We start from the raw sequence: 115,343 nt of genomic DNA, 5'->3' as shown, positions 1-115,343 counted from the left end.
GCGCCCACCTCATGACCGAGGAAGCCGCGCACGCCAACAAGTACGGCTGGTCCAAGCACCGGCCGGCCTTACCCCTGTACGACGCGGGCGACGCGCGGAAGGCGATCGGACTGCTCGAAGAACTCGACTACGGCGCCGAGACGACGGTGGGCAAGGACATGACACTGCGTTTCGGGCAAGCCGGCCACATCCTCGGCTCCGCCTGGGCACAGTTGCGGTCCGACGGGCGCGACGTCGTCTTCAGCGGCGACCTCGGCCGTCCGGCGCACAGTCTCCTACGTCCGCCTTCACCGCGGCCTCCCTGCGACGCGCTGGTGCTCGAATCGACCTACGGCTCGCGCGTTCACCACGACATCGATGCCATGGACCGACTCGGCGAAACCATCCGGCGAACGGCCAGGCGCGGCGGCAGTGTGCTCATCCCGGCGTTCGCCGTCGACCGGACCGAAGTGGTGCTGGCCGCACTCGCGAAACTGATGCGGTCGCGCACCATCCCCGAGCTGCCGGTGTACGTGGACAGCCCGATGGCCTTGGCGGCGCTGAGGGTGTACCGCGAGGCGTTCCGCGACCACTGGCCGGAGATCCGGCCCGAACTGGCCGGGCACGATCCGCTGACCCCGCCTTCGTTGACCGAGCTGCGGACCGTGGAGGAATCCATGCGGGTCAACGCGCCGAGGATGCCTTCGATCATCATCTCCGCGTCGGGGATGGCGAGCGGTGGCCGGGTACTGCATCACCTGGAACACATGCTGCCCGATCACCGCCACACCGTGCTGATAGTCGGCTACGCCGCCCCAGGAACCCGCGCGCGCAGCCTCGCGAACGGAGCGAGGCAGATCAAGATCCACGGCCGGTACACCACGGTCCGCGCGGACGTGGCCCAGCTCGACGCCTTCAGCGCCCATGCCGACGCGGACGAGCTGGTGCGGTGGGCCGGCGCGGGAGCGGCGCCGAAGACCACCTATCTCGTGCACGGCGAGCCCGAGGCGTCGGCGGCGGTCGCCGAACGGCTTCGTGCCGAGCATGACTGGCAGGCTGTCGTTCCCCGTGATCGGGAGCGGGTCCTGATCTGAGTGGGGGCGTTTCTTGCTCGCCGTGGTCTTGCCGGGTGCCGACCTTGACCGGAGGTTGCGAAAGCCACTTTCGCAACGTTGAAGGTTGCGAAAGTGGCTTTCGCGACACACCTCCAGACCCGACTGGAGCCTGAGACCGGCAGCAGCCGGAGGCCAGCAGGTAGCCAAGACACCCTTGGCTAGAGCGCTCGTTACCCCTCACGACACCTGTGCAAAGTGCCCGCAAGGGACACCGTCGACTACTTTAGTCCTTTGTGGACCATCAGGAATGCGCCGTCTGCCCTGAATACCTCGGAAAAGTGTTCCGACGTCGGTCGACGGCCGGCCGGAAGAAGAGGGACGTTGGTCCCGCTGGCACGATCTCTTCGGCCGTATCGCCGCACAAGCCCGCGTTCCTACGCTGAGCCGATGGACGAACAGCCGGTGCGCCTGCGCGATGGCCGGATCGTCTTCGTGACCCGGGTGAGTCCGGGCGACGCAGAAGAACTCGGTGAGGCGCTCGCCGAAGCGGATCGGGAGACGCTGTACCGCCGGTTCTGCGGGCCGCCTCCGAAGGTGACACCGCGCTTGCTGGCACACCTGACCGAGCTCGATTTCGATCGCCGCTACGCTCTCGTCGCTCGTGACGAGGTCGGCAAGGGCGTGGCGATAGCGCGGTACGAGGCGACGATCCAGCCAGGGATCGCGGAGATCGCGGTCGCGGTGAAGCCTGGTTGGCGCCGGGCAGGGCTGGCGACGGCTTTGGTCACCATGCTGGCGGAAGCGGCGTCGCGGCACGGGTTCAGCGAGTTCGCCGCCACCTACCTCGCCGACAACCGCGCCGTCGCCGACCTGCTCGACTCTGCGGGGGCGCGACGAGTGATCACGGACGGCCTCGCGGACGCGGCGGTCCGGCTGCCGCCCCAAACATCCACAATGGACTTATAGGTCGAAGGTCCCGTAACCCGGTTACGAATGCCGCTGCCTTCTTCCCGTGCCGGTTCTTAATGTCCAAGGCAGTTGCCGAAATCAGGATGGGGTGAACCGCTATGCCGGAGAATTCCGGACATCGGGTCGTCGTCGGTATCGACGGCTCGGAGTCCGCTGTCAGGGCCGTCCGTTGGGCGGCGGATCAGGCGCGCCGCCGCCACGCGGAACTCGCGCTGGTACACGCGATCGACGACGAGTCGCTGAATCATCCGAGGCCGATGCCGACCCGGGAGAACCTCGCGGAAATGATCAGGATGCGCGGACATCGCCTCCTGCGGCAGGCCCGTGATGCCGCCCGGGAGATCGCCCCGGATCTCCACGTCTCCCTCCTGTTGCGGCACGAGCGCCCGGTGCAAGCGCTGAAGGACGCCGCCGAGAACGCGGACCTGCTCGTGCTGGGGACCGAAGGGCTGCGTCCCCTGGGCCGGGTACTGGTCGGATCGGTGTCCATCGCGCTGGCAGCACGAGCGGCGTGCCCCGTCGCGCTGATCCGCCCGCACGTCGCGGAAGCCGAAGCGCCGCAGGACGGACCGGTCGTCGTCGGCGTCGACGGGACAAGGACCAGCGAAGCCGCCCTCGCACTCGCCTTCGAGGAAGCGTCCTGGCGGCAGACCGAACTGGTCGCCTTGCATTGCTGGGACGACGCATTCCTTTCGGCGGTCTTCGAGGAGACGCACTGGAGCCTGGAGCGGGCCGAGATCGAGGAGAGCGCGAACGAGGTCCTCGCCGAACGGCTGGCGGGCTGGCGGGAGAAGTACCCCGACGTGCGTGTGCACCGGGAGGTGGTGCGAGGTCGTCCCGCCGACAAACTGCTCGAGCACGCCGACCGGGCGCAATTGCTGATCGTGGGCAGCCGCGGCCGCGGCGGCGTCGCCGGGATGCTCCTCGGTTCGACCAGCCAAGCGGTGATGTCCTACGCGTTGTGCCCGGTGATCGTGGCCCGCGAGGCAGCGGGCCGGTGACCGGTTCCGCCATGGTCCGGGGAGCGGCGGGTCTCACGGCGGACGAAGCGGCGACCGCGCTTCGCCGGGACGGACCGAATACCCTTCCCGCCGCGAAACAGCGGAATCCGTTGCTGACGCTGGCGGGGCAGATGGTCCATTTCTTCGCGTTGATGCTGTGGGCGGCGGCGGGGCTGGCGTTGCTCGCCGGGATGCCTGCGCTGTCGATCGCGATCGTCGTGGTCGTGGTGCTCAACGGTGCGTTCTCGTTCGCCCAGGAGTACCGCGCGGACCGTGCCGCGGAGCGGTTGCGGGATCTGCTGCCGGTGCGCGCGACGGTGCGCCGGGACGGGCGTGCGGTCGTCGTGGACGCGGCGGACCTGGTCGTGGGCGACGTGGTCCTGCTCGAAGCAGGGGACCGGGTGTGCGCAGACGGGGAACTCGCCGAATGCGGCCTGCTCTCGGTGGACGAGTCGATGCTGACCGGCGAAAGCAGCCCCGTGCGGCCGGAGATCGGCGGATCCGTTTTCGCCGGGACGTATGTCACCGAAGGACACGGCGTCGCGATCGTGACGGCCACCGGCGCCCGCTCCCGCCTCGCCGGAATCTCGGCGGTGACCGCGAGCGCGGTGCGGCCGAGGAGTCCGCTGGCCAGGCAGTTGCACCGCGTGGTGCGGATCGTGGCCCTGATGGCGGTCGCGGTCGGCTGCGTGTTCTTCGCCGCCGCCCTCGGTCTCGGCCGCGCGGGAACGGAGAGCTTCCTCCTCGCGATCGGCGTGACGGTCGCGCTCGTCCCGGAGGGGCTGCTGCCGACCGTGACGCTGTCGCTGGCGCGGGCGGCGCAGAAGATGGCCGGCCGCAACGCCCTGGTACGCCGGCTCGAATCCGTGGAGACGCTGGGGGCGACCACGTTCATCTGCACCGACAAGACGGGCACGTTGACCCGTAACGAAATGTCCGTCGTCCGGGTGTGGACGCCGTCCGGGACCGTCGAGGTCGACGGTACGGGATACCGGCCGGTCGGCGAGCTCACCGGCTCTCCGGCGGCGGTGCGGGCGGCGGCGGCGCTCGCGGATTCCGCGGCACGGTGCTCTCCGGACGCGCACGCCGTCGAAGAGGCGAACGGGTGGCGGCCGGTAGGCGACCCGATGGAGGTGGCGCTGCACGTCCTCGCCGCACGTGCCGGAGTCACCGCCGCTCCGCCGCCGGCCGGACGGCGGCCGTTCGATCCGCGCCGGCGCCGGTCCTCGGTCGTGGACGTCGACGGCCTCCATGTCTCGGGCGCGCCGGACACCGTCCTGCCATTGTGCGCGGAGGTTTCCGGTGCGGACGAAGCCATCGCCGCGTTCAGCAGGGCGGGTCTGCGGGTGCTCGCGGTGGCGCGCCACGCCGAACCGGCCGCACAGGAGGAGCAGGGCGGGCTGACTCTGCTCGGCCTCGTCGGGCTGGAGGACCCGCCCCGGCCCGACGTCGGCGCCGCGATCGCGTCCTGCCGTCGTGCCGGGATCCGCCTGGCGATGGTGACCGGCGACCATCCGGGGACGGCGGCGGCCATCGCCGCGGAAGTCGGGCTGCTCGGGCCGGACCGGCTTGTGCTGGAAGGCAAGGACCTGCCTGCCGACGACGAGGCGCTCGGCAGGCTGCTCGATGTCGACGGTGTGGTGGTCGCCAGGGTCGCCCCGGAGGAGAAGCTCCGGATCGCGAAGGTCCTCCAGGCTCGCGGGCACGTCGTGGCGATGACCGGAGACGGCGTCAACGACGGGCCTGCCTTGCGCACGGCCGACATCGGTGTCGCGATGGGGGCATCGGGCAGTGACGTCGCGAGGGAGGCGGCCGATCTCGTCCTTCTCGACGATCATTTCGGCACCATCGTGGCCGCCGTCGAACTCGGTCGCGCGACGTTCGTGAACATCCGGCGCTTTCTCACCTACCACCTGACCGACAACGTAGCCGAGCTCACGCCGTTCGTCGTATGGGCGCTCGCGGGCGGGCAGATCCCGCTGGCCATCACCGTTCTGCAGGTTCTGGCGCTCGACATCGGCACCGACCTCCTCCCGGCGGTCGCGCTCGGCGCGGAGCCGCCGAACCGGCGCACGATGGAGGGGCCCGTGAAGGGCGGCTCCCTGATCGACGGCAAGCTGGTGCGCCGCGCCTTCGGAGTGCTCGGCCCGGCCGAGGCGCTGGCGTCCATGGCGGCGTTCCTGGTGGTGCTGCTGGGTGGCGGATGGTGGTTCGGCGAGGTGCCCGACACCGCGCTGCTCGCGACCGCGTCCGGTACCGCCTTCACCGCGATCGTGCTCGGCCAGCTCGCGAACGCCTTCGCCTGCCGGAGTGAGTCACGCTGGGTCGGCAGGATCGGCTTGCGGGGAAATCCCTTGCTGTGGTTCGCGATCGTCTTCGAGCTCGCGATGCTGGCCGCGTTCCTGCTCATGCCGCCGCTGCCCGGGCTACTCGGTGGTACCACGCCGAGCCCGCTCGGCTGGGTGCTGGCCTTCGCCACCGTCCCGGTCGTCCTGCTCGCCGACACCGTCCACAAGGCCGTTCGTGCCCGGTCGTGACCGGCGTGTCAGAGAGCGATTGCACTAGGACAGTGGCTAGCCTCGGCCCTTGTCGAGGTCGTCGACAACTGCGGCCAGTCGACGTAGGGCATCTGCGGCGTCGACTGTTGGGACCCCGTCCGCCGTGATTTCTTCTGGGGGAACATGAGTGTGCAGATGGAGTTCCGTCTTACCGGACCCGCTCGGTGTGCGGTTCACGAGGTACGACTTGAAGCCGTGCCGCTTCAACGCTTCCTCGGCTTCCCCGTAGCTCACATCTCGGTCCACCTTGAGTGGGACACTAAGGCTGCCACTGAACAGTTCGATCATCGGTAGCTCCCTTGTTTGCAGTCGCCTGCACAGTGGTCGTGTGAGGGCCCCACGATGTTTCAAGGGAGTGCAAGAAAGGACCACTTCTGCCCAGACTTGTGCTGGGTGCTCGCTGGGTGACCTCGCCGCGCTCGAACTTGCCGATCAACTGGTCAAAAATCCCGGGCCGCGTTGAGATGTGAGATTTGCTGAAGGCTCATCAAAGTTGCGTGAGCGCGCCGTCGTGGTCGACCCGCCAGCGATGCTTGCCTTGGCGGAAGCTGACACTCAATTCAAATCGGCGGATGACATCGAGAGATTCGGAAATCGCAGCTCGGGTGATGTTCTTATCACCGGCGGCGTCGACGTCGTAGTACTTGTCCTGGCCGATCCGCTCGAAGACCGCGATCCGTACTGAGTCTGCCAGCCGATGGCCTGCATGGACGAACTCGCTGCCCGTTCGGTCTGTCGGTGAAACTGTCCCTAGCCGAATTGTGTGCTCAAAAACCGAGATCCGTGTACTGGCGACGACATCATAAACCGGTAGAGCGGTGGTGTTGACGAATTTCACGACTGGCGTCGGACTCCCGTCGGAGATAACCCATACCGCGAACTTGGATGCCTCGCGCTCCCTGGCTTCTTCCTGCGCTTGGGCCCAGCCGTGTTGAGCGATCCACACGGCAACGCCGGCGGCGATGATGGAGCCGATGCCTCCGATCCACTGGCCCCATGCCGACCACCAGTCAGCGCCTTGACCTAAAACTGCACTCATAATGATCAACAAGGTAAAAGCGAGCGCCAGCACGCCACCTAGGTAGCGCACGTCGATCTTTCCGAATCGCATGCCGCGAGTATCTCGCATCCGTTGCTCGAGGGGCGGATACGGAGCCGCAGACGCCACTGCCGGGTCCATAGCTTCAGGGTCAGTGGCTCTGGTAGCGCACTTCGCGGAGCACCGGCGTCCCGAGCGGTGCGAGGACCTCGTCGAGGTTCCGGCGCGGGGTGGCGGGCAGGGGATCGGCGTTGACCGGTGCCCAGCCGGTCCGCAGCACCATCTGCGGGAAGGTGCCGCCGGTGACCAGGTCCCGCACCTTCGTCCTGGTGTCCGCGACTTCCAGCGGTTCGGTGAGCGGGGAGGTCGCCAAACCCAGGCTGGTCGCGGCGAGCAGCACCGCGCTGGTGGCCTCGCCGGCGCGGAGGCGCGACATGGCGTCGTCCGAAGCCGTGCTCAGCACGAGGAGCGCGGTTTCGTCCGCTTCGCCGGTCGCGCCTTCGGGCTGTCCGAGCAGGGGGTCGGCGAACGCACGCGCGGGCAGGGCGCCGGGGGTGTCGTCCTGTGCGGGTGCGTTCGCCGACGGGACGCCGTCGGGAGCGGTGTGCCTGCCGCTCCAGGCGGCGAGTTCGGTGCGGTACGCCGGGTCCGCCGCATGGACCTCGGCGGCTTCGGAGATGGCGCGCGCGAGGTGGTAGCGGGCGGCGTCGAGAGCGGGGCGCAGGATGGTGCCTTCGTCCGCCGCGTGCCGGGCGAGGGTGTCGAGGTGCCCTGTGGGGACGGTCCAGGAGCTGTGCCTGCGCCGGTCGGTCCGGCGCCGGGGAATGGCGGCGGCGAGCGTGATGTCCTCCTGGGTGGGCTCGTGCCGGTGCAGCTCGACGGACGCCAGGTGGTCCGGCTCCGCCGGATTGGGCAACCGGTGCACTTCCGCCCGCCAGCCCAAGGCCGCGAAGCCGACCCGGAGGTGGTGCAGCGCCGCGCCACAACCGAGCAACAGGTCCCGGCCGTCGGGATCGGTCCCGGCCAGCTGCCGGGCCCGATCGGCGTAGAGGTGAACGGTGCGATCTCCGACGCGCCATTGCCAGGGCTGGGAGTTGTGCACCGACGGTGCGCGGCATGCCAGGGACACCGCGGTTTCGACCGTGTAGTCGTCGGGAAGGCCGTGGTCCATCGGAAACCTGCCTCTGCTCAAGGGAGTGAAGTGCCGTGTTTCAGGGTTCTCCGGACACGGCGGGTCGTGGAGGGCCAGAGGGCCCGGTTCGCCGGGCCGTTCGTTTCTGTTCTCCCGTGCGGTCGCGCGGGATCGTCGAACGGGTCCGCTCCCCGCAAGGAGGCGCCCCATGAGCTCCCCCGTCCGCGTCGAGGCTTCGCTCGATCCTGATCTGTCCCGCTGGCTGTGGCTGGTGAAATGGCTGCTCGCGATCCCGCACTACCTCGTGCTCGCGGTGCTGTGGCTCGCGTTCGTCCCGCTGACGGCGGTGGCGTTCTTCGCCATCCTGTTCACCGGGCGGTATCCGCGGGCGATCTTCGAGTTCAACGTCGGGGTTCTCCGGTGGGCGTGGCGTGTGCACTACTACGCCTACGCCGCGCTGGGCACGGATCGATATCCGCCGTTCACCCTGGCCGACGTCCCCGCCTATCCCGCCCGGCTCGAGATCGATTACCCGGAGCGGCTTTCCCGCGGCCTCGTCCTCGTGAAGTGGTGGCTGCTCGCGATCCCGCACTACCTCGTCGTCGGTCTCTTCGCCGGGGGCGGGCTTTGGTTGTGGTACAGCTCCGACGAGGGCTTCCAGTGGGGAGCGGGCGGGCTCATCGGGATCCTGGTGCTCATCGCGGGCGTCATCCTGCTGGTGCGGGGTGAATACCCGAAGCCGATCTTCGACTTCGTGATCGGAATGGACCGGTGGGTCATCCGGGTTGGCGCGTACGCCGCCCTCATGACCGACGAGTACCCGCCCTTGCGCCTGGATTCGGGCGGTACCGAAACCGGCTCGCCGCTCGAAGGCCCCTCCGCACCGGTACGGCAGCGCCCGGGTACGGCGGGGTGGACGACCGGTCGTGTCGTGTCGGTCGTGATCGGAGTGGCCCTCGCCGTCCTGTCGACCGGTCTGATCAGCGGGGGTGCCGCGTCCCTGTGGCTGGACCGGGTCGACCGCGACGACGACGGATACCTAACGGTCTCGAGTACCTACAGCACCGATACCGCCGCCTTGGCGAGCGAACGGTTCACGTTCGTCGCCACCGCCGCCGGGGACGTACCCGTTACCCGTGCGCTCGGCGACATCCGCGTACGGGTGACCGCTCTCGGCCTGAAGGACGTTTTCGTCGGTGTCGCGCCGTCCCCGGCGGCGGAACGCTATCTGAGCGGGACCGACCACGCGACGGTCACCGATCTAGCTTCGGGCGAGCTGGCCGTACACCGTTCTCCGAAGTCGCCGGTGCTCCCGTGGGAAGTGGGAATCTGGACGGCTTCGGCGGTCGGCCCGGGCACGCAGACGATCACCTGGCCGGACCAGGCCGGTGACTGGACCCTCGTGGTGTTGAACGCCGACGGCTCGGCCGGGGTGGATGTCCGCGCGGAGGCGGGTGCGACCGTACCGGTACTCGGCTGGCTGTCCTGGACTCTGCTGGTATCCGGCCTGCTGCTGCTCGCCGCCGGGGTGGCGCTGGCCGCGGTCGCCGTCACCCGTGTCTCGAACGAACTTTCACCGATCAGCCAAGGAGAGTCGTGATGCAGGTACTCGTGGTCTTCGAGTCGATGTTCGGCAACACCGAGATCATCGCCAGGGCGATCGGCAAGGGCTTGGCCACCTCGTGCGAAGTCGACGTCGTCAACGTCGACGACGCCCCGGCCCAGTGGGACGGCCTCGGCCTGCTCGTCGTCGGCTGCCCCACCCATGCCCACGGCATGACCCGGCCCGGTACCCGCAAGAGCGCGCGGCAGGAGGTCGAGGGTGGTGTCCGCTCGGCGACCGGCGTCCGAGAATGGCTGAGCGCCTTGCCGACGGCATCACGCCGTGTGCCGTTCGCGGTCTTCGACACGAGGCTCCGCCGAGCCCGGTGGCTCGTCGGTTCCGCCGCAGTCGGCGCGCGGAAGATGCTGGTGAAGCGCCACGGTGTTCCGTTGCTGCCGCCGGAGAGCTTCTTCGTGGACGTCGGCAAGAACGCCACGATCTGGTCCGATGGCGAGCAAGAAGGCGCCGAGGCATGGGGAGCCGCGCTCGCAACCCGGCTTCTGCAGACCGCGGCCGGTTGAAGGCTCACGGGTACGACTCGCCAACTCCAAGAAGGAAGAAGCAGAACATGAACGACGTCGAGAACGCACGCGTGGCCAAGGAAGCACGGGACTCGATCGCTGCCGGAGCCGGCTCGTCTCGCTCTTCGGGTGAGTTGGCGGAGGCGGCGATGCGGAGATACTTCGCCGCGCAATCCTATCGCGCGCGGAAGCACGAGGAACGGTCCGAAAAGGACGAAGAGCGTCCGATGACCGGAATGGCCGTCCGCGACGTCATGACCCGTGAGGTCCACTCGGTGCGGAAGAGCACCCTGATCGCGGAGATCGCCGGGATCCTCTCCGGCCATGGGATCAGCGCAGTACCCGTCGTGGATGACGACCGATATGTCATCGGCGTCGTCTCGGAGGCCGACCTGTTGCTCAAACACGTCGAGTCGGTCACCGCGTCGCGGCCGAGAGTGCCGGGTATCCGGTCCAAATCGGACGGACGAGCCGCGGAAGACGTGATGAGCGCCCCCGCGGTGATCGTCGAAGCCGGTCGGCCGGTCGTGGATGCGGCCCGGTTGATGGTGGGGCATCGGGTCAAGCGGCTGCCGGTGGTCGACCGCTACGGCAAGCTGACCGGCATCGTCAGCCGGGCCGACCTCGTGCACGCTTTCGTCCGGACGGACGCGGAGATCCGGAATGAAGTCCTGCGGGACATCTCGGAACTGACCCGTCGTCCGTCGCGGGGTGAGGTGCGGGCGGAGGTGGAAAACGGGACCGTGACCCTGCGCGGTGAGGTCGAGCGACGAAGTCAGGCTGTCCTGCTGGCGGCGTTGGTGCGTCGGATCGCCGGTGTCGTCGAGGTAGTCGATCACGTCCGGTTCGGCTGGGACGACGAGGCGAACCGGTGAACAGGGATTCCGTAAACGGCCAACCTCCGGAGGTAAAGCGATGAGCTACGTACGTGACTTGTCGACGGTCAGCCTCGCCGACGCCGAATCGGCCGGCGGCAAAGGCGCGAATCTCGGCGAGCTGATCAGCGCTGGGTTTTCCGTCCCTCCAGGGTTCGGCGTGCTCCGCGAGGCATACCTTGCGTCACTCGACGAAGCAGGAGTGCGCGCTGAGATCGCGGCGCTGCACGAAAAGGCGCTCGCGTCGGCGGATGCGCCGGAGCAGTTGTCCGGGTTGTGCGACGAGCTTCGTGCCTTGGTCCACCGGGCGGGGATGACGGCCGGCGTTCTGAAGGACGTGATCGCGGCATATCACGGGATCGGGCAGTCGACACCGATCGCAGTCCGGTCCTCGGCGACAGGGGAGGACGGCGCGGAAGCCTCGTTCGCCGGGATGAACGCCAGTTTCACCAACGTGTGGGGGGACAACGCCGTCCGGGAGCGTATCGTCGACTGCTGGGCGTCGTTGTTCTCGCCCCGGGTGATCGGGTACCGCGCCGGGCGTGGTTTCACCGGGGAGCCCGCGATCGCGGTGGTCGTGCAGAAGATGATCGCCGCCGATCGCTCCGGAGTCATCTTCACCGCGGATCCGCGTTCCGGGGATCGTGACCGCCTGGTCGTGGAGGCGGTCTTCGGCCAAGGCGAAGCGATCGTCTCCGGGGCGGTGGAGCCGGATACCTACTTGGTCGCCAAAGAAGGCCTGCGGCTGGTCTCGGCCCGGGTCGGCAGTAAATCCCACAAGATCATCGCCGAGGTCGGTGGCGGAGACGTCAAGGTCGCGCTTCCCTCGCAGGCGGCGGGCCGCCGCGTCCTCGACGACGCGGCGGTGCTCGAACTGGCGCGGCTCGCGACCAGGATCGAAGACCACTACGGTACGCCTCAGGACATCGAGTTCGCCTTGGCGGGCAAGGAGATCTGGGTCGTCCAGTCCCGCCCGGTCACCACCCTTCCGCCGGATCGCGAGCAGGCTCCGGACGTCCTCGTCACGGGGCTGGCCGCGTCGCCCGGCGTCGGCGGCGGGACGGTCAGGGTGCTGCGCGATCCGGCCGAAGGCGGGCAGCTCCGGGACGGCGAGGTGCTGGTCGCGCCGATGACCAATCCCGACTGGGTGCCCGCCATCCGGCGGGCCTCGGCGCTGGTGACCGACGGCGGCGGGATGACCTGCCACGCCGCCGTCGTGGCGCGGGAGCTACGGGTTCCCTGCGTCGTCGGCACCGGCGACGCGACCCGGGTACTCGCGGGGCGCGGGCCCGTCACCGTCGACGGAACCACCGGCGAAGTGCGGTCCGGTTACACCAGGCCCTCGGCGCACACCGAACCGATCGTCCGGCCTGCCGCGGCCGAGACGATCGGAACCAGGCTCTACGTCAACCTCGCCATGCCCGAACACGCCGAAGAGGTCGCCGCGCGACAGGTCGACGGGGTCGGTCTGCTCCGGGCGGAGTTCCTGCTGACCGAGGCGCTCGGCGGCCGTCATCCTCGTGACCTCATCGCCAAGGGCGAACAAGAGTCCTTTGTGGACTCGATGGCCGAGTCGCTGCTGCGGATCACCCGCCCCTTCGGCACTCGCCCGGTCGTCTACCGGACGACCGACCTGCGCAGCAACGAGTTCCGCGGTCTCGCCGGGGGAGAGGCCTACGAAGCCGTCGAGAGCAATCCGATGATCGGCTATCGCGGCTGCTTCCGCTACGTCCGGGAAAAGGACCTGTTCGACCTCGAACTACGCACGCTCGCCCGAGTCCGGGAACAGACGCCGAACCTGCACGTCATGATTCCCTTCGTCCGCACGAAATGGGAGCTGGAGGCCTGCCTCGACCTCGTCGACGCGAGCCCGCTCGGGCGGCAGCGCGGCCTGCACCGGTGGATCATGGCGGAGGTCCCGTCCGTGGTGCACTGGCTTCCCGAGTACGCCGGGATGGGCATCGACGGCGTGTCCATCGGGAGTAACGACCTCACGCAACTGGTGCTCGGCGTGGACAGGGATTCGGCGGTCTGCGCGGAACTGTTCGACGAAGCCGACCCTGCCGTGCTCGACACCATCGGCCGCATCGTCGGCGCGGCGCGAGCCGCCGGGATCACCTCGTCGCTGTGCGGGCAGGCGCCCTCGGTGAAGCCGGGCTTCGCGGAACATCTCGTGCGGTTCGGCATCACGTCGATCTCCGTCAACCCCGACGCGGTCGACGCGTCCCGGCACGCCATCGCGTCCGCGGAACGCCGGATCCTGCTGGACGGTGCCCGGTGAACGCGATCGAGATCCGCGGCCTGCGGAAGAGTTTCGGCCGCACCACGGCGCTGGACGGACTGGACCTCACCGTCCGGACCGGTGAGGTCCACGGCTTCCTCGGCCCGAACGGCGCGGGCAAGACGACGACGCTGCGGCTTCTTCTGGGACTGTTGCGCGCCGACGACGGCCAGATGCGAATGCTGGGCGGGGATCCCTGGCGTGACGCGGTGTCGCTGCACCGGCGGCTCGCCTACGTGCCCGGCGAGGTGTCGCTCTGGCCGACTCTCACCGGGGGAGAGGTGATCGACCTGCTCGGCAGGCTCCGTGGCGGCCTCGACGCACGCCGCCGCGACCGCTATCTGGACCTGTTCGATCTGGACCCGACCCGCAAGGGACGCGCGTACTCCAAGGGCAACCGCCAGAAGGTGGCGGTGGTGGCGGCATTGGCCTCCGACGCGGAACTGCTCCTGCTCGACGAGCCGACCGCCGGACTCGACCCGCTGATGGAAGACGCCTTCCGCGGTTGCATCAGGGAGGAACGCGACCGCGGCCGGACCGTGCTGCTTTCCAGCCACATCCTCACTGAGGCCGAGGCGCTGTCCGACCGCGTCAGCATCATCCGGAACGGGCGCGTGGTCGACACCGGGAGCCTGGACGAACTCCGGCACCTGACGCGGACATCGCTCACCGCACGGCTGACCGGACCGCCGGACGGGCTCGCGGCTCTGCCGGGCGTCCATGATTTCAGCCGGGATCGGGACACCGTCCGGCTGACCGTCGACAACGCTGAACTCAGCCCCGTTCTGGCCGCGCTCGGCCGCGTCGGAGTCCTCGGCCTGACGAGCCAGGCGCCGACGCTCGAGGAACTCTTCCTACGGCACTATCGTGAGCCGGCCTTGGAGTCCCGATGAGCACGCTGACCGGGACCGGCGCCCTGTTCCGCCTCGCGCTACGACGTGAGCGCCCTACGGGTTCCTTTGTGGACACTCGCCTGCGCGGCGACCACCGCCGGAGCGGCCGCCGCCACGGCGGATCTCTATCCGTCGCAACGGGAACTGACCGTGTTCGCCGAGGCGGTCAACGCGGTGCCCGCACTGGTCGCCTTCTACGGCCGCATCTACGACCCCACCTCGCTCGGTGCCGCCGCGGTGCTCAAGCTGACCGGTTTCGGCGCCGCGCTGGTCGCGCTGCTGCTCATCACCACGGTGGTCCGGCACACCAGGGCGGAGGAGGAGGCCGGCAGACTCGATCTGCTCGGCTCCGGCGTCGTGGGCAGGCACGCACCGCTCGCCGCGGCGCTCGCGGTCACCGTCGTCACTGGAGTGGCTGTCGGGATCCTGACCGCCGGAGGACTGGCCGTCGCGGGGCTGCCCGTGGCGGGTTCGGTGGCGTTGGGCGCCGGCTGGATGACGGCGGGCTGGGCGTTCGGTGCCATCGCGGCGGTCACCGCGCAGTTGTGTCGCTCCGCGCGGTTGGCGACCGGGATCGCCGGTGGCGTCCTGGGGCTGGCCTACCTTCTGCGTGCCATCGGGGACTCAGGGCCCGAATGGCTTTCCTGGCTGTCTCCGATCGGCTGGACGCAGCAGATCCGGCCGTTCGCCGGGGAACGTTGGTGGGTCGTGGCGCTTCCCGTGGCGTTCGCCGCCGTGCTGCTGCTGGTCGCGGTCAGGCTGAGCGACGGGCGGGACCTCGGAGCGGGCCTCCTGGCCGACCGAGCGGGTCCCGCCCACGCGGGACGTGGCCTGCAGGGCACCACCGGGCTGCTCTGGCGGCTCAACCGGGCCGGTCTGCTCGCCTGGACGGCGGTCTATCTGGTCCTGGGGCTCGTCATCGGCAACTTGGCCAACGGCATCGGCAAGTTCCTCGACAATCCCAGAGCCGAACAACTGATTCTCGCGCTCGGCGGGCAGAAGGCCCTGGCGGACGCGTTCTTCGCGCTGGAGTTCGGCGTCGCCGGAATCATCGCCGCGGTCTACGCGATGTCCGCGCTCACCCACCTGCACGCCGAGGAAGAAGCGCTCCGGACCGAGCCGCTGCTCGCGACCTCGGTCTCGCGTACCCGGCTGCTGTCCGGTCACCTGGTGCTCGCGACCGCCGGGAGCGCCGTCCCCTTGCTCGCGGCGGGGTTGGGCGCGGGATTCGCGAGCGGCCTGCAGAGCGGGAACACCGGTGCCGAGATCGGCAGGCTGACCGCCACCGCTTTGGTGCAACTGCCCGCGGTGTGGGTGCTCGCCGGAGTGGCGTGTGCCTTGTTCGGTCTGCTCCCGAGCAAGCTCGGGCTGGTCTGGCTGGTGCTGGTGGCGGTCGTCGTGGTCGGTGAGTTCGGAGTGCTCTTCGGTGTGCCCCAAGTGGTCCTGGACCTTTCTCCGTTCACCCATCTGCCGAGCCTGCCGGGTTCGACGGAGGGCATGACATCCATTCCCTGGCTCGTCCTGGTCGCCGGCGCCTTGTTCGCGGCCGGTGTGGCGGGCTTCCGGCGCCGGGACATCGCGGCGTGACACCTTCGGAAAGGAGATCGAGATGAGCGAACGCCGTCGAGTGCGCGAGGTGATGCGCGGCCAGGTGCTCACGGTACGGCCGGATACCCCGTTCAAGGGGATCACCGTTCTTCTTTCGTCCTGGGGAGTGAGCGGTGTGCCCGTCGTGGACGACGACGGCACGGTGGTCGGCGTCGTGTCCCAGCGTGATCTGCTGGAACGCGAGATCCGGCACCGTCTGCTGCGGTTCCGGCCCCGGTTACGGCGCAAGGTGCGGGGAAGCCGCGCCGACGAGCTGATGACCGCGCCCGCGATCACGGTGCCGCAGGACGCCGGTGTGGCCGAAGCGATCCGGCTGATGGAGGACCACGGGGTGCACCGGCTGCCGGTTCTCGACGACGACGCGAAACTGGTGGGTATCGTCGGGAGATCCGATCTGCTGCGCGGCTTTCTCCGGTCGGACTCGGGGTTGCGCGAAGAGGTCCGTGACGAGGTCATCAAACGCGCGATGGCGATCGATCCCGACACCCTGTCGGTCGCCGTGCACAACGGCGTCGTGGCGGTGAGCGGCCAGGTGGAACGCACGGGCATGATCCCGGTGATCGTGGCGCTCATCCGGCGGCTCGACGGCGTGGTGGACGTCCGCGAACATCTCACCGCCGAACTGGACGACAGCCACCTGCCGATCGAGGAACCGGTGAACACCGGCGTCATCGAGGCGTTCCAGCGTCATTCCTGAGCCGATACGGCCCGCTTTCGTCCTTTGTGGACGAGAGCGGGCCGACGTGTGTCAGTTGCGGAAGAGGGCGATCTTGAGTGCGTCGCTCTCCTGAGGCCGGGCGAAGACGTCGTAGGCCTCGTCCATCTCGTCGAGTCCGAACCGGTGCGTGATGAACCGGGTCGTGTCGAGCCTGCCGGCGGCGAGCATCCGCAGCAGCATCGAGGTGCTCGAGGTGTCGACCAGGCCCGTGGTGATGGTGATGTCGCGGATCCAGAGGTCCTCCAGATGCAACGTCGCGGGCGCGCCATGGACACCGACGTTCGCGACGTGCCCGCCGGGACGGACCAGTTCCGTGCACAGTTCGAAGGTCTCCGGCACGCCGACCGCCTCGATCGCGACGTCCGCGCCGAGGCCTCCGGTCAGCTCGGCGATCGCCGCGACTGGATTCTCGCCGGGCTGGAGGAGTACGTCCGCGCCGAAGTTCTTCGCGGCGGCGAGCCTGCTCGGTTCCTTGTCGATCACTACGATGGAACTCGGCCCGAACAGCTGCGCCGTGGTGATCGCGGCGAGCCCGATCGGTCCCGCCCCGACGATCGCGACACAGTCGCCGGGCTGGACCTTCCCGTTGCGGGCGCCGACTTCGTAGGCGGTCGGCATGATGTCGGCCAGCATCAAGGCGGCCTCGTCCGCGACGCCTTTCGGCAGTAGGTAGGTGGACGTCTCGGCGAACGGAACGCGTACGAACTCCGCCTGCACGCCGTCGATCCGGTGGCCCAGGATCCAGCCGCCACCGCCGAGACACTGCCCGTAGACGGCTTTCCGGCAGTATTCGCATCGTGCGCACGCGGTGATACAGGAGACGAGTACCCGATCGCCCGGCTTCAGGGTCGTCACCGCCTGGCCGACCTCCGTGATCGTGCCGACCGCCTCGTGCCCGAGGACCCGGCCGTGCTCCACCGCCGGTACGTCGCCTTTGAGGATGTGCAGATCGGTGCCGCAGATGGTGGCCGCGTCGACCCGGACGATCGCGTCGGTCGCCACGGTGAGCTCCGGCTGAGGCCGGTCGGTCCAAGCCCGTCGCCCCGGCCCGTCGAAAACCAGCGCCTTCATGTTCTCTCCTTGTTCGCGGAAGGGCTATCGGTTCGAGCGTGTCGCGATGCGGCCGCTCGACACAGAGCCCAAAGCCCCTGCGGGGCGCGACATACGACCGCATCGCCGTCGCGATGGGGTGCCTAGCGTCGAGCGAGTCGATTTCCGGACCTGGTCGGCTGAAGGATTCCTTCAACCGCCCTGGTGCTGGTCTCCGGCGGAGCGAAGCTTGGCGACGAAGCCATATCTGAGAAGGCGCACGAGTCGATGGACGCCGGCGCCACCGGACTGATCTTCGGCCGCAACGTCTGGCAAGGAGAACGTGACCAGTGCCCCGGAGAGAGTGAATGATCGCGGCCCGGTCGGCCGGGATCTATGACCGTCGGCGTGCCACTGCCTTGCGTAGTTCTTCGGCGCACAGGACGGAAGACGCGATCGCGGTGGCGACGAGCCAGTCGAGGGCGGTCAAGGCGGTCGTGCCGAACAGGGATTGCGCGGCGGGCAGGTACACGGCGCAGATCTGCAGGGCGAGCACCGCACCCAGTGCGGCCCAGAGCCGCCTGTTACGGAAAAGGAGCCTTCCGAACGCCGAGGCGCGTTCGTCGCGGACGTTGAGGATGTTGAACAGCTGGAACACCACGAAGGTCACGAAGGCCAGGGTGTGCGCCACTTGGATGCCGCGGTCCAGGCCGTGATTTGATGGCGTCATCGTGGGGTTGACGTTCCTGTTCGGGTTCGGCAACGTCCTTGCGTTGGGTCCCAGGCTGGGGCAAGTTTCTGGCCGGATGACGGGCGCCGAATCGGGTTCATCGGCTCGGCGGACTGATCCACGAATATCGGCAGGTCGTATGGTGCGCCACAGTCCTTGGCACCTGCAGGTGCGTTGATCTAATAACGTTCACCGGGTCGCTCTTGTTTCGAATATAGTTTCAGGCTGCGCCGTTTCCTTAGTGTTTGGGTTGGAAGAGTTCGCACTAGGCTGCCTCGCAGGTCCTCAGATCCGCAGTCGAGCGAGGCAAAGTCATCGCCCTGTCATCGTCCAGGTGTCCTTGCCGCGCAGAAGGCCCTGCAGGTCGGGCTTGCGGGCGGCCTGCGCCTCCGCGACCTGGGCACGCGCCTGGTCGTCGTAGGTGGGCCGCTCGACCTGCCGCAGGATGCCGGTCGGCACGTGGTTCAGGTTCTGGTCGCCGATCCGCGAAAGCGCGAAGGCGTACGACGTGTCCACGATCGCCGGGTCGTGCACGACGAGGTTCTCCTCGCCGATGTTCGCGACCTTCCCGACCTCCAGGCCGGCCCAGCCGCTCCGCGTGACGCCGTATTCGCCCTGCGGGCCGAACTTGATCGGCTCGCCCGCCTTCAGCGGGATGAGCCTGGTCGCGGCTTCGTCCTTGTCCTTGAGGACGTCGAAGGCGCCGTCGTTGAAGATCGGGCAGTTCTGGTAGATCTCCACCAGCGCCGACCCGCGGTGCTTCGCGGCGGCCTCCAGCACCTCGGTCAGGCCCTTGCGGTCCGAGTCGAGCGCGCGGCCCACGAACGACGCCTCGGCGCCGATCGCCAGCGAAAGCGGGTTGAACGGGGTGTCGACCGAGCCCATCGGGGTGGACTTCGTGACCATGCCCGGCCCGGACGTCGGCGAGTACTGGCCCTTGGTGAGGCCGTAGATCCGGTTGTTGAACAGCAGGATCTTGATGTTCACGTTGCGCCGCAACGCGTGGATCAGGTGGTTTCCGCCGATGGACAGCGCGTCGCCGTCCCCGGTGACCACCCACACCGACAGATCCGGCCGCGCGGTCGCGAGCCCGGTCGCGATCGACGGCGCGCGGCCGTGGATCGAGTGCATGCCGTAGGTGTTCAGGTAGTACGGGAACCGGGACGAGCACCCGATCCCCGAGATGAACACGATGTTCTCGCGCTTGAGGCCGAGCGTCGGCAGGAACGACTGCACGGCGTTGAGCACGACGTAGTCCCCGCAGCCGGGACACCAGCGGACCTCCTGGTCCGACTTGTAGTCCTTGGCCTTCTGCGGTTCGGTCTCGGTCGGCACAAGGTCCAGGCCGCCGAGGGTGGGGATCCCCAGATCGATCGCGGTCATCAGGACGTCTCGTACGCCGATTCGGATATTTTGCTGTTCAAGGCGCAGGTATTGATCGATGCGAGAGATTTACGATGCCGCTTCACAGATGAAGGTGTTGCGATCGGTGCGTCATGGCTGTGATCGGGGACGCTCCGGCGCGAGTCTTGGTGCGATTCGTTCACAACCTGAGTCACCACCTTGTGGACGCCGCGGCAACCAGTTTGTGACGTCTCACCATTTACGGCTTCACACATGTGCCGCTCCTCGGCTTTTCCAGGACGAACGATTCTCGGCGTTGGTGGTCGCGGCCTGGGGTGGTGGCCGTCAGACGATGATGCGGCATGGTGGCTGCGGCGGCCTGAAACTCTGGACAAAAGTGCAACGATCATCAATGAATGGACGGTTGGCCTCCATACGTCACCCGTGCTTTCGATGTTGTCGGAACGACAACTTGGCCTGAAGTGCCTCCGTCCACCGGCATGGACGCCGAGGTGAAGGATCGAGTCAACCGCTCTCCCCGACCGGCAGGGCCGCGGCCCGTATCGCGCCACCGCTGAAGAACCCCGGCCGTAGTCGTTGGGGTCGGCACCGTGGTCGAGTTCCGCGCCTGTCGGTATGCGGCTTTTCGCCGTTTCGGTGCGGTGGTAGAACCACATTTGCCGCTCGGCGGTTGCCTCAGCCGATTCGACTGCCTCGTCGGCAGCCACTGCGGGACTGGTGATCTCGGCACCTGCCGTACTCGGCTCATCATCCGCTCTCGCAGCTCCTCTCCGCTCGCAGGCCTCGCGGTGTCCTGTTGAGCGGCTCGACGGAAAGCGGGGGCAAGCCGCGACGGTGAGTGCGAAGACGCTGGGTCCCGGCGTCCCGCCGATGTTGGCGCCATGCAGGGAACCCGCGCGGCGGAGGCGATCGATCTCCACCTCGTGCTCACCGGGACACGCTGTGGTGGGTGACCACTGCGCTGATCGCGGTCCTCGTCCTCCACTGACAATTACGTTCCCACCACCTCCGCTCCAGCGTCGGTGACAACCTCCTCCCGACCGCTACGTTCGCCCCGCCGCCCTAGGTACGCGCGACCGGCTTCGAGGACGGAACGACGGTCGGGCCGGGCGAGTGTGAGGTCACCGCGGCCGGCTTGTGGTGATGATGCCGTCGGTGTCGATGGATTGCTGGTATGCCAGGTGGGAGATCCCGACGGGCTCGTCGGGGTCTTCTCTTTTGAAGGTTTTTTCTTTGCTGGTGAAGTCGTAGTGGTCGCTGTAGTCGACGAGGATGGCTCCGTGGGGGTTGGTGGTGGGGTCGAAGGCGTTGTCGAGGGCGATGTAGGCGTTGGCGCCGATGGTGGTGTGTTTCGTGGGGTTGTTCTTGTCGGGGAGGGTGAATTCGATGCCGAGGAATATGGTGTTGACGCGGGTTTGGTCGATGCCACCGGTGGGGAGGGTGGCGGAGTTGGCGAAGGCGGTCGAGTTGCCCGCGCCTTCGGCGGTGATCTGCTCGGGGTCGGCTCCGCGTCCGGCGTTCATGTCGTAGGCGGGGTAGTGGGGGTGACTTTGTTTCCAGCGTTTTTCGAGGTCGTGGCGTCCGGCTATCTGGCTGGGGACGACGTAGGCCTTGCCGAGGTGGGCGCCGGCGTAGATGCCGAGGACGCGGCCGTTGCGGAGGGCTGGTTGCCGGTCGTCGGGGACGGTGCCTGGTGGGTGGGTGAGGTAGAGGCCGAGTCGGCCGACGATGCCTTGTTCGTGGGCGGCGACGTGTTCGGGCAGCACCTGACCGACGTAGACGGGTCGGTCGGGATCGGTCGGGCCCAGGGCTGCTTCGGTGATCGTGCCGGGGGTGGGGTTGGTGGAGGTGCGGACGATGCGGCGGATCTCGGCGGTGATGTTCTCTTCCAGGGTGCGGAAGATCCGGGTGAACGTGGCGGCGTCGGTGCGGGCGAGTTTGTGGTCGTCGGGGTCCGCGGCGATCCTTTTGAGGTTGTTCTTCCCGTTGACGATTTTCGCGGTGATCTTGTCGGCGTTGGCGCGGATCACCGGGTGGATGTCGCCGTCGGGTCCGGCGAAGCGGGGAGCGACTTTGTAGAGGGGGTCGGCGGGATCGCGCCAGTAGAACATGTCGTCCATGCCGTGGATGGGGCGCAGGCCGTAGTGGAAGGCGCGGGAGACGTAGGTGTCGGCCGGTCCTTCGGGGGCGGCGAGCTCGGTACGTCGTCGTCCTTGGTCTTCCCACACGGTCCTGATCTCGCGTTGGGTCACGATCCGGCCGGACAGTTCTTCGGCCTGGGCGGGGGAAATCGACCAGCCGGACATTTTCGCGATCCAGTCCCCGGGGTAGTGCGGGGCCCGGGCGGTGGCCCAGTCTCGGACCAGGCTCTGGGTGGTGATCGAGGTCGGTAGTCCCGCGCTGTCGCGGGTCAGGTCCAGGCCGGGCAGGCGGGCCGTCCGCAAATGTTCCAGCAGCGCCCACAGCGAAGGGTGGCTCCGGTTCTTCTCCGGGTCGAACCCGACGACGAATTCCCGGATGTCGGCGGGGATCACGAACTCCGGCCCGCTCGTACCGGGCAGGGTCTTGCGCCGCTTCGACGGCCGAATCTGCAGCTGGGACACCGCCTCATGCGTGGAGGTGGCCGCTGGTTCAGCGCCGGGGCGGGCAGCGGTCCGCCACCGGTAGACCGTTGTTGGTGTGACAAGGCCTCCGGAGTGTTCGGCTGCTTCCGCGGCCTTCAGCCGCCGATCGCCGGTGGCGGTGGCGAGGACCCAGTTTTTGACCAGGGCGTGGCCTCGGGGTGGAAGTTCGTTGTTTCTGTTGGGGGTGAGGTCTGTTGTGGTGGCGTGGTTGTTGGTGAGGAGGAATTGTTTGAGTGTTTCGGTGGTGCCGGGGGTGCGTCGCCAGGCGCTGGTGGTGGTGAGGGTGTCGGAGTCGGGCAGTTCTGTTCCGCCCGCGGCAAGAAGTGCTTTTTGGCGCCATCGGAGCACTGATGCCGGCGAGACGAGGCCTCCGGAGTGTTCGGCCGTATCGGTGCTGCTCAGGTTCTCGGCGCCGGTGGTGATCGCCCAGTTTTTGACCAGGGCTTGGCCTCGGGGTGGAAGTTCGCCTCTTGCGTCGGGGGTGAGGCCTGTTTCGGTGGCGTGGTTGTTGGTGAGGAGGAATTGTTTGAATGTTTCGGTGGTGCCGGGGGGCCGTCGCCAGGCGCCTGTGATGGTGAGGGTGTCCGCGTCGGGCAGTACTTCCTCGCCCGCTTCCAGCAGTTCTTTCCGGCGCCATCGGAACACCGTTGCCGGCGTGACGAGGCCTCCGGAGTGTTCGGCGGTATCGGGAGCGCTCAGGTTTTCGGCGCCGGTGGTGATCGCCCAGTTTTTGACCAGGGCTTGGCCTCGGGGTGGAAGTTCGCCGGTTTTGTTGGGGGTGAGGTCTGTTGTGGTGGCGTGGTTGTTGGTGAGGAGGAATTGTTTGAGTGTTTCGGTGGTGCCGGGGGTGCGTCGCCAGGCTCCGGTGGTGGTGAGGGTGTCCGCGTCAGGTCTTGCCGCCTCGCCTCTTTCCAGCAGTTCTTTCCGGCGCCATCGGAACACTGTTGCCGGCGAGACGAGACCACCGGACTGTTCGGCTGTGTCGGTGCCGCTCAGGTATTCGGCGCCGGTGGCGATCGCCCAGTTTTTGACCAGGGCTTGGCCTCGGGGTGGAAGTTCGCCTCTTGCGTCGGGGGTGAGGTCTGTTGTGGTGGCGTGGTTGTTGGTGAGGAGGAAGTCTTTGAGTGTTTCGGTGGTGCCGGGGGTGCGTCGCCAGGCTCCGGTGGTGGTGAGGGTGTCCGCGTCAGGTCTTGCCGCCTCGCCTCTTTCCAGCAGTTCTTTCCGGCGCCATCGGAACACTGTTGCCGGCGTGACGAGGCCTCCGGACTGTTCGGCGGTATCGGGAGCGCTCAGGTTTTCGGCGCCGGTGGTGATCGCCCAGTTTTTGACCAGGGCTTGGCCTCGGGGTGGAAGTTTGCCGGTTTTGTTGGGGGTGAGGTCTGTTGTGGTGGCGTGGTTGTTGTCGAGGAGGAATTGTTTGAATGTTTCGGTGGTGCCGGGGGTGCGTCGCCAGGCGCCGGTGGTGGTGAGGGTGGCTTGGCTGGGGGTGTCGGATGGTGCGAGGTGGAGGGTGTTGTCCAGGCCGGGGTCGGTGGTGGTGATGGTTCCGTCGGGGGTGATGTAGAGGGGGGTTTCGGTGTGGGGGACGGTGAGTTGGAGGCCGAGGTTGGTGTGGATGAGGTTCGCGAGGTCGTCGCGGTGGGTGGGTGTGAGGTTGCAGGCGAGGAGGGTGATTGTTGTGTGGTCGCCCCAGTTCGTGAGTGCCGGTGGGAGCTGGTGGAGGGTGTGGATGAGTTGGTCGGGTCGGTGGGGGATGGCGTGTGGGTGTGCGGGGAGTGTGAAGACGCCTTGTCGGTGTTGGGTGATGAGCCGGAAGATGCCGGGTTCGGGGTGGGGGAAGGCGTTGAGAACGTTGGTGGCGTAGGTGGCGGGGATGAAGGCGATGCCGCCGTTGCCGGGTAGGGGGATGGCGGTGACGGTGAGGCCGTCGTGGGTGGGGAGGGGGATGGTGTGGGTGCCGGGTAGTGGCTGGTGGGTGGGGAGGGTGTAGACGGTGTGGGCGATGTCGCGGAGGGCGTCTTGGGTGCCGGTGATGTGGTTGCGGCGCATGTGCCGGACGAGGCGGGTGATGGCTTTGTTGGGGTCGAGGGGGAACAGTGTGTGGTGGTTTTTCAGCACGAGCGATCCGGTGCGGCGCAGGATGGCGGTGTGGTCAGCGGGTCGGTGGGTGGAGAGTGTGGTGTGGCGGTCACCGTTGGCGTCGGCCTCGGCCAGGATCCGGGCGATCAGCGGTGTCAGGCCGCCGTTGGTGTCACGGATGCCTTCCTGGGTCAAAAGGGTGACCAGTTGTTGGATGGTGGCGGTTTTGTGTTCCCACGCAGCGGCGTAGGCGAGTGAGCCGATCCAGCTGTGATCGCCTTCGTTGGCCGTATCCAGGAACCGGCCCTGGTATGTGCCGGTCGGTCTCAGGGTGGGGAGCCCGAGCTGCCGAGCGGCCTCGGCGAGCGCGAGGTCGTCCTGCAGCGCCTGTTGACGCTCGCTCACCAGTTCGTGCAAGACGATGTAGTCTCCGTGCACGTTCACCTCATGCAGTGAGTTGATCACCTGGTGCCGTGAGGGTGAAGGGGTGTTCGTGAGGATTCGGTCGATCAGGGCGATGATCCTGTCGCGGTGGCCCGGTTTGGCGGCCTTCAGGTAGACGTGGCGGCGGCCGTCGTTCGTGGCCGCTTCCATCACGGCCCTCGCCGCGCCCACCAGCTGGTTGTAGCCGGTGGCGAAACCGGCCGCTGCCGCGCTGGAGGCGATCGCGGTCGGGCTCTTCGTGTGGTCGGCGATGACTTGCCGGTACAGCCAGGCGGTGAGGTCGTCGGTGTGGCTGTCTTTTCTGGAGTTGCGGAGTCCCCGGTAGGTGGGCAGCCACAGCTCGCCGCTGTCCAGGAGGCGTGCTCGTTCCGTGGTTATGTGCTCGCTCATCTCTGTGAACGAGGGTTTGTTCTTGCCGCTGGGGTTGGGCCACCTGGCGGTCAGGTAGCTGATGTTGAGGTCGCCGAAGTCGAGCAGGAGTTGCTTGGCCGTCGAGGCGAGTGCCTCCTCGGCCGGTGAGATGTCCGGGCCGTAGCCGGTGGGTTCGGTTTCGGCGCCGAGGGCCCGTGCCGCGGAAGGGAGATCGTCGAGGTCGAGCGGGGCGAGGGAATAGTCCTGGGTGAGTTCTTCGGCGGGGGTCTCGAGGATGGTTTGGGCGATGGTTTCGAGGTCGTGCTGGGGGCCGGTGATGTGCCGGGTCCGCATGTGTGTGACCAGGACCGTGACCGGGGCCGGGCCGGTGGAGGCGTAGAGGGCGGGGGTGACGTTGACGATCGCGGCGGTCCGGGCGTGGATGGCGGCGTGCTGCCCCTGGTCGGTGGCGTCGAGGAGGGGCAGCCGGTCACCCTGGCGGGTGGCTTCGCCGATGACCGTGGTGACGATCTCGCGGAGAACGCCGGGATCTCCGGTGATCCCTTCATCCCGCAGCAGGCGGGTCAGCTCGTCGGCCGTGGCGCTCTTGTGTTCCCACGCCGCGGCGTAAGCGAGTTTCTCGATCCAACCACGATCCGCCGCCTTGGCCACGTCCAGGAACCGGCCCAGAAACGCGCCGCTCGGCCGCAAAGCGGGCAGCCGGAGTTCTCGCGCGGCAGCGGCCAGCGCGGGATCGTCCTTCAACGCCTGTTCCCGCTCGGTTATCAGCGCGCGTAGCAGGTTGTTGCTTCCGTGCACGTTCAAGTCGTTCAGTGAGGCGAGTGTCTGGGCTTTACTGCGGCGGTCGGTATTCGCGAGAATCCGGTCGAGCAGAGCGATGATCCTGACGCGGTGCTCAGGCTTACCGAGCGTCAAGTTCGCATGGCGGCGGCCGTCGAGCGCCGCTGCTTCCATCGCTGCCCTCACCGCGTCCCGAAGCTGTTTGGCGCCGGTGGTGAAACCGGCCTCCACCGCACTCCTGGCTATCGCGGTGGGACTGCTCGTCTGATCGGCGGCGACCTTTCGGTACAGCCACGCCGTGAGATCATTCAACTCGTCTTTGTCGTAACTTTCGTAACCGCGTCGCCCGCGATAGAGCGGACTCCACAGTGTGCCGGAATCGGCCTGCCTTTTCCGTTCTTGTTCGAAGTGTAGGGTGATCTGTTTTCCGAAAGTTCTGTACGGGAAGACCTCGTAAGGAATCGAGGTGACGAGATGTGAGGTGGCGAGGGCACCGTACCGCTGGAGAACGTCGGCGGTGGTCTCGGCGAGCCTCACCGTGGTCTGCGGGTCTTGGGGATCGGCCACCGTCGTGCCGTCGTGGCGGCGTTTCGGAGCGCCGTCGAGAGTGTTCGGAATTCTGGGGACGAACGCCATGCCACCGTTGCCCGGTAGCGGAACGGTTCGCGCCGGCTCGGTCGGGAAGGGAGCGGAGACGACGTGCTCTCCGAGGTAGGTTTCGACCATGGCACGCATGGCTTGCCGAGAGCCGGTGATCCGGTGCGTCCGCATCGCCTGGACCAATGCCGTCACCCGGCGCGGGCCGTCGAGCTGGTCGAAGCCAGGGATCTTCCCCATGATCCAGCTGAGGCGGTCGTGGATGAAGATCTCATGGGGGGACAGGTCCGCCGATAAGCGAGCCATCCGATCGCCGTGATGGATCGTCTCGGCGATCGCTTCGGCGGCGAATCTCGCGAGAGCTTCTCGTGAACCACTGACTCCGTTCCGGATCAACCGTTCGACGAGTTCCTCGGAGCTTTCGGTTTTGTGCGCCCATGCCGCGGCGTAGGCCACCATCCCGATGGTGGCGAGGTGTGCCGGATCGCCGGTGTCGAGCTTCCTGCCCCGGAACGTCCATACCGGATGGGGGGCCAAGATCTCGCGCGCGCGGGCCAGTGCGCCGGGATCGGGCGTGGTGCTCGGCAGCTGTAACTTTCGGTTGACGACCTGCTCGCGGATTTCTCGCTCACGTCCGGAAAGGTTGTACTCGAACGAACGCAGCACCTGCGAATCCGTGTCGAGTCCTGGTTCGGTGAGAAGCAGCGCGTCGATCAGTTCGTCGACTCTGGGGTCTATGGCGTGGTTGGCCACGTGGAGAAAGGGGTGGCGGCGCCGATCCTTTTCGGCGGCGGCGATGGCCAGCTCGGCTTCCCGACGCCGTGTCCATGTCGGGGCGAAACCGGCGTGCTCGGTCATCCGGGCGATCTCCAGCGGGCCGAGCCGCGGATGGTCGATCACCAGTTGCCAAAGCACGGCATCGAGGTGACCCTCGTCGGAGTTTTCAGTGATACCCCTATAAGTGGGAAACCACAGTGAGCCCTCGTCCTTGGCCCGCTGTACCGCCTTCATGATCGCGTGGGTGCGCTTGGCCGACGAAATGCCTTCAGCTTCTAGGTAGTCGGCAAGGGTGCCGACGCTGAGGGCACCGTGCACGGCGACGACCTCCCGGGCCAGTTCGTCGACCCTCTGTTCACGCAACGTCGCGGACTCAAAGCCGTAAAGGCGCCGAATGGGCTCGAAGGGCGGCTCACCACGCTGGGCCGTTGCCTTGTCCCGCAAATCGCGGGCCAGATCCTCCATGGCTTGATGAGGACCCGTGATATGCCTCATGCGCAGGTGGGTAACGAGGTCGTACAGGCGGTCGGGGTCGCGCAGGGCCGGTTCGGAGTGCAGGATGCCGAAGACGCGGCTCCGGATGGCGTCCTCGTCGGCGATGTCGGTGATCGACAGGGTCTCAAGCCGATCACCGTTACGAGCGGCCTCGGTGGTCGCGTCGGTGACCAGCCGCGTCAGTGTCTCGCGTGAACCGGTGACGCCTTCCCTGGCAAGCCGGTGGACCAGGTTCCCGACGTCCGCGGTTTTGTCCGCGCAAGCCGCGGCGTAGGCCAGCCTGGCGATCGCCTCCACGTCGGTGAGTACGTCGATGTCCAGCGCCCGCCCCGCGAACGTTCCGCCGGAGCGCAGGACCGGCAAAGCGGCCGGTGTGCCGGGAGCGGTTCGCCCGTCCTTGATCGCGCGGTTCAGGTTCTTCTCTTGTCCGGCGACGTTGTACGAGCGCAAGCGTCTCTGGATTTCCGCGTCGCCGGCTTCGGGGGCCGCGGCGTGGAGGCCGGCGATCAGCGTATCGATCGCGGGACGGTGTTCGGGCCGAGCGAGCGAAAGCATCGGATGCCGCCGTCGTTCGCGCACGGCGGCAACCATGGCTTGGGTCACCGCCAAGTGCAGCTGGTCGCTGTCGGCGAAGCCGGCATCCTCGGCGCGGCGCACGATTTCGGTTGCGGTCGATCGCGGGTGGTCGACGACCAGAAGCCACAAGAAGGCTGTCAGCTCGGTGGGCTCGGCAGGTGAGAAACCTCGCCGATGGCGATACTCACGTGCTTCATGGCCCCGGTGAACAGGATGCCAAGCCAGCCCTTCGTTCTTGACGTGCTCCACCGCGCGGGTGATCACGGCGTCCAGCCCGGTCACCCGTGAGCCGCCCTCCAGCGTCAGCCGGTTCATCAAAACGGTGCGACGGCCGCGAAGCCCCTCTTCTACGACGATTCTCCTGGCGAGGTCCTCGACGGCCTTGAGCTCGACGGGGTCGGATAAGGCGAGCCGAACCCCGCGAAGCGTGAGAGGAAGCAAGGACCGCCCGGGTAGGAACTGGGGTTCGGAAGGGAGATCGGGGATGCCTTGGATGTCGGCCGCGAAGCGTCTCAAGTCCTCCTGTGAACCGTTGACATGCCGGATTCGGAGATGCTTCACGAACTCGCCCAGTCGTGCCGGCTCCCGCAATCCCGGCGTGCCGAACACGATACCCAGAGCGCGGTCCACCAGTTCGGCTTGCTGGGCGGGATCGGCCACGGACAACGGCCCGAGCCGGTCACCGTTGCGGGTCGCTTCTTCCGCCACGGGGTTGACCAGTGTCAGCAGTTTCTCGCGCGGGCCGGTGACACCGCGCGAAGACAGCAGGTCGGTCAAGGCTTCGGCGTCGGCGGTCTTGTCCGACCATGCCGCCGCATATGCGATCTTCGCTATCACCCGGCGGTCCGAATCGACCTCGACGTCCCATGACCGCCCCAGGAACGCCGGAATCCGGTCGTCGGCCCCCAGTCCGAGCCCGAGGCGGTCATCCTCGACGATCTTGGCCGCTTGCCGGGCATAGGCGTGCAATTCCGTGCGGGAGTTGGTGAATCCTGCCTTCTGCGCGGTCATCGCCAGGTCCGGGCCACTGGCGTTGGGGCTGGAGGACACCTGCCAGAACAACCACGTCGTCAGTTCGTCGGGCCGCTCGGGATCGAACACGCCCCTCCGGGATGCTCCGCGGTAAACGGGAGTCCACAAGTCACCGGATGCCTCGAGTTCCTGTTTCGCCTGCCCGGTCAGCGTCCGATAGTCGTCGCGCTTGAGTCCTTCGACGCCCTCTTGCCTGGTGAGCGGTGCCAACCCGTCGACGCTGACATTGCCGAAATCGTGGAAAAGAGCCTTCGCCGTGTCGATGACCTTCTTCTTGGTAGCGGCATCGGCTACGCCTGATCTCGTGCGCGCGTCGCCGGTTTCGTCGATCTTGCGCTTACGGCCCAGATGGAGGGTCTCGCCGGGCAGGGTGCCGTCGCCGACGGTATGGATCCTGCCATCGGGGGCGATGTGGATGGGCATACCCGGCCTGGCGGCGGTGATGGTGACGTGGCCGAGAACAGCGAAGGCGGGGTCGAGGAGAAGCCGGTTGAGGTGGGTGACGTGACGGGTGTCCAGTTCGCAGGCCCAGAGCCGGAGCTCCCTGACCGTGCTCCAGGTGACCAAGTGGGCGGGCAGATGTGCCAGGCCGGCGAGGAACCGATCCGGTGTACTGGGAACGACACCGGATCGGTATCCCGGCAGGAAGTAATAGTCGTTCCGTTGCGTGGCGAAAAGGTCGAAAACCCCTTCCTGCGCGGGGACACGGGCATTGAGGATGTGGCGGCTGTAGGACTCGGTCACGAATCCGGCGCCGTGTCGGCGGGGGATGACACGGACCTCGTGCCCGCCGAAGTCGACCGGGACCCCCAGTTCGGTGCCGGTGGCGGTGTGGGGCGTGGGGCGGGCGAGCAGGGCGCGGACGGTGTCCGCGTCCTGGCGCAGGTGGTTTGGCGAGCCGGTGATGTTTCGTTGGCGCATCAGCCGGACGAGGTCCGGGGTGGTCAATCCACGGTGGTCCGGTTGGGCCGTCGCGATTTCAAGGGTACGGCGGCGGATGGCCTCGCGATGGGTGGGCAGGTCGGCTGACAACCGTTGGAGCCGGTCACCGTGGTGGTCGGCGAGCTTGATGGCGGCGGCGACGATCCCGTCGAGGGCTTCCGGCTCGGCTATGACTCCGTTGTCTTCCAGCCGGCGGGCGAGTTCGGATGGGGTATCGGTCTTGTGGGCCCAGACCACGGCGTAGGCGAGTTTTTCGATCGTGACATGGTCTTCGGGCACGTCGATGCGCAGAGTTCTGCCGTAGAACGTCCCCTTCCGGTTGAGTGTCAAGGTGTTCGCGGCATCGCGCCTCCGCGTTTCGTCAGGCGGATGCTCCGCCAGCGCCGCCTGCCGGTCGCGTACCGCTTTGCGGACTCTTTCTCGTGTTCCCCGCAAGTTGTGCTCGTAGAGCCGCAGAACGGTGGCCTCGACGCCGAGTTCGGGCTCGGTGAGAAGCACGGCATCGATGAGCGCGTGCACCTGCGGCTTGTGCTCGTCGGTCGCGATGTGCAGCAACGGATGGCGGCGCTGATCCGATACCGCCGCGGCGACGGCTTCGCGCGCCAGCGCGGGCATGTCCCGAGTGCGGGCGAGACCGGCTTGCTCGGCCAGCTGGAGGATATCGGACGCGGTGGCACGCGGGCGATCGACGGCCAGCTGCCACAACATCGCCTGGCGATGACCTTCATCGTCCAGCTTGGTGACCCCGCGATAGGTGGGACTCCACAACCACCCTTCGTCGGCGGCCTGCTGTTTCGCGGTGCTCGCCGCGGCATAAGTCCCCGTCCGTTCCGCATTTGTGCGCGTCAGGCGAACGCGTAGGGTCTCACTGTCGAGAGCGCCGTGTTGTTCGACGAGTCTCCGAGCGGATTCGATGAGGGCGGGCTGGTCCGCTGGATTCGTGAAACTCGGCTTGTACGCGCGGACTACAGGCGCGAAGTGCGGAACGGTACCGGGGGCTGACAGGTTGTCGAAGGGGGTGCTCAGAAGGCCTCGTCCGAGGTTTTCCAGCGCGGTGTGCGGACCCGAAATATGCCGCATCCGCAGGTGGGCCACCAGCTCGGCCACATCACCACGCGCATGCAGCTCCGGAGCCGAGCGCAGGACACCGACCGCGCGGGCCAGCACCAGTTCCCGGTCGGCTTCATCGGTGATGGACAGGGTCTCCAGACGGTCTCCGTTCGCGGTCGCTGCGGCAGCCGCGTCCTCGATCAGCGATCGGAGGTCGCTCTCCGCGGCAGGGGCGGCCCGGGTGATGACCCCGGCGTGGTCCAGCACCTGGCGCAGCCGATCGCTTGTGGCGGATTTGTACATGGTCGCCGCGGCATAGGCCAACGCCCGGATCGAGGAGTGATCAGCGAGTGCGTTCGCGTCCAACACGCGGCCCGCGAATCTCCGTTCCAGCGACAACTCCGGTACTCCGGGCGTCGTGACGGCATTCGCCGACAGATCACTTTCTCTCCTGGCGTAGGCGATTTCCTTGTCTAACTCCGACCTTCCACCTCGAATGTTGTAATCACGCAGAGTCTTTCTGAATGACAGGAAGGACTCGGCCGGCTCTGCAGGATCACGGTGGGCGACGAGCGCGGAGATCAGCGTTCGAATTCCGTCGCGATGCGCCGGGTCCGTGATCGTGAGATCGGGGTACCTGCGTCCGTCGCGCACAGCGGCGGCCAGTGCCAGCTCCACGGCCACACGGAGTTCCTCGTTGTCGGTGAAACCGGCTCGGTAGGCCCGGTGTGCCAGTTCCGACGAGGATTCGGTGGGGTGGGTTATGGCCTGCAGCCAGAGGAAGGCGGTCAGCCTGGTCGGTTCTTCCGGGGTGAAGCCCTCCAGATGGCCGTAGGCGCGTCCTTCGCGACCTGCGTGAATCGGGTGCCACAGCCAGCCTTCTGTCCGCGCCTGCTCGAGCGCCCGGCCCAGCACCTCCCAACGGAACGTTTCTTTTTTGACTCCTTTGTTCACCAAGGTCGTAGCCAAGGTGGATCTGTCCGTGTTCCCCAACGCGGACACCACCTTCAACGCCAGTTCGTCGATGGCAGCGCGATCGTCCCGCTCGGCCACGTCGAGCACTTTTTCGCGGAGGGTCAGGGGTTCAAGAGAAGTCCTTTGACGCGCTTGGACGTCGGCCGGTGCGGTGATGCCTTCTTGTCGCACTCGGGCGGCGAATTCCTCGACCGCTCGCTGTGGCCCGGTGATGTGCCGGATCCGGAGATGCTTGACCAGTTCGGACAGCCGTTCCGGTTCACGAAGGCGCGGAGTGCCGGAAACGATGCCCAAGGCTCGGTCCATCGCCTCGGGCACCTGCGCGGGATCAGTGATGCACAGCTCTACCAGCCGATCGCCGGCGCGGTCCGCGTTGCCCACCACGCCTCGCGCCAGCGTCTCCAGCTCCGCCGCCGACCCGGTCACCACGGCCTCGGTGAGCAGCCGTGCGGCCAGCTCCTCCGCGGTCGCGGTCTTGTCCGACCAGGCCATGGCGTGGATGATCTTCTTGATCAGATCCCGGTCCGAGGCCACCCCCGCCTCCAGCAACCGGCCGAGTGCCGCCGCCCCATGGGACGGGTCCTCCGGGCGATGACGGCGGCCGTCCTGCTCAGCGGCACCGATCGCCTCACTGGCGAAAGCGGGCATCTCGGCATAGGAGGTGAAGCCGGCCAGCACCGCCTCATGCGCCAGCTCCTGAGCGGAAACGTCGGGGCGGCTGGCCGCCTGCCACCACAGCCAGACGGTCAGCTCGTCGGGCTCGGCCAGGTCGAATCTCCCGGACCGGGAGGCGCCCGCGTAGTGCGGAGTCCACAGTTGTCCGCTCGCACTGAGTCTCTCGCGAGCGGCGGAAACCGCTGCTTTGACGCTCCTCGCTTCCACCTTCGGGGGGAGTGATTCGCGGTGTACGAGTCGGCTCAGGTGTTGCGCATCGAGGCTGCCGTGTCGATGGAGTGCTTCGGTGGCGGCGATGGCGAGTTGCCGTTGGGTTTCGGGGTCGAGCGCGCCGAGGGGAGTGCCGCGTTTGCGTTTGGGGCCGAGGTGCAGGACGGGCTCGTCGGATTCGGGGGAAGTGTCGATGGTGCGGACGTCGCCGTTCGCATGGACGGTTAGGGGTGTGCCGACGTGGGGGAACGTGAGGGTGGTGGTGCCGAGGGAGGCGTGGAGAAGGGGGGAGAGGTGAGTGTGGTCGGTGGGGGTGAGATAGCAGGACAACAGCTCGATGGTGGTGTCGCGGTTCCAGGTGGCCAGGTGCGGCGGGAGACCGGCGAGTGCGGTGACGAGGTGGTGGCGCGGCGCGGAGGTGGCGAGGTCGTCGTGGCCGGGCAGGATGAAGGTGTCGTCGTCGCCGCTTTCGACGACGACTCGGTAGACGCCGGGAGTGGGCTCCGGGAAGGCCGCACGCACGTTGCCGGTGTGGAGATCGGAGACGAAAGCTACTCCACCTCGGCCCGGGAGCGCGACGGTCCGCAACGGCCGGGGTGCGTCCTGGCCGGCGCTGGTGTGGGCGGCTTCGGGAAGGCTCGGCGGTGCGGAGCCGGCGAGGAAGGCGGCTGTCGCAGGAGAATGCCCTGCCGTGGTGTGCTCCGCGGCCTGGGACAGGGCGGGCAGACCGGTGCTGCCGGGCTTGACCGTTCCGGAATCCGCGGCGGCCACCGCCGCTGGTGAGACAGGCTCCACCGTCGCCGGTAGGCCGGTGGGTGCCGAGGTCATGGCCGATGACGGCATCGTGACTGTGGTGATTTCGGGTCGACTTGGCTGACCGGGGGTGACGGCGGGCGGAAGTGCCGCTGTGCTCGTGGACCTGCCCGAACCGGGCACACCGGCCGCCGATGCCGATTCCGCGCGCCCCGTGGCAGCGAAGGGCGGTGTCGCAGGGACCGAAGCAGACGTCGCCGAATCCACAGTTGCCGAGCCGGGTGCTGTCGGCGTCGTGGTGTAGAGAGTGCCGAGGGCATGAGAGCCGGTGGTGTAGGCGGGTGTCTTGTCCGCGCGGAAGTCTGTGGCTTCCATGGTGGTGTAGGGCGGTGGGGGTCCGGTCTTTTCCGGGGCGCCTGTGGTTTCGGTGGTGAACTTTTCAGGACCGGCAGGCTTTCCCGTGTCCGGATCTGCCTTGGTGTCCGGCTCGTCCTTGGCAGGGATGGAGAAATCGGGCAGGACCGGCGGGTGAACGGAGTCGAGCGTGCCGCCGCTGGATCCGCCGCGGCGGCCGCCGCCGTAGCGGGACAAGGCGCCGAGCGCGCCGAGCGCGGGATTGCCGGCGGGGGCGCCGAGGGCGAGGTTGATCAAGGGCGCGGTGGCGATGACGGTGATCATCTGGCCGGCGGCGTAGACGAGGTCGCCGAGGGCGGAGAGGGGGCCGTCGACGGCGGTGGTGACCTGGCCGATGGTGACGCCGTCGGCGAAGAGGCCGCCGGGCTCGCGGGAAGCGAGTCCGTCACGCAGGTCGAACGCGATCTTGCGGATCCCTCCGGCGGCGGAATGGAACACCCCTGCGAACGCTCCGCCCAGCGCGCCCCCGACCAGCGACGAGGCCAGTGATCGGGTGTCCCAGCCGTCACGGTCACCTTCGGCGATTTGGCGGGCTTGGACGCCAAAGTCGGTGCCGCCCATCAACGCGGCACCGAAGGCGGCGAACCCGCCGGTCTTGAGCGCGAGGTCTTTCGCGGCCTTGAGCAAAGCCGCTTTGGTGGCCTGGGACAGGCCGCCGGTGATCGAAAGCTGCCCGAGCCGGGTGACCAATGCCTTCCAGATCGCGGTCAGCGCCACCCGCGCGGCGGCGATCACGACGCCGGTGAACAGGGCGCCGATCAGGGTGGCCAGCAGGTGCAGGACCGACGCCAGGGTGAACGCGGCGAACACCACGAACATCACCTTGGTCTTGTACACATCCGCGGCCGCGTTCTGGGCCATGCGCCCGAGCTCGCCCGAGGACTCCCGCAACCCCGCCACGCCGTCGGAGATCGTGGTGCTCAGGAAGCGGGCGAAGAACTCTCCGGTGGCACCCTCCAAGACCTCCGGCACCGCGGTCCCGGCGGCCCGGCTCGCGGCCTCGAACACCCCGGCCGCGTCCTCGAACGCCTCCCACGCCTTCCACAAGGCGACCAGACCCTGATCGTCACTCTCCGGCCACGAGAGCCCCAGCGTGAACTCCAGGAATCGCCGGACATCGGCAGGAATGTGTACACCACCACTCACCGCGGCGACACCCCTCCTGAAACGGCCGACGAACCATGCGGTGGCAAGCTTGCGAGGCATCCAGGGCGGCTACCGGAGGGTAACGCCCTTTCGGCGGTAACTGGAGGGAATCACCTCACCGGCCGCGGCCGCACGGGGTCAGTCGATGGTGATCCCGGGGGACAGCAGCTGTTTGCGCCCGGACACCTTGAGCTTGCGGTAGACGCTGGAGAGGTGGAATTCGACCGTTCGCACGGCCACTCCGGCCCTCGCCGCGATTTCCTTGTTGCTGAGGCCGGCCCGGGCCATTCCGGCGATGCGATGTTCCTGCGGGCTGAGCGCCTCGCGTGCGGGCGTGTCACTCACCTTGCGTAGTTCGAGGCCGATTTCGTCGGTCGTCCGCCGGTCGCCGATCTGCCGGGACAGCTCCGCCGCACGCGAAAGCTGGCCTGCCGCACGGGCGACCTCCCCGGCCGCCATCAGGGCCCGCCCGAACTCCAGGCGGACCGCGACGAGCTCGACACGAGCGCCCGCGACCTCGAGCAGTTGGATCGCGTCGGAGAGCAACGCGAGCGAATCGCCTCGGTCGGCGACCATCGCCTTCACATACAGCGCGTAGCCGAGACCGGCGGGTGCGCCGTAATGCTTCGCCGTTCGATGTTCGTCGTCGGCCAAAGAGCTCGCCAAGTCCGGGCGACCGCAGCCGACGGCGGCGAAAGCGGCCATGGCGCGCCAGTGCAGCACGGCGGGGAAGGCCCTGTGCTCGAACGCGGGCACATTCCCGCAGGCGAGGAAATCGGACAGCGCGCCTTGGCCGCGTCCTTCGGCTAGCCGGACGGTGCCGCGTGCGGCGAGCAACAGCGGGTGGTGGACGGTCGAGCGGCCGATTAGGCCGTCGAGGTCGTTTTTCCTGGCCGACTCCTTGGCCTTCTCCACTTCGCCCGCCCGGACCAAGGTTTCGAGCTGCCAGGCCAGCGCGACATGGCGGATACTGCGCGGAATTCCCGGGCCCACGAGGTTTTCGAGAGCGTTCCGGGCGCCGTCGAGGTCGCCCGCCAGCCGGGCGATCTGGGCTCGGAGCAGCGGCCACATCAGATCCGTGGCCGGGCCCGTGGGATGAGTGGTCCGGGCGAGGCGAGCGCAATGCGCGTCGACCGCCGGAAGCGCGCGGGCGATGAGCAGCACCGACATGGCGCGCCATACGCAGCGGAGGTCGTCTCTGCACGGTGCCGTGGTGAGCGCGCGATCGGCCAGCCGGGTCGCCAAGGGCCGGTCGAGTCCCCGCATACCGACCGCCATGGCCTTGGCGGCGTGGCAATCGTGGTGCGCGGCCACTCTCGGCGTTTCCGGGGACTCCGCCTGCGCCGGAACCTCCACCGCGTGCGCCTGAACGAAATGCCGGTTCGTTTCGGTGCCGATCACAGAACGCGCTCCCATCGTGGACGAACACCATCGGCTAGCTTTGGACGCTTCCCGGCGCGGGTTTCGTCCAGGGAGACGAAATGACGCCGAGCTGAACGAGAGTGCCGAGCCAGTCGGTCCCGACCCAGTCACGGACGATGCGTCCGTCCTCGAATTCGAGGAAGTCGACGCCCCAGGTCGTGACGGTTCGGCCCGTGGGCGGACTGCCGCGGAGGCCGCCGGTGTCGGTTCCGGTGATGGTCCAGCGGACCGCGACCTGACCGGCGGAGGCGACCAGTTGGTCGATGGTGACCTTCAGGTCGGGGAAGGCCGCGTGGTAGCCGCGGATGGCGGCGAGCTTCGCGGCTCCGCCGGTGAGTCCGGGGGCGGCGGGGGAGGTGAAAAGAGGATGGAAGAGGTCGTCGGCGACGTCGTACCGCCGGTCGTTCCACAGGTCCGTGTACACGCGTCGGGCGACGGCTTCGAGTCCTGAGTCCGCGGCAGGGCGAGTCTCGGGAGCCGGTGTTCCGTGGATGCGCCGAGCGTGGCGTGCGTAGGCGCGCGGTGCGAGGCGGGGCATGAGCAGCCGGGCCGGTGCCGGTGCGCGGCCGAGCATGAGGGAGACGACCTCGGGATCGCCCTCGTACATGAGCATCCCGAAGGCGAGCGCCGCCCGGGTCTTGGGCAGGGCGCCGATACCGTCACGCTCCAGCTCCTGCCATTCGTCCACCTCCAGGTGCCGCGCGGCCAGCGGCAGGATCTGGTCCTCTTCGTCGTCCAGGTGCTCGTCCAGTGCCCGGGACAGGAGCCTGAGTGTGTCGGCGAGCCGGCCACGCGTTTCGGTGTCGGCGCGTGCCACCCAGGCGGTGACCTGTTCTGAGACGGCGGTGAGGAGTGTGTGCAGCTCCTCGTGCTGGTGTTCCATCGTCGTCACGAGGGCATTCAGCTGGTCGGGCACCCGATGGTGGAGCTTCGGCCAGAGCAGCCGGTCTTCTCCGGTGTGGTGGTGATCGAGGAGACGGATCAGGAATCTCAGGTGCTTCGCGACTCGCCGGACCTGGCGCCGGTCACCGGCGGCGACGCGCTCGACCGCGGCCGGGGCGAGCCGGAACTCCCGCCGGAACGCCTGATGGGCGACGAGCATGTCGCGCACGTCCACGGCTGTGTCCGGCGGGGGTGGCTGGTGCGGGGTTGGCATGTCATCTCCTTGCCGAGATGCGGTCCAGTAATCCGCTGGAATGCCACTGTATTGAATCAGGGTGTGCTGTACCATCGCAACCGTGACCAAGGGTGCGGCGGGCACGCCGCGGAGATATCGGTCCGCGCTTCGGGCCCGGCAGGTCGAGCAGACCCGGCAGGAAGTCCTCGACGCGGCGGTGGACCTGTTCGCCCGGAACGGGTGGGCCCGGACCACGGTGGGTGCCATCGCCACGGAGGCCGGGGTCGCCGTCGAGACGGTCTACAGCGGTTTCGGATCGAAGAAGGCCCTGCTGCGCGCCGCCATGGACGTCGCCATAGTGGGCGACGCGGAACCGGTTCCGCTCGTGGAGCGTGAGCCCTACCGCAAGTTGAGCGAGGAGCCGCCGGATCGCAGGTTGCAAGGTGCGATCGCGATCGCCGGGCAGATCTACTCCGGTCCCGTTTCCCGTCTCTGGAGAGCGTTGAACGAGGCTGCCGCGGGTGACCCCGAGGTGGCTGACTGGTGCAGCGAGCTCGAAGCGGGACGGCGGACGACCATGTCCGAGATGCTCGAACTGGTCTACGGGCGCCAAGCCGACGACCGCACGGTAGACATCGTGTGGGGCTTGGTCAGCATCGAGACCTATACGAAGTTCTGCGTCGAGCGTGGCTGGACGACCGAACAGTGGCAGGACTGGGCGGCCGAGGCCGTTCAGCTGTTCGCCGGCCGCCCGTGACCCAGGCCGCCGCCCGCTCCCGCGGTGCGAGGAGCAGAGGGTTCTTGAGGGGTAAGGCAAACATGTCGTGTCCCGAGCGCCACGCTGGGGACACTCACCGTCTCAAGCGTGGCGCTCGCGACGTCCAGCCTCGACGGTCCGGCGATGGAGGTTCCCAATGTCGCATCTGAGACACTCAGCGTCTCCAATGCGACATTGGGAACAAGAACCGGGAACAGGCAACCCGGCGGTGCCGCGAACGCCTCTTCCGCAACCGTGAAGGTTGCGAAAGAGGCTTTCACAACATCCAAGCAGGCACACCGGCAAGCGAACATGAGACCTTTGCCTTACTTCGCAATAACCCTCTTTATCACTCACGACCCCTTCGCAAAGCCACGCAAAGTGCCCAAACGAGCGTTTCATCTGGAACGAGTGTCCCTTGTGGATGGTCGAGGTCGCGACCGGCTCCCAGTGGTCCGGTTCGGTCCGTGCCGCGAAGGCCATGCTGAGCAGGAGACTCGATCACGACATATTTGCCTTGCCTCTCAATAGAACCGTCCTTATCACTCACGATCTCCACAGGATCAGCTACCGCGTGCCAATTAACGACTTTCGCTGTCCCGTCTTCACCGAGGCCCTGGAGCAGGCGCGAACATGGACGGCCTACCGAGCGCCGGCCCTCGGATCGTGAGGGTGAGGTGCCCGAGATCGGGATGGTTCTTCACGAGCTCGGCGAGTTCCTCGCGCAGCGGAGTGGTGGCGGAAGTCCAGATTTCGAGTTTGGTGAAGCTGTCCCAGTTGGTCAGTGTGAGGGCGAATGCGGCGGTGATGTCGAGAAGCCGCTGAGCGTCGGCCAGTGCGAGGGTGCCGTCAGAGCCGGGGACGAGGAAGGCGGCGTCCTCGCGAGGGGCGACGAGACGCAGGACCTCGGCTGCCGGCCGTGCCAAGGCACTGAGCACGGCGGGGGCGTCGGCGTCGGACACGAAAGCGACACCGTTGTTCAGTGGAACGAGCCTCACTGATTCGCCGGCGACGGGGAACGGGATCGAATACTTTCCGGGTACCGGGCGGTCTGTGCGGACTTGGAGAACGGTCTCGGCATGCTTGAGCAGGGCCTCCTCGGGGCCGAAGATGCCGTTCTCGGTCATGTGTCTCATCAGTGCGAAGAATCGGTGGGGATTGTCGGGGTTGTGCAACGACCGGGAGTCCTCGTACAGCTTTCCGGACGTGGCCAGCGTTCTCGTCAGCTGGAGCACGAGGTCGCTGGTGCGCCGGTAGATCGCCTCGAGATCGGCCTCGGCGGTGGCATCGAGCGCGGCCGGGAGGGAGCCGGGGCTCCCCGAACGCAGGACGAGGGGCCTGGACAGTGACGCGGGATCGGTGTCGAGGGCGGCTTCGGCGATCCCCCGCAGCGTGGTCTGCGGACCGGTGATGTGATGACGCCGCATCTGCGCCGCGAGCTTGTTCACCGGGTACGGCGTCGCGGAATGCCGCAGCTGGGGGAATTTCGCCAGGATGTCGGCGGTACGTTCCCGGATGGCGTGGTGGTGCGTGGACAACGCGGCGGTCAGCGGGACGAGCCGGTCGCCGTGGCGATCGGCGCTTTCGATGACGCGCGCGACGAGCCCGGCCAGCACGTCGTGTGACCCGGTGACACCGTTGGCCGCCAGCCGGACGAGGATCTTGTCGGCGCTTTCGGTTTTGTGCGCCCAGGCCGCGGCGTAGGCGAGTTTTTCGATCATCACACGATCGGTGGGATCACCGGCGTCGAGCTTCTCGTCCATGAACGTCGGATCGGGCGTGAGCGTCAAGCGTTTTCGCGCGGCCGCGATGTCGCCTTCCTCGGGTGGGACATTCGCCAGTGCACGCTGCCGATCGGCGACCGCCACACGAAAGAAATTCCTCGTACCTCGAAGGTTGAGGTCGTACAGGCGCAGAACGACGGCACCGGGATCGAGCCGGGTTTCGGCGATGAGGACAGCGTCGATCAATTCGTGAACCGAGCTGTCCTTCATCCGGTCGGCGATGTTGAGGATCGGATGGCGCCGTCCATGCCGCTCCGCGGCGGCGATGACCCGCTTGGCTTCGGTGACGAGGCCCAACCGGCCGCCGAGCCCAGCGTGGAACGCCAGGCGCACGATTTCGATCGCCGTCGCGTTCGGATGATCGACCACCAGCTGCCACAGCACGGCGGTGCGGTGTTCCGGGTCGGTCGATCCCGCGATCCCTTGGTAGGTGGGTTGCCAGAGCGAACCGTCGGCCTTGGCCAGAGTCACTTCGGCGGTGAGCGCCGGATGCGCCCAAGCGTCCGTGGTCACGCCCTTGAAGCTCAGATAGCGAACCAGCTGTTCCCGGTCGATCCTGCCGTGTTCAGTGAGAACTTCTTTCGCCAGGGAGGAAAGGCCTACGGGATCTCTGCCCCAGTTGTGATCGGGCTCGGGCGGCCGGCGGAGACGGGCGAACGGCGCCTCATCGAGTGACGTGAATTCCTGTGGTGTCCGCAGCGCGGTACCGGCGACTTCCTCCAGCCGGCGCTGAGGTCCGGTGATACGCCGGATACGCATGTGGGCGATCACTTCGTTCAACCGCGTAGGGGTGCGAAGGTGCGGTTCGGAACGCAGGATGTCGAGGGTGCGGGCATGGATGGCGTCGAGCGCTTCGCTGTCCGCGGCGGACAGGGTTTCGAGACGGTCGCCGTTCCGGGTGGCTTCGGCCATCGAATCGGCCACCAGCCGGGTGAGTGTCTCGGGTGATCCGGTGACACCTTCCCTCTCGACTCGGGCGACCAGTCGCCTGGTGTCCGCGCTTTTGTCCGCCCACGCCGCGGCGTAAGCCAGTTTCGCGATCGCAGGCTGGTCCGTGAGTACGTCGGCGTCCAGCACCCGGCCCGCGAACGTCCCGCTCTCTCGCAGAACAGGCGGTTCGGCCGCACCGGTCGTCTCCGTCGAGTCGAGCCGGGCCCGGACGGCATTCACCGCGTCCGACAGGGGGGTGTAACGGCCGACGACGTTGTGTGCGCGCAGGAGCTTGAGGATCGACCCGGTGGGAGGTGTCGATCCACCGCGCTGTGCATCGGTGAGCAGCGCGGCGATCAGCTCGTCGATGGCGGGGCGATGGGCCGGTTCCGTGATTTCCAGGATCGGATGGCGCCGCTGTTCGCGCACGGCGAGGTCGATCAACCGATCGATGTCCAGAAGTACCTGCTCGTGGCCTCTGAAGCCGGCCTGTTCGGCCTGTCGCGCGATCTCCCGCCGGGACTCTCGAGGGTGGTCGATCACCAGTATCCACAGCAGGGCCGTCAGTTCTGTCGGCTCTGTCGAGCCGGAGACCTGGTAGTCCCCGTCGTCGAGTGCTTCCCGGCCGCCGTAGGCGGGGTGCCATGACCGGCCCTCGGATTCGACTTGATCGACGGCGCGGCCGACCACCGCGGAAAGACCGGGCTTGTCGGCGATGTCTTGTCGAAGCCGGGCGAACAAGGTGGGCCTGCTGAGCCGGCCGTGTTCGATGACGACCGCCCGCGCCAGTTCGTCGATGGCCGATTGGTCGCGGGAGTCAGAGGGATCGAGTTTCGCCGCGGGGAAGTCGAGCGGAGCCACGGACACCCCGTCGACGACCACCGCGTCCGGTGGCAGACCCGCGACGGTCTGCTGGGTGAGGACGGCGAGTTCCTTCACGGCTTGGTTCGGTCCGCCGATGCGCCGCATGCGCAGGTGGTTGATCAGTTCGGCCAGCTGTCCCGGATCACGGAGACGTGGCGTGCCGAGGGCGATTCCCAGGGCCCGGTCCATCACCTCGGTCGCGTGCGCGTGGTCGGTGACGGAGAGCGGCGCGAGCCGGTCACCGTTGCGGTTCGCGGTGGCCATCACGCCTGAGACGAGTTCCCGCAGATCTGCCAGGGGGCCGTTCACGAACTCGTCGGTGATCAACCGTCCAGCCAGTTCCTCCGGAGTGGCGGTCTTGTCCGACCAGGCCGCGACGTAGATCAGCTTCTCGATCAAGGCCCGGTCCGAAGTCGTACCGATGTCCAGCGATCGGCCGAGGAAGGTCCGGGCCGGTCGCGGAAGCGGATCCGGCCGGACAGTGGGCGAGGGCGGTGCCGTCGTCCGGGCACGCAAGCGTGCGGCCACCAGCGCGCGGATCCTGTGCTGCTGTCCACTCACGTGGCGCCGCGTCAACGCCGCGGTCAGATAGGCCGGGTCGGCCCGTTGTTCCGGGGTATGGGTGGCATCGCCGAGGATCCGATCGAGCCGTGCCGCGATCGCCGGGCCGTCCTCCGCGCTGTCGATTTGCAACTCCGGGTCACGGCGACCGTCGTCCTCGGCGGCCTTGACCGCGGACATGGCGAACAAGGTGAAATCGGCGGGGTCGGTGACCGTGAATCCCGCCGCCTGCGCCGCCCGCGCCAGCTCGGTGACGGACAATTCGGGGCGCGCGACCGCCTGCCACCACAGCCAGACGGTCAGCTCGTCCGGCGCGTCGAGGTCGAACTTCCCGGGGTGGGACGCACCCACGAATCGGGGGCTCCAAAGCTCCCCGGTCTTTTTCAGCGTCGATTGCGCCTGGACGATCGCTTTCACGGCATCGGAGTGCCTGAGGTCCGTGAAACCCGCGGAGAGCAGATGCGAGGCCAGCACGTCGTCGCCGATGTTCCCATGCAGGCGAAGAATCTCCCCGGCGGCCTCGCGTGCTTCCCGGGTCCTCGGGTCCGTGCCGGCTCGTTCGCCCGCGGGGTCGGTCACGGTGGCCTTGCGTTTGGGACCGAGGTGGAGGGTTTCCGGGGGGTGGGGCTCGGGGGTGTTGACGGCGCCGCTGGGGGTGATGGTGACGGGCCGATCGAGGTGGGCGATGGTGAGGGGGGTGCCGAGGGCAGTGCGGATCGCGGGTGCGAGATGGCCGTGGTGAGCCTGAGTGAGGTCGCATGACCAGAGCTTGATGGTGGTGTCGCGGTTCCAGGTGGCCAGCTGCGGGGGAAGGCCGGCGAGGGTGGTGGCGAGCTGCTGATGTGGCCGCGGGGTGGCGTGATCCCGGTGGCCGGGGAGAAGAAAGGTGCCGTCGCCACCGCTCTCGACGATGACTCGGTAGACACCGGGTTCGGCGCGCGGGAAGGCGTTGAGGACGTTGGCGGTGTAGGTGTCATGAAGGAAGGCGACACCGCCGTTGTCGGGGAGCGGGATGGTGCGTAGCGGCCCCGCCGGGCCGATGCCGGCAGGTGCGGAGTCCTCGAGCCTGCCGATGGCGGGGGAAACCTGTGGTGAGTCGGACCCACCGAGGAAGGCTGATGGCCGGGCCACGGGAACCGCGGTTTCGACCGTGCCGGCGTGCGTGAGCGGGGCTGCCTCGGGCTGAGCGGTCATCACCGCGGCGGGCGTGTCCGGACCGGCGGTGGACGTCGCGGACACGGGTATCGGCGGCGCGGTTTCGCGTGCTTCAGGCGCGGCGGGATCGATCGCGCCGGTCACGGTGGTGGAAGGCGGGGGAGCCGGTGTGCGGTAAAGCGTGCCGAAAGTGTGCGAGCTGATGGCGTAGGCCGGTGCTCCCACCGCGTCCCAGGCGGTCTTTTCGTTGTGGAGGATGGTGAAATCGGGCGGCGTGGGTGGGTGAAAGGTGTCGAGACTGAGGCCGGCGAGGGCGGTGGTCGTGGTACGGCCGCCGCCGTAGCGGGAGAAGGCTCCGAGAGCGCCGAGGAAGGGATTGCCGTGAGGGTCGTGAAGCAGGTAGTTGATCGGGACGGCGGCGACGACGGCGGTGGCGAACTGTCCCAGGGCGTAGGCGAGGTCGCCGACCGCGGCCAGCGGTCCGGTGATCGCGGTGGTCACCTCGCGGGCGGTGACGCCGCTGCCTGAGGCACGCGGCAGCAGGGCGTCGAGGTGCCCGGGTTCGGCTTCCAGCCGGTCGCGCAGGGAGAACGCGGTCCGGCGGACACCACCGGCGGCTGCGTGGAAGATCCCCGCGAACGCGCCGCCCAGCGCGCCCCCGGCCAGCGACGAGGTCAAGGACCGGGTGTCCCAGCCCTCACGGTCACCATCGGCGATCTGCCTGGCCTGGACCCCGAAATCGGTGCCGCCCATCAACGCCGCCCCGAACACGGCGAACCCGCCGGTCTTGACCGTCAGATTCTTCGTGAACGTGAGCAAGGCCGTCCTCGTCGCCTGCGACAACCCGCCTCGCATCGACAACTGACTCAGCCGGGCGACCAGGGCGCGCCAGATGGCGGACAGCGCCACCCGGGCGGCCGCGATCACCACCCCGGTGAACAACGCCCCGACCACCGTGGCCAGCAGATGCAGGACCGCGGCGAGGGTGAACGCGGCGAACACCACGAACATCACCTTGGTCTTGTAGACATCCGCCGCCGCGTTCTGCGACATCTTCGCCAGCTGCCCGGCCGCGTCGCCCAGCCCCGCCACGCCATCGGCGATCGTCACCCGGAGAAAACGGGCGAAGAACTCTCCTGTCTCGCCTCTCAATTCCCGCGACACCCCGGCCCCCGAGGCCCGGGCGGCCGCCTCCAGCACGTCGGCGGCTGTCTCGAAGGCGTCCCACGCCTTCCACAACGCGACCAAACCCTGATCGTCGCTCTCCGGCCACGACAACCCCAGCGTGAATTCCAGGAAGCGCCGCAACTCCGGCGGAACGGCCACCCCACCCCCGCCCACCACGGACCCCTCCCCGTACCCGGTTGATCACCCAGCGGACACTTTCCGACACGGACGGCAATATTCTGCTTTCGTCGGGCTCCTGAGACCGGCCATGTGTCAGTCAGGCGGTCTGATCGGAGGGAATTACCTCACGGGCCGACCGTGAGCACCCTCGCGGTCCGGGACCACCGGCGGGGTCGTGAGTGGCAATGAGAGTTACTGAGTGGTAAGGCAAAGGTGGCGTATTCGTGTGCGGGTCAGTGGCTCTGCGTGACGCCGGACCTGGGCACCCCACTGTGTGGATTTTGGAGCGTTGGATGACCAGAAATCCACACAGTCCCGCGTGACCGGACCAATCGCGAAGGGGTGTGTGGAAACAGGGACGTTGAACGTCCCCGTTTCCACACACCCCTCACCCTGAGCGACACCCCGCGCCCTCGGCGGCCACCGGACACCTTTGTCTTACCCCTCAAGAGGATCCTCATTGCCACTCACGACCCCCTCCTCAAACGCCCGAATCGGGCGAAGTCATCCTGACGGTGTCCTCTATGGACAGTCGAGAGGGTGCCGCGCCACGGGGACGAGCCTCTTCACCGCCCACTCGGCCGGCAGGTGGACGACTTGCCGAGACCCTGACCTCGAACGTTGCGAAAGTGGCTTTCGCAACGCTTCTGAGCGTGCGCCTTCGCGAGGGTTTACGCACTGGCCACCCGACACCTTTACCCCTGGGAGACAGTCGCCGGGCCGCGATGCCTCCGTACGGTGACGGAAGAACACCCGGCAGGTGTGTTCGGCGATTCCCGCTGCCCTTTCAGACGGTCCGGGCACCGGGCCTGGTGGGGGTTCCTCCCACCGATGGCGAGCGCGGCGGTCTTCCGGCGAGCGTCACCCGATTTCAGGGAAATGCTCAGGTGAGGACATGTTCGCTGCCGGAGGAAGGTGAGAGCGGGTGAGCGACGGAGCGGTGAACCTGCCTCCGGAATTGCAGAAGTTCTTCCAGGTGACGCTGGGGATGCCTTGGCCGGAAAGCAACGACAGGGGCCTGTACGCGATCAGTGATGCCTGGAAGCAGTTCGCGACGGCGCTGGACCAGTTCGAGCAGGCGGTGGCGGCAGGCGGGGCGGGCGTGGCCGAGGCACTCGCCTCCGAGGTGGGCGAGTTCTTTTCGTCCTGGCTGAAGGGAGATGCCGCCTCCGGCGCGGACCAGCTGCGGACGTCTGCCGCCGAGCTGGAGCGGATGGCGAAGAACAGCGCGGCCAACGTGGTCAAGTCCAAGGTCATGATGGTGGCCATCGCACTCATGGCGCTGGCCTCCGTGATCGAACTGCTGGTGTCGGTGTTCGGGGCGTTGTTCGTGAGCGTGGTGCTGGCGGGAGCCCGAGCCGCGCTGGCGGCCTTGTGGCGTGCGCTGGTGACCCGGCTCGGTTCCCTGACGATGCGAGGAGCGGGAATCGGGCTGGCCGAAGTCGGTAAGCAGGCGGCGAAGTTCGCGGCGATCGGCGGCGGTCTGTTCGGCGGGCTCGATCTGACGATCCAGGGGGTCCAGCAGGCGGCAGGACTTCGTGCGGACCTGGACGGACACTCGCTGCTGGGGTCGTTCGTGGGCGGGGCGATGGGGGGCGCGTTCGCGGGGATCGTGCACGCGGGCGCGATCTGGCTGCGGGGCACGGCGCAGACCGTGCCGAAGGGCTTGCCGGGAGTGCTGCGCGCGTCCGGGCATTTCTCTTATGGATCGGCACAGGTGCTGGCAGCGTTGGCGACCGCGCCGTTGATCAACATCGCGACCGGCGCCCCGGGGACCAGCCCGTGGCTGGGGGTGCTGGGGGCGCTCAGCGGGTTCGGCGGGGGTCGCCGAGGAGGGGATGCCGCGTCGCTGGATGACTCGGCGCCTGGATTCGAGCTGTCGAAGGCACCGGAGTTCAGGATCCCCAATGCAGATGAGAAACCCGCCGACGTCGGGACCGAGACGTCCGTCGGCACCGACATCGCGAAGTTCCTTGCCGCGCAGAGCAAAGAAAAGCTCTCGGTGATCGTCGACGAGCCGGAAGCCGCACCGCCGCCGTACTCGGCGTTCGCGCCACCGGCCTATTCGCCCGCGACGATCGCGGACGGTGGCCCGGCCGCCGCGGCCGGGGAGGGCTCGCGCGGGCTGGGCATGCTCTTCACCGGCGAACCCGCCGTCGCGGCGGTTCCGATTTCGGCCGCCGCACCGTCCATTCAGGACGGTTCGGTCCGCATCGTCGCCGCGCCGGCCGCGGAGACCGTGCGACCGGGTACCGAAACCCGGCCCGGTGGTGAGGCGTCCGCTCGGAGCACGGCAATCGCGGGCGGCGGCACCCGCCCTCCGGTCACGTCGTCAGCCGGACAGTCCGCGGCCGCTCCGAGCACCGGCGGTGAGGTCCCGACAGTGTCCGCCCTGTCCGAGCGGACCACCCCGGCGTCCTCCGAGGCGGCTCGCCCCGCGGCCGGCGACCGGACCGCCGGAGCCGTGGAGTCGAGGCCGACGCCTTCCGCCACGGCCGAAGCCCGGATCGAGGCGACCACCCCGGAACCGGCTTCGGACAGCCACCCCGGGAAGGCGGCGGAGTCCGGAAAGGCGGTGGTGACGGTCCCGCTGGCGGGCGACGGCAACCTGATGGGCGCCGTGGCGTTCGTGCCGCGTGAGGCCGCGGGGCCGGTGGCCGCCGCGGTGGCGCGCATGGACGTCGAGCCGGGGACGTTCGTGGTCGTGGGCCGCCACAGTGACGGCAGGCTCGAAGTGCCGGTGGGGACAGGTTCCGGTGCGGTGGCGGAGCTGCCGGCGACGCTGGTGCCGTGGTCGCGGATGTCGCGATTGCTGCTGGTGGCGTGCGATGTGACCCATCCGGTGGTGGAGTCGGTGCAGCGGCAAGTGGACGCGCGGCCGGACGCGCGGGATGTGCGGGTGGTGCCGTATGCGCTGGACGTGCGCCTGCATGTGCGTGCCAACGGGACGATCGTGCCGGGCGAGCGTCCGGCGGACGCGGTGGTGAGCCTCGATCCGGACACCTCCACGGAACCGGCTGTGGTGCGCGCGGAGACGGACCGGGTGCTGGTGCGGGTGGCCACCGGGGCGGACGTCTCGGCGGTGGCCCGGCAGCTCCGTGTGGAGGGGGTCGATCAACGCCCGGTCCTCCGGCTGGAGGGACCGGATTTCCGGTCGTTGCCGGGGTTCGCGCAGGAGCTCAGTGCCGAGCTCGGACGTCCGGTCGACCGGCGGCCCACCGCCGGCCGGTCCTGGGTCCGGCACTTTCCCGACGGCCGGGAGCCGGTGGTGCATTCCCGGCCGTGGTCGGCCGAGGCCGAGGCGACGGCCCGGCGGAACGCGGAGGCCGCGGAAGCCGCGGAGGCCGCGGAGGCGGACTTCGAGCGCGCCTCGGTCGAAGCCGATCAACTGGTGGCCGAGGCACGGCTGCTCACCCAGGAGACCTTGGACGTCATCCGGCGAATGCCGATGGCTAACGCCGTACTGCAAACGGTCGCGCCGGACGGCTACCTCTGGGATGCCGATCGTGACCTGATCGGTCCCGGCGGTGACACCTTTGAGCTGGATAAATTCGCCGATGTGGCTGAGCACCGGGTGGATGTCTGGCGGCAGGCTCCGGTAGACCCCGGCCGCAATGCCGACTTTCTCACGCGGCTGAGGCAATGGGGCAGGGCGATCGACGAACTGCGGGAGGAACGGCGGGACTGGGAGCGCCAGGAGATCCGGCGTTACGCGGGCGAGATCGGTCCGCTGCCGATCGGCTCGACGGGCGACCACCACGCTTGGTCCGGGCACGGTTACGTCGGGTTCGCCGTTTCGGCGCGGGCGCGGATCCCCGGTGACGACCGGACGATCGCGCTGCCGCAGGGATGGCGATCGAGCCCGGACAGGTCGGCCTTCCGGTCACCACCGGCCTGGTTCCAGCAGCACGGGTGGGGAGCGTTCGCCGCCACGATCGCCGGGTCGCCCGGCGTCGACGCTCTGCACGTGGACCTCGGACCCGCAGGGCCGGGAAACGCCGAGTTCTTGGTGGACGTCGCGTACCGCTTGGCGCGGCTGGGCAAGATCTTCGAGAGACCGATCTTCGATCTCGCGGTCGCCGCGGCCGGACGTACCCCGCCGATGCTCCGGACGGAGGCCGTACCGAATCCTTACCCCTCGGCACCGGGTGTCACCGAGAGCGGCGGGTACAACGGCGGTCCGCGCGATCACATCGAGTTCGGAAACTTCTTCTCGCTCCACGAGGATTCGGTCTCTTTCCGGCTGCCCTACCTCGTCCGTGACCCGGGCGCGTTGGTGGCGCTCTCGGACTTGTACCTGGGCCTGCTGGACAGTGCGTCCCAGCCGAGCGTGGTACTCGAACGCCGCGTTCTCGACGAGGACTCGGCCTACCAGGTGGCCGCCGATCCGGCAAGGACGTCGAGCAGCGCACAGTTCCACGATCTGCTGGAGATCCTCCAAGCGGATCCGGCGGCCGAGGCGCGGCTGCTCCGCCTGTTCGCGAACGTCCCGGAAGGACACACCGCCCGATGGGAAGGCGCCGATCCGTCTATCGGACGAGGCAGCGTCCGGGTGTTCCCCGGCCCCGGCGCGGACTTCGGCGGGGTCCTGCGGTCGCTCGAAACAGTGCGGGTCCCGCCGGGCGTCCAGCTGGTCGTGGCCGAGCGGGCATCCGGTGGCTTGCTCAGGCCCGACGGCGGACGGTTGCCGTTCGAAGAGTTCCGGAGGATCTTGGCAGGCCGGGAGCCGGCGGACCGGCTCGGGCAGACTCCGGAAGCGCTCGCGGCCGGAATCGTCCGGGGGCGGCTCGCTCTCGCGGTGTCCCGTTTCCCGGCCGAGCAGGCCCAGAGTCTCGCCGATGTGCTGGGCACGCCGTTGCTGGCCACCGCGGGCCAGGTCGTCCACGGTTCCGATGGCCGGATCCGATCGGACCTGCACTGGACCCAGTTCTGGCCGGGCGATCCCACCGCGGTCTGGACCGCCCGCGCCACGGATTTGGGCGACGCGGTGGCCTTGGCACGCGGCCGCTTCCCCTCGGACGTCCCGGCCCTGCTGGAGGACTTCCACGCGAACCTCGCGTCGGCCGATCGGCATCTGGCTGCGCTGGCCGGTGAGGATCTTGACGCACTGCTCACGAGACAAGGCGCCCTGCGCGATCGCGCGGACGCGCTTTCCGCCGTGCCCGCCGGAGAGGTTCCCGCGCGGTTCGCGCTCGACAGCGTGGCGGCGGCGGCGGACCTGCGAACCCAGCTGCGGACGCTCCGGGACGCAGCGCTGTCCGAGCTCTTCGAGTACGAACGAGGGCATGGGGTTCCGGCCGGGGGCACGCGCCTCATACCGAGTTTCCGGGCCAGCACGGTCGAGCCGCCGGCGGGCAACGTGCAGCTGCGGTTGGCATTCCACGGTCACGATGACGCCGTCGGCCAGGCCGGCCGAGGCGACGTCCTCGACGTGGCGGGCGGAGCCTGGACGCATGAGCGCGGACCGGAGGGCACCCGGTTCCTGCGTTCACCGCTCCAGCCGACGGAGGAGGTCTTCACACAGCTGGATCAGTTGGCACGGTCGGCCGATGACGGAGCGTGGCCGGCCGGCGGTCTCGGTGCCCAGATCCGGGTGGACGCCGGGCGCCTGCTGACGCGGACCGAACGAGGACGGCTGCTGCGGCTGGTGAAGGCGTTCGAGGCGACCCTCTACCGGTTCGGCGGGGCCGAGCTGTCCTTGCACGAAGTCCGGCCAGTGGTGCTGCCCGAACGCGGCCTGGGACAGGGTCCGGCCGCGCTCGCCGACGACGGAGCCGACGCCGTCGGCTTCGAGATCGACCACGCCGCGGGGACCGAACTCGTCCGGCTGGGGTTCTGGCGCAGCAGCTTCGACCCGGCGGTGCTCGTCTCGCAAACGGCGCTGTCGAGGGCGTTGATCGAGGCCGCGAAGGATCCGCTGATCGACCGGGTGCTGGACGGCCTGATGCGAGAACCCCGTCTGGTCAACGATCCGGACGGTGCGGGTTCCCCGCTGGATGGCCTGGCGGACCTGTTCGACCTGATCGAGGTCTCCCAGAGGATCGAGGGACTCATCGTCGTCACCTACGCGCACAGCGTGGACTGGGCCGGTGGGGACCGGACCGATCCGCACGGCTTGTCCCGGCTGGTCCGCCGCGAAAATGTCGCGATCTTCCCCGGCGTGGGCGAATCCGTCGGACAGGTCTTGGAACGGGTGTACTCGCTGGATGCCCAGCCTGGCGCGCATCTGGTGATCGGCACTCCCGGTTCCGCCCGCGGGAGCTTGTCGGCCTGGAACGGGGACGAGCTGACCGCCGAGCACCTGGCCGACGCCCTGAGCTGGTCAGTGCCTGCGTCGGCAGGCGATCGGGTGCCGCCGCTCGGCCTGGTCGTGCCGGGCGGAGCCAGAGGAATCGCCGGTCCGCTGGCCGAGCTGCTCGGGACGCCGGTTTTCGCCACCCGCGGCGACGTCCGGGTCGAGAACGGGGCCGCCGTGACCGACCGGGGCTGGCTCGAGTTCGGTCCGGACGGACGATCGCGCGAGACCGGCGAGACGGTACTGACCGCGGCGTTGCTTGCCGGTTCCCAAGGCAGGCCACTCCACGCTGTCTCACTGCCATTCCGCGAAGCGCCGGTTTCACGCGGCGATGTGGTGGTGACTCCGTTGCCTGCCCGTGGGGCGCTGGCGGGTGGCGCGGCGTTCGTGCCGCGGGAAGCGGTTGGCGCGGTGGCCGCTGCGGTGGCGCGAATGGACACCGAGCCGGGGACGTTCGTGCTGGTGGGACGGCATCGTGCCGGTGCGCTGGAGGTGCCATCGGGCCGGTCGGAGGTGGCGGCGGCGCTGGACGCGCTGCCGGCGTCGATGGTGCCGTGGTCGCGCATGTCGCAGCTGCTGCTGGTGGCGTGCGATCTGACGCATCCGGTGGTGGAGTCGGTGCAGCGGTACGTGGACGCGCGGCCGGACGCGGCGGGCGTGCGGGTGGTGCCGTATGCGCTGGAGGTGCGCCTGCACGTGCGGGCCGACGGGACGATCGTCGCGGGGGAGCGGCCGCCGGACGCGGTGGTGAGCCTCGATCCGGACGCCGTTCCGGAACCGGCCCTGGTGCACGCGGAGACAGACCGGGTGCAGGTGTACCTCCGGGCCGATTCGGAGGTCGCCGCGGTGGCCGCCCAGCTCCGCGCGTCCGGTTTCGACCGGCGCCCGGTCCTTCGAGTGTCCGGTTTGGGCGCGGACGGACTGCCGAGGTTCGCGCAGGCACTGAGCGTGGAGCTCGGCCGTCCGGTGGACATCAGGACATGGTCCGGCAGGTCCTGGGTGCGGCACTTCGCCGATGAGCCGCCGTACTTGCTTTCCTGGCTGCCCAGGACGGGATACGTCCAGGAGGCCGAAACAGTCGTGCCTGTCGCGGTGGCCGCTGAGCGCGCGGCCCAGGATGCCGACGAAGTCGTGCGGCAGGCACGCGCCATCGCGGAGGAGGCGGAGGATCTCGTGCTTCTCCTGCCGCCGGATCGGGGCCTGCTACGGCGAGTCACACCACCCGGATACACCTGGGACAGCGAGGGGCACCTGGTCGACCGCGACGGGGACGTTCACGGGGTCGTCGCCGAAATCGGCGGATGGCTCGAGTCGTGGCAGACGGCGTCCGCCGATGGCGACCGTACCGCCGTCCTTCGCTCCGACCTGCGGCAGTGGGGCCGGGTGGTCGACGAACTGCGGTCCGGCTGGCGGAGCTGGGCGCACGAGGAGATCACGAGGTACGCGGAGACCTCGTCGCGGCGGTGGCCGCCGCCGGACGAGCTTCTCGCCGAGGTCGCTGCCGGGTACAGCGGGTTCGCCGTCTCGGGCCGCACTCTTCACCCCGACATTCCGGCGGTACTGGTCAGCGACTGGGCGACCGGCGGAGGTGGATCGGCCTTCCGCTCGCCTTCCGGCTGGTTCGGCGACCACGACTGGACGGCGTTCGCGGACATGATGTCCGGGCCGCTCGCGGTGGACGCGATCCACCTCGGGAACGAAGTCGTCGTGGAACAGGCAATGAGACCGGAGTTCGATCGCGCGGTCTACGACCTGGCGCGGCTCGGCAAGATCTTCGAGGGGGTCATCTTCGAACTCGTGGCCGCCGCGGCGGGGCCGGGCCTGGCGGCGAACCGGAGCGCCGTCCTGCCGAACCCGTATCCCACGACGGCGGGCACCGCGGAAATCGGTGGTTACAACGCCAGCCCGCGGGACCTCATCGCTTTCGAAGGACTCTCTTTCGCCGGCGCCCCGTCGGTGACCTTCCGGTTGCCCTTCCCGGTCCGGGATCCGGCGGCCATCGCGGCCCTGACGAATCTCTTCGCCAGCCTCTACGACGCCGCCTGGGACGCGCGGCCGGCAGCCGAGCGCCTCCTGCGCGACGAGCGCGGGGAGTACGTCGCCGGTGCCGCTCCCGCGACGGTATCCAGGACCGCGCGTTTCCTCGACCTGCTCGAAATACTCCGCCTGTCGCCGGAGGACCAAGAGCCGCTGCTCCGTCTCTTCGCGAAGGTCGAAGATGGGCAGGACCTTGTCCGGAACGCGTCGGACGGCTCGGTGGGACGGGGCAACGTCCGGGTGTTCCCCGGCCCCGGCTCCGAGCTCGGCCGGACGCTCGAACTGCTCGAAGCGCTCTCGACGCCGCGGGACACGCACCTCGTGCTCGCCGAGAGGGCGCCGAAGGGTGACTCACTGCTCCTGGCCGACGGCCGCCTGCCGTTCGAGGAGTTCGTGGCTCGGCTGGCCGAGCGGGACTTGGCGGGCCTGCTCGGGCAGACGGCGGGGACGCTCGCGGACGGGATCGTCCGCGGTCGTCTCGGCGTCGCGGTGTCCTGGCTGCGGCCGGAGCAGGCGCAGAGCCTGGCCGACGGAGTGGGGGTGCCGGTGCTGGCCACGGCCGGCGAAGTGGTCCACCGGTCCGCCGCGGGGATCACCTCGAGCCGGTCCTGGGTCCAGTTCTGGCCGGGGGACGCCGAGGCCGCCTGGGATACGCGGGAACGCACGTTCGACGATGCCCTCGCCGCCGCCCGCGGCAGGTTCCCGTCGGACAAGAAGGCGCTGCTACGCAGCTACTTCGAGGAGCTCCACGTGGTTGAACACCACCTGGACGTCCTGGACACCGAACACCATAGAGACGCTGCGAACGCCTTCCGCCTTCTCGTCGTGGACCTGCGCTCACTGGATGGCGCCCCGGCGGGGGCTTTCGCTTCGTCCTTCGCGCTCGGCAGGATCGCGACAACCGCGGATCTGCGGGCCCGGCTACGGGTTTCCCGGCTCGCCGAGACGGTGGAGGCTCAGGCCGAGCTGCGGCTGCTCCGGACCCCGGACGACGGCTCCGGGCGGCTGATCGACGGCCTGGACGTCACCACGCTCGAACCCCCGGACGGCCGGGTCGAGGTGGCACTGGCCCTCCCCGCGGATCGAAATGGTGCCGCGACGGATGGACGAGAGAGACAGGCGATGGACGCCGGCGGCCCGCGGTTCGTCCGCTTGCCGATGCAGCAGACCTCGTCCGTTTTCGCGCAGCTGGACTCGCTGGGCAGGGAAGCCGGGGCCGGCAACAGGGCGCTCGGAACCGTGATCCGGGTCGATCCCGGGGAGTTCCTCACATCCGCCGAACGCCGGCGGCTCCTGCGCTTGGTGAAGGGTTTCGAAGCTCAGCTCTTTCACTTCGGCGGTTCCCGTCGGTCGCCGGTCGAGACACGGCCGGTCGTTTTTCCCGAACGCGGCACGACGCAGGACCCGGCCGCGCTGCCGGACGACGGGGTGAACGCGGTCGGTTTCGAGGTCGACCCCGGCACCGGTACCGAATGGATCCGCCTGGGATTTTGGCCCGGCAGCTCCGATCCCGCCGTGCTCGCCGCGCAGACGGCGCTTTCGGTCGCGCTGGTCGAAGCGGCCAAGGACGGCCTTCTCGACGGGCCGCTCGATCATCGCATGCGTGAGCCCCGGCTCGTCGACGATCCTGTCGACCCGGACCTCGGCGAGGCCGCCTTGATCAGCGAGCTGATGGACCTGTTGGAGCTGCTCTCCGTCTCCCGGGATCTGAGTCACCTCGCCGCCTTCGTCTACGCCGAGAGTGCAAGCCGGAGCGAGGGGCCGAGTCCGGCACTGGCGCAGGGGAGGTCTTCTCTGCTTCGGCGGGAGGCTGTCACGCTGGTTCCGGAAGCCCGGGCACTGGCCGTGAAGCGGCTCTACTCCCTCGACGCGCAGCCCGGCGCACACCTCTTGCTCGGGACCCTCAACGGTGACGGTCCGGCGCTGCGCACGTGGAACGGGACCGAACTCCCGATCGACGCGCTGGCCCGCGCGCTGGCCGAGTCCGTGCCGGGGCTCCTCAGGGGCGCGACGGCCACGAAGCTCGCCTTGGTCGTGCCGCGTGGTGCCCTCGTGCTCGGCGGCCCGCTCGCGACGCACCTCGGCATGACCGTTCTGGCCACCCGCGGCGAAGTCCGGGTCGAGGACGGGGTCGCCGTGGCCGACCGGGGATGGATCGAATTCGGCCCGGACGGCCGCGCTCGTGATACGTCCGAAGTGGACTTGACCGAGGCGCTGCGCGGCCGGGCGATCGAGTCGAGCCGCGCCGCGCGCTCGTTCCCCGTTCCCTTGCCGGACGGCGCGGCCTTCGTCCGGCGGCGTCCGGACGGGCGGCTGGAGTGGTCCGTCGACCGGCGGGAAGCGGTGGTGATGCCGGACGGACTGCCGGGCACGGCGGCGCCGTGGGCGCGGATGTCGGGACGGGCACCGACGACGCGGCTCGTGACGGGAGGCGAGACGTCACAGCCGACGTTGGCCGCCTTGATGGGCCTCGAACCACCTCGGGACGGGGCCGGTCCCGCCCAGTCCGCGGGCACACCGGCACGTCTGCCCGCGATCGCCGCGATCACCGCGGATCAGGTCATCAGGCAGCTGTCCACGGTCGGCCTCGACCGGGGCGACGGCGAACTCACCGGTGTCTCTGCCGGGGCTTTCAACGACGGCGCCGAAGCCCGTGCCTGGGCGAGCGCGGTCGAGCACGAAGATCTCCGGCGGATCTGGACGCCGGGCAGCACCGTGCCCCAGCCCGTGCCGTGGCAGCACCTGACGTGGAATCCGGTGCACCTCCTGGTTTTCGGTGACGGGTCCGGCTTCCTCAACACGCGGGGTGGCCGGTCCGGATGGCTGGCCGGTGCGCAATTCGGCGAAAGCTTGGCCGCCGACGCGGAGTTCCGCCGCGCGGCCGGCGAGTACGCCGCGGCGCCGCTGGTCGTCACCGGATTGTCCGGCGCGCCCGCGCGGATCGCGGAGCAGGTGCTGGCGTTGCAAGCCGCGCTACGCCGGGCCGGAATGATGCGCGACATCTACCTCGCGCCGTCCCACACCACACTGCGCCCGGACGGTGGCTTCGAGGTTCCGCCGGAACGGACGTTCACTCTCTTCAGCGCGCCACCCCCGCTGCCGGAAGAAGTCCGCGTCGATTACCACACGGCTCGGAACGGGGAACTCGTCATGGCTTCGCTGCCTTCTGCCAGCCACCTCGACCAGGCGACATGGGCATCCCTGCTCACCGAGGACACCGAGCGCACCTACTACGAATGGTCCACTCGTTACCAGGAGGACGACGGATACGACTCCGACGGAATCGCCGCCGACGGCAGCCGGCTGGTCGTCGAGCGGGAGACCCCGTGGGCTCGGCTCGGGGTCCGGCCGTTCTACTTGGCAGGCGGCGGGAACGCGACGGGTTTCCAGGCGGCGTTGTCGCCTCCTGGTGGAGACACCTTCGCGGCTGATCCTCGGTTCATGCACGATTTGATCATGTCGCGAGGGCTGCTCGCCGATGTCCCTCCTCGTCGGCGCAACGGCTTGGCACTCATGTTCTGCGACGTGGGAAGCGGGGTCGGGGGCAGCATCGCCATACGCCTGCTGGACTTGTTACGGCCGAGCCTGGGCGCGGACTGGACAGGTTTCGCGGCCACGAACGCGATCGTGCTCCCCGTCCACGAAAACCGGGAGAACCCCTTGGTCCTCGAGAGCGGTGGTCAGTTCGCCGTCTATTCCGCCGCGGCGCGGCAGGTCCGTACCTATCGCGGCGCGGAAGTGGGCTGAGCCGGCAAGGACGGGAGTCGACGGTTGCGGCCGAGGTCACAAAGGATCACCGCCCTTGGGTGGCCTACCGGCGAGTTGATCACCGCTGGTGATGATCTTGCACCTGGATGGACGAGTGTGACCCGGACGCGGCCGGTCGATCTTATAAGCGGCACTATCGGACCGGGGAAGGAACTCGTGGACCCTCGCTATCTTGAGTTCTGCCCTGAGGGCACTCTCTATTACGACAAGCCGCGGGATCGGGCCGGGCACGAGGATTTCGCGTCGATGGCGCCGGTGCCGGAGATGATCAGCATCGAAAGCGGCCCGAGCCTGCTGACCTGCAACTGAGGTCTCAGGGGCGCGTTGCTCGCGACCTTGCCGAGTACATGAAGGACCCCTTCCTTGCGCCTGACGCAAGGAAGGGGGCCTTCACTGTCGCGTCAGCGGGTGTCGTGAGTGGCAAGGAGGGTTTCTAACCCGAATCGCCACTCGCGACCACCTGGGCCGATCTGCGTGTGGGTGGTGCCGGGAACGCGCCGGTCCGGCGGCCGGGGCAACCAGGGGAAGTCGGTGGGTCGTGTCGCGAAAGCCACTTTCGCAACCTTCAACGTTGCGAAAGTGGCTTTCACAACCTACTTGACCATCGGAGAGGCGACTTTGCCGCGACCCTGGCGCGAGGACGGGGGCCTTCATGTACACGCGCAGGCCTGATCTGCCACGCCACGCGGTCAGCGGGCGCTATAAGTCCTTTGTGGACATTGAACCGGATTTTCCTTCTTGAAGCCTGTGTGCGACCACGCCCGGAGCACACTCTTGCTGTCAATGCATATCGGAGGAAAAGGTAAAATAGGGCGGCCAAGATTGGACGATCGGACGCCCGCGCGGTCTGTTCACGATTCGTCCCCGGCGCGAGCGCGGATGGCCCTGCGAAGCACCCGTTCTCGTGAATGGCGGGATCCCGGAAAGCACCCGGAGGATGCCTGTAGCGGCCATCCGGATGATCTTGGTCAAGGGCACCGCAACCTGTGCGCGTGAAAGTGACCTCCCCGGGCGATCTCACTCCGAGTGACTGTTAGCGTGCGGAGAGAATTCAAGATCAATGGGTGGGAGGCCTTCGATGAATCGTTTTGTCACCGCGATACTCGGCGCGGCGTCGGCGAGCGCGCTGCTGATCGTGCCCAGTCCGCCTGCCCAGGCCGTGGCGGGCGAGGTCGTCGTCTTCTCGACCGAATTCCAGCGCGTGGACAGCTACAAGAACCCCGAAGGCTGCACGATTCTGCCGGTCGCGGCGCACGTTCTGGTCAATCAGACTTCTTCCGGCGTGGTCGTCCACGGGGATCCGCTGTGTCTGACCCCCGGTGTGGGGATCGAGCCGGGCTATGGCTCGCACGTCCCGCCGATGAGCGGCTCGTTCTCGATCAGCCGCTGAGCGGCCGGGTGACCACGGAATCGAGAAAGGCTCAAGTGTCTGTCGACCTTGTCGTCGTGGGTATCGGTTATGTCGGGCTGCCGTTGGCGGAGGCGGCGGTTACGACGGATTTGTCGGTCCTCGGTTACGACATCTCGCCCTTCGTCGCGGCCGAGGTCGCGGCCGGGCGATCCCATGTGCCCGATGTCTCCGCGAACCGGCTACAGGCGATGAAGGCGAAGGGGTTCACGGTGACGACGGATCCCGTCGTGCTCGGCACGGCGGAAACGATCGTCCTGTGCGTGCCGACCGGTCTGAAGTCCGACGGACGGCCAGACCTCGCCGCGGTGCGTGCCGCCGCGGAGACGGTCGCCGAACAGTTGCGGCCCGGCACCCTGGTCGTGCTCGAGTCGACGAGTTTCCCCGGTACCACGGACGAAATCGTGCGGCCGATCCTGGAAAAGCACGGTCTGACCGCCGGAGTCGACTTCGCCCTCGCCTATTCGCCCGAACGAGTCGATCCCGGAAACACCCGGTTCGGTGTTCGCAACACCCCGAAGGTGGTCAGCGGCCACACTCCTTCGTGTGCTCGGCGGTGCTCGGAGTTCTACGGGCGGTTCGTCGACACGGTAGTGGTGGCTCGCGGTACCAGGGAGGCCGAGATGGCCAAACTTCTGGAGAACACCTATCGGTACGTGAACATCGCCCTGGTCAACGAGATCGCGATCTTCTGCGACCGGCTCGGCGTCGACGTCTGGGATGTGCTGCACTGCGCCGCGACCAAGCCGTTCGGCTTCATGCCGTTCAGTCCCGGTCCCGGAGTCGGTGGGCACTGCATCCCGGTCGACCCCAAATACCTGCTGGACAAGGCCGAACGGGAAGGCGCGGAGCTCGGCATAGTGCGCGCGGCCCGCTCGGTGGACGACGGTATGCCGGGGCACGTGGTCGAACGGGTGACCCGGCTGCTCGCCGAGATCGCGAAGCCCCTGCCGGAAGCGAAGGTGCTCCTGCTCGGTGTCGCGTACAAACCCGACGTGCCGGATACGCGGGAGTCCTCCGCCATCCGGGTCGCGGTCCGGCTACGTGCCCTCGGAGCCGACGTTTCCTACCACGACCCGGTGGCGCTCGCGGTGCCCGAACTGGGGCCGCCCGTGAGCGATCTCGAAACGGCGCTGCGGACCGCGGACGTGACCGTTCTCCTGGTGCCGCACCGCGCCTACCAGCTCAGCCGGCTGGCCTCGACAGCCCGGCTGTTGTTCGACACGACGGGACAGGTTCCCGGAGAGGAGGTCGTCCGCCTCTGATCGACCCGCCGGTGACGACGCCGGTGAACAGGTAGCGCAATGCCGACGAAAATTTCCCCTGAACGGAGTGTTTACGCATGACCACCGCCGTCAAGAACGACAGGCTCAAGAAGCGTTTCGAAAAGTGGGACGTCAACGGGAACGGCAAGATCGAGAAGTCCGACTTCGAGGCCGAGGCAGGCCGGATCATCAACGCGTTCGGTGAAGATCCGGCTTCACCGCAGGCGCGCGCGGTCAAGGATTCCTTCGTGGCGATGTACGAGTACCTGGCGAGCAAGGCGGGTGCCGGCCCGAACGGCGCGCTGAGCGAGAAGCAGTTCACCGAGGTCATCGAGGCGCAGATCTTCCAGGAGGGTGACTCGGGCTTCGACCGGGTGGCCCGGCCCACCATCGCGGCGATCGTCGGCCTCTGCGACACCGACGGCGACGGGGAGATCAACCAGCGGGAGTTCGCCAAGTGGCTGGACGCCATCGGTGTCGAGCCCTCGGCGGTGGCTCCCGCGTTCCGGGCCATCGACGTGAACGGCAACGGAAAGCTGACGGTCGACGAGCTCGTGCACGCGGTTCGCGACTACCACCTCGGCAAGAGCGACGTTCCGCTGCTGGGCAAGTAGCGGCGGACTGAAACACGGTGGTGAGTGGCCTGCCCCGGGGCCACTCACCACCGGCCGCTGAAGCGCACTTCCTGTTCCGGCCGGAGAGCGGCTTCCTCGCCGGTTATGGTCCGCGTGCTGTGGATGAGGATGTTGTAGTGGTTGGGGAAATGGCAGGCGTCGAAGCCGAGTACCGTGCCGACGAGTTCGGAACCGATCCGGACTTCGTCGCCGCGGTCGATCACTCCGGCGCGGTCGATTTCGGCGAAGCCGAGGAATCCGACGTGGTCGATCACCGCTCCGGGTGCGGTGTCGTCGTGGATCGTGGTGACGAGTTCGTGGATCTCACCGGCGCGGACGCATCGGCTCGCGAACGGCTCCAGGCTCATTCCCCGGTCGTCACGGCGATGTACCAGCACCTTCACCAGCGTGCCGGTGACCTGGCGCTTCGGTCCGTTCTCCCGCATCACGTTCCCTTCGGTAGCATTCGTCCACTATGGACAGCCCGGCGAGGCCGCTGTCGCGCCAGACTCCCTTCCGCCGGATGGCCCCGGCGAAATCACGCAGCAACCCGGCGTACTCGTGCCACAGCGACTCCTTGAACTCCGGGAAACCGCTCAGCATGTCGGCGTGCAAGCGGGTGCCGTCCGTCAGCCGCACCTCGATGTCCTTGGCCTCTCCGGGAAACGACCAGTCGAGTTCCACGACGGCGCCGTCGAGTTCGAGGGTCGCCTGCCGGTCGACGCCGTCGGCGTCGCGGGTGATCCGGACGTGGCGCAGCGCCACCGGGCCGAGGAACAACCGGACCAGATCGAGCGCGTTCGGGCCGTTGTCCGCGACGCAGCCGCCGCCGCACCGCTCCGCGTCGAGGTACCAGCGATCGTCGCCGACGTGGTCTTCGATCCGCTCCAGGTAGCGGACCTTCACCGATTCGATGGGGGCGGCGTCCACGAGTTCCTCGCGCAAAGCGAGGACGTTCCTGTTGTACCGCCGGTGGAACGCCGTGAACAGGGCGACGTTCCGGGCGGCAGCCCTGTCCGCCAGGTCCTCGCCGTCCGCGAGCGCGGTGGCGAGCGGTTTCTCCACACAGACCGGCAGGCCCGCGTCCAGCACGTCCCGGCACACGGCGGCGTGGACGTCGTTGGGCGCGGTCACGATCACCGCGTCGAGTCCTCCGGCGGCGAGCATCGAACGATGGTCGCGGTACCCCGGAACCGGTACGTCACGCAGCGCGGCCGGATCGAGATCGCAGACGGCGGCCAAGGTGAAGTCCGGGGACCGGTCCACCGCCGCGAGGTAGAACCGGGAGATGACACCGAGGCCCACGACACCGACGCGGATCATCCGGCCACCCTCGCCGACGCCGCGCGCAGTTCCTCGAAGATCGCGGCGGGGACAGGTACCCCGTGCTCCCGGAATCGCGCCGCGCGTTCGCCCTCGTGCCAGCCGGGATAGGCCACCGGCGCGCCGGGATCCCGGGCTGGCCAGCCGCGTACCGCGTCGAAGAGGGCGGTCGCGTCTTCGGAGAAGCCGGTGCGCAGGAGCTCCGGCGCGATCGCCAGCGCCATGACGCCGATGTCGTCGTCGCTGTCGCCGTCGGAGGACACGGCTCCCAGCGCGGCACCGGGCACCAGGGCGGCGAGGATCTCGACCAGCAGACCCAGCCCGAAACCCTTGTAGGCGCCCGTTTCCGGCTCCCCGCCCAGCCAGAGAAGCCGCGCCTCGCCGCGATCGAACGCCGTCGCGTCGGTCACCGGCGACCCGTCCTCGGCGGCGAGCCAGCCTGGCGGGATCGCCCGGCCCGCCCGGGCGGCGGCGCGGACCCGGCCGGTGGGGACGACGGTGGTGCTCATGTCCAGCAGGAACGGGTGGGCGTCGCCGGCGGGGCAGGCCAGCGCGAGGGGATTCGTGCCGAGCATGGGGGTGGTGCCGCCTGGGGGCGGCGCGATCCGCTGCCCGCCGCAGTTCGAGGCGATCATGCCGATCATCCCGTGGGCGACGGCGCGCGCCGCGTGGTGCCCGGCGCAGCCGATATGCGTCGCCCCGTGCAGGGAGACCATGCCGATCCCGTACCGGGACGCCCTGTCGCACGCCAGTTCCATCGCCTGGGAAGCCGACCACAATCCGAGCGCCCGGCGGGCGTCGGCCAGGACGCACGCACCGAGATCGGTCCGGACGTGCATGTCCGCCTCCGGGTCGATCCGGCCCCGGTCGAGCAGCGGAAGGTACAACCGGGTCAGGTTGACCGTGCCGTGCGAGGTCACGCCGGTCAGATCGCCGTGACACAGCGCCCTGGCGGCGATCGCCGCCCGCTCCGTGGGAAGCCCTCGATCCCGGAAGATCCCGGTTACCAGGGACAGCAGGGACTCGTAGGGCACCAGCACGGTCACTTTCCTCCGGTTCGGCTGAAGCGCACGATGATGTCGCGCACGAGGTGACTGAAGCGGTCGAGGTCTTCGGCGTCGGCGTACTCGCCACTCGAGTGGGCGTTGTTCGCGCCGAGCGAGCCGGGGCCGAGCACGGTCGTCCGGACGCCGGGCACCCCGGCCAGCCAGAGGGCGTCGCAGGTGAAACCGGGCTCGTCGTCCGGCCAGCGCGGAACGAGTTCGTCGAGCAGGGGAATGTCCTGTGGCGGCAGCGCGGGCAGGCCGCGCTTGCGCCAGTGCAGGCCGGTGATCGCGGCGGCGTCGGCCGCGGTCCGGCGGAACGGCGGGGAATCCCGGAAGCGTGCGCTGAACCCGGCCAGACCATCACGCAGCCCGTGTTCCAGCGCGGTGGCCAGCCCGGTCGCCGAGTCCTCGTTCTCGTGAGGGAGGTTCAGCAGGAGTTCGCCCCGTCCGTACACCCGGTTGTGCAGGTGCCCGGTGTGCAGTCCGGCCACGCAGATCCGGCCGTGCGGTGCCAGTTCCGCGGCGAGGTGCTGGGCGAGGAATCCCAGCAGCACGGTCGCGTTGTGTCCCCGGTGCGGCTCGTCGTCGATCGCGTCGTCGCCGTCCACCCGCACGCACGCGGTCATCGACGCGGAACATCGCGGCAGGTGACGCAGCCCGGTCGGTTCGCAGAAGACGTTGAGCTCGCCGTGGAATCCGGCGTCGACGAGAGGCCGGGTGCCGAACGTGCCCATCGCGCCACCCTCCTCGCCGGACACCGCCTGGACGAGCACACCGGCGTCGCGGCCGACGGCCGGATCCGCCGCCAGGGCGGCGCGGATCCCCGCCAGGAGTGCCACCGCGGGCCCCTTGGCGTCGATGGCGCCGCGGCCGGTGAACCTGCTGCCGTCGAACCCCGCCGGTTCGAACGGCGCCACCGTGTCGAGATGCACGTTGAACATCACCGCGGGGGAGGCCGGGCCGATCCCGAGGACGAGGCTCGGCTGGCAGGCGAGGAACTCGGGCCCGAAGTCCCGCAGAACGGGGGGAACGCCGGGCAGCTCCAGCACCGACGGGTCTGGAGCGGCGAAGTGCCGGGTTTCGAGGCCGATCTCCGCCGCCGCGTCGGCGTAGAGGCGCATCGCCTCCCAGAGCAGGACCTCGTCCGCCGTTTCGAGCGGGCCCGCGGTCGGCAGCCCGAGCAGCCGCAGGAGCAGGTCACGATCCGCTTCGATCACCGGATCAGCCCGGCCATCGCCCGCCCCGCGGAGACGAACCGGGCGATCGCGTCGGCGCTCAGCACGCCCGGCCCGTGCGGGGTGATCGACAGGTGCGGTTCCAGCGACCACGCGCCGCGGTAGCCGTTGGCCCGGAGGAGTTTCACACAGTCCGCGACGCGCGCGGCACCTTCGCCGGGGATGGTGAAGCCGCGCTCGTCCGCGTCCTTGATGTGCACGTGATCCACGTGCTGGACGATGTCGGTGAGCAGGTCGAAGCCGTCATAGCCGTGGGCGACGCCGTTCCCGGTGTCGAACAGCAGTTTCAGCGCCGGGCTCGCGACCTCGTCCAGCAGGTCGAGCATCCGTTCGGCGCTCGTGCCCGCCCAGCCGGAACAGTTCTCGTGCAGCAGCGTCACCCCGTGCCGTTCGGCACGTTCGGCCAAGGTGGTGATCCTCGCGATCACCTCGGCACGCCAGCCTGAATCGTCGAGGCCGGCGTTGGGGTACGACATGATCCGGACCCGGGTCGTGCCCAGCGTGCGGGCTCTTATGGCGAGGACGTCGAGTTCGCGCAGGTCGTCCTGGAAGTCCGTGCTGACCGGCCGGGCCCAGGAACCGATCCGGGAGGCCAGGCAGACCACGTGCACGCCGTTGTCGTTCAAGGTGGCCGACACGGCGGCGAACTTTTCGTCCGTGAGGTCCGCGACGGGGACCCTGTCGACGCTGCGGAGTTCCATCGCCCGCCAGCCCAATACGCAGAGCGCCGCGAGCTGCCCGTCGATGCCGTACGCCGCCTCGTCGGTGATCCCCGCCAGTACCGGGTCACTCGGCATGGGGTGTCACCGGTTCGCGTTCGGGGCGCGCGAGCGGTTCCGCGCAGATGTTCTTCGCCACCGAGAGCAATTGCACAACTTCGGTGGCGAAGGTGAATCCCAGCGTCTGTTCACCTTGCAGCTGGAATTTGTGATACGCCTGGAGCATCCATTCGGTCATCGCGTCGTCCCTCAGCACGAGATGCTCCGACTGGCCGTTCGAACGCACGGTCAGCTGCGAATGGTGATCGTCGCCACTCACGGCGAAGTGGCCGATCGCGCGGCCGTTCTCGAAGTCCACCGTGACCCGTCGCTCGCGCACCGGCGAGGTGAGATCCGAACGGATCTCCGTGTGCACGCCGGTGTTGTGCCGGAGCCCGATGGTCGCCCCGCCCATTCTCGGCCGGCGGTTTCCTTCCACTTCCAGATCGGACCCGCTCGCGTGGGTGACGCGGGCGTTGCCCGCCAGCCGCAGCGCGAGCGCGACACCGTGCGGCAGTTCGACGTCGAAGGCGGTCGGGTGACCGGGAACGGTGAGCGAACGACGGAACCGTGGTTTGTTCTGCACGATGTCGATCGTCTTCGGCGCGCCGAACCGGCCACCGCGGATCAGTTCGACCAGCCGCCAGGTGAGTGTGCTGGCGAGCCAGGGTTCGACGACCTCGACATGCAGTTTGTGCTTGCGGCGCAAGCGGATGATCCGGGCCAGATCGTCGATGTCACCGGCGAGCGGCTTCTCCACGATCACCTTGCGGAACCCCGAATCGGCCACCTCGGCGATGATCGAATTTCGCTCGGATGGCGGTGTGCAGACGTGCACGACCGTGTCGTCGGGATCCAGATCCTTGCTCGCCTCGCCGAAGGTCTTCACGACGAGGAGGCCGGGCCTGGCGGGAAGATTCCGCCGCGGATCGCACGCGACGACGGGTGCGTCGTCGAAGAGGTGCGGGTGGCCGGTCCTGAGTTTTGTCAAAACCGGGAGATGAAGACCGGCCCCGGCCCGGCCGAGTCCCACGACGAGTGAACGCACTGGTGTGTCTGCCCCTCGGGTCACGTATTCGAAAATCCCTGGCAAAACTGACAGTGAGAGGTGTTTCTGTCAATAGTTTTCCGGTGGGTTGACCAGGAAGTGCGAAACCGGCGAGTAGGTGCAAACCCTGTCCTACGCTCGGGAACCGGTTCCCCCATACCACCCGGAGGTGGGTACGCTGGCGGTGTCTTTCTTCACGCAATCGAACACATTCGAGCAAGTGTGGCCGGTCACCCGGCGGCATATTGTCGAAGTGATCGAGAATGGCAAATATTCGCACGGTCGTAAGGTCGCGGAGTTCGAGGCCGCGCTCGCCGCCTATACCGGCGCGAGATTCGTGGTCGGCGTGAACAGCGGAACCGACGCACTCGTCCTGCTGCTCCGGGCGGCGGGTCTGCGGCCCGGGGACGAGGTGGTCGTCCCAGCTTTCTCCTTCGGAGCTTCGGCGACCTCGGTCGTGCTCGCCGGAGGACACCCGGTCTTCGCCGACATCGAACCGGACGGCTACGGCATCGACCCGGCCGCGGTGGCGGCCGCCGCCGGTGAACGCACCCGTTTCGTCATGCCGACCCATCTGTTCTCGGGACTCGCGGACATCGACGGAGTGCTCCGGGTGGCGCGGGAGCACGGACTGATCGTGGTCGAGGACAGCGCGGAGGCCATCGGCATGCGCCGCGACGGCAAGCATGCCGGGCTGTTCGGGGCGGGCGGTGTGCTGTCGTTCTTCCCGACGAAGACCTTGGGCGCGATCGGGGACGCGGGCGCGGTCCTCACCGACGATCCCGGGGTGGCGGAGATCGCCGACGCGCTTCGCCACCACGGCCGGTTCGGGGCCACCATCGGCGACTTTCCCGCGATCGCCACGACGACCGGCCTGGCGGGATTCAACAGCAAGATGGACGACATCCAAGCCGCCGTGCTGCTCGCGAAGCTCGACAGGCTGGACGATGACATCGCGCGCCGCGCGAGCCTGGCCGCGCGGTACACCGAGGCGCTCGCGGGCCTGCCCGGCGTGCGGAAGGTACCCGTTCCCCGAACCGACAGCGTCTTCTACGTCTATGTCGTCGAGGTCGACTCGCGGGACGACCTGGCAGAGCACCTGTCGGCGCACGGTGTGCAGACCGAGGTCTATTACCCGGCACCACTTCACCTGCAACCCTGCTTCGCCGAACTCGGCCACCGGGAGGGCGACTTCCCGAACGCGGAGAACGCCTGCCGTCACACGCTCGCGCTGCCGCTGTATCCGGACATGTCGGACGGCGACGTCGACGAGGTCTGCGGCTTGATCCGCGCCTTCTATCGAGGTGCGCGGACATGACCCTGCCGTTCTTCCCTGAGGATCTCTTCGACGACGACCGGGAGGTGCTGCTCGACGTCGTCGAGCGGATCGGGCGCTCGCCGGAGCAGAAGTTCATTCTCGGCGACCACGTCGCCAGGTTCGAGGCGGAGATCCGCGACTCCATCGGGGCGGCCGACGCGATCGCCTGTGGCAGCGGCACCTCGGCGCTCATGCTGGTGCTGCGCGCGATGGGAGTGGGGCCCGGTGACGAGGTGATCGTGCCCGCCTTCGGCTGCGCGCCACTCGCGGCGGCGCCCGCCCTGCTCGGCGCGACACCGGTGTTCGCCGACGTCGACCCGTGGACCATGGTCGTCGACCCCGACGCGGTCGCCAGGGCCGTGACCCCGCGGACCAAGGTGATCATGCCGGCGCACCTGTTCTCGGTCATGGCGGACATGCCGGCGTTGCGCCGGATCGCCACGGACGCGGGCGCGCGGTTGCTGGAGGACTCGGCGGTCGCGCAGGGCGGGACGCTGGCCGGAACCCCGGCCGGGATGTGGGGCGACGCCGGGGTGTACTCGTTCGTCCAGGTCAAGACGTTCGGGATGCCGGGCGAAGGGGGCATGGTCGTCACCGGCGACCCCGGACTCGGCGAGGTCGTGCGCATGCTGCGCAACCACGGCCAGGACGGGGAGACGCGGTTCCGGTATCACCGCGTCGGCTACAACAGCCGCTTCGACGAGATCATGGCCGCCTTCCAGCTGCACCGGCTCCCCGGCTTCCCCCGGCGGCTCGAACGGCGGGCACGGATCGGCGAGTACTACACCGGACGGTTCGGTGAGCTGGCGGGCTGCGGGGTCCTGGCGCCTCCGCCGGATCGGGACGGCCGGTGCTACTACGTCTATTCACTGCTGTGCGAACGCCGGGACGAACTGCGCGGGCATCTGGCGAAGCGGGGGATCGGCTCCCACGTCTACTACCGGAGCCCGCTGCCTCGACAGCCGGCTTTCGAGCCCTTCGCCCGGCCGGGGGACGCCTGGCCGGTGGCGGAGCTGGCCGCGCGGCGGGCACTCGCCATCCCGATCTACCCCCATTTGACGGATCAGCAAGTGGAACACATCGCCGACGCGGTGTGCGAATTCGCGAAGGAGCCGTGATGCAGCAGGTCACCCAGCAGCCCACCTCGGGCGCGGTCGCCGAGGAATGGCGCCGTCGTGCCGACCGCACCGGCCTGGCCCGGGTGATGCGCGCCTCGCAGCCGGTCGAACTCGCGGCCGAGACGACCGCCCGCACCCGTCGCCTCGTCACGGAGTTCCTGCGCTCGCTCGGGACGATCGGCACGGCGCTGGAGATCGGCTGCGGGATGGGCAGGATCACCCCCACGATCGCCGAGCGGGCGGGCGCGGTGACCGCGGTGGACATGACCCAGCGCATGCTGGCGCTGGCCGAGGAGAACTGCGCGCGACTGTCCAATGTGGAGTTCGAACAGTTGCGGGTCCAGCGGCTTCCCTGGCAGGACAAGAGGTTCGACGTCGCCGTCTGCGTGTGGGTGCTGATGCACGTGCTGGACGAGGACGAGGTCGCCGAAGCGTGCCGGTCCATCGCCGCGGCGGCACGGCATCTCGTCCTGATCGAATACGAGGAGGCGGACATCCCGGTCGGAAGGTTTTCGAGGCTGCGGACGGTGGAGGAGTACTTGGCCCTCCTCCCCGGTTCCCGGCTGCTCGAACGGCGTGAGCTGCACTACGGCGGCGATCGCTCGTTCGCCGCGCTGATCGCCCTGGGGGGTACGCGGTGACGACCCTGACGGCCGCGCGCGGCAAAGCGTATTTCCGGCTCGCCAAACTCGACATCGTCGACTACTACCTCGGCGTGGCGGTGGTGTGGACACTGCTCGCGCCCGCGTTGAGGTTCGACCCGGCGGTGCTGACCACAATCGGCGTCTTCCTGCTGGGCGAGGTGTTCGTGATCGCGGCGATGGTCGCGCTCGACGATCTCACGGGGTATCGCGACGGCAGCGACATCGCGAACTACTCGCCGGACGATCCCGGACGCAAGCGGTACCGCAAACCGCTGGTGGCCGGGGCGCTCACCGAAGACCAGGTGCTGCGGTTCGCGTGGGTGACCGGGGTCATCGGGGCGGTGCTCTGGCTGGCGGCCGTCGCGATCGCTCCATTTAGTCCATTCTGGACTGTCGCGCTGATCGCGGTCACCTACTTCTTCTCGCTGCAGTACTCCTGGGGAGTGAAGCTGAGCTATCACGGCTTCCAGGAATTCTTCATCGCGGCACTCGGCTGGGCGCTGGTGCTGGCGCCCTACGGCCTCGCGACCGGTGAGATCACCGGGTTCGCCCTCGCCCAGGCACTGCTCTTCGGGCTGGGGCCGCTGCTGTTCGGTGTCTACTCCAACACCAACGACATCGAAGGGGACCGCCGCGTCGGCAGGCCGACGGTCGCGGCCCTGGCCTCGCCGCGCGGCAACATGTTCTTCGTGATCGCCGTGTCGGCGGCCGAGCTCGTGCTGATCCTCGCCGCGCCCGCGCTCGGCGGCCCGTGGTGGTTCCCGCTGGCGCTCCTGCCGACGATGGCGGCGCGGGTGTGGCAGGTGTGGCTCGGTTTCGGGGTGGGCGACATCCTCCGCGCGAGGATGCTCGGCATCCGGATCCACCGGATCACCGTGGTGTCCCTCCTCGTGGTGAACCTGGTGGCGATCGGATGACCGATGTCGACGTCGCCGTCGTGGGGGCGGGGGTCGCCGGTCTCGCGGCCGCGTACCGGCTCGCCGGATCGGGGTGCGAGGTACGGGTGTTCGAGGCGGCCGACGTCGTCGGCGGCCGGATGACGACCTTGCGCGAAGACGGGTTCGTGATCGACACCTGTGCCGAGCAGATCGCCGAGCGAGGGTATCGCGAGACCTGGAAACTCCTTGCGGAGCTGGGTATCGATCGCACGGCGGCGCCCAGGATCGGCCGCGGTATCGAGATGTGGCGTGGCCGGGCCCGTGGCGGCGTCGCGCAACCGCGGGGACTGATCACCGGGGCCGGGCTGGCGGTGCGCGCGCGTCTCGACGGAGCGAGGGCGATGCGAGGCACCTTCGACGTCGAACGGCCGGAGGTTTCGAGCCTCGGCGACCGCACCGTCGCCGAGTTCGCCGCGCCCTACCACCCGGATCTGCTGGACTATCTGCTGCAACCGGTCGTCTCCGGTTTCTTCGGCTGGCACCCGGCACGTTCGGCGGCCGCGCCGCTGCTCGCGCTGCTCACTTCGGTCGGTTCGCCACGAACCTGGCGGACCTACGACGAGGGCATGGACACCTTCGCGCGAGCCCTCGCCGAAAAGGTCGACGTCACCACCGGGTTCCGGGTCGATCAAGTCGTGGACGACGGCTCCTCGGCACGGATCATCAGCGGGGCTCGCGAGATCTCCGCCAGGGCGGTCCTGCTGGCCGTGCCCGCGCCGGTCGCCGCCGGGCTGCATCCGTGCCACGGCTCCGCCTTCCTCAGCGTGTGCTCGTTCACCCCGGTGGTCAAGGCGCATCTGCTGCTCGACCGCCCGCTCGGCGGCCCCGGCTACGCGCTGACGGTGCCGGCGGCGGAGGACGGGACGGTGGCCACGGTCATCTTCGACCACCTCAAGAATCCCGGCCGCGCGCCGGCGGGCCGCGGTCTGGTGACGCTCATGGCGCATCCGTCCGTGGCGCCGGATCTGCTGACGATGGCCGACGACGACGTCACGGACCGCTTGGCCGACGCCGGCGAACGGTTCGTCCCCGGTCTGCGGTCGGCGACCCGGCGCGCGATCGTCCGGCGAGTACCGGACGCGCTGCCCGAAGCGACTCCTCGCGCGCTCGCCCTGCGGGCCGGTTTCGAGGCGGGCCTCGGCCGGGGGGCCGTCGACTACGCGGGCGACTGGGTGTTCCTGAGCCCGTGCAGTGAAGCGGCGGTCCGGTCCGGTCTGCGGGCCGCGCGGCGCCTGACCCCGGTCGTGAGTGGCGATTCGGGTTAGAACCCGAATCGCCACTCACGACCATCTGTACCCATTCCGACCCGGAAGGCCCGGATGAAACCTCACGACATGGGAAAGCTGTTCGACCAGTGCGCGCACACGCGGACGGTCGTGCGCCTCGACCGGCCGTTCGACATCGCGCCGGAACGCGGTGTCGCCCATACCGTCACCCAGCTCGCCGGACTGGTCCGCGACGCGGCGGGCTGGCTGCACGAGGCCGGTGTCCGGCCAGGGGACCGGGTGGCCATCGTCAAACGGAACCACTGGGACTACGACCTGCTGGCGTGCGCGGCGGTGCGGATCGGCGCGGTCCCGGCGAAGGTGTCCGGGCAGTTGCCCGACGGCACGCTGGACGTCCTGCTGGAGCGCCTCGACGCGGCCGTAGTGGTCACGGACCGCCCGTTTCCGCGCGCACGTCGCGTGCTGCGCGTCGAAGACTTCGCCGCCGGGCAGGCACCCGCGCCACACCCCAGGGGCGACGACGAACCGCTGCTGATCTGCCACACGTCGGGGACGACCGGTGTCCCGAAACTGGTCGTGCACACGACCAGGACGATCATCGACCGGCTGGCCCGGCCGGAATCGGTGCGCTGGCCCATCGTCGGCGTCCGTCGTGACGACGTGGTCGGTAACGCCAGCGCGTTCGCGCACGGCCGCACGTTCTGCTGGACCGCTTCGGCGCTGTGCCTCGCCCCGAGCGAGATCGTGATCCTCAGCGAACCGTCGTCGGCGGCCCGGGTGTTCGGACGGCACCGGCCCACCGTCGTCGAAGCCCTCCCGTCGGCCTACGTGCGGTGGCGTTCGCTCGCGAACACGCCGGAGAACCCGTTCGACCGGGTGCGGAGGTTCGTCAGCACCTACGACGCGATGCATCCGCCGGTGATCAGGGCGATGCTGCGTGCCAGCCGGCGCAAGCGTCCATTGTGGATGCAAGGGTACGGGCAATCCGAGACGGGCCCGTTGTCCTTCCGGTTCTTCACCCGGCGCACCGCCGGCTCCACCCGGAACCTCGGCAGGCCGCTGCCCGGTCTCGCGAAACTGCGGGTCGTCGACCCGGAGACCGCCGAACCGGTCGCCAGGGGAAGCGCGGGCCTGCTGCTGGCCCGCACCCGTGCCCGGTGCGCCGGTTACGTCGGGGAACAGGATCGCTGGGAGGCCAAGGCCGACGGACGGTGGTGGAACACCGGCGACGTCGGAACGGTGAGCCGGACGGGCACGGTGACGCTGCTCGATCGCGAAGTCGACATCGTCCCCGGCCTGAGCTGCCTCGAGACGGAGGACCGCATCGAGGAGCGCCTGCCGTCCGTGGAGGAGTGTGTGGTGCTTTCCGCGGCCGGACGCGAACCCATCCCGGTGGTGGTGACGGACACCGCGCTGGACCCGGCACGGTGGCGGGCGGCGGTGGACGACCTGCCGCCGATGGGGGAGCCGGTGGTGCTCTCCTGGGACGACGTGCCGCGCACCGGGACCGGGAAGGTGCGGCGGCGCGAACTGCTGACGCGGCTGACCGGGACTGCCGACACGAACGGAACGGGGCGCTGGACGTGACCACGGCCTACGTTTTCGACAACCTCAGCAGGCACGCAGGGGAACAGCATCGCTGTCTCGCGGAGGCCTACGACCCGGGCACCTTCGCGCGGCTGGAGGAGACCGGGGTCGGAAACGGCTGGTCCTGCCTCGAAGTCGGGGCGGGTGGCAGCGGCGTCGCCCACTGGCTCGCCGCCAAGGTGGCGCCGGCCGGATCGGTACTCGCCACGGACATCGAACCGGGCCACGTCGCACCGGCGCCCGGACTGACCGTGGTGCGGCACGACGTGGTCCAGGATCCGTTGCCTCGCCGCGCGTTCGACCTCATCCACGCACGGCTGGTCCTGCAGCATCTCCCGGACCGGGAAGCCGTGCTCCGCAAGCTCGCGGGGGCGTTGAAACCGGGCGGCTGGCTGCAGATCGACGAGTTCGACATCTCCTACGGCCCGGTCCTGCTCGCGCCCGGCGAGCGGGCGGTCCACCTCTACGAGAAGTTCCTGGCGGCCAAGCGGAAGACGTTCGAGGCCGCGGGCGGGGACGGCACCTGGGGCCGCCACGTGGCGGCGTCCATGGCCGCCGCGGGGCTGGTGGAGGTCGATCCCGTGCCGGCGATCCACCCCTGGCACGCGGGAGCACCGGGCGTACGCCTGCTGATCCACCACACCCGGCATCTGCGGGACCGGCTGGTCGCCGCCGGGATGACCGACGCTGAGCTGGCCGAGGTGCGCGAGGTCATGGCGGATCCCCGTTTCCGGGCGACGTCGTGCGTCGTCTACTCCGTGCACGGGAGGCGCCCGGAATGACCGGCGCGCTGGACATCGTGACGGTGGCGGGTCCGGTCGATCTCCCGTTGACCGGCGAACTCGACGTGCAGGCCGCCTGCGGGATCATGCATGTGCACGGCAGGCGATCCGGGGGGCCCGCGCCGCTCGGGCTCGACTACGCGTCCTTGGTCGCCGGTGAGCTCGCCGACCTGGGGACGACGGCGGTAGGGCTGGCCCGGGACCGGGGGATTCCGTTGCGCGGGGTGAGCACCTCGCTGGCACAGGCCGCCCTGCTGGCGATCTCCCAGTATCTCGCGGCGGCGACCACCCGGGACGAACACCGGGAGGAGTTCCTGCCCGGCGGCGCGCCCTTCCGTTCGTCCGACGGGGTCGTCTTCGAGATCGAGACGCTCGATCCTGAGGTTTGGCAAAGGTTCTGGACCGAACTCGGCGCCGATCGCGGGGCGGTCTCGCAGGGCTGGCGGCCGTTCGTGCAACGGTTCGCGACCGCGACCTGCCCGCTTCCGCCGGGACTGCCGCACCTCCTCGCCGCCTGCCCGATCGCCCGGGCCGAATGGGCGGCCGTGCGGACCGGGATGACCTTGGTGCGGGTGGCGGACCATCCGATCGAGGGGATGCCCGCCTTCGTCGTCAGCGGGGAAGGACGCGGGCACCGGCCGGTGGCGCCGGTGGAAGCGCTCCCGCTGTCCGGTTTGGTGGTGCTCGAATCCTGCCGCCGGGTGCAGGGGCCCCTGGCCGGTCATCTGCTGCGGTCGCTCGGCGCGTCGGTGCTGCGGATCGAGCCGCCGGGAGGTGATCCGCTGCGCTGGGTGCCGCCGATGGCAGGCGAGACCTCGGCCAGGTTCCAGGCGCTCAACAAGGGCAAGGAGGTCGTCGAGATCGATCTGACCGGCCCAGCGGGGCGGCGGCGGCTGATCGAGCTCGCGGCCGGGGCCGACGTCTTCCTGCAAAACTGGGCACCGGGCAAGGCGGAGCGGTGGTCGTTGACCGGGCACGATCTGGCGCGGGCCCGGCCGGGAATCGTGTACGCGCACGCGTCGGGCTGGGGTACCGAGCTGGGGCCGGAGCCGCCCGTGGGCACGGACTTCGTCGTGCAGGCCCACGCGGGCGTGCCGCCGTCGCTGATGACGATCGTCGACGTGTTCGGCGGGATCGTGTCGGCGCACGGGATCGTGACGGCGCTGGCCCGCGGCGCCACACGGGTCGACTCGTCGCTGTTGTCCGCGGCCCACCGGCTCAACGTGGGCGCCCGGCGGCGCTGCGACCGTCCGCTGACCGTGCCGGTGTGCGACGACCTCGCCGCCCTCGCCGCCGACCCCCGCTTCTCCGGGGCGCTCGTCCACGACGAGTGCGTCCTGGTCGGTTCGCCATGGCGGTTCACCTCATGACCTGGGTGTCCTCCACGGGGATGGTCCTGCGTGATCTCGTACCCGCCGCCGTGCGCGGTGACTGGGTCAGGCGGGGCCACTGCCCGGACCGCGAGCTGTACTCGTTGTTCCGCGACCGGGTCCGCGAGCACCCGGACCGCATCGCGGTGATCGACGACGAAGGCTCCCTCCGTTACGGCGAGCTCGACGTCGCCGTGCGTGAACTGGCCGTCCGGCTGGTGAACGCCGGATGCGGCTCGACCGACATCGTCGGCGTGCGGGAACCGAACGGGCGTGCCGCGGTGATCGCCGAACTGGCGGTCTTCGCGCTCGGCGCCGTCGTGCTGCCGGTACCGCCCGGGGCGGAAGCCCTCCTCGAACGCGCCGGAGCTCGGTTCAGCGTCGGCGACGGTCGGATCGCGGGCGCGTCGCGGCGCGCGGGCCGCGTCACCCGTCCTCATCCGGAGGCCCCGGCGCGGATCCTCGTCTCCTCCGGCTCGGAGTCGGAACCGAAGATGGTCGCGTACTCGCACAACGCTTTCGCCGGTGGGCGGGCCAACTATCTCCGAGCCGTCCGCGGTGGGATCGAGGCGCCCCGCGATCTCGTGCTGGTGTCCCTGACCTCGGGCTTCGGCTCGTTCGGAGTGCCGGTCACGGTGTGCCGCGATGGCGGCACGCTGATCCTGACGCGCCGGTTCGAGGCGAGCGCCGCGCTTGCGCTGATGGCCGAACACCGGCCGTCGCACGTGTACGCCGTGCCGACGATGTGGCGACGCATGGCCGAGTGTCCCGGTGAGGTGGACGCGGCCGGCCTTTCGGCCATCGTGTCGAGCGGCGACTCGTTGCCGCCGTCGACGCGAGCGGCTTGCCGTACGCGGTTCGGCGTCGGGATGATCGATGTCTACGGGTCCTCCGACGGGGTCAACTGCCATACGTCGACGCCGGAGCACGGCGTGGGAGTCCCGGATCCGGCGGTGTGCGAGATCCGGCTCGTCGACGACGAGATCTGCGCACGAGGCCCGATGACGCCGCTGTGCTACGTGGGCGCGCCGGAACTGGACGCGGAGCACCGGTTCGACGGTGGCTGGGTGCGCACGGGGGACAACGGCCGGTTCGGCGACGGCGGCAGGCTGTACGTGACCGGCAGGCGCAAGCGGGTGGTGATCCGCGGCGGTTACACCATCAGTCCCGCCGAGGTGGAGCTCGCGATCGGCGAGCATCCCGCGGTCGGTGAGGTCGCCTGTGTCCCGGTGCCGGACACCGAGCTGGGCGAACGCCTTTGCGCCTGCCTGACAGTCCGAAAAGGACAATCGCTGACCTTGCCCGAACTCGCCGCCTACCTTCGCGGCACGGGCCTCGCCCGCCCCAAACTGCCCGAGTCCTTGCTGCTCCTGCCCGAATTGCCGGTGAGCCGTTCAGGGAAGGTCTGTCATCGGACGCTGGCCGGCCTCGCCGCCAGTCGACACGAGGAGAAAGCGTGACCATGCTCGACCCCGGAAAGGGCGCCGCCTTCACGGCGCTCGGAGAACTCGCGAAGGCCGCCGAGGAGAATTCCTCGCTCTCCTCGGGCCTGCGTGAGCTGATCAAGCTTCGCTGTTCCCAGCTCAACGGATGCGAATACTGTGTCCGGCTGCATTCGGCGCATCGCGAGGAGGCGCCCGAACTGTTCGACAACCTGCCGGAATGGCGGACACATCCGGCGTTCACCGAGCGCGAGCGTGCCGCATTGGCCCTCGCCGAGGCCGTGACCCTGGTCCACACCGGACAGGTGAGCCGCTCCCTGCTGGAAGCGGCGATGCGCGAGTTCGGTGAGGCCGGGACCAGGGAACTGCTCTGGATCGTCATCGTGATCAACTCCTACAACCGCCTGGCCATCAGTACCCGGTTCGCGTGACGGTCATCTGTGTGATCGGCGCCGGACCGCGGGGCACCTCCGTCGTGGAACGGGTCTGCGCGAACGCGCGAGACCGGGTCGTGGTGCACGTGGTGGACCCCTACCCACCCGGTCCCGGCCGGGTCTGGCGTACGGATCAGCCGGAGCACCTGCTGATGAACACCGTCGCCGGGCAGGTGACGCTCTTCACCGACGAGACGGTGCCGTGTGCCGGCCCCCGGCTGCCGGGCCCCTCACTGGCCCAATGGGCGGGGATCGATCCGGACTCCTACGGCTCACGGGCGCTCTACGGTCGTTATCTGACGTGGTTCTTCCACCGTTTGCGGAGACACCGGCTGGTCGAGGTGGTCGTCCACCGCGACACCGCCGTCGCACTGGGCCCGCGCGGCGTCGAACTCGCGAGCGGAAGTCGCGTAACCGGGGTGGACGCGGTCGTGCTGGCGCTCGGGCACGAAGGTGCGAACCAGCACGAGGACGGCCACCTGCCGCCGGGAAACGCGGCCGACGCCGACCTGACGGGGGTGCGGCCGGGAGAGCCGGTCCTGCTGCGTGGTCTCGGCTTGACGTTCTTCGACTACCTGAGCCTGTTCACCGTCGGCCGGGGCGGAAGGTTCGAGAACGGCCGGTACCTCCCGTGCGGGCGGGAACCCCGGCTCTACGCGGTTTCCCGGCGAGGGGTGCCGCATCACGCGCGAGGTGTGAACCAGAAAGGCACGGCGGGGCGGCACCTGCCCGTCTTCCTGACACCGGAACGCATCGCCGCGTTGCCGGGGAAGGCGGGCTTCCGGCGCGACATCTGGCCGCTGATCGATCGGGAGGTCCGCGGTGTCTACTACCGCGGACTGCTTTCGACACGGCTGAGCCGATGGCAGCTGGAGAGGTTCTCGGAGTCCTATGCGGACAGTTTCGGCGACGAGGGGATACTGTCGCGGTACCGGGTGCCCTCCCGACTGCGGTGGGACTGGGGCCGGATCGGCACTCCTCCCGTACCGGGCCCCGGACGCGCTCACCGGCCTTGGCTGGCCGAGTATCTAGCCCGGGATGTCGCGAGGGCGAAACGGGGCAACGTGCGCGATCCGCTCAAGGCCGCGCTGGACGTGCTCAGGGACCTCCGCAACGAGATCCGGCTCGCCGTCGATCATGGCGGGGTCAGCGGCGACTCGTACCGGGACGAGGTGGCGGCCTGGTACACCCCGCTCAACGCGTTCCTGTCCATCGGGCCGCCTCACGGCCGGATCGAAGAGATGCTCGCCTTGCTCTCCGCGGGCGTTCTCCACGTGCTCGCTCCGGGGGTACGCGTACACCGGGTCGCGGCCGGGTACGCGGCGGGTGCGTCGTCGTGGATCGGCCACGACGTGGTCGCCACGACGTTGATCGAAGCCCGGATGCCGGAGGTCGACCTGCGGGCCACGGTGAACCCGCTGCTGACCGCCATGCGCCGGGCGGGACAGTGCAGGCCGTACCGCATCGGGGACTTCGAGACCGGCGGTCTCGAAGTCACCCGCAGCCCGTTCCGCGTCGTCGACGCGGCCGGTCGAGCGCATCCACGCTGGTTCGCCTTCGGGGTGCCGACCGAACACGTGCACTGGGCGACCGCGGTCGGCGCGCGGCCGTGGTCGGCTTCGGTGACCCTGCTGGACGCGGACGCCATAGCGCGTGCGGCGCTCGCCGGGCGCGGCGATCAGTGCTCGTCGTAGTGGTCGCCGTGCCGGGCGTGCCGGTGGCCGTCGTGCACGTAGTCCACGTGATCGCCATGGGGCACGGCGACGTGGCCGCAGCCCTCACCGTGAGCGTGGCCGTGGTCGTCGTGCTGTTCGTGCGCGGGACGCTCGCATTCGTCGAAATGGCCGCTGTGCCCCACGTGCAAGTGTCCATCGTGGACGTAGTCGACGTGATCACCGTGCGGGATGGCGACGTGGCCGCATCCTTCTCCGTGGGCGTGGTCATGCCCGCTGTGCTCGGAGTGCTGTGCCGTCGATGTCATCGTTCGCTCCTGTCGTCAGCCGTGCGGTACGGCTCCCAAAATGGCCTTGAGCTCGGTGAATTCGTCGAAGCCGTACTCGCCCCACTCGCGGCCGTTGCCCGACCGCCCGTATCCCCCGAAAGGTGCGTGCAGGTCGCTCCCCGCCCCGTTGACCCCCACCATCCCGGTGCGGATGCGGCGCGCGACCGCGAGAGCGTGCTCGGAGTCGGCGGATTGGACGGCGCCGGACAGGCCGTAGTCGCTGTCGTTGGCGATCCTGATGGCGTCCTCCTCATCTTCGTAGGTCAGCACGGCCAGGACCGGACCGAAGATCTCCTCGCGCGCGATCCGCATGTCGGGGGTGACGTCGGCGAAGACCGTCGGCTTGACGAAGAAGCCGAAGTCCAGCCCGTCGGGCGCGCCGAGCCCGCCGGTGACGAGCCGGGCGCCTGCCTCGATCCCCGACCAGATGAGAGCCTGGACCTTCTCGAACTGGGCCTTGTTCCCCACCGGGCCAAGTTCGGTGCCCGGCGAGCGGGGATCCCCCACGGAGATGGCCTCGACCGCCTTTTCCAGCAGTGAGATCAACTCCGCCGCCTGGTCATGCTGGACGAGCACCCGGGTGGTGGCGTTGCAGCTCTGCCCCGTGTTGCGGAAGCAACCGTCCACCACGGTCCGCACGGCCGCGGGCAGGTCGGCGTCCGGGAGCACCACGTTCGCCGACTTGCCGCCCAGTTCGAGGGAGACGCGTTTGATCGTGCCGGCGGCGTTCCTGGAGACGAGCACACCGGCGTGGGTCGAGCCCGTGAACGACACCATGTCGACGTCGGCGTGCTTGGCCAGCAGGCTGCCCGCGCCAGGACCGTCGCCGTGGACGAGATTGAAGACACCGTCCGGCACACCCGCCTCGGCGAAGATCTCGGCGAGCAGCGACGCGCTCAGCGGCGCCCTCTCGCTGGGTTTGAGCACCATCGTGCAGCCCGTGGCCAGCGCGGGGACGACCTTGCAGAGGATCTGGTTCAGCGGCCAGTTCCAAGGTGTGATCAGCGCGCAGACCCCCACCGGTTCCCGCCTGATCACCGTGGACCCGCGCAGGCGCTCGAACGGATAGTCCTCCAGCACATCGATACCGGTCAGCACGTGCCCGAGTCCAGCAGGCACCTGCGCCTTGCCGGCGAGCTTCACCGGTGCCCCCATCTCCGCGGTGATCGCCGCCGCGAGTTCGGGGGACCGGCGCCTGTACACCTCGGAGATCTTCCGGAGCAGTGCCGACCGCTCCCGTGGGCCGGTCCGTGACCACGTCGGGAAAGCGGACTTCGCGGCGGCCACGGCCCGGTCGACGTCTTCCGCGCCGGCCAGCGTGACCCGTGCGATGGTCCGCTCCGTGGCCGGATCGACGACGTCAGCCCTGGTGGTGGAGATCGGTTCGATCCACTTTCCGTCGATGTAGAATTCCGTGCCGAACGGGAACTCGGTCACCATCTCGTCCTTTCGACGGTTGTGCGGCGTCATTCATCGGGCCGATCTCCGAGAGGTCGTAACCGGTCGGGTAGCCCGGGTAGGTGCGCGCCGCGGGTCTGGACGTCAGCTTCGCTGCAGTCCGTGGAGCGAGCCTTTCGAAATGCGCGTGCGCGGTCAGGATCGCCGCGTTGGTGGCCCTCGCCCACGATCCCGGATCCGGAAGGCCCAGCGCGTGCCGCGCCTGCTCGTCCAGCCGGGCGGGCAGCACCGGCGACATGAGCCGGGCGATCGGCCCGGGATACCACGAGACGTACAGCCGGAGAATCGCTTCGGACACCTGCCGGTTGCTTTCGGCGTAGCGGAAACACCGTTTCTCGTATTTGTTCTTGAACTCGAGAAAAGAGTCGTACTCCTCCGGCAGGGAAACGATGTTCATGAGCCTGCCGATCCGGCGGAAGAAGTGAAAGCTGCCGAGCTTTTCGGCGTCGGTGACCTTCCGCCAGCCCCAGCGGTCGATCCAGTGCACCGGTTCGTAGATGAAGGTCGACAGGATGTAGAGCATGTCCTCGTTGGCGTAGGTGACCCCTCGATGCGCCCGGTTGATCTGCCGGATCGCCTGGCGGCCCCGGGACGACTCGGTCCCGTTCGCCACGATCTCACCCAGCAGGATCCGGGTGTCGTCGTACCGCTTCTGGCTCAAGTGTTCGACATGGCCGCTCCGATGGAGTTGCTCGGATACCGCCGGGACGCAGCAGGCCTTCCACAGCGCGATCTCCAGTCCGCGTCCGTAATCCCAGGGGAACTCCAGGCGGGAGTGCACCCGGTGGATCTCATGGCAGTCCTTCTCCGGGTCCAAGCCGCTCAGGTATCGAGCTCGCGCGTACCGATTTCTCATGTCACCTCCCCGGCTTTCGTGCGATCTCGCGCTCAGGGGGCCGTCGCTTCGATGATGGAGAACGGGGTCGGGGTCGGCACGACGCGCTCGAGGGTGAATCCGTGTCGATTCAGCAGTTCCCCCCAAGCGGTGGCCGTTCTTTCCCGCCCGCCGAGCATGGCCAGCATGGTGAGATCGATCGTCGCGGTGAACGCGGAGGCGGCTTCCTCCGGGAGCACCATCTCGACCAGGACGAGTTTCGCGCGGTCCCGCGCGGCCGTGGCGATGTTGTCGAGGATACGGCCGGCATCCGTGTCGTTCCAATTGTGCAGTACGACGGACATGATGTAGACGTCCGCGGCGGGTACCGCGTCGAAGAAGCTGCCGCCGACGACGCTGACCGGGTAGGTGTCGCCCGCCGAGGCGAGCTTGTCCTGCGCACCGGACACCACTTCGGGCAGGTCGAAGACGATCCCGCGACGCGCCGGATGACGCGACAGCAGCCGTCTGAGCACCGTTCCGTCCGAGCCGCCGATGTCGGCGACGGTTTCGCCCGGTGGAAGGTCGTAACCGGCGAAGAAGTCGTCGTCACGACCGCCGACACCGGCCGCCATCGCCGAGTTCTGCAGCTCGGTGAGCGGCTCCGACGAGGTTATCCAGTCGAAGAACGGCATGCCGAGATGGTGTTGCGCCGCCGGTTCTCCGGTGCGTGCCGTATGCAGCAGTTCGTGGAAAGGCAGGTAGTGGGTTTGCCGGAAGTACCGGGCGATGTCCCGAACGGATCCGGCCACGCCGGAAGCGAGGCTCGTGCCCAGGGGAGTCACCGAAACCAGGTCGCCGTGTAATGCGAAGACGTCGTACGGGGCCAGGAGCCGGATCACCCTGGTCAGGGCGTCCACGTCGGCCCCGGCCATCCGCGCGAGGTCCGCGACCGTTCTCGGCCTGTCGAGCAACCGCGTCGCGAGATCGAGTTCGGCTGCCACGAACAGAGCCTGCGAAAGCTGGAAGCCCGCAAGCAACTCCATCATGCGGACAGTGTGAGCTGTCTGTTCGGCAGAGCCCGGTTCCGAGATTTCCGCTTGGTCGATCACGTGGTCATACCGCCGTCCACGGCGAGGGGATGCCCGGTGACGAACGACGCGGCGTCGGAGCACAGCCACGCGACGGCCGCGGCTACCTCCGACGGCTCCGCGAGCCGGCCCATCGGATGCCTGCTGAGCGCGAACTCCTCGGTGACGGTGCCCTGCCGCAGAAGCCGGTCGAGCATCGGTGTACGGACCACGCCAGGACATACGGCGTTGACCCGGATTCCTTCGGCCGCATATTCGAGTGCGGCCGCACGAGTCAAGCCGATCACTCCGTGTTTGGCCGCCACATAGGCGGAAAGCCCCTCGTCCACGCCGATCAGCCCGGCGGCCGACGACATGTTCACGATCGCCCCTCGGGAATCTTGCCGGAGCATCTGCGCCACTTCGTACTTCATCGCCAGGCGGACGCCGGTGAGGTCTACTCCGATGACGCGGTTCCAGTTGTCCTCGGAGGACTCATGAAGCTGGGCACGCTCGCCGTCGACGCCGGCGTTGTTCACGGCACAGTCGAGAGAACCGTAGCGGTCCAGCACTGCGTCGATCATGGACTCGACACCGGCTACGGTGGTTACGTCCGCGACCACGAACGCGGCTTTCCCGCCGTCCGCCGTGATGCTGTCCGCGACCTTCCTGCCGTTCTCCTCGTCGATGTCGGCCACCACCACCGACGCACCGTGTCCGGCCAGCGCCACCGCGGTGGCTTGGCCGATCCCGTTCGCCGCACCCGTCACGAGCACTGATTTACCGGCAAGCATGAGCGTCACCTCCGCACAGAACCGTGACACCTGACCGCCGAATCGTGAAGCGAGGGTTCCGCCGGGTGAAACGACCCATCGGATGAAACGACGTCTCGTGAGGCGGAACGCGCGGTAACACCTTCGCCGGTCTGCTGCCTAGCCTTTGCTGGCGACCGGCCAAGAGTCGGTCGGCCGAGGCGAATCCAGCGGTGGGAAGGGGAAAGACGATGTGTTCGACGGTGACCTTTCCGCCTGTCCAGGTGACGATGTGGTACCCCGAGGCGTGGGATTCGAGGCCCGCTCCGGCGCTCTTGGCGGATGTCGGGGGGCGCCTGCGGGAGTGGGCGAGCGCCGCGACTCTCACCCCGCCCGGCTACCCCGGTGATCTCGTTCCACTGCGGCACGCGGAATTTTTCGCCTGCCACTCCTATCCGGGAGGCGATCCCGAACGACTCGCCGTGATCGCGCGCCTGCTGACCCTGTGGACGATGGACGACGACGTCAGCGAGCGTTGGGGAATCGAGGAAGAGCATGCCCAAGCCGTCCTGGGCGTGCTGCGGGGAACACGTTCGCCGCGCAACGACTATCTCCGTGAGTGGAGTTCGGTGGGCACTGAGTTGCGCGACGGCGGCATGAGTGAAGACTGGCTCCGCCTGTTCTTCGCCGATCTCGAAACCTGGTACAGGAGCGCGCGCTACCCGGAGCGTGGCAAGAGAGAGACACGGGACCAGTACTGGCGGCGTCGGCTTGACGGGACAGGGGCCGTTCCGTGGTTGGACCTTCTCGAGTACGTACACGAACGAGAGCTGACGCCCGCGCAGCGGAACGCCGAACAGGTGCGGAACGCCTACACCTTCGCGGCTCAGGACTACGTGCTGGCGTTCAACGACCCCACTTCAGTGGAGCGGGACGCGGAAGAGCAGGTGCCCAACCTCTGCACGCTGACCGCGAGCGAGCGCTCGATCCCGCCGGCCGAAGCCGTCGCCGAGTTGGCGCGGGAGCATCTGCGCCTGGTGCGAAGGCGGCAAACCGAGGTCGAGGACGCTCGGCAGACGGACCCGGGATTGACCTGGTGGCTCGACCGAGCGTGTGTCCACCACCTCGGCATGGCCAGAGCCCACGTTCCAGACCGTTCGCGCTACGGCGAACTGCAGACCGTAGCCGGTTCATCGTTCCGGATCAGCGTGGTCACCGGCTGACCGTGACGGACAGGTGTTTCACGAGCACGAACAGGAGGACACCCGAATGCTCAGGCAAGACGAACAGATCGCGGAACCGGCGACCGCCCCGGGTTCGCTCCCGGTGATCGGGCACGCCCTGCGACTTCTGCGGCCGTGGTCGTTGCTGCATTCACTTCCCGCCCAAGGCGAGTTGGTGAGGCTCTACATCGGTCGGCTCCCCGTGTACATGGTGTGCAGCCCGAGACTGGTCCACGAGGTCCTGGTGCACGACGTGGACTTCGACCGCGGGGGAGCGGTCTTCGACCAGGTTCGCACCGTGATGGGCAATGGCTTGATCACCTGTGGACATGATCGGCATCGGCGAAGCCGTCAACTCGTGCAACCGGTGTTCAGCCGCGCCCGGTTGCCTCGGTACGCACAGCTGATCGAAGAGCACAGCACTCCGGTGATCGAGTCGTGGCAGGACGGGCAAGTGCTCGACGTCCGGCAGGCGATGCACACGATCATCCGCCGCGTCTCGATCGCTACACTGTTCTCCTCGCGAATCAGCGCCGAGCAGTTCGAGCGGCTGCAACAGGACGTGGGAACGATCGCGGCCGGTTGGCTACGGAGGCTGATCACTCCGCGCTCGCTACGCCGGCTCACCGGCGGGGGGCAATGGACGAGGGCCAACAAGCGTATTCATGAGGCGATCGAAGACTCGCTCCGGTCGGCGGGGCCTTCGTCCTGTCCGGTGAGCGGGGCGACCGCCGACGTCCCGGAGGTGTTGCTGGCGGCCCGGGACGCCGACGGTGACGGCTTCAGCCACGAGGAGATCCATGACGAGCTGATCAGCATGTTCCTGGCCGCTGTCGAGAGCTCGTCCACCGTGCTTTCGTGGACCCTCGATCTGCTCGCTCATCACCCGGAAGTCCAAGAGCGCGCGGCCGAGGAGGTCGATCGGGCACTCGGGGAGCGAAAGCCGGGCTGGTCCGACGTGGATCAGTTGCCCTATTTGAAACAGGTGGTGCATGAATCCTTGCGCCTGCACCCGCCGACCTGGCTCCTGACCCGGATCACGACGCGTGAAACCGTTCTGGGCGGCCACCCGTTGCCCAAGGGCACCAATATCGCCTACAGCGCATACCTGCTCGGCCGCGATCCGGCGGTGTTCCCGGCCCCCGGCCGGTTCGACCCGGATCGATGGGCCGGTGCGGCTCCACCCCGTGGATCATTCGTGCCCTGGGGCGGCGGTTCCCGTTTGTGTATCGGGAATACCGTTTCGCTGGCCGAGATCGTCATCGTGCTCGCCGAGATAGTGCGTTCCTGGCAGTGGAAACCGGTGCGACGCAGGCCCGCGACCGCGCGTGTCTCGATGCTTCACGTGCCGAAGGCGGTACACGTCCGGCTGCGTGCGCGATAGAAGATCAGTGTCGACCCGCGCCGGTACCGGCGCGGGTCGACGTGGAAAATCTGGCGCGATCTTGACAAGATCAGTGTTCTGGTCATGGAAGCGACACTACGCAGAATAGGTGCCTTCGAAGACAACGCGACCTCCGTGACCGCGGACGACATCGTGCGGCGTTGTGGTGTGCAGTCACGGCTGGGTTCCTTGGTCGCGGCGTGGTTGGAGGTGTTGGCTCGCCTCGGAATAGCGAGCCTGGTGGTCCGGCCGCTGGGGCCCGAGCTGCCGCCTCGCCGCCTGCAAACCGACAACCTTCAGGTGCGCATCGCCGATCCGGCGACGAGCCGAACGTTGGAGCCTTGGTTCCGCTTCGTTTCGAAACGCCATTCGAACTGGCCGCTGAGCCAGCTCCGCAAGAACTCCACGCGATCGGCCGCCGCGGATCGCAGCGCCGGATCCAGAAGGGCGGCGATCTTGCCCGTCAACTGATCCTCGCTCTGCCGCTCGAAGTCGTCGATCTCGGCCTGGATCATTTCGGCGGCCGTGTCCGCCGCGGTCTGCAGATCCGTTCCACGTTCCTTCTTGAGGACGACCACGAGATTGTGCACGTCTCCGAGGTTGTACTCCTTCTCACAGGAGAAGAGGTCGTTCATCCACAACGAAGCCGAGGACAGGGAGGCGTCCAGCTCACTGAAGTCTTCCGCGGTGCAGGGGCCTTCGGTGGGAAGCTCCCAGCCCTGTGCCAGTTCCAGCAGATCGAGATAGGGCATCAAGGCGCAAGAACGCAACTCGATGTACTCCGCGATCCCGGGCGTCCGGTCATCGCGGCGGTTGGCCGCCTCGTGGACGCAACGCCCGAGGAACAGCGAAAAGTGCGCGACGAACTTGGCGCGCCAAGCGACGCTCGACTTCGCGCACGTCCGCGCCCAGATGTCCGCATAAGCGCGTGCGAACGAGGAGCCGCTGTGCGCGACTTCCCCGCCGTCCACCGGGAGCCACGACACGACTTCGTCGCACATCTCTCGCAGCCGGACCGGGTCGACGCGGGCTTCGGACTCGTCGAACACGTCGTCCAGGAGCAGGTTGCACGCCATCCATTCGGTCATCAGGTCGAGGGTTTCGGCGTCGGCATGGGGGAATGTCCGGCCGATGAGCGTTCCGATGAGCGAATCGTCGTAGCGCTGCTTGTCCGCATCGGTGGTCACGAGCCCATACCTGCGAACGAATTCTCTCCCGTGTTCCTCCGCGCGCTGCGCGTGAACGTTCAGTCGGGAGGGAAAAGGCATGGTGAACCGGCGGTACTGCAACGACACGGAATTCCCCTTCGGCTTCAGCGAACGTGAATGCGGGCGGTGGAATCGACTCGTGCACGGGCCGGATTCAGGTGGCCGACCTTAGGGCGGAGCGCGACCCGCCCGCCAACGGACGTTCCAGCGGACGGAACGCTCCTGCCGGCGGGTCCGTTCGCCGCGAACGGCGTGCTTGGAGACGTGACTCGCGTGCTTGGAGACGTGACTCGCGTGCTCGGAGACGTGACTCGCGTGCTTGGATGCCGCACACGCGAGTTCCGTCTCCAAGCACGCGAGATCCGGGTCTGAGCACGCGAGATCCGGTCAGGTCGCCTTACCTCACGGGGCGCACGACCGGACCGGGATCGCCAGTACGTACCAATGCACGTCGAGGCCGTAGCGGCGTTCGCCGTGAACCACCGGTACCGGAGGGGTGTCACGCCGAAGGCCGAGAAGGGTGGCCGGCAGCCTCCGGCTTCCCATGTTCGTTTCGAGCGATCGCCGGTTGACGATCGGCGGCTGGGCGAACCTCTCCAAAGCCAATCGGTCGCCGAAAACAGCTCGGTCGACGGGGTCGTGCAGGACCAGCCCTTGGATCGAGTAGATCCAGCCGACGAGGAACCGGATCTCGGCCTCGGCGCATCGCCGGATCACTTCCGTGAATCCGGTGTGCCTGGCGGCCCCCGCCGCTCCCTGCCCCGCCCATTCCGGCAAGACCCCGCCGTAGTCGAACGAGGCCGTGGAAAGTGGGCCGGACTCGGCCATCTCGTCGTACAGCTGGCGGTCGTAGATCTCGTTTCCCGGGGCATCGAGTACCGGGATGATCCAATCACTCCCGGGTAGCCGGTAGACCCGCTGTGCGACGGCTTCGAACCGGCCACCGTCTTCCGCCAGGTGCGGTGCGGCTTCGGCGACGACGTAGTCATCCGAGAGGATCCACCTCCCGATCTCCTCTGTGCCGAGTTTCTCCAGAAAGCCGCCCTCGTCCTCCCACTCCGAGCGTTTCATCTCGAACACGCGCTTCGCTTCGAGAGGGTCTTTGTCCCAGCCCGCGGCCAGATCCAGCATCGCCGAGACGATCGCCGGGGACCGGTGGACCGCGCGATATCTGTCCAGTAGACCTCGGGCGATCTCGCCGTCGTGGTCGCGGGTGACTATTCGGGTGGCCCATCGCAAGGGCTCGGAATCCGATTTCATCGGTCATCTTTCTTCGCGGGCGTTGGAAGTGGACTTCAGGGAGCGAACGCCAGGTACAGGCCCAGCGCGAGGAAGAAGCATCCCGACAGCAGGTCGATCGGGAAGACGATCCGGCGATACAGCCGTTGGAACGGTTCGCTGGAAAAAGCGATCGCGACGAGGCAATACCACGAAAACGCGGACAGTGCCAGCGCGGTGACCGCGGAAATACGGGTGGTCAGTGGCACGGAAAGAGGCAACACGGTCGCTGTCAACGCGCCGAAGAAGAGCATCGCCTTCGGGTTCGTGACGATGGTGAGTATTCCTCGCAGATATACGCGCGAGCCGGAGTGGGCGACCGGGTCCGGCTCGGAATGGTCGGTGGTACGTAAACTGCGGAGGATTCGCAGCCCCAAGTAGCTCAGGTAGAGGCCGCAAGTCAACCGCAAGAGGCGGTACGCCGCTCCCTGCTCGGGTAGGAGATCTCCGATTAGCAGAACAGAGATCCCGGCCAGCGTAGTACTTCCTGAAGCGACACCCATCGCGGCCATCAGGGCGGACTTGCGGGAGGTCGCCGAGGCGGTATGCGCCACGTAGAGGAGATTGGGTCCGGGGGTGACCGCGGCGGCGAAATAGATCCCGACCGTCGCGCCTACCGTGCCGAACAGGGACACGTGAAAACCGAAATGGACGAGTGGGGGAAGCTCGGTGTCGACGAGGCTGACATTTCCCCATTTTAAGGGTGAGTTCACGATTATCGGTGAATGCTGGAGAACAGTAGGGATTTCACTCGCGAAGGGGGCGCCCCGGCGGTGGACCGTCGGCGCCGTTCCAGGGCGTGGTACGAGCGGTAGGCCCCGGCGGACAAGGCCGTCTACCGTCCGAGCATCTGCGGGAATCAGTGAGGAGCCGGACAGTTGTCGAATATCGTCATCATCGGTGGTACTTCCGGGATCGGCCGTGAACTGGGCGAGTACTACGCGGGGCGCGGGCACTCCGTCGTGGTGACCGGGCGGGCCGCCGAACGGGCGGAGAAGGTCGCCGCCGAGATCGGCGGGACGGTACGAGGCGTCGCCGTCGACCTTGCCGAGCCGCAAGGTATTACCGCTGCGCTGGCCGAGGTCGGGCCGGTCGATCGGCTCGCGCTCGTCGGGATCCAGCGTGACCGGAATTCGGTGAAGGGTTACGACGTCGGCGGTGCGGTCGATCTCGTCACGATGAAGCTGGTCGGCTACACGACCGTCGTGCACGCATTGCTGGATCGCCTCACCCCCGAGAGTTCGGTGTTGCTCTTCGGTGGGATGGCCAAGGACCGGCCGTACCCGGGTTCCACGAACATTTCCATCGTCAACGCTGGAGTGCTGGGGATGGTGCGCACCCTCGCCGCGGAGGTGGCGCCCGTGCGGGTCAACGCGATCCATCCCGGCGTGGTGGGGGACAGCCCGTACTGGGCGGGCGCGGCCGACCTGCTCGAAGGCGTGCGGGCCCAGACGCCCTCCGGCCGGCTAGTGACCATGGGCGAGGTCGTCGAGGCCTCGGTGATGTTGCTGGAGAACCGCGGGCTCAACAAGGTGAACCTGACCGTCGATGGAGGCTTCGCCTGAATTCCTCGAACAAACCGACGGGACGTGGCGGTACAGCGGGTCGGGGTGGTCGTGAGTGGCAAAGAGTGTTCTATTGAGGCTAAGGCCAATGTGGCGTGTTGTCTCGCTCGCCGTGCGTCGGCCTCGGGTGTCGCGAAAGCCACTTTCGGGACGTCAGGTGTCCTGAAAGTGGCTTTCGCGACACCTTCGGGCCCCGTCACCTACGACGACCGCAAGACCCGCGGCGAAGGGGACATTCCCTCACGCGATGCGGGGAAAGTCCCCGTCGTCTCGTTCGACAGGACACCTTTGCCCTACCCCTCAATAGAACGTCACTTGCCACTCACGACGTTCGTCGATGCGCGACGTACGTCCCAGGTCTTCTCGTCACCAGGCGCGGAAGCGCACTTGCTGTTCGGGTTCGAGACCGATGTCTTCGCCCGTGATCGTCCGGCCGTTGTGGATGAGAATGGCATAGTGGTCGGGGAAATGGGAGGCGTCGAAGCCGAGCACGGTGCCGAGGAGTTTGGTGCCGATCCAGACTTCGTCACCTTGGTCGAGCACGCCGGCCCGGTCGATTTCGGCGAAGCCCAGGAAGCCGACGTCGTCGATCGGCGCCCCAGGGTCGGTGTGAGTCGTGGTGACAAGCTCGTGGATCTCGCCGGTGCGGACGCATCGGCTCGTGAACGGTTCCAGGCTCATGCCCTGGTCGTCCCGATGGTGTGCCAGCACTTTGACCAGTGTGCCGGTGACCTCGCGCTTCGATCCGTTGTCCCGCAACGGCGCTCCCTTCGATGTGGTTCGACAGGTCAGAGCGGGTTTACGGATCGGCTCGGAAATCGCCGCTCGCGAAACGGCAGAACCTCGCCTCGGCGATCACCACGCGAGCCTTCGTCCGGAGTGGTCGAGACGAGGGATTCGGCGAAGGCGGCGGCGGACAGGCGGGAGATTTCCCGGTGGCGGTGGAGATCCACGACCAGAAGACTGTGTTCGCGGGCGGCGGTCTCCTGCCGCCAGATCAGCTTGTCCGCGACGCCGAGATGCGTGTACCCGGATTTCGCGGGCAGGAGGTCCAGCAGATCCTCCGTAGTGACGCCGTCGTAGTCGGGATCGTCCACCAGCCGGACCTTCGCCGAACTGACGTCCCGCGCCCGCTGGCGAACGAGTTCGCAGAGGTCGTCCCAGGCCCATTGGTCCGCGAAATTCGTGCGTACCACCAGAGTGCCGCGGCCTCTCGGCAGCATGTGGAAACTCCCGTCCCATCGTCGGTTCCGGTCGCGGGTTCCAGCGGATCGCCGCGGCGAGAATTTGTAGCACCGTGGCCGGTGCGCAAAAGGCATTCGGCCTGGGAATGTCGAGCAGGTAGAGGGGATTTCTTCACGAACCCCGGCCGCTGAATATCACTGTGCGTAAGCAAGGTCGGGGCCTGTCGGGTGCCTTCTCCATGTCGGGGGCGATCAGTCTCTCGCTGCTGGGCCAGAAGCTTGTGAGCACTACAGTGGTCCCGGCCAGGTCGGCCGGGCCGCAACGGCAAAGAGTGCAGTTCTGCCAGAAGTTCGGACATCAGCGGCGGTTACGCCGGGTGACCCGTGCCAGGATCAAGCCGTCCCGAATTAGTGATCTTGCTGGAGCGTCTGCTGAACCTGCCGACCGAACCTCAGCGCCGGCGACAACTTCACTTGTCGGCGAGTTCAAGAATGAGGCGAATTCATCATGACATCAGTCGTTGATTCCCAGGCTCGATCGGCCGACGTCCTGCTGGAATCGGCAGGTCTGCCCGCCGGGGATCGCCGGCTTTTCCGGCAGTACGGATGGGGACCCGCTCGCGCCGTTCCCCGCGAAGCGGTGCACAAGGCGATCGAGCGGCACGCCGCCGTCGATCCGGCGGCGATCGCGGTCGAACACGAGGGCCGGGTTCTCACCTACGGAGACCTCGATCGGCAGGCCGATCGGCTGGCCGCCCATCTCGTCGCGCGAGGCGTGCGGGTGGGGGACAACGTCGCCCTGGTCCTGCGACGGGGTATCCCGATGGTCGTCGGCATCCTGGCGAGCCTGAAGGCGGGGGCCGCCTACGTTCCCCAGGACGGTCGTGTCACCCGTCCCGTCGCCCTGAAGCACATCCTCGCCACGACGCGCGCGCGGCTGGTGCTCACGCAGTCCGACGTGCCGGTGACACTCCCGAGTGGACAGACCAGCCTCGACATCGACTCGTTCATGGACCAATGCGGGGACTTCGCGCCCGTGAACGTCGACGTTCCGCCCGAGCGCGGTTGCTATGTCCTGTTCACTTCGGGCACGACAGGGATGCCCAACGGTGTCGTGGTCACCCATGCGAACGTGGTCAATCTGCTTCACTCGGAGCCCGGTGACCTGGGGATCCGGCCGGGCACCGTGGTGGGGCAGATCCTCAGCATCGCCTTCGACATGGCGGCATGGGAGATCCTGGGCTGCCTCACCCACGGCGGCACCCTGCTGATCCGCGGCGACGACATCGAGGAGACGGCTCGCCGGGTGGACGTCCTGGTCGCGACGCCGACCATTCTCGCCTCGCTGGATCCGGACCGGTGCGAACGGGTGCGGACCGTCGCCGTCGCCGGGGAGCCCTGCCCGCGGCCGCTGGCCGACAGCTGGGCGCGGACGAAGACGTTCTACAACGGCTGCGGGCCTACCGAGGTGACGATCGTCAACACGATGCAGGCGCACCGGCCCGACGCCGACCTGCTCACCATCGGCAAACCTTTGCCGAACAACACCGTCTACGTCCTCGACGAGGCCGGCCGGCCTTGCCCGATCGGGGAGATCGGCGAGATGTGGGCTGGCGGTGACTGTGTCTCGGCGGGCTACCTGGCCAACCCCGACCTCAACGCCGCGCGCTACGCGCCGGACCCGTTCCTCGGTGGCGGCCGGATGATGTTCCGCACCCGGGATCTGGCGCGCTGGACGCCCGACGGGCAGCTGGAGCACTTCGGGCGCACCGACGACCAGGTGAAGATCCGTGGCTTCCGGGTGGAACTCGACTCGGTGTCCGCGGTACTGGAGCAGGTGCCCGGGTGCACGAGGGCGGTCACGCTGAAACTCGACAGCCGGACCCTGGTGGCGTTCGTGCAGCCCGCGACGGTCGATCCCGAGGCCGCCCGGCGCGCTGTCGCCGAGACGCTGCCCTACTACTGCACACCGGAAGTCGTCTACCCGGTGCCAGAGCTGCCCATGACGTCGCGGGGCAAGATCGACAAGCGGCTGCTCACGGACCTGGCACGGAACAAGGAGAACGCAGGATGACCGCGCTGGGCGAGCACACGGGGAAGATCGTGCTCCCGGAACCGCTCCCGCCGCTACGCCGGATGTTCAAACATCCGATGCTGATGCACCACAACCGGCTGGCCGTCTCGGTCCTGGTGATCAACCTGGTGGTGCTGGGCTTCGCGCTACCCGGGGGGATCACCGCGGATTTCGCGGCCGACGCCTCGTTGGCCAACTTCACGCTCGCCGTGCTCATCCGGCGTCAGCGCCTGATCAACCTGCTGTTCCGGCTCGCCACCGCCGCGCCGGTGACCTGGCCGCTGAAGGTGCGCTGGACGCTGGGCAAGGTGTATCACTTCGGCGGTCTCCACGTCGGCGGCTCCGTGGTCGGATCGCTGTGGTTCGCGGCTTTCGTCGTGCTGGCCACCGTGCAGGGCGCGCCGACGGCGGTGCTGGTGCTGGCCTACACCTTGACGGCCTTGCTCGTCGGGATCCTCGTCACGGCGATGCCGAAGATGCGCGTCAAATCCCACAACCGGTTCGAATTGACGCACCGCTTCGGCGGATGGCTGACCCTGATTCTGCTGTGGGCCTTGGTCGTGACCCGGATCGTCCACAGTGGAGAACCGCTGCTCACCGCGCCGCAGTTCTGGGCGCTGATCGTGCTCACCGTGGCCATCGCGGCACCGTGGACCCGGTTGCGCCGGGTCCCGGTCTCCATCGAACGGCCGTCGTCGCATGTCGCGCTGACCCGGTTCACCCACGGCCGCAAACCCTTCGCCGGATCGTCCACCGCGATCAGCCGGTCACCCCTGCGGGAATGGCACTCCTTCGCCAACATCCCCGCGCCGGACGAGCACGGTTTCCGGCTGACCATCTCGCGCGCGGGAGACTGGACGGGCAAGTTCATCGACGACATGCCGTCGCATGTGTGGGTGAAGGGAATCACGACCGCGGGTGTCGCCAACATCGAGACCCTGTTCCGCAAGGTCGTCTACGTGGCGACAGGCAGCGGGATCGGGCCCTGCCTGCCGCACCTGCTCGCACAGGAGGTTCCGGCGCTCCTGGTTTGGGCGACCCGGAACCCGCGGGTGACCTACGGGGACGGACTGGTCGACGAGATCCTGGCCGTGCAGCCCCATGCGCGGATCTGGGACACCGGAGCGCACGGGAAACCGGACATGGTCGAGCTGGCTTATGCCGCGTACCGGGATTTCGGCGCCGAAGCGGTCATCTGCATCTCCAACAAGAAACTCACCTGGCAGGTCGTCCATGGTCTCGAACGCCGGGGGATTCCGGCCTACGGCGCCATTTGGGATTCCTGATCCGACCAACCACAAAGGACACATCATGCGAGTGAGGTTCGAACGCGCCGGGCGAGTGGTCTGGGCACACCTGGACCGCCCCAAGGTTCTCAACGCGCTCGACACCGCGCTGATGGAGGAACTGGTCGGCACCCTGAAGCCCCTGGACGAGGACCCGGAGGTCGGCTGCTTCGTGATCACGGGATCGGAGCGCGCCTTCGCCGCAGGCGCCGACATCTCCGAGATGGCGGGCAAGACCGTCTCCGACATGGTGTCGGAGGACTACTTCGGGGGCTGGGAAGCCTTCGCCGCCCTGCGCACGCCCAAGGTCGCGGCCGTCTCCGGGTTCGCCCTCGGTGGCGGCTGTGAGCTGGCGATGATGTGCGATCTCGTGATCGCCGCCGACACCGCGAAATTCGGCCAGCCCGAGATCACCCTCGGGGTCATCCCCGGTATCGGTGGCACCCAGCGGCTCACCCGGCTGGTGGGCAAGGCGAAGGCGATGGACCTGATCCTCACCGGACGGCTGATCGACGCGGTGGAAGCCGAACGTATCGGCCTGATCTCCCGGGCGGTCCCGGCGGACACGCTCCTCGCCGAGGTCACCGAGGCCGCCACCCGGATCGCGGGGTACGGCAAGATCGCCGCGATGGCGGCCCGTGACTGTGTCGACCGGGCACTCGAGACGGGGCTCGCGGACGGTATCCGATACGAACGCCGCGTGTTCCACTCGCTGTTCGCCACCGCCGACCAAAAAGAAGGAATGCAGGCTTTTCTGGAGAAGCGGAAGCCGTCTTTCGAGGGACGTTGACGCTCGACCGACCTGTGTATGGGTGGTTTCGGGATGGGGGCGGTCCGGAGGCCGGGGCATTTCACAGGGCTCATCTTGCTGTGTCGCGAAAGCCACTTTCGGGACGTGTGGTGTCCTGAAAGTGGCTTTCGCGACGCGCGATGCTGCCGGGGCCGTTGGGTTGGGGGTGGTGGTGTTGCGAAAGCCACGTTCGCAACCTTCAGCGTTGTGAACGTGGCTTTCGCAACGTGCGCTGGGTTGATCGAGGCTGTGGCGACCGCCTGGGCTCATTGTGCGGTGTCGCGAAAGTCACTTTCGGGACGTCAGGTGCCCCGAAAGTGGCTTTCGCGACGCGCGATGCTGCCGGGGCCGTTGGGTTGGGGGTGGTGGTGTTGCGAAAGCCACGTTCGCAACGTGCACTGCGCTGACCAAAGCCGCGGCGACCACGTCCAGCGGTAGACCACGTGACAGACCCGGTAGGTAACCAAATACGAGTCCGCCGGCAGCCGAATCGCCACTCACAACCTCCGCTTACGCGACTTCATCAGGACCCTGATCCATGTTCGTGAGGGAATACCCTTTGTGCAGAAACCTTCGAATCGGGATGAGCACGTGTCGTTCAGCTCCGGTTAATCCGTCACCGGACGCACGGAAACATTCCCGCGCCATGCTGATGGCATGACCACGTCGTTGCTTTCCGCGAACGTGCCCGAACTCGAGCGGTACGCCCGTCACCTCGAATCCGTGACCTCCGCCGACCTGACCGGCGTCGCCAGGGGTATCTCCGGGCTCGGCGGTGGACAGGTCGGCGCGTTCGGTGTCTTCGCCGCCCAGGCGCTCGGTGTTCCCTGCCGGGTGGCCCTCGCCGGGCTCGGCGACCAGGTGACCGACCTCGCCACCCGGATCTCGGAGCTCGCTGGTGCGGTCCGCGACGCCGCGCACGACGTCGAACGCACTGACGAGGAGAACGCGGCCGAGTTCGCCCGTTTCGCGTGGCGCTGATGGGGCAGCTGCAGATCGACCCGGCCACCTGGTCGGCCGGAGCCGGGATCGTCGACACCGGCAACTATCTCGCGACGACCATCAGGCAGGCGCACGACCGCGATCAGGCGGTGGTGGCGGCGGAGCTCGGGATCGGTGTCGTCGCACTGACCCTCGACACCGCCGCCATGGTGCTTGACCCACTGGGCAAGCTGATCGCGGCCGGTCTCGGCTGGCTCATCGAGCACGTAGCTTTCCTCCGGGCGCCGTTGGACCTGCTCGCCGGGGACCCACCCGAGATCAAGGCCATGGCGGACCGGTTGCACCGGCACGCCGAGGACGTCCGCCTCGCCGCCGAGGACCTGGACAAGGCCACCCGGACCGCGACGGGCGACTGGGAAGGCGAGACAGCGGAGTCCTTCGCCGACGTGTTGTCCGCCTTCCGCACCCGGCTGGACTCGGTCAGCGAGTCGATCGAAACGGCCGGGTACGTGGTGGAGACGACCATGGCGGTGATCGCCGCGGTCCGCGCGCTGGTACGGGACATCATCACCTCGGTCCTCGGCGACATCATCGCGACCGTGGTGGTGGCCCTCGCGCTCGCGCCGTTCACGTTCGGCGCGTCGCTGGTCATGGGCACCACCCGCTGCGTCGTGCTCGCGGCGCTCGGGGTCACCAGTACGCTCGCGAAGATCTCGCTGTTGCGGGGCTTCTGCGGCCGCTCGGCGAGCCGACTCGACGAGCTGGCGGCTCCCGCGCCGGCGGCGAACCCGCGCCCGCCGGCCCCCTCCAGTTCCGCGCTGGCGAACTTCGAAGCTCCGTGGCTGAAGAAGCACGAACAATGGCTCGCGGGGCACGGACTCGCCGACCCGAGGCGTAAGGCACGATTCCTCGAACACTGGATGCGACAGCACCATCCGGAGACGTTCCGGGTGCTGAAGTCGCTCAGTGACGCGAAAAGCAGTTCGAACTACGTCGGCTTGGCCGACAAGGCCGCGATCACCTTCGGACGGCAGATGACCGACATCCGCAGCCAGGCGGAAGCGGCCTGGCAGGAATCGGAGAAGCAGTGGAACGCCGCGCATCCGGACGCGGCAGTCGCATCAGGGCGGTGATCACGGCTCCGGATCCGGCGCGCGCAGGCCGATCGCACGCAGGCCGTCGGCGTCGGTCCGGAACGAGACGAGCTCGGAAGCCGTCCTTTCCCTGGTCCAGTCCGCCCGTGCGGCACCCCGGTACTCGGGGGTGATCCGCCAGGTGACCTGGGCGCGAACCCGGTACAGCGGGCCGGTCGTCTTCCCGGTCTGTTCCGAGACGACTCCGCTGGAGCCGACGCCCGTGGTGTTCATCCAGCCCAGCACCGGCCCGACCGCCCGGACCTCCGGAAGGTCGACCAGCGAGGTACCGGGGATCAGCCCCTCCGCGATGCTCTTGCCCGCCGTGGCCGTCTTCGGGAAGAGACTCGCGTTGAGCGTGCCGAACAGGGTGCTCCACATCGGCCCGGTCGTGGTGTCCTGACGGACTGACCGATCCTCGACCTCGGTGACCGCGATCTCGGCGGCGTCCTTGGCCGAAGGCCGAACCCATGCTTCGGCGAGTTCCGCGCGGATCACCAAGGCCGACAACGGATTCCGCTGGGTGAAGCCTGCCGCGTAGAACGGGTCCGCGTCCAGCCCTTCGATCCGGTGGCCCGCGTTCGTCAGTGCCTCGGGGAGTGCGGCGGCGAGGGCCTCCGGGGAAACGGCGCTCGCCAAGACGTCGCGGGCGGCGGCCGCTTCCGACGGCACCCGGGGAAGCTGGGCGCCGGTCTCCTCCGCGACCTGCACACCTTCGAGGATGTCCGTCACGACATTGGCGACAGCACCACCCAAGACATCGACGTAGGCCTTCGCGGGTAAGGATCCGATGACACCGGCGGGAACCTCTTCGCCGATTTCCGCGACGAGGGTGCGGCTTCGTGCCGAATCCGGCAGCAGAAGGTCCGGTGCCCGGTACAGCGTGGGGGTCCCGGTGAAGAAGTCGGTCAGGCCGCCGGTGAACGAACGGACTGCCCGGCCCAGACGCGCCGTCCGGCGCAGCTCGACGGTGAACTCGACGTCATGCCGGTAGACAGCCGCGTCACCGGAAAGGGTCGCGGTTCCGGTCGTCTGGGTCTTGCCGGTCTCCGTCGTGGTGAGTGTCGTGTTGCCGGACAGACCGCTCTGGCCCGACGGGTTGATGCCGCGGATCAGTTTGTGCGGCAGGTACAGCGGCATACGGAAGGCGAAGTTGGCGCTGTGGGACACGGTTTCGGCGTGGACCTGGTCCTGGGACTTCGCGTCGCGTGCGGTGAGCACGTCCGACCAGCCCTCCGTGGTCCGCTCGAAGACACCGGGCAGCACCCGGGCCTTGAGGACGAGTTCGATGTCGGTGGCGCCGAGAGGGCCCGCGAAGGAGTCGTTCCAGCTCCGGCCACCCGCGACGAGCCGGGGCATCAGCTCCTCCAGCCGCCGGGGCGCCAGATCGGGCAGGACCTGGGTGAGCAGGGCGTCCACGGCTCGCCGGTCACCGGCCCCGAAGACCAGCTGCCCGGCCTTCGCTCCCGCCCACGAAGCCAGGGCGAACCAGGACGGCGGCGCGGCGGCGGGCGTGACCAGCTCGGACAATCCCCGCTCGATCGACCCGATCAGCCGCCAGGTGGTCTCCGGCCGCACGGACATCGCGTCGCCCGGGTCGTAGGCGTGGGGCCGCAGGAGCCGGTCGTCCGTGAGGGACGCGGTGACGGGACCGTCGGTCTTCAGTCCGAGCTGGCCGATCTCCTCGGCCGGGACCCAGAGCTGGACGGTGTCGCGCCGGTGAGCTTCGGCGTGGACCGGGGCACCCGAGGTCGTCGAGTCGTAGGGGCCTGCTCCGAAGTGCCGGTGCTCGCGGGCGGAAAGGTGCACGGTGGCGTCGTAGGTGACCAGATAGGCGTCACCGGAGTAGGTCGTGCGCCGGGACCGTTCGTGTTCGGCGCGGTCGGTGACGCCGTGGGACTCGCTCCCGAACCGTCCGTATCCCAGTTGCGGGAAGGAGTACAGGTTGCCTTGGGAGTTTCCCGCGATGCCCGTCCGGCCGTTGCCGTAGGTGTATCCGCCCCGGGTTCGCTGGACACCGTGGGAAAGGGAGGTCCCGGTGCTCGCGGTGAAGGTCAGGGTGACTTTCCGAGGCGGCCCTTCGACGCGCGGATTGAACAGCTCGATCGCCAGGCCGGCTTCGCCCAGCCGTTCCCCGAAACCCACGAAGTCGCCCTCGCTCCGGCCATAGCGGTGCAGGGGCATCCGGTAGGTGCCGGTCACGACCTGGTCGAGATCGGCGGCCAGCCGGTCCCTTCCGGCGAACATGTGGAGCTGGTGTTGCGCCAGGTGCTGACCCGTGAGGCCGTCGAACATCTTGTTCGCCAGGTAGCCGGCGATCCCAGGGGGAAGGTCGAGACCGTGGACGGCGAAGTGGTCCGGCAAGGTGCCCGGTGTCCAGTCACGCGGAGCGGTCGGTGTGGCGCTTTCGACCCTGGCGAAGGGGGTGTTGCCGTCGGCGCCGGGTGACTCGAACGACGTTCGGCCGCCCACCGTCGTCTCGGCCAGTCCTCCGGACACGAAGAAGGTCGTCGACCGGGCACCTTCGCGGATCGTCACCTGATATCCGACGTGGCGGGAATGACCGGTGACGCCCGCGGACGACCAGCCGTGTCCCTGTCCCGATTCCTTCGTGACGCCAAGTTGTTTCGACACGTTGCCGAACGACCGGTTGGCGCCCCCGGACAGCTCGTAGCTGCGCACCATGGCCGCCGAACCGGCGCCGATCACGAGACCGCCGCTTCCTCCGGCCGTGACGGACCCTTCGACCGAGGCCGTCTGCTCGATCTTGCGTTTGCCGGAGACCTCACCGCTCAGACCGTCCCGGGGTGCCTCCCGGACGTCGTCGCCGTGGCGGTGCCCGGACGGCGCCCCGACGGCACGGACGAGGACGTGGACGAGCTCGGAGGAGCGGTTGGTGAGGTGATGGGTCTCCCGCACGAGCAGGAACGACAGGCCGTCGCCGTTGAGGTCGGCCGAGCGAGCCTTGAAGCCGTCGGGGGAGACGAGGCTGTCCAGCAGTGCGATGTTGTCGGCTGAAGAGCTGTGTCCGGTGCGGCCGTCCTGCGTGCGCAGCACGCCTTCGGGAAGCCGCCTGCCGAGTTCGGCGCGGACGTTCTCGGCGCCGGGGAATCGTGTCTCCGCCGCGCCGAGAATCTTGCGCGGGTCGAAGGTGGCGGTGGCGACGCCGTCGGTGGTGGCCGGTTCCGCCACCACCGACCATGTGGTCCGGCCCTCCGGGACGAACTGCTGGCCGCGCACCTCGCGGCCGTCGTCGAACCGGACGCGGATGTCGTAGGTGACGTCGCTGATCCGCGCCCGCAGTTCCCCGGTGGAGGCCCAGGTCGTCGACGCGGTGGTCTCCTCGGTGCGGGTCGTCTCACGGTTCTCCGCGGCGGACCGGAAGCCGCTGACGTCGAACCGGAAATCGAGCCGGTCACCGAAGATCTCACTGGGCCTGTCGTGGATGCTCCACAGGAAACCGAATCCCAGCGAACCGTTGACGTCGAACGGACTTCGCGACGTGACCGTGGCGGAGGTCTCGGCGCGGTGACCGCGGCCCTGGGCGCTCACCGTGCCTTCCTTGGCGGCGTCGCCCTCCGATCGCGCCTTGGCGATGTGGTCACGGGCGTCGGACATGACGGCGGACAGTTCGACGACCGCGGTGAGCGCGCCGCCGGTGGCGCGCGGGAGCCGCAGGCTACGCGACAGCGTGCCACCGCTCAGCAGCCTTTCGCCTGCCTGGGACAGCGTCGCGCTGCCGCTGAGTGACCGGAGGTCGGTGCGCGGCGCCGAACCGGGCGTGTTCATCGCCGCGGCCCAGGCGGGATCGTGCCTCAGCAGGTCCCCGATCGCGGTGAACAGCCGGCGATCGCCGCTGAGGAAGGTGGCCCGCGGCCCGGCGGGCCCGCCGGATCCGTCCGTGACCGGGTGCAGGTAATGCAGCGCTTCGGGAACGCTCAGCCCGACACCGCCCGGCTGGGTTCCCAGCGCGCTCTCGTCCGGCAGGCCGGGCCGGGCGAGGGTGATGGTGTGCTTCAGGTCGAACGACTCGCCTGTCCAGTTGTCCGGCGGGGTCACCGAGGACGAGGTCTGCAGTTCGTCGGTGGCGGCGGTCCGCCAGCCGGGCAGCGACGTGACCCCCTTGACGCCGATCGAGGGATCGATGGTCCGCCAGGTGAGCGGCGGGGTCGCGACCGGGGCCGAGACACGGTCGGCGAGCGCGCCCTGCCGTCGCGGGGCGGAAGCGGCGTCCTGGGTCGCGGTGCCGTAGGCGCCACCGGAGACCATGTTGGTCGCTCGTGCCGGATCCGGCGAGCCGACGGTGCCGACGCCCGTGGCCGCCGCGGTGTTGTCGGCCGGACCGCCGCGGACGACCAGCTCGACGGCGTCCGGCCCGTGCCCGTCCGTCACGACATAGCCCTCGTGCGCGAACAGCTTGAAGTTGTCCCGCAACGTCAGGTCGGTCAGCGCGTCCAGGATGCGTTCCGTCCGTGCGGGCGGAACGTCGGCGGTCGTGAGCAGCTGCCGTACGTCCGCCCGGATCGCGGTTCCGTCCACCGATGCGGCGACCACGCCGTTGGCGCGCGCGAGTGTGCGCACGTGTTCGGTCTTCGCGGACTGTGGCGGGGCGAGGGGCTGCAGTTCGACGTCGGGCGCCAGAAAGGATTCCAGGGCCGTACTGGACGAACTCGAACCGGCGTGATTCGAAGGCCCGGCCTCGTGCCGGCTGTTGGAAGGCCCCGCTTCGGTCTCGGGATACCACTCGGACCGGGTCGCCGGGGCCCCGCCCGGCATCCCCGTGGTCCGCCGGGTCCCGAGCTCGTCCGCGAGAATCGAGGAACTGGCGACCGCCGTCTTGGAGTCGGTGTGGTGGATCTTTTCGGCGACGACGTCCTCGACGTCGTTGATCAGTTCCCGCAGTTGCCATACGGGAGCGGTCGCGACGCCGTCCAGGATGACCGGGATCCGGTGGTGCCGCGAAACGATGTGCGCGGCCTGCGCGTAGATCTCCTCCGCGTCGGTCTGGCGGAGCTTGCCCAGTTTCCGCCGGGCGCGTTCCGCTTCGGCGGCGACGCGATCGCCCCGGGTGTAGGCGGGCGGCGGTGGTTCTTCACGGGGTGCGGGGATGAGCAGCTGATGGCCTGGCGGCAGAGCGTCGCTGTACGCGGGCAAGTACTGCTTCGGCCCTTCGTTGTTCGCCGTTCGCCCGCCGGAACCGCCTGCCGCGCCGAGGAAACCTCCCCAGACGCCGCCTTTGCCGCCGGTCGCCAGATTGGCGAAGACGTTGCCTGCCGGTGTGGCGATCACCTGGCCCGCCACGTCGCCCAGCTTGCCCGCGATCAAGGTGCGGGGAGCGAAGACCTCGCCGGTCTTCCGTTCGCTCCGGACGAGCGCGCGGACACCTCTCGACGCCCCGTAGGCGACCCCTGCGGCGGCACCTCCGCCCATGCCGCCGAGCGTCGAATAGCCGACCGAAGACCAGTCGATCTCGTCCCGGTCGGAGAACAGCATCTGTCCTATTTGGACACCGAGGTCGAGGCCGCCCATGAACGCGCCGCCGGTGCCCGCGAGTATGGCGACGTTCTTGGCCAGATGCCCGGTCGCGACGGCGAGTTGCTTGACGGTGAGGCTCGTCATGCTCGTGATGAGCTTCTGCAGCACCGCCCGCAGCCCGACCTGTGCCGCCGCTTTCACTGCTGGGACGAGGAAGAAAAGCAGGGAAGAGAGCAAGGTGATGACGGTGGTCAGGGCCAGTGCCGCCATCGCGACGAAGATGATCTTCGTCTTCTGGATGTTGAGCGCCGCCGTCTTCGCCATGTCGGCGAGGTCTTCACTTCGTTCGGCCAGTTCGGTCAGTGCCGCCGAGACGTCACTCCGCAACCGCGTCGACCCGACCCGCGCGACGTCGCCGTCCATGGCGTCGTCGACCAGCCTCGCGCCGACCGCCACCGCGTCTTGGTATGCGCCGAGGGCGTCGGCGAAGTCCTGCCATGCGGACTGGATCGAGCGCAGGCCCGACTCGTCGGACTCGGGCCATTCCATGCCCAGGCCAATCCGGAAGAAGGACTGCAGCTCCGGCGGTAACCGGACGCCCCCGCTCACTGGGCACCTTCGACGCGCGTCACCTGGTTAGGTAAGCACAGCCTTACCTAATTTTATGGCCTTTGTGGGCGGGATCATGATCGGGAAACGCGGGTATGTAGCGAGCCGGATGATCCCGATTTCGACTCGTCGTCGAGCGTGGGGAAGAGTTTCGAATGGGTTCTCGCGTCCCACGATTTCGCCCAGCGGGCGAATTGTTCCGGAGTCTGCTGGAGCGAGTTCGCGTACTTCCCGTCGCCGAGGACGAAGACCGGTTCACCGTCCGAGATCGCCGCTCCCAGTTGGACGCAGTGGCCCGGAGTCAGGACGACCGTACCGCCTCGCGCCCTCACCTCCATCCAGAACGCGGCCAGCGCGTCCGGGCTGGTGAGCTCTTCACCGAGACGGACCTCTTGCTCAGGATCTCTGATCAGTTCGTTCGCGCCGAACATCGTGCCGTCCGGCTCGAAAGCGAGGTGCGGCTGAAGCCGTGCGACATAGGAACTCCGGGTCACCCCGGTCAGCCGCCGAGCACCGCGGTCGACGACCAGCGGCGAGGTCAGGATCAGGCTCGTCAGCCAATCGCCGGGGATGACCTTGCGGGTCAGTACCGGCACCGAGACCGCCTGCAGGTCCGCGGCGGACAACTTCTGCATCGTCCGGCCCCAGCGGTCGCTCAGCGCGTTCCAAGCCTGTTTGGCCGAGGGGTCTGCCTGATTCGCGGACACCAACGCGAAAGCGGCCTCTTCGATGGCGGAGAACTCGGCTCGCGCGTCGCTGACGCGCTTGCGGACCATCGCTTCCAGCGTCCGGCCGAAGGGGCGGTCGCGTTTGCTTCGCGCGACCGGGTCCACCCGCAGGAGATCGCGATCGGTGGCGTCCGCCACGGCGCGCCCGACGGACAGCAACCCGGCGATGGTCGGCACCCGGCCGCGGACACCCGTGTCGATCGCGGCCGGAGCGCAGGTGTTGAGAAAGCGTTGTTCCTCGTGTCCCGTTCCGGCGAACAACGCTTCCACCAGCGCGGCCGGATTCCGGAGCAGGTGCCGATAGAGCGGATCGCCGGCCACCGCGGCCCGCGAGGAAGCGCTCAGGTTGACCAAACCGAGCGACGCGAGGCGCACGGCGAGGTGATCGCCGGGAGTGATCGTCATTCCCGTGGCCGCCGAGGTCGGCGCCCGGGTCGGATCCTGGCCTCGTGCGAGGTGAGTGGTGAGCTCGTCCAGCAGTTGGGTGAGCCGGGCGGGCGTGACCGGCTGGATCGTCCGCCGATCCACCGGAAGACCGCGTCTTCCCTGTTGCGGCTGAAGCACCTGCTCCCGGACGGGGACCAGGGACGCGGCCAGCACGGCTTCGTTGACCAAGGCGCGTACCCGGTCCACGACCTCGGCGTCACCGAAGGCGGCCAGAGTCTCGTTCAGGACGATCAGCTGCCCGCGGGCGGTATCGGGCAGGGGGTGATGCTCAAGCCGTCCACCGGAGGCGAGTTCGCTGAACTCGGCCAGCCTGCCTTCGACCTCCGCCTTGGGGAGTCGAAGGCTCGCCAGACCGTGCGTTACCGAGTCGTACGCTTTGAACGTGGAGTCCTCGGCGGCGGAGCGGGCGACGGCAACGGAGGACTCGACCACGACGTGGTGATGGCCGTCCGGTGGCACACCATCAGGGTTGTTCGCGATTTCGGCGTGGATCTCGATGTCTTCCAGCCGGACCGGACCGTCGGATCGGGTGGCGAGCTCCTCGGCCAAGGCGGCGCGAAGCAGTGCGCGCACCTGTGCGGCCCTCTGCAAGGACGCCGCACCCGGTCGCTCGCTGTAGGTGGTGACGGTGACTTCCAAACCGGGAGTTTTCCGCTCCGCGCGTGTCACCGCGGCCTGAGCGATCGCGCGCGCGGTCGGCCGAAGTGCCGCGAACCCGTCGGAGATCACGGTGGTGGCCGTCTCGGGGAACGACAGGCTGAGGGGAGGGACGCCCGGGGGCGCGCTCTCGATGGCCTCGATGCGTTCCCCGGTACGCCAAAGGTCGTCGAACGTGGTGACTACCTGCTGGGTGAACGACTGCGGGTCCGGCACGATCTCCGGCAGGAACGAGAGGTCCGGGGCCTCCGGAAGCGCCGGCCCGAGGGGGAGCTGCTCCGACGGCACACCGGCCGGGCTTTCGCTACGATCGGGATCCATGGCGGTCATGAGCGCCAGCGCCATACCGAGATCGGAATGGCCGCTCCGCAGCCGGACGGAACCGGAAACGAGCTCGACCCACTCGCTGTCGGTTTCCAGACGGTCGTCCGCGGTGAACCACAGCCGTCCATCGGTCGCCACGACCGGCTCGTCGATGGCGTTCGACACGACAGGTCCCAGCTTCGCCGCTCCTCCCGGGACCGCCAGGACGAGCCGAGGAGAACCACCCGGAGGCAGTTCGGAACCGGGCACGCCGAACGTCGGGTTCCGTGCTTGGAGGACTTCGCCGAACGCGTCGAGGGGAACCGGGTCGGCGGTCCAGAGGTCGACCGCGTCCTGACCGGCGGTCAGGGTCGCCGCCACGATCTCGGCTCCGGGATACCGCGGCAGGCTCGCCGTGGTGTGCAGCGCCTCGGGGATGCCGGTGCCCCGGACCGGGAAGGACCAGCCCCGCCCACCCGGACCGACGACGGTCTGGGCCAGGAGCCGAGGGTCGTTGCCCGCGGTCACCGACAGGGTGCGGGTCCTGGCGTGCAGGACGACTGCGAGTTCTTCCGCGGCGCGGCTCAGCGGCAGCAGTTCCAGGAAGTCCAGCAAGTAGGCGAGCTCGGCTTCCCGGCCGGGGAAAGCGGGTGTGTGCCCGACCAGCCGAGGCTTGGTGAGCAGCTCGCGCAACCTGCCGTCGAGGGCAGGGTCTTCGGCCGCGAGCCGCAGCGCGCCGCTGATCTCGGCGCGCGCCTGCCACTCGGCCTCGGAGAGTCCGCCAGCCCAGAACCGGAATTCGACGCGGTCTCCGGGCTCGTCGTCGACGTTGCGGAAGCTGACCGCCTCGTCCTTGGTGGTGTTGAGGGCCCGGACATCGTCGGCGGAGGTGATGTCGCTCAAGGCGAGCGGTAGCGCGTTCGGGCCCACCGGCTGGAGCCGGCGGTGCGGGGCATCAGGACCGGAGTGGTTGCCCAGCCGGTACAGGACATCCTCGAACACCTTGGTCAGCTGGGCCAGACGGCCGTAGACGGCGAGGTCGGGGCGCCGATCGAAGCTGACGTTCACATGGCCCCCGACCCCTCCGGCGTCCGGTTCCCCGCCGTCGGAGTTCCGGTGCGAACCGATGACGCGCAACGCTCGCTCGGTCTCCCTCCAGCTCTCGGGAACGCCCCGGAGAATCGGCGACCGCAGCTCCGCGCCCGCATCGAGATCGGGCTCCTCCACCAAGGTCCAGCGGGTGGGGTCGGTGTCGGTGTCGTCGAACCGCGCGCCGCCGTTCCACTCGACGATCCCGTTCGTTTCCAGCAGCCTGCCCAGGGCGCCGATCTGCCCTCCGAAATCGGCACCGCGGAGCTGGAACTCGAACTCCAGCCCGAACCGGGCGTCCGGACGGCTGGTCACGCCGCCAGGGACACCCTCGGGATAGAACCGCAAAGGGTTCTCCCCACGCGTACCGGCGGAGACGGCCGCCTCGTGCAGTGTGATCAGCTGCCGCAAGCGAGCTTCCCGCAGTTCGGTGACCGCCTGCTCGAGATCCGCGATCCGGGCGGCCAGTCCCGCGAGATCCCGCGGCGACAGGCCAGCCGTGGTGATCCGGGCCAGTTCGGCGTGCTGGTCCTCGAGCCGTGCTCGCAGCCCCTGCGCGATGGACTCGGGCAGCGCCGCGAGATGCCGATTCGCTTGTGCGGCAAGGGCGGACAGACGTGCGACGGGGTCCGGCTCGCTCGTGGACCGGGACACCGCAGTGGCAGGGGCCGTCCTGTCCGTGCCCGCCGGGCTGCCGGTGGAGATCCCGGTGGTCGCGCCGAGAGTGCGCGCACGGTGCTCCACGAGCCAGAGATTGCGGGGTTTCACCGAGGGAACAGGTAGGTCGGCCCGGCCGCTGGGGGCGTTCAGATAGTCGGCCAGGTAACGGGTGTACAAGCCATCATCGGACACCACCCGGCTCGACTTCGGGCCGCGCAGCGCCCACGCGGTCGTTTTGTCCTTGCCGTGCAACCGGACGTATTCGTCGTGCAGTCCGGTGAAATGCCCGAACTCGTGGGCGAGGGTGAGATCGTCGATGTCCGCGGGCCAGTGCAGCTGGTCGGCACTGGTGCCGGGGGTGGTGACCGTGACGGTACCGTGGGCGCGACCGGAGGGATCGTGCTGGACGCGGAGGTGGAACGCGTCACCGGTGGGCAGGCGGTAACGGTGGTTGTAGACCCGGTCGAGGGCTCCTTGCGCCCGGTCGAGATAGCGGGCGAGGCCGAAGCCGGGCGCGCTCACGAAGTCGAGCCGGACAGTGTACTCCTGCACCCACTTCCCCGGCCTGGCCTCGAAACGGCGGTAGTCGTAGGCGATGGGCTGCCACCACTGCTCGGTCGGGCGTCCCGGCAGGAGTTCGAGCACCTGCGGGCCGGTGTCCTCGGCGCGGACGATGACGGGTTCGACGCGGTCGCGGGCCGCGTCGAGTTCGGCGCGGGTGAGCGGCGCGGGGTCGGTCATCCAGTCCGCGGCGGCGGCGGTGCTGTGCCGCCAGCCGTGATCGTCGAGGATCGGGTGCCGGGCGGGCGGCAGATCCGTGGTGATGGTGAGCGGCTTCGCGACCGGGGACGTCGAGATCGGTGCGGGTGTGGACGAGCCACTGCCGCGTAGTTCCCAGTCCACCCGCAGTTCGACCTTGCCTGCCGCCACCTCGGGCACCTGCCGGACCTGGACGGTCGGATCCGGTGCCGAGGCATCGTCCCGCAAGCGGTGGGTCTGGTCTATCAGCTGCCGTTGGATCAGCTCGGCTCCGCTGGTGTCACCCGCCACCCGGAGTTCGACGGACGGTTGGGGAAAGCCGCGTCGCGTGCGCAGGACCGACTGTTCGGCCAGATAGCGCACCAGTTCGGTCAACTTGTTCGCCTGTCCGGCGTCCGGTGCCCGCCCGGCCAGGGGATCGTCGAGCACCAGCTCCGGTGTGTCGAGGGCCGGGGTTTCCCGTACGGAAGTGGTCTCGGACCGTGGGATCGCGCGTTTCGCGAGAACGGTCTCGGCGAGATCCCGCGGCGGAGGCGGCGACGGCCAGTCGATCTCGTTGGGTCCGCCGGTGCGGCCGGAAGAAGCCCGCATCGTGATCGGGACGACCGTCTCACCCAGGAACTCCACGTGCCGGCCTTCGCGGGGCAGCAGAAGTGCCGCCGCCTCCGCAGGCAGCGACACGGTGGTGAATCCGTCGTGCTGATACCGGTCGGCGGTCATCGTGCGGACTCGTTCGCGGAGAAGCGGTGTGTCGGCGAAGTAGCCGAGCGCGGCCGACCAGATCGCCGCGGGTGTTTCGTGCCGCTCCACCAGATCCGCTACTTCGGTGAGGTGAAGATCGCCCTGGCGGTTCGCCAGCTCACGGACCAGGGTCTGGATCACTTTCGCGGTCAGCAAGGCCGTGCCGTCGGGATCCGCCGCCGTGACTCGAGGAGGCTCGGCTTCGTGGCCGCGTCCAGGCACCCAGCTGGAGAGCGAGTTGTGCGTGATACCTGTCAGCGGGGCGAACTCGCCGGTCCGATCCCGGAGCTTCGGGAACAGCTGGGGACCGGTGCGCCACAACACCGAGTGGCGCCGTGGCCGCCCGAAGCGAGTGACAAAGGATTCTTTCTCCGCCTTGGCGAGAACGTCCGGGAAGACCTCCGCCTGAGGCAGCCGGTAGCTCCTTTCGAGGACGTCCAGGTACACCCATGCCATGGGGTGCCCCTTGGCCCAGGCCAGACCGTTGTTGTTCCACATCGTCTCCGGCACGCCCCAGGCCGCACCGGAGACACCGCTGACACCGAAGCCCAGCGGGGATTCGTGGACGCGGAGGAGGATGTCCGGGTTGAGCAGCCGATCGTCACCGTCCAGGTACAGCCCGCCGAACCTGGCGAGGGCCTGTACTCGCAAGGTGTCGGACGCCGCGGCATAGCCACGCCGCGTCCCCTTCGTCAGCTCCGCACGATAGAATGAATCCAGCCTCATCGGCGCTTCAGCGTTGAACACCTCGTCGACATTCACCAGGCTGATGCCGTTCGACGTTGCCCAGCGCGCCATTTGACGCTCACCGGCGTAGGAAGCGTCGGACGCGTTCGCCAGCGCGGCTTCGAAGCGGCGCCGCGGAACATCGGTCCACAACACCGCCTGCCCGTTCAGCGTCCTCGCCGACTCCGCGAAACCTTGCTGGAAGATTCCCGTCGCACCGTCATCGGCGAGTGGCCCGCCCAGCCAGATACCGTGCAGCAGCTTCGGGGTCTCCCTGCGTGCGGGTAGCGTGTCCCAGTCCAGTTCTTCGTGCTCCCAGTGCTTTCGCTCGCTGTCCGTCCATTCTGAAGTGAGCACGTCGGCCCGGTCGTCGGCAAGTGACTCCGGAGTCAGCGTGTCTTCGTCAGGGAAGGGACGGGTGAGATCCAGGCGCCGCAGGAGGGTCATTCCTTGCGCGGCGCTCAGCAGGTCGTAGTCGATCTCGCCGAGTCCCTCCGGAGCTTCGGGCGGCCGGCCGAGACCGAACAGATCCGGGCCGAGCATCGGATGGAACGGGCGGCCGCCCGCGGCGGCTTCTCCGAACAGATCGAGCCGGTCGCGGATCCCCGCCACCAACGAAGAGGGCGCGGCGGGAAGAAGGGAGACCGCCGCCGGTGAGGTGGACCCGGTCGGCTCGGATGCCTTATGCCGTTTGGCGCCACCGAATCGCCCGGCCTCGGCGTCATTGTCGAGACCACGTTTGACATCCGGACCGACGCCGAGGAAGAGAGTGTTCGCGACGAACGGGTGCCGCGTGGTGATGGTGCCATCGGGTGCGATGTAGAGGGGGGTGTCCAGGTAGGCGGCGACGATGGTGAGGTGGTGGAGGGCGGGGTGTCGGTGGAGGTGGTTGGTGAGAGTGGTGTGCTGGTCGAAGGTGAGGTTGCAGGCCCAGAGGTTGAGAGTGTTCTTCGTGTTCCAGGTGATGGGAAGGCCGGCGATCGTATCGGCGAAATCCACCGGGGAGAAGGGGATTCGGCTGTCGAGGTGACCGGACAGGTAATAGGTGTCTTCGGTGGTGTCGTGGTGGGCGAGAACGTGGACGACGTCGGCGTCGGAGTGGGCGAAGGCCGCGTTGACATTGGGGGAGTAGGCGGGGTCGACGAAGGCGACGCCACTGTCGCGAGGGAGGGGGATCGCGTAGACGACGACACCGTTGCGAGGGAGGGGGATCGCGTGGACGACGCCACCGTTGCGAGTGATCACCGGGACGGTGTGGGTGCCGGGGAGGGGTTGGTCGGTGCGGATGGTGAGGATGGTGGTGGCGATGTCGCGGAGCGCTTCTTGGGTGCCGGTGATGTGGTTGACGCGCATGTGGCGGATGAGTGTGGTGGTGGCGTCGGGTGGGGTGAGGTTGAAGAGTTCGGGGTTTTTAAGGACTAGGGTGCCGGTGCGGTGGAGGATGGCGTCGTGGTGGGTGGGGTGGTCGGTGGAGAGGGTTTCGTAGCGGTCGCCGTTGGTGGTGGCTTCGTCGATGATGCGGGTGACGAGTGGTCTGAGTCCGTCGTCGGTGTTGGTGATGCCGTCTTGTTCGAGTCGGTGGATCAGTTGGTCGACGGTGTCGGTTTTGTGGGTCCAGGCGGTGGCGTAGGCGAGTTTGTCGATCCAGTCGTGGTCGGCTTCGTTGGCGATGTCGAGGTGGCGGCCGAGGATCTGGCCGTCCGGCCGCAAGGTCAACGCCTGCCTGCCGGCTGCGATATCGGCGTCCGACCGCTGCGCGGCCGACCTGGCCCTCACTACAGTCGTGAAGTCCGGAAGTGTGCCGAAGATGTTGTACGTTCGGGCGAGTGTGACCAGTGGTGCGATGCCGAGGCCAGGATTGTCGGCGATCAGGGCATCGACCAAGGGGGTGGCGCCCTGATCGTTGACGCTCAGGAACGGGTGCCGCCGCTGGGACCGCACGACGGCATCGATGCCTGAAACAGCGCTGGAAATCAAAGCGCCGCGTCCCATGAAGCCCGCGTGAACCGCCCGGCGCGCGAGCTCCGTCGCAGTCTCCCGTGGATGCCTGATCGCTGACTGCCAAAGCAAGGCGGTCAGGTCGTTCGGTTCCCCGGCATCGTATTTCTGTTCTTGCCGTTCGCGCCCGCGGTAGCGCGGCTGCCACAGCGAACCATCGGCTTGAGCTGCCTCCACGGCGTCGGTGATCAGGGAACTGATGCCTTCGTTTTTCTCCACTTCTTGGCGGTGCAGGTAGTGCAGCAAGGTCGCGTTTTCCAGGTATCCATGTGTGTCGACGATTTTCCGGGCCAGTGTTCTCACGATGGCTGCCTGCACGGGATCCCGGTGATCGAGCTTGGCGTCGTGCGGCCTTATGGGAGCAAGGTCGACGTCGGCGAGTCCGCCGGCCATGGCTGTGGTCAACGCGCTGTGGGCGTGGAACGCGAGGTCTGCCTGAGGGCCGGTGATATGGCGCATCCGCATGTGTCGGACCAGAGTGTTCACCTGGTGTTGCGTCCCGGCACCCCAGGGGCCGGGAGTGGCGACCAGGATGTCGCGTGTACGTGCCGAGATGGCGGCGTCATGGCCGTTGCCGGACGCGGAAAGCTCGGGGAGCCGGTCGCCGTTGCGGGTGGCTGTCGCCACGGTCTCGGTGACCAGGTGGCTGAGAAGTTCGGCCGGGCCTTCGATGCCCTCCGTCTTGAGCAGAGTGACGATTTCGGGGACCGTGGCCTTCTTCTTTTCCCAAGCTATCGCATAGGCGAGTTTTTCGATCACGGCATGATCATCCGTGTTCTCGACATCGAGTATCCTGCCGAAGAAAAGCTTGGTCGGCGGCAGCTTCGGGTATCCGCGTGTGCGAGCTGCGGCTACGAGTTCAGGATTATCGTCAAGTTCCTTTTTGCGCCTGGAATAGAATTCTTTGACTTTTTCAGATGTGCCGTGCGCGCTGAATTTCGAGAGATCGGAATAAAGTCTGTTGAAGCTGCTGAAGTCGTTGATGATGAGCTGGTCGATGAGTTGTTCGATATTGTTGCGGTCATTGGGCTCCGAAAAAGACAGGTAAGGATGCCGCCGCCCGTCGTTCGCGGCGGCGTCGATCGCCTGCCTGATGTTGGAGATGAGAACGGCATGGTTGGCGGAGAAACCTGCTTCTTGCGTGCTGCGCGCGATCGCCGCATGGGAGCTGTTCGGATCGGAGATCACCTTTCGATACAGCCATACGGTAAAGTCGTCAGGTTCCTCCAGGTTGAAAGTTCCCTTGTTTTGCCTTCCGCGATAGATGGGGCGCCAAAGCTGATTTTCTTCTTGGAGTTCTTTTGCTCCTCGAGCAAAGTGGTCTCTGAGTTTCTTCTCGAATTTCCGGGCCGGGAATTCGTCACTAGAAACGAACCTGAGCAGATGCCGGACATCGATATCGCCGTGTTCTTGAAGGATTCTTCTGGTGGTTTCGGCGAGCTTCGCCGCCGTCTCCGGAGCGTCGGGATCGGCGGCGACGGTGCTTCCGTCCCGGCGGCGTTTGGGGGCGAGATAGAGGGTGTTTTCGACACCGGGGTCCGTAGTGGTGATAGTGCCGGCGGGGGTGATGTGGACAGGGCTGCCGAGGTAGGCGGGAGTGAGGGTGAGGTGGCGGAGGGCGGGGTGTCGGCGAAGGTGGCCGGCGAGGGTGGTGTGTTGGTCGATGGTGAGGTTGCAGGCCCAGAGGTTGAGAGTGTGGGTGGCGTGCCAGGGGAGAGGGAGGGTGGCGAAGGTTTCGGCGAGGTCGGTTGGGTGGTGGGGGATCAGGTCGTCGACGCGGCCGGGGAGGTAGTAGACGTCGTCGGTGGTGTCGTGGTGGGTGAGGATGTTGATGACGCCGGGGCGGGGGTGGGAGAAGGCCGCGTTGACGTTGGGGGCGTAGGTGTTGGAGACGAAGGCCATGCCGCTGTTGTGCGGGAGAGGAATGGCTTCGACGATTTGATCGGCGTGGGTGCGGATGGGGACGGTGTGGGTGCCCGGCAGCGGGTGGTCGGTGCGGACGGTGAGGACGGTCTCGGCGATGTCGCGGAGTTTGGTGGTGGTGCCGGTGATGTGGTTGACGCGCATGTGGCGGACGAGTGCGGTGATGGCGTCGGGTGGGGTGAGGTCGAACAGCCCGAGGTTCTTCAGTGCGAGTGCGCCGGTGCGGTGCAGGATGGCGTCGTGCTCTCCGTGCCGGTCGGCGGAAAGTGCTTCGTAGCGGTCGCCATTGGCGGTTGCTTCGTCGATGATGCGGGTGACGAGTGGTCTGAGTCCATCGCCGGTGTCGGTGACGCCCTCACGCTGCAAGAGGTCGATGAGCTGGTCGACGTTGGCGTTCTTGTTTTCCCAGGCGGCGGCGTAGGCGAGCTTGCCCAAGAGGTCGTGATGGGCGGGGTCGCCGGCGTCGAGGATCCTTCCCAGGAAGAGTGTGGTCGGCGGCAACGTGGGTAAACCGTGTTCCTGGGCGGCCGCGAGAAGTTCGGGTTGGTCCTTCAACTCGCGTTGACGGTGGGTCACCAGTAGTTCGATGTCGGACTTCGCCCCACGTATGTTGAGGTCTCCGAGTGCTTCGGTGACTTCGCTCGGGCTGCGATAGCTGCTGTTGGCGAGGAGCCGGTCGATGAGGTGGACGATCTTGTCGTGGTCGTTGGCCATCGTCAGTTCCGGGTGACGGCGGCCGTCGCTCACGGCGGCTTCGATCGCATCCCTGATGCCGGATTCAAGCCGCTTGTGATCTGTGATGAAGCCGGACGAGGCGGCGCTGCGAGCGATCGCCAGCACAGAGAGCCGGGGCTCCGCGATCACCCGTCGGTACAGCCACACCGTGAGGTCGTCGGCGTCGTCCTTGTCGAAGGTGCCGGTGTTGCGTGCCCCGCGGTAGAGCGGGCTCCAAAGCTCGTCGGCTGCCCGGAGATTGATTCGTGCCGGACCGAGCAGCTTTCTGAGCTTCGCATCGGATAGCGGATTTTGCAGACCTTTTCGGTCTATGAGATTCGCCAGGTATCGGGCATCCAAGTCCCCGAAACGGCGAAGAGTGTTTTCGATCGCGACAGTGTGTGCGGCTGCGCTTGGCCCGTCGCTGGATCCAGCCTCGGCGATCACCACGTCCCGGCTGTGACCTTGCGTGCCCGGGAGATGGTCGCCCCGCTGCGGCAGGCGTGTGCGGATCACCTTCTCGAATCCGTGGTGGGGAATGACATCGTGTGACGCGAAGGGCGCAGGAACTCTGGGTTGGGCTCCGACCTGGCTGTGAATGGGTTCGTCGGCGATCAGGGGCGCAGGCTCGGGAGTGTCGGCAGTCGGCATGCCTCGTCTGCGTTTGGGGGCGGAGTGGTGGGCATCGTCGCCGCCAGCGGCGATGGTGTCGACGAGCCGGCGCGGGCTGTCGTTCGTGGGGGACTGGTGGGCTTCGGTGGCTCCGTCGTAGTGGGTGGGGCTGTAGGTGCTGGGGACGAATGCCATGCCGCTGTTGTCGGGAAGACGGACGGCTTGATCGGTGAGGATGGTGGTGGCGATGTCGCGGAGCGCTTCTTGGGTGCCGGTGATGTGGTTGACGCGCATGTGGCGGATGAGTGTGGTGGTGGCGTCGGGTGGGGTGAGGTTGAAGAGTTCGGGGTTTTTGAGGACTAGGGTGCCGGTGCGGTGGAGGATGGCGTCGTGGTGGGTGGGGTGGTCGGTGGTGAGGGTTTCGTAGCGGTCGCCGTTGGTGGTGGCTTCGTCGATGATGCGGGTGACGAGTGGTCTGAGTCCGTCGTCGGTGTTGGTGATGCCGTCTTGTTCGAGTCGGTGGATCAGTTGGTCGACGGTGTCGGTTTTGTGGGTCCAGGCGGTGGCGTAGGCGAGTTTGTCGATCCAGTCGTGGTCGGCTTCGTTGGCGATGTCGAGGTAGCGGCCGAGGATCTGGCCGTCCGGCCGCAAGGTCAACGCCGCACGGCCGGTGGCCACGTCCGCGTCGGACCGGTTCGCGGTCGCTCTGGCTCGCACCACGGCAGCGAACACATCACTGTTACCTCGGACGTTGTAGTCACGCAGGCGGGTCAACAGGCCTTCGACGCCAAGGCCGGGATAGTCGGCGATCACGGCGTCGATCACGCTGGTGGCACTCGCTTCAGCGGC

At 68.2% G+C, this 115,343-nt stretch carries 65 protein-coding genes (2 of these 65 only partly in view); 37 read left to right on the top strand and 28 right to left on the bottom strand.

Features of this window, described 5'->3' with window-relative positions:
- The 4 genes from ACOCEP_RS34940 to ACOCEP_RS34925 all read left to right on the top strand — a co-directional run.
- On the top strand, positions 1 to 1,073 hold the 3' portion of the coding sequence (locus ACOCEP_RS34940; RefSeq protein WP_482333726.1) for an MBL fold metallo-hydrolase RNA specificity domain-containing protein. It extends 301 nt beyond the left edge of the window; the window shows 1,073 of its 1,374 coding nt (coding positions 302-1,374); the start codon falls outside the window, past its left edge; it ends in the stop codon at positions 1,071 to 1,073.
- Between the two features lie 408 nt (positions 1,074 to 1,481).
- On the top strand, positions 1,482 to 2,000 hold the full coding sequence (locus ACOCEP_RS34935; RefSeq protein ID WP_482333724.1) for a GNAT family N-acetyltransferase: 519 nt from the start codon (positions 1,482 to 1,484) through the stop codon (positions 1,998 to 2,000).
- Between the two features lie 101 nt (positions 2,001 to 2,101).
- Positions 2,102 to 3,004: a universal stress protein gene (locus ACOCEP_RS34930; RefSeq protein ID WP_482333722.1), complete on the top strand. Its 903-nt coding sequence runs from the start codon at positions 2,102 to 2,104 to the stop codon at positions 3,002 to 3,004.
- A complete protein-coding gene (locus ACOCEP_RS34925; protein ID WP_482333721.1) occupies positions 3,001 to 5,541 on the top strand; it encodes a cation-translocating P-type ATPase in 2,541 nt (846 codons plus the stop codon). Before ACOCEP_RS34930 ends, ACOCEP_RS34925 begins: the two co-directional genes overlap by 4 nt.
- Before the next feature lie 36 nt (positions 5,542 to 5,577).
- On the opposite strand, the gene ACOCEP_RS34920 is transcribed toward ACOCEP_RS34925, so the two are convergent.
- The 3 genes from ACOCEP_RS34920 to ACOCEP_RS34910 form a co-directional block, all read right to left on the bottom strand.
- Entirely contained in the window at positions 5,578 to 5,850 is a 273-nt protein-coding gene (locus ACOCEP_RS34920) for a hypothetical protein (protein ID WP_482333719.1), read from the bottom strand.
- A gap of 199 nt (positions 5,851 to 6,049) precedes the next feature.
- Positions 6,050 to 6,673 carry a hypothetical protein gene (locus ACOCEP_RS34915; RefSeq protein WP_482333718.1) on the bottom strand — a complete coding sequence of 208 codons (624 nt, stop codon included), beginning with the start codon at positions 6,671 to 6,673 and terminating at the stop codon, positions 6,050 to 6,052.
- 79 nt (positions 6,674 to 6,752) lie between these two features.
- The gene (locus ACOCEP_RS34910; RefSeq protein WP_482333716.1) at positions 6,753 to 7,772 is read right to left on the bottom strand and encodes an Acg family FMN-binding oxidoreductase; all 1,020 of its coding nucleotides are present in this window, start codon (positions 7,770 to 7,772) and stop codon (positions 6,753 to 6,755) included.
- Between the two features lie 169 nt (positions 7,773 to 7,941).
- On the opposite strand from ACOCEP_RS34910, the gene ACOCEP_RS34905 reads away from it, so the two are divergent.
- The 7 genes from ACOCEP_RS34905 to ACOCEP_RS34875 are packed head-to-tail and all read left to right on the top strand — an operon-like array spanning position 7,942 to position 16,211.
- The gene (locus ACOCEP_RS34905; protein ID WP_482333715.1) at positions 7,942 to 9,333 is read left to right on the top strand and encodes a DUF4389 domain-containing protein; all 1,392 of its coding nucleotides are present in this window, start codon (positions 7,942 to 7,944) and stop codon (positions 9,331 to 9,333) included.
- Positions 9,333 to 9,857 (top strand): flavodoxin family protein, encoded by a 525-nt coding sequence (locus ACOCEP_RS34900; RefSeq protein WP_482333714.1) that lies wholly within the window; start codon positions 9,333 to 9,335, stop codon positions 9,855 to 9,857. The genes ACOCEP_RS34905 and ACOCEP_RS34900 overlap by 1 nt, the downstream gene beginning before the upstream one ends.
- Before the next feature lie 47 nt (positions 9,858 to 9,904).
- Positions 9,905 to 10,732 (top strand): CBS domain-containing protein, encoded by an 828-nt coding sequence (locus ACOCEP_RS34895; RefSeq protein ID WP_482333713.1) that lies wholly within the window; start codon positions 9,905 to 9,907, stop codon positions 10,730 to 10,732.
- Between the two features lie 40 nt (positions 10,733 to 10,772).
- A complete protein-coding gene (ppsA, locus tag ACOCEP_RS34890; protein ID WP_482333711.1) occupies positions 10,773 to 13,013 on the top strand; it encodes a phosphoenolpyruvate synthase in 2,241 nt (746 codons plus the stop codon).
- Positions 13,010 to 13,906, top strand: a complete 897-nt coding sequence (locus tag ACOCEP_RS34885; protein ID WP_482333709.1) for an ABC transporter ATP-binding protein — start codon at positions 13,010 to 13,012, stop codon at positions 13,904 to 13,906. The genes ppsA and ACOCEP_RS34885 overlap by 4 nt, the downstream gene beginning before the upstream one ends.
- Positions 13,907 to 13,951: 45 nt before the next feature.
- Positions 13,952 to 15,493 (top strand): ABC transporter permease, encoded by a 1,542-nt coding sequence (locus ACOCEP_RS34880; protein ID WP_482333707.1) that lies wholly within the window; start codon positions 13,952 to 13,954, stop codon positions 15,491 to 15,493.
- 22 nt (positions 15,494 to 15,515) lie between these two features.
- Complete coding sequence (locus tag ACOCEP_RS34875) at positions 15,516 to 16,211, top strand: CBS domain-containing protein (RefSeq protein WP_482333705.1); 696 nt, start codon at positions 15,516 to 15,518, stop codon at positions 16,209 to 16,211.
- Between the two features lie 51 nt (positions 16,212 to 16,262).
- Here ACOCEP_RS34875 and ACOCEP_RS34870 read toward each other — a convergent pair whose 3' ends face one another.
- Positions 16,263 to 17,303: a zinc-dependent alcohol dehydrogenase family protein gene (locus ACOCEP_RS34870; protein WP_482333703.1), complete on the bottom strand. Its 1,041-nt coding sequence runs from the start codon at positions 17,301 to 17,303 to the stop codon at positions 16,263 to 16,265.
- 165 nt (positions 17,304 to 17,468) lie between these two features.
- Between ACOCEP_RS34870 and ACOCEP_RS34865 the strand changes: the two genes are divergently transcribed.
- Complete coding sequence (locus ACOCEP_RS34865) at positions 17,469 to 17,633, top strand: hypothetical protein (RefSeq protein WP_482339874.1); 165 nt, start codon at positions 17,469 to 17,471, stop codon at positions 17,631 to 17,633.
- A 22-nt stretch (positions 17,634 to 17,655) separates the two neighbouring features.
- Here the strand turns inward: ACOCEP_RS34865 and ACOCEP_RS34860 are convergent, their stop codons facing one another.
- The 5 genes from ACOCEP_RS34860 to ACOCEP_RS34840 form a co-directional block, all read right to left on the bottom strand.
- Positions 17,656 to 17,991 carry a cation transporting ATPase C-terminal domain-containing protein gene (locus ACOCEP_RS34860; protein ID WP_482333702.1) on the bottom strand — a complete coding sequence of 112 codons (336 nt, stop codon included), beginning with the start codon at positions 17,989 to 17,991 and terminating at the stop codon, positions 17,656 to 17,658.
- A 312-nt stretch (positions 17,992 to 18,303) separates the two neighbouring features.
- Positions 18,304 to 19,374 (bottom strand): 2-oxoacid:ferredoxin oxidoreductase subunit beta, encoded by a 1,071-nt coding sequence (locus ACOCEP_RS34855; protein WP_482333700.1) that lies wholly within the window; start codon positions 19,372 to 19,374, stop codon positions 18,304 to 18,306.
- A 1,103-nt stretch (positions 19,375 to 20,477) separates the two neighbouring features.
- The gene (locus ACOCEP_RS34850) at positions 20,478 to 35,357 is read right to left on the bottom strand and encodes a WXG100-like domain-containing protein (protein ID WP_482333698.1); all 14,880 of its coding nucleotides are present in this window, start codon (positions 35,355 to 35,357) and stop codon (positions 20,478 to 20,480) included.
- Positions 35,358 to 35,435: 78 nt separating this feature from the next.
- Complete coding sequence (locus tag ACOCEP_RS34845) at positions 35,436 to 36,713, bottom strand: helix-turn-helix transcriptional regulator (RefSeq protein WP_482333696.1); 1,278 nt, start codon at positions 36,711 to 36,713, stop codon at positions 35,436 to 35,438.
- A gap of 19 nt (positions 36,714 to 36,732) precedes the next feature.
- Positions 36,733 to 37,875: an ester cyclase gene (locus tag ACOCEP_RS34840; protein WP_482333694.1), complete on the bottom strand. Its 1,143-nt coding sequence runs from the start codon at positions 37,873 to 37,875 to the stop codon at positions 36,733 to 36,735.
- A gap of 82 nt (positions 37,876 to 37,957) precedes the next feature.
- On the opposite strand from ACOCEP_RS34840, the gene ACOCEP_RS34835 reads away from it, so the two are divergent.
- Positions 37,958 to 38,593, top strand: a complete 636-nt coding sequence (locus tag ACOCEP_RS34835) for a TetR/AcrR family transcriptional regulator (RefSeq protein ID WP_482333693.1) — start codon at positions 37,958 to 37,960, stop codon at positions 38,591 to 38,593.
- Positions 38,594 to 39,198: 605 nt separating this feature from the next.
- On the opposite strand, the gene ACOCEP_RS34830 is transcribed toward ACOCEP_RS34835, so the two are convergent.
- A complete protein-coding gene (locus ACOCEP_RS34830) occupies positions 39,199 to 45,231 on the bottom strand; it encodes a WXG100-like domain-containing protein (protein WP_482333691.1) in 6,033 nt (2,010 codons plus the stop codon).
- Positions 45,232 to 46,159: 928 nt separating this feature from the next.
- Between ACOCEP_RS34830 and ACOCEP_RS34825 the strand changes: the two genes are divergently transcribed.
- The 5 genes from ACOCEP_RS34825 to ACOCEP_RS34805 all read left to right on the top strand — a co-directional run bounded on the left by ACOCEP_RS34825 (position 46,160) and on the right by ACOCEP_RS34805 (position 60,621).
- A complete protein-coding gene (locus ACOCEP_RS34825; RefSeq protein ID WP_482333689.1) occupies positions 46,160 to 57,313 on the top strand; it encodes a WXG100-like domain-containing protein in 11,154 nt (3,717 codons plus the stop codon).
- A gap of 177 nt (positions 57,314 to 57,490) precedes the next feature.
- Positions 57,491 to 57,643 (top strand): hypothetical protein, encoded by a 153-nt coding sequence (locus tag ACOCEP_RS34820; protein ID WP_482333687.1) that lies wholly within the window; start codon positions 57,491 to 57,493, stop codon positions 57,641 to 57,643.
- Positions 57,644 to 58,412: 769 nt separating this feature from the next.
- On the top strand, positions 58,413 to 58,724 hold the full coding sequence (locus ACOCEP_RS34815) for a hypothetical protein (protein ID WP_482333685.1): 312 nt from the start codon (positions 58,413 to 58,415) through the stop codon (positions 58,722 to 58,724).
- Positions 58,725 to 58,759: 35 nt separating this feature from the next.
- Positions 58,760 to 60,007: a nucleotide sugar dehydrogenase gene (locus ACOCEP_RS34810; protein WP_482333683.1), complete on the top strand. Its 1,248-nt coding sequence runs from the start codon at positions 58,760 to 58,762 to the stop codon at positions 60,005 to 60,007.
- A gap of 77 nt (positions 60,008 to 60,084) precedes the next feature.
- Positions 60,085 to 60,621 (top strand): EF-hand domain-containing protein, encoded by a 537-nt coding sequence (locus ACOCEP_RS34805; protein ID WP_191259976.1) that lies wholly within the window; start codon positions 60,085 to 60,087, stop codon positions 60,619 to 60,621.
- Between the two features lie 44 nt (positions 60,622 to 60,665).
- Here ACOCEP_RS34805 and ACOCEP_RS34800 read toward each other — a convergent pair whose 3' ends face one another.
- From ACOCEP_RS34800 to ACOCEP_RS34775, 6 genes are read right to left on the bottom strand one after another with little or no spacing between them, the layout of a single operon-like run.
- On the bottom strand, positions 60,666 to 61,067 hold the full coding sequence (locus ACOCEP_RS34800; protein WP_482333681.1) for a DUF6917 domain-containing protein: 402 nt from the start codon (positions 61,065 to 61,067) through the stop codon (positions 60,666 to 60,668).
- Positions 61,000 to 61,944: a Gfo/Idh/MocA family protein gene (locus ACOCEP_RS34795; RefSeq protein WP_482333679.1), complete on the bottom strand. Its 945-nt coding sequence runs from the start codon at positions 61,942 to 61,944 to the stop codon at positions 61,000 to 61,002. The genes ACOCEP_RS34800 and ACOCEP_RS34795 overlap by 68 nt, the downstream gene beginning before the upstream one ends.
- Positions 61,941 to 62,990 (bottom strand): Ldh family oxidoreductase, encoded by a 1,050-nt coding sequence (locus tag ACOCEP_RS34790; protein WP_482333677.1) that lies wholly within the window; start codon positions 62,988 to 62,990, stop codon positions 61,941 to 61,943. The genes ACOCEP_RS34795 and ACOCEP_RS34790 overlap by 4 nt, the downstream gene beginning before the upstream one ends.
- Positions 62,987 to 64,207 (bottom strand): M20/M25/M40 family metallo-hydrolase, encoded by a 1,221-nt coding sequence (locus tag ACOCEP_RS34785; RefSeq protein WP_482333676.1) that lies wholly within the window; start codon positions 64,205 to 64,207, stop codon positions 62,987 to 62,989. Before ACOCEP_RS34785 ends, ACOCEP_RS34790 begins: the two co-directional genes overlap by 4 nt.
- Positions 64,204 to 65,022, bottom strand: coding sequence for a sugar phosphate isomerase/epimerase family protein (locus ACOCEP_RS34780; protein ID WP_482333674.1), 819 nt, complete (start codon positions 65,020 to 65,022; stop codon positions 64,204 to 64,206). The genes ACOCEP_RS34785 and ACOCEP_RS34780 overlap by 4 nt, the downstream gene beginning before the upstream one ends.
- Complete coding sequence (locus tag ACOCEP_RS34775; protein WP_482339873.1) at positions 65,012 to 66,016, bottom strand: Gfo/Idh/MocA family protein; 1,005 nt, start codon at positions 66,014 to 66,016, stop codon at positions 65,012 to 65,014. The genes ACOCEP_RS34780 and ACOCEP_RS34775 overlap by 11 nt, the downstream gene beginning before the upstream one ends.
- A gap of 199 nt (positions 66,017 to 66,215) precedes the next feature.
- Between ACOCEP_RS34775 and ACOCEP_RS34770 the strand changes: the two genes are divergently transcribed.
- The 11 genes from ACOCEP_RS34770 to ACOCEP_RS34720 all read left to right on the top strand — a co-directional run bounded on the left by ACOCEP_RS34770 (position 66,216) and on the right by ACOCEP_RS34720 (position 78,584).
- Complete coding sequence (locus ACOCEP_RS34770; RefSeq protein ID WP_482333672.1) at positions 66,216 to 67,349, top strand: DegT/DnrJ/EryC1/StrS family aminotransferase; 1,134 nt, start codon at positions 66,216 to 66,218, stop codon at positions 67,347 to 67,349.
- Positions 67,346 to 68,467, top strand: coding sequence for a DegT/DnrJ/EryC1/StrS family aminotransferase (locus tag ACOCEP_RS34765; protein ID WP_482333670.1), 1,122 nt, complete (start codon positions 67,346 to 67,348; stop codon positions 68,465 to 68,467). The genes ACOCEP_RS34770 and ACOCEP_RS34765 overlap by 4 nt, the downstream gene beginning before the upstream one ends.
- Positions 68,467 to 69,108 carry a class I SAM-dependent methyltransferase gene (locus ACOCEP_RS34760; RefSeq protein WP_482333669.1) on the top strand — a complete coding sequence of 214 codons (642 nt, stop codon included), beginning with the start codon at positions 68,467 to 68,469 and terminating at the stop codon, positions 69,106 to 69,108. The genes ACOCEP_RS34765 and ACOCEP_RS34760 overlap by 1 nt, the downstream gene beginning before the upstream one ends.
- Positions 69,105 to 70,028, top strand: coding sequence for a UbiA family prenyltransferase (locus tag ACOCEP_RS34755; RefSeq protein WP_482333667.1), 924 nt, complete (start codon positions 69,105 to 69,107; stop codon positions 70,026 to 70,028). Before ACOCEP_RS34760 ends, ACOCEP_RS34755 begins: the two co-directional genes overlap by 4 nt.
- On the top strand, positions 70,025 to 71,314 hold the full coding sequence (locus tag ACOCEP_RS34750; protein WP_482333666.1) for a protoporphyrinogen/coproporphyrinogen oxidase: 1,290 nt from the start codon (positions 70,025 to 70,027) through the stop codon (positions 71,312 to 71,314). The genes ACOCEP_RS34755 and ACOCEP_RS34750 overlap by 4 nt, the downstream gene beginning before the upstream one ends.
- Before the next feature lie 69 nt (positions 71,315 to 71,383).
- Positions 71,384 to 72,862, top strand: a complete 1,479-nt coding sequence (locus ACOCEP_RS34745) for a class I adenylate-forming enzyme family protein (protein ID WP_482333665.1) — start codon at positions 71,384 to 71,386, stop codon at positions 72,860 to 72,862.
- Positions 72,853 to 73,644, top strand: a complete 792-nt coding sequence (locus tag ACOCEP_RS34740; protein WP_482339872.1) for a class I SAM-dependent methyltransferase — start codon at positions 72,853 to 72,855, stop codon at positions 73,642 to 73,644. The genes ACOCEP_RS34745 and ACOCEP_RS34740 overlap by 10 nt, the downstream gene beginning before the upstream one ends.
- Positions 73,641 to 75,014, top strand: coding sequence for a CoA transferase (locus ACOCEP_RS34735; RefSeq protein WP_482333663.1), 1,374 nt, complete (start codon positions 73,641 to 73,643; stop codon positions 75,012 to 75,014). The genes ACOCEP_RS34740 and ACOCEP_RS34735 overlap by 4 nt, the downstream gene beginning before the upstream one ends.
- A complete protein-coding gene (locus ACOCEP_RS34730; RefSeq protein WP_482333662.1) occupies positions 75,011 to 76,474 on the top strand; it encodes a class I adenylate-forming enzyme family protein in 1,464 nt (487 codons plus the stop codon). The genes ACOCEP_RS34735 and ACOCEP_RS34730 overlap by 4 nt, the downstream gene beginning before the upstream one ends.
- 2 nt (positions 76,475 to 76,476) lie before the next feature.
- Positions 76,477 to 76,887, top strand: a complete 411-nt coding sequence (locus ACOCEP_RS34725) for a carboxymuconolactone decarboxylase family protein (protein ID WP_482339871.1) — start codon at positions 76,477 to 76,479, stop codon at positions 76,885 to 76,887.
- Entirely contained in the window at positions 76,884 to 78,584 is a 1,701-nt protein-coding gene (locus ACOCEP_RS34720; protein WP_482333660.1) for an FAD/NAD(P)-binding protein, read from the top strand. Before ACOCEP_RS34725 ends, ACOCEP_RS34720 begins: the two co-directional genes overlap by 4 nt.
- On the opposite strand, the gene ACOCEP_RS34715 is transcribed toward ACOCEP_RS34720, so the two are convergent.
- Genes ACOCEP_RS34715 through ACOCEP_RS34695 form a run of 5 tightly spaced genes read right to left on the bottom strand, consistent with a single transcriptional unit; the run spans position 78,569 to position 83,028 of the window.
- Positions 78,569 to 78,871, bottom strand: coding sequence for a hypothetical protein (locus ACOCEP_RS34715; RefSeq protein ID WP_482333658.1), 303 nt, complete (start codon positions 78,869 to 78,871; stop codon positions 78,569 to 78,571). The genes ACOCEP_RS34720 and ACOCEP_RS34715 overlap by 16 nt on opposite strands.
- 15 nt (positions 78,872 to 78,886) lie before the next feature.
- Complete coding sequence (locus tag ACOCEP_RS34710) at positions 78,887 to 80,332, bottom strand: aldehyde dehydrogenase family protein (RefSeq protein WP_482333656.1); 1,446 nt, start codon at positions 80,330 to 80,332, stop codon at positions 78,887 to 78,889.
- On the bottom strand, positions 80,253 to 81,206 hold the full coding sequence (locus ACOCEP_RS34705; RefSeq protein WP_482333654.1) for an oxygenase MpaB family protein: 954 nt from the start codon (positions 81,204 to 81,206) through the stop codon (positions 80,253 to 80,255). The genes ACOCEP_RS34710 and ACOCEP_RS34705 overlap by 80 nt, the downstream gene beginning before the upstream one ends.
- Positions 81,207 to 81,238: 32 nt before the next feature.
- Positions 81,239 to 82,213, bottom strand: coding sequence for a methyltransferase (locus ACOCEP_RS34700; RefSeq protein ID WP_482333653.1), 975 nt, complete (start codon positions 82,211 to 82,213; stop codon positions 81,239 to 81,241).
- A 59-nt stretch (positions 82,214 to 82,272) separates the two neighbouring features.
- A complete protein-coding gene (locus ACOCEP_RS34695) occupies positions 82,273 to 83,028 on the bottom strand; it encodes a glucose 1-dehydrogenase (protein ID WP_482333651.1) in 756 nt (251 codons plus the stop codon).
- Between the two features lie 440 nt (positions 83,029 to 83,468).
- Between ACOCEP_RS34695 and ACOCEP_RS34690 the strand changes: the two genes are divergently transcribed.
- Both ACOCEP_RS34690 and ACOCEP_RS34685 read left to right on the top strand, forming a co-directional pair.
- Positions 83,469 to 84,209, top strand: a complete 741-nt coding sequence (locus ACOCEP_RS34690; protein WP_482333649.1) for a terpene synthase family protein — start codon at positions 83,469 to 83,471, stop codon at positions 84,207 to 84,209.
- A gap of 46 nt (positions 84,210 to 84,255) precedes the next feature.
- The gene (locus tag ACOCEP_RS34685; protein ID WP_482333647.1) at positions 84,256 to 85,593 is read left to right on the top strand and encodes a cytochrome P450; all 1,338 of its coding nucleotides are present in this window, start codon (positions 84,256 to 84,258) and stop codon (positions 85,591 to 85,593) included.
- 296 nt (positions 85,594 to 85,889) lie between these two features.
- Here the strand turns inward: ACOCEP_RS34685 and ACOCEP_RS34680 are convergent, their stop codons facing one another.
- The 3 genes from ACOCEP_RS34680 to ACOCEP_RS34670 form a co-directional block, all read right to left on the bottom strand.
- On the bottom strand, positions 85,890 to 86,780 hold the full coding sequence (locus ACOCEP_RS34680; RefSeq protein WP_482333645.1) for a terpene synthase family protein: 891 nt from the start codon (positions 86,778 to 86,780) through the stop codon (positions 85,890 to 85,892).
- A gap of 423 nt (positions 86,781 to 87,203) precedes the next feature.
- Entirely contained in the window at positions 87,204 to 88,061 is an 858-nt protein-coding gene (locus tag ACOCEP_RS34675; RefSeq protein ID WP_482333644.1) for a hypothetical protein, read from the bottom strand.
- A gap of 35 nt (positions 88,062 to 88,096) precedes the next feature.
- On the bottom strand, positions 88,097 to 88,714 hold the full coding sequence (locus ACOCEP_RS34670; RefSeq protein ID WP_482333640.1) for a LysE family translocator: 618 nt from the start codon (positions 88,712 to 88,714) through the stop codon (positions 88,097 to 88,099).
- 243 nt (positions 88,715 to 88,957) lie between these two features.
- Between ACOCEP_RS34670 and ACOCEP_RS34665 the strand changes: the two genes are divergently transcribed.
- On the top strand, positions 88,958 to 89,644 hold the full coding sequence (locus ACOCEP_RS34665) for an SDR family NAD(P)-dependent oxidoreductase (protein WP_482333638.1): 687 nt from the start codon (positions 88,958 to 88,960) through the stop codon (positions 89,642 to 89,644).
- Positions 89,645 to 90,010: 366 nt separating this feature from the next.
- Here the strand turns inward: ACOCEP_RS34665 and ACOCEP_RS34660 are convergent, their stop codons facing one another.
- Both ACOCEP_RS34660 and ACOCEP_RS34655 read right to left on the bottom strand, forming a co-directional pair.
- Positions 90,011 to 90,403, bottom strand: coding sequence for a DUF6917 domain-containing protein (locus ACOCEP_RS34660; RefSeq protein WP_482333636.1), 393 nt, complete (start codon positions 90,401 to 90,403; stop codon positions 90,011 to 90,013).
- A gap of 29 nt (positions 90,404 to 90,432) precedes the next feature.
- Positions 90,433 to 90,867, bottom strand: a complete 435-nt coding sequence (locus tag ACOCEP_RS34655) for a DUF6924 domain-containing protein (RefSeq protein ID WP_482333634.1) — start codon at positions 90,865 to 90,867, stop codon at positions 90,433 to 90,435.
- A 469-nt stretch (positions 90,868 to 91,336) separates the two neighbouring features.
- Here ACOCEP_RS34655 and ACOCEP_RS34650 point away from each other — a divergent pair, with 469 nt between their 5' ends.
- The 5 genes from ACOCEP_RS34650 (at position 91,337) to ACOCEP_RS34630 (ending at position 97,053) form a co-directional block, all read left to right on the top strand.
- Positions 91,337 to 92,902, top strand: a complete 1,566-nt coding sequence (locus ACOCEP_RS34650; RefSeq protein ID WP_482333632.1) for an amino acid adenylation domain-containing protein — start codon at positions 91,337 to 91,339, stop codon at positions 92,900 to 92,902.
- Positions 92,899 to 94,188, top strand: a complete 1,290-nt coding sequence (locus ACOCEP_RS34645) for a ferredoxin reductase domain-containing protein (protein WP_482333630.1) — start codon at positions 92,899 to 92,901, stop codon at positions 94,186 to 94,188. The genes ACOCEP_RS34650 and ACOCEP_RS34645 overlap by 4 nt, the downstream gene beginning before the upstream one ends.
- Positions 94,189 to 94,213: 25 nt before the next feature.
- Positions 94,214 to 94,978 carry an enoyl-CoA hydratase-related protein gene (locus ACOCEP_RS34640; RefSeq protein ID WP_482333628.1) on the top strand — a complete coding sequence of 255 codons (765 nt, stop codon included), beginning with the start codon at positions 94,214 to 94,216 and terminating at the stop codon, positions 94,976 to 94,978.
- A gap of 657 nt (positions 94,979 to 95,635) precedes the next feature.
- Positions 95,636 to 95,959 (top strand): hypothetical protein, encoded by a 324-nt coding sequence (locus ACOCEP_RS34635; protein ID WP_191259947.1) that lies wholly within the window; start codon positions 95,636 to 95,638, stop codon positions 95,957 to 95,959.
- On the top strand, positions 95,959 to 97,053 hold the full coding sequence (locus ACOCEP_RS34630; protein WP_482333626.1) for a WXG100 family type VII secretion target: 1,095 nt from the start codon (positions 95,959 to 95,961) through the stop codon (positions 97,051 to 97,053). The genes ACOCEP_RS34635 and ACOCEP_RS34630 overlap by 1 nt, the downstream gene beginning before the upstream one ends.
- Here the strand turns inward: ACOCEP_RS34630 and ACOCEP_RS34625 are convergent, their stop codons facing one another.
- Positions 97,054 to 103,137 (bottom strand): WXG100-like domain-containing protein, encoded by a 6,084-nt coding sequence (locus ACOCEP_RS34625; protein ID WP_482333624.1) that lies wholly within the window; start codon positions 103,135 to 103,137, stop codon positions 97,054 to 97,056.
- Between the two features lie 74 nt (positions 103,138 to 103,211).
- Positions 103,212 to 115,343 carry the 3' portion of a WXG100-like domain-containing protein gene (locus ACOCEP_RS34620; RefSeq protein ID WP_482333622.1) on the bottom strand. It continues 5,088 nt past the right edge of the window, so the window shows 12,132 of its 17,220 coding nt (coding positions 5,089-17,220); its start codon lies beyond the right edge, outside the window; its stop codon occupies positions 103,212 to 103,214.

The organism is Amycolatopsis sp. CA-211722, from assembly GCF_056828465.1.
This window is presented reverse-complemented; position numbering and strand designations above follow the sequence as displayed.

Excerpts from the sequence above, each read along its gene's own strand:
- ACOCEP_RS34915 (WP_482333718.1), bottom strand. The coding sequence starts at position 6,673 with ATGCGATTCGGAAAGATCGACGTGCGCTACCTAGGTGGCGTGCTGGCG.
- ACOCEP_RS34860 (WP_482333702.1), bottom strand. The coding sequence starts at position 17,991 with ATGACGCCATCAAATCACGGCCTGGACCGCGGCATCCAAGTGGCGCAC.
- ACOCEP_RS34700 (WP_482333653.1), bottom strand. The coding sequence starts at position 82,213 with ATGATGGAGTTGCTTGCGGGCTTCCAGCTTTCGCAGGCTCTGTTCGTG.
- ACOCEP_RS34905 (WP_482333715.1), top strand. The coding sequence starts at position 7,942 with ATGAGCTCCCCCGTCCGCGTCGAGGCTTCGCTCGATCCTGATCTGTCC.
- ACOCEP_RS34850 (WP_482333698.1), bottom strand. The coding sequence starts at position 35,357 with ATGCCTCGCAAGCTTGCCACCGCATGGTTCGTCGGCCGTTTCAGGAGG.
- ACOCEP_RS34795 (WP_482333679.1), bottom strand. The coding sequence starts at position 61,944 with ATGATCCGCGTCGGTGTCGTGGGCCTCGGTGTCATCTCCCGGTTCTAC.
- ACOCEP_RS34655 (WP_482333634.1), bottom strand. The coding sequence starts at position 90,867 with ATGCTGCCGAGAGGCCGCGGCACTCTGGTGGTACGCACGAATTTCGCG.
- ACOCEP_RS34745 (WP_482333665.1), top strand. The coding sequence starts at position 71,384 with ATGGGAAAGCTGTTCGACCAGTGCGCGCACACGCGGACGGTCGTGCGC.
- ACOCEP_RS34805 (WP_191259976.1), top strand. The coding sequence starts at position 60,085 with ATGACCACCGCCGTCAAGAACGACAGGCTCAAGAAGCGTTTCGAAAAG.
- ACOCEP_RS34765 (WP_482333670.1), top strand. The coding sequence starts at position 67,346 with ATGACCCTGCCGTTCTTCCCTGAGGATCTCTTCGACGACGACCGGGAG.
- ACOCEP_RS34855 (WP_482333700.1), bottom strand. The coding sequence starts at position 19,374 with ATGACCGCGATCGATCTGGGGATCCCCACCCTCGGCGGCCTGGACCTT.
- ACOCEP_RS34870 (WP_482333703.1), bottom strand. The coding sequence starts at position 17,303 with ATGAAGGCGCTGGTTTTCGACGGGCCGGGGCGACGGGCTTGGACCGAC.
- ACOCEP_RS34910 (WP_482333716.1), bottom strand. The coding sequence starts at position 7,772 with ATGGACCACGGCCTTCCCGACGACTACACGGTCGAAACCGCGGTGTCC.
- ACOCEP_RS34645 (WP_482333630.1), top strand. The coding sequence starts at position 92,899 with ATGACCGCGCTGGGCGAGCACACGGGGAAGATCGTGCTCCCGGAACCG.
- ACOCEP_RS34780 (WP_482333674.1), bottom strand. The coding sequence starts at position 65,022 with ATGCCGAGTGACCCGGTACTGGCGGGGATCACCGACGAGGCGGCGTAC.
- ACOCEP_RS34920 (WP_482333719.1), bottom strand. The coding sequence starts at position 5,850 with ATGATCGAACTGTTCAGTGGCAGCCTTAGTGTCCCACTCAAGGTGGAC.
- ACOCEP_RS34695 (WP_482333651.1), bottom strand. The coding sequence starts at position 83,028 with ATGCTTGCCGGTAAATCAGTGCTCGTGACGGGTGCGGCGAACGGGATC.
- ACOCEP_RS34840 (WP_482333694.1), bottom strand. The coding sequence starts at position 37,875 with ATGCCAACCCCGCACCAGCCACCCCCGCCGGACACAGCCGTGGACGTG.
- ACOCEP_RS34710 (WP_482333656.1), bottom strand. The coding sequence starts at position 80,332 with ATGGTGACCGAGTTCCCGTTCGGCACGGAATTCTACATCGACGGAAAG.
- ACOCEP_RS34930 (WP_482333722.1), top strand. The coding sequence starts at position 2,102 with ATGCCGGAGAATTCCGGACATCGGGTCGTCGTCGGTATCGACGGCTCG.
- ACOCEP_RS34845 (WP_482333696.1), bottom strand. The coding sequence starts at position 36,713 with ATGGGAGCGCGTTCTGTGATCGGCACCGAAACGAACCGGCATTTCGTT.
- ACOCEP_RS34730 (WP_482333662.1), top strand. The coding sequence starts at position 75,011 with ATGACCTGGGTGTCCTCCACGGGGATGGTCCTGCGTGATCTCGTACCC.
- ACOCEP_RS34725 (WP_482339871.1), top strand. The coding sequence starts at position 76,477 with ATGCTCGACCCCGGAAAGGGCGCCGCCTTCACGGCGCTCGGAGAACTC.
- ACOCEP_RS34935 (WP_482333724.1), top strand. The coding sequence starts at position 1,482 with ATGGACGAACAGCCGGTGCGCCTGCGCGATGGCCGGATCGTCTTCGTG.
- ACOCEP_RS34750 (WP_482333666.1), top strand. The coding sequence starts at position 70,025 with ATGACCGATGTCGACGTCGCCGTCGTGGGGGCGGGGGTCGCCGGTCTC.
- ppsA (WP_482333711.1), top strand. The coding sequence starts at position 10,773 with ATGAGCTACGTACGTGACTTGTCGACGGTCAGCCTCGCCGACGCCGAA.
- ACOCEP_RS34760 (WP_482333669.1), top strand. The coding sequence starts at position 68,467 with ATGCAGCAGGTCACCCAGCAGCCCACCTCGGGCGCGGTCGCCGAGGAA.
- ACOCEP_RS34900 (WP_482333714.1), top strand. The coding sequence starts at position 9,333 with ATGCAGGTACTCGTGGTCTTCGAGTCGATGTTCGGCAACACCGAGATC.
- ACOCEP_RS34675 (WP_482333644.1), bottom strand. The coding sequence starts at position 88,061 with ATGAAATCGGATTCCGAGCCCTTGCGATGGGCCACCCGAATAGTCACC.
- ACOCEP_RS34705 (WP_482333654.1), bottom strand. The coding sequence starts at position 81,206 with ATGAGAAATCGGTACGCGCGAGCTCGATACCTGAGCGGCTTGGACCCG.
- ACOCEP_RS34735 (WP_482333663.1), top strand. The coding sequence starts at position 73,641 with ATGACCGGCGCGCTGGACATCGTGACGGTGGCGGGTCCGGTCGATCTC.
- ACOCEP_RS34715 (WP_482333658.1), bottom strand. The coding sequence starts at position 78,871 with ATGACATCGACGGCACAGCACTCCGAGCACAGCGGGCATGACCACGCC.
- ACOCEP_RS34895 (WP_482333713.1), top strand. The coding sequence starts at position 9,905 with ATGAACGACGTCGAGAACGCACGCGTGGCCAAGGAAGCACGGGACTCG.
- ACOCEP_RS34630 (WP_482333626.1), top strand. The coding sequence starts at position 95,959 with ATGGGGCAGCTGCAGATCGACCCGGCCACCTGGTCGGCCGGAGCCGGG.
- ACOCEP_RS34875 (WP_482333705.1), top strand. The coding sequence starts at position 15,516 with ATGAGCGAACGCCGTCGAGTGCGCGAGGTGATGCGCGGCCAGGTGCTC.
- ACOCEP_RS34650 (WP_482333632.1), top strand. The coding sequence starts at position 91,337 with ATGACATCAGTCGTTGATTCCCAGGCTCGATCGGCCGACGTCCTGCTG.
- ACOCEP_RS34685 (WP_482333647.1), top strand. The coding sequence starts at position 84,256 with ATGCTCAGGCAAGACGAACAGATCGCGGAACCGGCGACCGCCCCGGGT.
- ACOCEP_RS34815 (WP_482333685.1), top strand. The coding sequence starts at position 58,413 with ATGAATCGTTTTGTCACCGCGATACTCGGCGCGGCGTCGGCGAGCGCG.
- ACOCEP_RS34800 (WP_482333681.1), bottom strand. The coding sequence starts at position 61,067 with ATGCGGGAGAACGGACCGAAGCGCCAGGTCACCGGCACGCTGGTGAAG.
- ACOCEP_RS34640 (WP_482333628.1), top strand. The coding sequence starts at position 94,214 with ATGCGAGTGAGGTTCGAACGCGCCGGGCGAGTGGTCTGGGCACACCTG.
- ACOCEP_RS34635 (WP_191259947.1), top strand. The coding sequence starts at position 95,636 with ATGACCACGTCGTTGCTTTCCGCGAACGTGCCCGAACTCGAGCGGTAC.